Consider the following 114344-nt stretch of genomic DNA (forward strand, 5'->3'; position numbering starts at 1 on the left):
GCCCCCGGGGGGCGGGGCCGCCCCCCCCCCCCCGGCCCCGCACGCCGGGGGGGGCACGGGGCTGGGCCACCCCCCCCCCCGCCCCCCCCCCCCGGGGGGGGGGGGGCCGGGGGGGGGGGGTGCCACACGGGGGTTCTCTCCATCGCGCAAGGCGCTCGCCGCCATCGACGACTGGCACCTTTTGCTGGGCTACCCCTCTCCCTAGCCCTCCCCCACAAGGGGAGAGGGAACGCACCTTCGTCGGGGCACCAGTAGAGGCTCATCGAGCGCCAGGGGTAGTCAGCAGCGTCAGGCCACCGCGGAGATCGGGCGCGGGCTCACGACGTATTCGCGCAGCACCTTGTCGTTGGCGTCGACCTCGATCAGTGCGACGTCGTAGGTCCAGAGATCGGCGAGATGCTGGAGCACCCGCTTGGCGTCGGTCTCGTTGAGCTGCGCGCCCTTGATGACATGGTGATGCAGGATCAGCCGCCGGTCGCCGGAGAGATCGACGTCGACCACCTCGATATTCGCGTCGATGTAGCCGACATCGTGCTGCCGTGCCAGCTCGCGCCGGACGCGGCGGAAGCCGCGCTCGTCGTGAATGGCGTCGACCCGGATGCCGGCGCGTTCCTCGGGATCGTCATGCAGGTGGAACATGCGAAGGTGCCGCATCAGCTTCGGGCTCAGGAACTGGGCGATGAAGCTTTCATCACGGTAGTTGGCCCAGACGTCGCGCAGCACGCCCATCACGTCATTCTTGCCGGCGATGTCCGGGAACCACTCGCGGTCCTCGTCTTCCGGCCGCGTCACGATGCGCTCGATGTCCTGCATCATGGCGAAGCCGAGCGCATAGGGGTTGAAGCCGGAGAAGCGCTGGTCGTCGAATTCGGGCTGGAACACGACGTTGGTGTGCGACTGCAGGAATTCGAGGAAATTGCCGTCGCTGATGCGGCCCTGCTGATGCAGCTTGGTCATGATGCGATAGTGGACGTAGGTCGCCGTCCCCTCGTTCATCACCTTGGTCTGGCTCTGCGGATAGAAATATTGCGCGATGTGGCGCACGATGCGCAACAGCTCGCGCTGCCATGGCGCCAGCCGCGGCGCGCTCTTCTCGAGGAAATACAGCAGGTTCTCCTGCGGCAGGCCGAGCAGCTTGCGGCGGCGTTCGATGCTGAGCGCGGACCGGGTCTTGCTCTTTCCCGCCGGCACGGTGCGCCAGAGGTCGTTGAAGACCTCCTCCTCGTGCTGGCGGCGGCGCCCTGCCCGCTTCTCTTCGGCGCGGAGATCGAGCTTCTTCTTGCCGGGATAGCGGTCGATCCCATGCGACATCAGCGCATGCGCGGCATCGAGGGTGCGCTCGACCTCGACGCGGCCGTAGCGATCCTCGCATTGCATGACGTAGTTCTTGGCGAAATCCAGATAATCCAGGATGCCGTCGGCGTCGGTCCACTGCTTGAACAGATAGTTGTTCTTGAAGAAATGATTGTGCCCGAAGGCGGCATGCGCGATCACCAGGGTCTGCATCGTCGCCGTGTTCTCCTCCATCAGGTAGGAGATGCAGGGGGAGGAGTTGATCACGATCTCATAGGCAAGACCCATGAGGCCCTTGCGGTATGAGGCCTCGTGATACGCAAAGTGCTTTCCGAACGACCAATGCTTGTAGAACAGCGGCATGCCGACCGACGAATAGGCGTCCAGCATCTGCTCGGCGGTGATGACTTCGATCTGGTTCGGATAGACGTCGAGCCCGAGATCTTTCGTCGCTACCTCCTCGCAGGCATCCGTGATGCGCTGCAAGGTGTGAAAATCCCAATCGGCGCCTTCGAACAAGCGTTCCGTCATGGATCGGCTTTCTCCTGGGCAGTGTCGCGGCGCTGGAACAGATCGTGGAACACCGGAAAAATCTCGCTGCGCTCGCTGACCTTGCGCATCGAGAGCGGCGCGCCGCTGTTGCGCAGGCGCTCGTAGAGGGTCCACAGCGAGGAGTCGGACAGATCGAAGGCGCTGCCGCCGGACTCGCCGACCTCGAGATAGGCGAAGAACTGGCAGACCGGCAGGATCTTGTCGGTCAGCAGCATGCCCGCGAGCTCGCCGTCGGAATAGGAATTGTCGCCGTCGGAGGCCTGCGCGGCGTAGATATTCCAGTCCGACGGGCTGAAGCGTTCGCGCACGATCTCGTGCATGGCCTGCAGCGCGCTGGAGACCAGCGTGCCGCCGGAAGCCGGGCCGTAGAAGAAGGTCTGCTCGTCCACCTCCTCGGCGCGATCGGTGTGGCGGATGAAGACGATGTCGACATGCTTGTAGCGGCGCTTCAGGAACACGTAGAGCAGCATGTAGAAGCGCTTGGCGAGATCCTTCATGTGCTCGGACATCGAGCCCGACACGTCCATCAGGCAGAACATCACGGCCTGGGCAACGGGCTTGGGCACCGTCTCGAAGCGGCGGTAGCGGATGTCGAGCGGATCGATGAAGGGAATGCGCTTGGACTTCGCCTTCAGTTTTTCGAGCTGGGCCATCAGCACCAGACGCTCGTCCTCGTCCGCGCAGGCGGCGATGGCGGCTTCGAGTTCTTCGATCTCCTCCTTGCTGGGACGCTTGAGCGCGATACGGCGCGCCATCGCGCGCCGAACCGTCCGGCTCACGGAGATGTTGGCGGGCGAGCCCGACGTGGTGTAGCCGGCGCGCTGGATGCCCTCGCTCTCGGTGTGCGCGATCTTGCGCTTGGCGAGATCGGGAAGTTCGAGATCATCGAGGAAGAGATCAACGAATTCGTCACGGCTGAGCACGAAGCGGAAGGCGTCCTCGCTGTCGCCTTCGCCCGGACCGGAATCCTTGGCGCTGCCCTGGCCGGAGCGCTGGAGGTAGTCACCCTCGATGAACTTCTTGTTCCCGGGCAACACCATGTCGCGCGTTCCGCCGTCGCGGCGGAAACGCGGCTCGTGCATGCCGTCGAGCGGAATCGTGACCTCTCCACCCTCCAGGACGTCCTTGATGTCGCGTTCCTGCGAGGTCTTCTTGACGGCGCCCTGCACCAGGGATTTGGCCCGACGCAAGAACCGCTGCCGGTTCTCGAGACTCTTGCCGCCCGGATTCAGGCGCCTGTCAATAATGTGAATCGGCACTTTTCCATCCGCCTCAACCGGCCTGCTTCACGCGCATGTACCATTCGACGAGCCGGCGAACCTGACGCTCGGTGTAGCCGCGCTCCACCATGCGTGCGACGAACTCGCCGTGCTTCTTCTCCGTCTCGCCGTCCTTCTTCGACCCGAAGGAGATGACCGGAAGCAGGTCCTCGACCTGGGAGAATATCCGCTTTTCGATCACATCGCGAATCTTCTCGTAGGAGATCCAGGTCGGATTCTTGCCACCGTTCTGGGCGCGCGACCGTAACGAGAATTTGACCACCTCGTTGCGGAAATCCTTCGGGTTGGCGATGCCCGCCGGCTTCTCGATCTTGGTCAATTCCTGGTTCAAGAGTTCGCGATCCAGCAGCTGGCCGGTATCGGCATCCTTGAAATCCTGGTCCTCGATCCAGGCATCGGCGTAGTCCACGTAGCGGTCGAACAGGTTCTGGCCGTAATCCGAGTAGGATTCGAGATAAGCCTTCTGGATCTCGTTGCCGATGAACTCGGCATAACGCGGTGCAAGGTCGGCCTTGATGAATTCGAGGTAACGCTTCTCGACTTCCTCGGGCAGCTGCTCGCGCTTGATCGATTGCTCCAGCGCGTACATCAGATGCACGGCGTCGGCGGCGACTTCCTGCGGATCGTGGTTGAAGGTCGCAGCCAGGATCTTGAAGGCAAAGCGGGTGGAAACGCCGTCCATGCCCTCGTCGACGCCGGCGGCATCGCGATATTCCTGGACGCTGCGCGCCTTCGGATCGGTCTCCTTCAGGCTCTCGCCGTCGTAGACCCTCATCTTGGCGTAGGTCGTGGAATTTTCGTGCTTGCGCAGGCGCGACATCACCGAGAACCGCGCCAGCGTTTCCAGCGTCGCGGGCGCGCAAGGCGCGGCCGCGAGCTCGGAGCCCTGGATCAGCTTCTCGTAGATCTTCTGCTCTTCCGTGATCCGCAGGCAATAAGGCACCTTGATCACGCAGATGCGGTCGATGAAGGCCTCGTTGTTCTTGTTGGCCTTGAAGCTCGACCACTCGGCTTCGTTGGAGTGCGCGAGGATGACGCCGGTGAACGGGATCGCGCCTATGTTCTCGGTGCCGATGTAGTTGCCTTCCTGCGTCGCGGTGAGCAGCGGGTGCAGCATCTTGATCGGCGCCTTGAACATCTCGACGAACTCGAGCACGCCCTGGTTGGCGCGGTTGAGGCCGCCGGAATAGCTGTAGGCGTCGGGATCGTTCTGCGCGTAGGTTTCGAGCTTGCGGATGTCGACCTTGCCGACAAGCGAGGAGATGTCCTGGTTGTTCTCGTCACCCGGCTCGGTCTTGGCGATCGCGATCTGGCGCAGCCGTGACGGCTGGATTTTTGCGACCCGAAACTGGGAAATGTCGCCGCCGAAGGCTTCCAGCCGCTTGTAGCACCACGGGCTCATCAGGCCGGTGAGACGGCGGCGCGGAATGCCGTATTTCTCTTCCAGCATCGGGCCGAGCTGATCCGGATCGAACAGGCTGAGCGGGCTTTCGAACACGGGCGAGAGCTCGTCGCCGGCCTTGAGCACGTAGATCGGATGCACTTCCATCAGCGACTTGAGCCGCTCGGCGAGCGAGGATTTGCCACCGCCGACCGGACCGAGCAGATACAGGATCTGCTTGCGCTCTTCGAGGCCCTGCGCCGCGTGACGGAAGAAACCAACGATGCGCTCGATGGTTTCTTCCATGCCGTAGAAGCCGGCGAAGGCCGGATAGGTGCGGATCGTGCGGTTCAAAAAAATACGGCCAAGGCGTGGGTCCTTGGCCGTGTCAATCGTCTGGGGCTCACCGATCGCTGCTAGCAGTCGTTCGGCCGCGTTCGCGTATTTCATGGGATCGCTTCGACACGATTCCAGATATTCCGCCATCGACATGTCGTGTTGGCTTCTCGCCTCGAACGACTTAGCGAAAGCGTTGAATAGAGAATCGTTGTACATGATCCCTCTCCGCGTGAGTTCCGCTACACAATTGAACGAAAGCAGCGACCGGACCGTTCCTTAGCGCCACTCTCGAATCAGCGTGAGCACATGACGATCATTCGACACCCGGGCGCCTTCTCGGCGCAACGCACAACGTAGGCACAGGGTGAGTTACGAACAGGCACCTGCCTGATATTTGAGCGAATCTTTGTCTATATTGGCTCATTTCCAGAAAATGTCACTCGCTCGCAACATCCGGGCATTACCGGGGATGCGTTCATCCGGCGCCGCATCATAGCCGTCTGCGAACGGCGATCTTATGACGCTTGTACGGCGAAGCCTTGGGTGCCGCGTTCATCTTCCTGCTGCAATGCGGTGCGCGGACCGCCGGCGGCGTGACAGTCGCGGCAAGCGCGCAGCAGTGTATCAAAATCGGTCGCCAGGCCCTCCGACCGGATGACGATGCGATCGTCCGTCACACCGCGGGCCAAGCCGCGGATGCTGCAAAGCTGCCGCTGCAAGGCCGGCGTCGGCGTCAGCACGATCACCTTGCGCCCGCGGCGTTGTTCAGCCGAAATCTCTGCGATCGAGTCCCACAGCAGAAATTCATTGCCGATGCGGAGGTCGCGAATGCCGTAGGGGGTGACGATCACCACCGATCCCCGCTCGGCGGGGAGCATCCAGATCAGCCGACCGGTCATGACGGCGAATGCCACCACGCCGGCACAGCCGAGCGTCGTGTCGTAATCGCCAAAAGCGTTCCACCAGCCCAAGGCGAGCGTTGCGCTGAGCAGCGTCATTGCGAAGCCCGCTACGACCAGCAATCGCAGTTGGGTCGTACATGGACCGATTTCGAGATCGTGGGACGCATCGACGCATCCGGCCGACGTGACCGGCTGGGGCATGTCTGTGACAGCGAGCGCCAGACGGTCATGATGTGCTTGCATGCTTTCCCCCAGCATGGCCATTCGCGACCGAGCCACGATGCATCAGGCGGACCGGAATCCGCTGATGAGTACTCCGCGCAGCCGCTAGCGGCGAGGCGAGGCAGCTGGCGTTACACAACAAGGCTTGGCCGATTCCTCACGGCCAACGACCTTTTACGCAACTCGGCTCCCTCTACGCGGATCGCCACGATCGCGACGGAGTTACACTGGAGGATATGACGCACATACCCTTGATTGGTTCCCTCAAGGAAGCATGTAAGCTAGAGGATAGCGCGTCAGGACCGGCGCGGAAACCCCTCGCCCGCAGGCTTGGAGATAAATTAGCATCATGAATCCCGTCAAAGAACTGGAAAAGCACGGACAAGCCGTCTGGCTGGACTTCCTGGCCCGTGGCTTCATCGCCAAGGGCGACCTCAAGCGGCTGATCGATACCGACGGCGTCAAGGGTGTCACCTCCAACCCCTCGATCTTCGAGAAAGCGATCGGCAGCTCGGACGAGTACGACGCGCCGATCGGCAAGGCGTTGAAGCGCGGCGACCGGTCGGTCGCCGACCTGTTCGAGGCCGTCGCGGTCGAGGACATCCAGAACGCCGCCGACGTGCTGCGCCCAGTCTACGACCGCCTCAAGGGGGGCGACGGCTATGTCAGCCTGGAAGTCTCGCCCTATCTGGCGATGGACACGGGTGAAACGGTCACAGAGGCGCGGCGGCTCTGGAAGGACGTCAACCGCAAGAACCTGATGGTGAAGGTGCCGGCAACGCCTGAGGGCCTGCCGGCGATCGAGACCCTGATCGGCGACGGCATCAGCATCAACATCACGCTGCTGTTCTCCAGGGACGTCTATCTGCAGGTTGCCGAGGCCTATCTCGCCGGTCTGGAGACATACGTCGCAGGTGGCGGCGACCCCTCGCACGTGGCGAGCGTGGCGAGCTTTTTCGTCAGCCGCATCGACTCGGTGGTCGACAAACAGCTCGACGAGAAGATCGCCCGCGCCAACGACCCGAGCGAGAAGGAACGGCTCGCCGCGCTGAAGGGCAAGGTCGCGATCGCCAATGCGAAGGTCGCCTATCAAGATTACAAGCGCCTGTTCTCGGGTCCCCGCTGGGACAAGCTCGCAGCCAAGGGCGCCAAACCGCAGCGCATGCTGTGGGCCTCGACCGGCACCAAGAACAAGGATTACAGCGACGTCCTCTATGTCGAGGAATTGATCGGCCCCGACACCATCAACACAGTGCCGCCGGCGACGCTGGATGCGTTCCGCGACCACGGCAAGCCGCGCGACAGCCTGGAAGAGAATGTCGACGACGCCAGGCGCGTGCTGGAGGAGCTGGAGCGCTCCGGCGTGTCGCTCGATGCCATCACAGAGGAACTCGTCAAGGACGGCGTCAAGCAGTTTGCCGACGCCGCCGACAAGCTCTATGGCGCGGTCGCACACAAGCGCGCCACGGTGCTCGGGCCCGCGATCGACCGCCAGCTGCTCTCGCTCGGCGACGGGCTCGGCAAGGCCGTGGCTGAGAGCACCGAGGAATGGCGCGCGTCAGCCAAGATCCGTAGGCTGTGGCAGCGCGACAAATCGGTCTGGACCGGCACCGACGAGGACAAATGGCTCGGCTGGCTCGACAGCGCCGCCAAGGCCGACGTCGCCGATTACGAGGATTATGCCAGCCGCGTGAAAGGCCAGAAATTCTCCGACGCCGTCGTGCTCGGCATGGGCGGCTCGAGCCTCGGGCCGGAGGTGCTGGCCGAGACCTTCGGCAAGAAGCCCGGGTTCCCGAAGCTGCACGTGCTGGATTCCACCGATCCGGCGCAGGTGCGGGCAATGGAGGCCAGGATCGACATCGCAAACACCGTGTTCATCGTTTCCAGCAAATCCGGCGGCACCACCGAACCGAATGCGATGAAGGATTATTTCCACGAACGCGTTGCGCAGGCGGTCGGGCCGAAGGTCAAGACCGGCCATCGCTTCATCGCGGTCACCGATCCCGGATCGTCGCTGGAGAAGGCGGCGAAGACGCTGAGCTATGCGCGCATCTTCCACGGCGAGCCCTCCATCGGCGGACGCTATTCGGTGCTCTCGCCGTTCGGCCTGGTGCCGGCGGCAACCGCGGGCATCGACATCAAGACCTTCATCAAGCACGCGCTTGCGATGGCCCGCTCCTGCGGACCGGACGTGCCACCAAGTGAGAACCCCGGCGTGCAGCTTGGCCTTGCCATGGGCCATGCAGCGCTCGAAGGCCGCGACAAGGTGACGATCCTGTCGTCGAGGAAGATCGCCGATTTCGGCGCCTGGGCCGAGCAGCTCATCGCGGAATCGACCGGCAAGGACGGCAAGGGCCTGATCCCGATCGACGGCGAGCCGCTGGGCGAGCCCGCGGTCTACGGCAATGACCGGCTCTTCATCGACATCCGTATCGAGGGCGAAGCGGACGCCGCCCATGACTCGCAGCTTGCGGCGATCGAGGCGGCCGGCCATCCCGTCGTGCGCATCGTGATGAAGTCGATCGACCATCTCGGCCAGGAGTTCTTCCGCTTCGAGATGGCAACGGCGGTGGCGGGCAGCATCCTCGGCATCAACCCGTTCGACCAGCCGGACGTGGAAGCCGCCAAGATCAAGACCCGGGAGCTCACCGCCTCGTTCGAAAAGACCGGCGCGCTGCCCGCGGAGCAGCCGGTCGTCAGCACGGATGAGGCCGATCTCTACACCGACAAGGCCAACGCTACGGCCCTGCGCGCGGCCGGCGCCAACGGCGACCTCACCTCATGGCTGAAGGCGCATCTGTCGCGCTCCAACCATGGCGATTATGTCGCCCTGCTCGGCTACATCGCCCGCGACAAGGCGACGATCGACGCACTCCAGGCCATGCGGCTCGAAGTGCGCGAGAAGCGACATGTCGCAACCTGCGCCGAGTTCGGCCCGCGTTTCCTGCACTCCACAGGGCAAGCCTACAAGGGCGGCCCCGACAGCGGCGTGTTCCTCCAGATCACCGCCGACGATGCGAGGGACCTGCCGGTGCCGGGCCAGAAGGCGAGCTTTGGCGTCATCAAGGCCGCGCAGGCGCGCGGCGATTTCGACGTGCTCACCGAGCGCGGCCGGCGCGCGCTGCGGGTCCACCTGAAGGGCGGGCTCAAGAAGGGTCTCGCGGCGCTCAATGCGGCGCTCAACGACGCACTGAACTAAGGGAATTTCTCAAATGCAACTCGGCATGATCGGCCTCGGCCGGATGGGCGGCAACATCGTTCGCCGGCTGATGCGCCACGGCCACTCGACCGTGGTCTACGACAAGGACGCCAGGGCCGTCGCGGGCCTTGCCGCAGACGGCGCCGTCGGCTCGGCGACGTTCGAAGAGTTCATTGCGAAACTGGAGCGGCCGCGCACGGCCTGGGTGATGCTGCCGGCCGGCCACATCACCGAGACCACGATCGACACGATCGCGGGCGCGATGCAGGAAGGCGACGTCATCATCGACGGCGGCAACACGTTCTGGCAGGACGACGTCCGCCGCGGCAAGGCGCTGAAGGAGCGCGGCATCCACTATGTCGACGTCGGCACCTCCGGCGGCGTCTGGGGCCTCGACCGTGGCTATTGCATGATGATCGGCGGCGAGAAACAGGTGGTCGATCGGCTCGATCCGATCTTCGCCGCGCTCGCGCCCGGCGCCGGCGACATTCCACTCACGGAGGGACGTGAGGGGCGCGATCCCCGCATCGAGCAGGGCTACATCCATGCCGGGCCGGTCGGCGCCGGGCATTTCGTCAAGATGATCCACAACGGCATCGAATACGGCTTGATGCAGGCCTATGCCGAAGGTTTTGACATCCTCAAGAACGCCAATATCGAGGCCTTGCCGGCGGATCATCGTTACGATTTCGATCTCGCCGACATCGCAGAAGTCTGGCGGCGCGGCAGCGTGATCCCGTCCTGGCTGCTCGACCTCACCTCGACGGCACTGGCCGACAGCCCGGCGTTGGCGGAATATTCCGGCTTCGTCGAGGATTCCGGCGAAGGACGCTGGACCGTCAATGCCGCGATCGACGAGGCGGTGCCGGCTGAAGTCCTGACCGCGGCGCTCTACGCGCGTTTCCGGTCCCGCAAGGAACACACCTTCGCCGAAAAAATTCTCTCCGCCATGCGTGCGGGATTCGGCGGCCACAAGGAGCCGAAACAGCCGGGCGCGTCGAAGCCGAAATAAGAAGCTGAAGTAAAAAGCCGAAGTAACAGGTAACAGAGCCAAGGCCGATCATTCGTGACAAAAGACCCGCAAGCCAAGCGCAAGCCGGAAAACTGCGCCTTCGTCATCTTTGGTGTCACCGGCGACCTCACCCATCGGCTGGTGATGCCGTCGCTCTACAATCTGGCGGCCGAGCATCTGTTACCGGAAAAGTTCTGCGTGGTCGGCGTCGCCCGCAGGAGCCAGTCGGACGACGAGCTGCGCGACGGCCTGATGAAGGGCCTGCGCCAGTTCGCAACCCGGCCCGTGGACGACGACATCGCTAAAAGGCTGCTGGAATGCGTGACCTTCGTCGAGGCCGACGCAAAGGATCCGCCCTCGTTTGATCGCCTGCGCGAGCATCTGGATTCGCTGGAATGCGCACAGGACACCGGCGGCAACCGCCTGTTCTATCTGGCAACGCCGCCCGCCGCATTCGCACCGACCGCGCGCGAGCTCGGCCGCACCGGCATGATGAAGGAGAACGGCGCCTGGCGACGGCTGGTGATCGAGAAGCCGTTCGGCACCGACCTTGCCTCGGCCAAGGCGCTGAATGCAGAGCTGCTGAAGATGATGGAGGAGCACCAGATCTACCGGATCGACCACTATCTCGGCAAGGAGACGGTGCAGAACATTCTGGTGCTGCGCTTTGCCAACGGTATGTTCGAGCCGATCTGGAATCGCAACCATATCGACCACGTCCAGATCACCGTGGCGGAGAAGCTCGGCGTCGGCCATCGCGGTGGCTTCTACGATGCCACCGGCGCGTTGCGGGACATGGTGCCGAACCATCTGTTCCAGTTGATGTCGCTGGTGGCGATGGAGCCGCCCGCCCGCTTCGACGCGCATTCCGTGCGTTCCGAAAAGGCCGAAGTGCTCAGCTCGATCCAGCAGCCGGGCCACGAGGACGCGCTGAGGAATTCGGTCCGCGCGCAATATCTCGCGGGGCGCATCGGCGACGACGAGATCATCGACTATCGCAAGACCGAGGATGTCAGGCCCGGCAGCACCACGGAGACCTTTGTCGCGCTGAAGCTGATGATCGACAATTGGCGCTGGGCCGGCGTGCCGTTCTATCTGCGGACCGGCAAGGCGCTCGGCCACAAGCGCACGGAAGTGGCCATCAAGTTCAAGCAGGCGCCGCTGTCGATGTTCTCAGGCACAGCGGTCGATCGCCTGTCGCAGAACTTTCTCACCATCGGCATCGCGCCGACCGAGACCATCGAGCTTCAGTTCAACGCCAAGATTCCGGGGCCGAGCATCACCATCGACGGCGTGGAGATGAAGTTCCGCTACGGCGACTATTTTCGGGCCGATCCCTCGACCGGCTACGAGACGCTGATCTACGACTGCATGATCGGCGACAACATCCTGTTCCAACGCGCCGACGGCATCGAAGCCGGATGGCAGGCCGTGCAGCCGTTCCTGGACGCCTGGAAGAGTGAAGGCACCAACGGCATCGAAACCTATGAGGCCGGCAGCGACGGCCCGGCCTGCGCCGACGAGTTGCTGCGGCGCGACGGCCGAAGCTGGCGGAAGTTTACGTGACGGCGACGGCCGGACAGCCGAAGCTGATCGTCGAGCCCGACGTCGATTCACTCGCGCGGGCCGCGGCCGAGCGGGTGATGGCGCGAATCGCGGCTAATCCCGGGCGCATTGCGATCTGCCTGACCGGCGGCTCCAGCCCAAAGAGGCTCTACCAGCTACTGGGCAGCGAGGCCTGGCGCGAAAAGATCCCGTGGGAGCGCGTGCACTGGTTCATCGGTGACGAGCGCTTCGTGCCCGAAAGCGATCCCCTCAACAACATGGCGGTCGCGCGCGCGACCTTTCTCGATCGCAACGCGCCCTCCGGCCATGTTCACCCGATCCCGACGACGACTGACACCCCCGATCAGAGCGCCGAGGCCTATGCGCGCGAGCTGCAGGCTTTCTACGGCGCTGCAAGCCTGGATCCCGCACGGCCGCTGTTCGACATGGTTTTGATGGGCGCAGGTCCCGACGGCCACACCGCTTCGCTCTTCCCGGGCTACCCCGCGATCGAGGAGACCGGGCGCTGGGTGGTCGGCGTCCCCAAGGCCAATGTTGCCCCCTTCGTGCCGCGGGTCACGCTCACCCTGCCCGCGCTGGCGACCTGCCGCGAAATGCTGTTCGAGATAGCGGGGCATGACAAGCAGCCGATCTTGACGCGCCTGCTCAATGGCGAGACTCTGCCGGCTGTACGCGCGCGCTCTAATGGCGAGACCGTCTGGCTGGTCGACCAGGCCGCGCTTCCGGAGGGAATTCGTGGCCGGCGTTGAAGCACCTTGTGCATTGATCGTGATGGGCGTGTCGGGCTCGGGCAAGAGTACGGTTGCAAAAGCGCTCGGCGAGCGCCTCGGCTGGCGATTCGAGGACGGAGACAGCTTTCATCCCGCCAGCAATGTCGAGAAGATGCGGGCTGGCCATCCCCTCACCGACGAGGACCGCTGGCCCTGGCTCAACGCCATTGCCGACGAGATCGCGCGGGTCTGCGACAACGGCGGGCAAATCATCATTGCCTGCTCGGCGCTGAAGCACACTTATCGTGACGTGCTCCTGCGCGGACGCGACGACGTCCGCTTCATATTCCTGAGGGGTACGAAGGAGCTGATCGCCGCCCGCCTCGCGCAACGCAAGGGGCACTTCATGCCGCCCGGCCTGCTGACGAGCCAGTTCGACACGCTGGAGCCGCCGGAGGCCGGCGAGCACGTGATCACCGTCTCGATCGACGAATCCGTCGAGGCAATCGTGGACGGCGTCTTGCGACAATTGAAGCTGGGTGGCGCAATACCCAAGGTTCTGCCATGACAAAAATCTCGCTCGTCGTCTCCGACGTCGACGGCACGCTGCTGACCAAGGACAAGACGCTGACCGACCGCGCGAGGTCCGCGGTGCAGCGTTTGCACCGGGCCGGCATCGGCTTCACGATTACGTCGAGCCGCCCCGCGATCGGCATGCGGTTCCTGATCGAGCCGCTGGCGCTCTGGCTGCCGGTCGGCCCGTTCAACGGCTCCTCGATCGTCGACCCCGAGATGAATCCGGTCGAGCAGCATCTCATCCCGGCCAGCGCGGCCGAGCGAAGCTTGCAAATTCTCCGGGACTTCGGCGCCGATATCTGGCTGTTCACCACCGACAAATGGCTGATCGACAGGCCTGATGGCCAATACGTCGCTCACGAGCAGCACACCATCCGCTCCGATCCCACCATCGTCGCGGACTTTTCACCGTATCTCGCGAGTGCCTGCAAGATCGTCGGCGCCAGCGCCGATGCGGCGGGCCTCGAAGCCTGCGAGAAGGCGATGCAGAAAGCGCTCGGCAGCGAGGCGATGGCGGTGCGCTCGCAGACCTACTACCTCGACATCACCCCGCCCGGCTTCGACAAGGGCACCTTCGTGCAAGCCATGGCGAAGCGTCTCGGCATTTCAACGGACGCAGTGGCCACCATCGGTGACATGCAGAACGACCTCGCGATGTTCCGCGTCAGCGGCGTCTCGATCGCGATGGGCAATGCGGCCGACAACGTCAAGGACCGGGCCACCCACGTTACCGCGACAAACGAGCAGGACGGTTTTGCCGAGGCGATGGAGATGATCTTGAAGCGGAACGGGAGTGGGTAGACGGGCCGACGGGACGAGACTCGACTGGCGCCGCAATGGAAGTGCGTTCCCTCCCCCTTGTGGGGGAGGGTTAGGGAGAGGGGTAGCCCAGGAAAAGGTGCCGTTGTTGGTGATGCACCCGGGGCGGGGGCGCTACCGATAGAATCCCCGTGTGACACCCCCCTCCCTGCGCCTCCCCCACAAGGGGGGAGGGAACGGAGAGAGCGCCGCCAACCTCACTTCGACCGCTGCATCGCCGGCTTCTGGCTGCCCTGCCTTGCCGCCGACAGATTATGCGCCGTGTTGACCAGCGCGATATGGGTCAGCGCCTGCGGGAAATTGCCGGTCTGACGCCTGGCGCCTGAATCATATTCCTCGGCCAGCAGCCCGACGTCATTCGCGATACCGACCACGCGATCGAACAAGATCTGCGCCTTGTCGAGATCGCCTGACAGCACATGGGCATCGGCCAGCCACAGGCTGCAGGCGAGGAAGGCGCCTTCGAGCGGCGGCTGCCCCGCAGGCACCTCGCGGGGATCGTGCCGCAGCACGAAGCCGTCGCGGAGCATGTGGTTTTCGACCGCCGCGATGGTGCCGCGAATGCGCGGATCCGACGCGTCCAGGAAGCCGACGGCCGGCAGCAGCAGCACGCTGGCATCGAGCAGCTTCGAGCCGTAGGACTCGACGAAGGCGTTTTCGCTCGCGTCGAAGCCCCGGTTGCAGACGTCGCGATGAATGGCGTCGCGCAAGGTGCGCCAGTGCAGCAGCGGCGCCTTGAAGCCGAAGGTCTCGGCGCTCTTGATGCCGCGATCGAAGGCGACCCAGGTCATCACCTTGGAGAAGACATAGTGCTTCGGCTCTCCGCGTCGCTCCCAGATGCCGTGATCGGGCTGGTCCCAGGCTTCGGCGAGATGCTTGAGCACGGCGCATTCCAGCGCCCAGCTCTCGTCGTCGAGCTTGAGCTTGGCCATCCGCGACTGGTGGAAGGCGTCGATCAGTTCGCCGTAGACGTCGAGCTGGAGCTGCGCATGCGCGGCATTGCCGACGCGCACCGGCTGTGCGCCTTCGTAGCCGTCGAGCCAAGTCGCCTCCCATTCCAGCAGCCGCCGCTGGCCCCAGATGCCGTACATGATCTGCATGTTCGCCGGCGAGCCCGCCGCCGCACGCAACAGCCAACTGTGCCAAGCGGAGGCTTCCTCGGTGTAACCCGAGTTCATCAGCGCCAGCAGCGTGAAGGTGGCATCGCGCAGCCAGCAGAAGCGGTAGTCCCAATTCCTGGCGCCGCCGAGCTTCTCCGGCAACGAGGTGGTCGGCGCCGCGACGATGCCGCCGGTCGGACCGAAGGTCAGCGCCTTGAGTGTGATCAGCGAGCGCACGACCAGGTCGCGATAGTCGCCATCGCGATTACAGTGGCTGCACCAGTCCTGCCAGAATTTTTCCGTCTCCTGAAGCGCGAGCTCCGGATCGATCGGCGCGGGCGGCTCGAGATGCGAGGGACCGTAGGTCAACACGAACGGCACGGTCTCGCCGGCCTTGACCTCGAAATCAGAAACCGTGGTCAGATCCTCGCCGCGGGTCTTCGCCGGCGTCCGCAGCACGGTCATGTCCTGCCCCGCGACCGCCAGCAGGGAATGGTCGATCCGCCGCACCCACGGGATGTCGACGCCGAAGCCGAAGCGGATGACGAGCTCCATCCGCATCTTCACCGTGCCGCTGACACCGCGGACCAGCCGCACGATATCGGAGGCCTTGCCGCGCGGCGGCATGAAGTCGATCAGCGCGACGGTGCCGCTGTCAGTCTCAAAGCGCGTTTCGAGGATGAGGGTGTCGCCGAGATAGCGGCGCGACGTCGCGGTGACGTCCTCGCCCGGCGCGATCAGCCAGCGGCCGTTCTTGTGCGTGCCGAGGAGCGCGGCAAAGCAGGCGTCGGAATCGAAGGCCGGCCAGCACAGCCAGTCGATCGAGCCGTTGCGGCCGACCAGCGCCGCGGTCTCGCAGTCGCCGATCAGCGCATAGTCCTCGATTTTCTGAGACAATGTCGTGCGAGCCTCGAAAACGACGTCCAGTGACCCCGCCGATCAACGCCCGCCGGGCAACGAGCGTTCCCGCGTCGCGGCCTTCAAAGCCGCGACATCGACTTTCGAGGCAATCTTGTCGAGCGTCACAGGCAGGCGCTGGCGCCAGTTCGGATGCTCGTCGATCGTACCGGGAATGTTGGGCTGGTCGATCACGCCGAGCAGATCCTCCAGCGACACCGCAAGCAGCCGCGACGGCGTGCGCGACAGGAAGGCGAGCACCGAATAGACATCATTGGCATGGATGCCGTTGGCACGCAGGATCTCGTCGAGCAGGCCCAGCGCATCCCAGCGGGCCTGATCGTTCTCGCCGGGATCGAGCCCGAGCGAGCGCTTCATCTTGAGATCGCTGAAGGAGCGCCAGCCGGCATAGGTCGACAAATCATGGGTGTTCAGCGTCACCAGCGCGTTGGGCCGGTAGTGATCGACGGGCCGGAAGTGACCGGCATCGTCGCGCTCGAACATCATGACGAGGTAGGACCAGATGCCGAAATCCTGCATGGTCTCGCGAAAACCTTCCGGCACCGTGCCGAGGTCCTCGCCGATCACGATGCACTTATGGGCGGCGCTCTCGCGCGCCACGGTCGCCAGCAGCGCCTCGAACGGCATCTGCACATAGGCGCCGTTGTCGGGCTTGAAGCCGCGCGGCACCAGATACAGCCGCTTCAGGCCCAACACGTGGTCGAGACGGATGGCCCCGGAATGGCGCATCGAAGCCGCAAGCATATCGGCAAACGGCACGAAGGATTGCGCCTCCAGGCCGCCGGCGTTGAAACCCGCAAGCCCCCAATCCTGGCCGATGGTGTTGAGCACGTCCGGCGGCGCGCCGACGGCGAGATGGCGGGAAATCGCCCCCTGCTCGTTCCAGGCGTCGAAGCCGTTCGACTGCACGCCGACAGCCACGTCGAGATAGAGCCCGACCCGCATGCCGAGCTGGCCGGCCAGCTCCTTGGCGGCATGTAATTGGCTATCAGCCGTCCATTGCACGAATTCGACGAACTCGACCTCGTGCTGGTCGGGCCCGCCGCGAAGCTCGGCGCATTTCGCCTCGTCCGGCTGCTGCCATTCCATGGGCCATTCCCACCACGGCGCCGCGAAGCGATGACGGAGCACCTCGAAGCAGGCAAAACGGGACAACAGCGGCGCGCGAGCCGCGCGGAAGGCGTCGAACTGGTTGCGGCGGACGCCGCTCGCGGTTTTCACGAAGCTGTCGAAGGCGGCGCGCAGGCCGAGCCATTTCAAGGCCGCCATGTCCGGATAGGGCACGCGATCGCCGTCGCGGAGCCGCGCGGCGGTCGCGGCCACGTCGGGGACGAGGTCTGCGGAAAATTCCGGGATCGCCTCGACGTCGATATAGAGCGGATTGAGAAACAGCCGGCTGTTCGGCGAATAAGGGCTGCAATCGGCCGGATGGTCGTCGAACAACACATGCAGGGGATTGAGCCCGACGCCGTCGGCCCCCAACTGCTTGGCGAGCCGGACGAGACCGGCGAGATCGGTGAAATCGCCGATGCCCCAATTGCGGTCCGACCGGACGCTGTAGAGCTGCACGGCAAGCAGCCAGCCGCGGTCGAAATCGCCGCCGAAAGCCCGCTCCGGCGCCACGATCATCGGCACCTCTTCCGTCACGCCTTCGGCATCGGTCAGCGTCAGGCGGTGATAGCCGAGCGGCAGGCCCGCGGGCCAGGCAATCACGGGCTCGCGCGTCTCACCTTGCGCGATCAAATTGCCGTTGCCGGTCATCTTCCATTTGAGCGGCGGCGCACCGATCGCCACCAATTCGGTGCGCGGCTGTCCCAAGGCGCGGACCACCACGGGCCCGCTGACAAAGCGGTAAACCCGCTTCTCCGGCAGGGCGTCGAGGATAGATTTGAGGGCCACGGGATCGGTGACCCGCAGCTTTCCGAGGGCATCGACGAATTCAGATTGAACGCCCTTGATCCGGGCTTGAGCTAAAAGATCCATTCGGCACGCAGCTTGCAGGCCATTTTTTGGCCGGGGGCATCGATTTTAACGAGGTCGCGGAAGAGGTTAGTCAGGTCAACTCGCAAGCCGCGCCTGCCGTTCCCCAGGGAACCAATGACACACAAGCGGCTTTCTATAGTGGTATCAAGCGTAGGTTCCCGGCAAGGGAAACGGGCTCCTGCTTTCTTGTCAATGGCATCACCGTGAACAAGACAATTCAAACTGTCGAGAGTGCCGCAGCCGGCAGCACTTTCCTCATCGAGGACGTCTATCCCCTGATCGACGGCGGGCGCTTCCCCGTGAAGCGGATCGCGCGCGAACCGGTCGAGGTCTGGGCCGACATCTACCGGGACGGCGACGCCGTGATCGGCGCAACGCTGATCTGGCGACAGGAGCAGGACCGCGAATGGCAGAGCGAGCCGATGATCCCTCACGGCAATGACCGCTGGTCCGGCGCGTTCACACCCGTCGAGCCCGGCAAATATGTCTATGCGATCGAAGCCTGGACCGACGAGTTCGCGACGTGGTCGCACGCGGTCGCGCGCAAGCAGCGCTCCGGTGCCGACGTCACTCTCGATGCGATCGAGGGCGCGGGCCTCCTGACCAAGGCGCATGGCGCGCAGCAGGACGCCGCCGCTGTCATCGTGAGACAATGCGAGGACTATCTTCAGACCGGCGATGTTGCCCCGCTGCTGGCAACCGAGCTCGGCGCAGCCATGGCCGAGAGCCAGTCGCGGCCTGATCTCACGCGCTCGGCGCTATTCCCGCTGTTCGTCGACCGCGACAAGGCGCGCTTCGGCGCCTGGTATCAGATGATGCCGCGCAGCCAGAGCGTGGTGCCAGGACAGCACGGCACGCTCCGCGACTGCATCGCGCGCGTGCCCGACATCGCCGCGATGGGCTTTGACGTGCTCTACTTCACGCCGATCCATCCCATTGGCCGCACCCGACGCAAGGGCCGCAACAACGCGCCGGTGGCGGGCGACGGCGATCCCGGCTCGCCTTATGCGATCGGCGCCATCGAGGGCGGGCACGATGCGCTGCACCCCGAACTCGGCACGATCGAGGATTTTCGCGCGCTGGTCGCGACCTGCCTGGAATACGGCCTCGAGCTCGCGCTCGACTTCGCCGTGCAATGCTCGCCGGACCACCCGTGGCTGACGCAGCATCCGGAATGGTTCAAATGGCGCCCGGATCGCTCGGTGCGGACGGCTGACGGGCCCTATTCCGATATCGTCATCCCCGATTTCACGTCCGTCGACCGGGCTGGACTGTGGAACGCGTTTCGCGACGCCATGCTGTTCTGGATCGACCACGGCGTCACCATCTTTGCAATCGACAATCACGACACCGCGCCGCTCGCCTTCTGGGAGTGGCTGATCCGTGACATCCGCCGCCGGCATCCCGAGGTGATCCTGTTCTCCAAGACGTTCGCGCGCCCGAAGCTGATGAAAGGCCTCGCCAAGCTCGGCTTTGCACAATCGTTCAGCTATTTCCCCTGGCGAACGGCGAAGTGGGAGCTGGAGCAATATCTCGGCGAGCTGACGCGCTATCCCGAACGTGACTTCTATCGGCCGAACCTCTTCGTGAATACGCCCGATCTTTTGCCCTATCATCTCCAGGGCGGCGAAACCTGGGCGTTCAAATCGCGCGGCGCGCTGGCGGCGACGCTGTCCGGTAATTACGGCATCTACAGCGGGTTCGAGTTGCTGGAGCACGACGCGATCCCCGGCCGCGAGGAGTATCTCGACTCCGAGAAATACCAGATCAAGCAGCGCGACTGGAACAAGCCCGGCAACATCAAGACCTACATCACGGAGCTCAATCGCATCCGCAACGAGAATGCTGCGCTTCAGCAGACGGCGAACCTGCGCTTCCTCGGCATCGAAGACGGCGAGACGATCGCTTTCGTCAAGGAGGCGATCGACCCGACCAACATCGTCGTGGCCGTGGTTGCGCTCTCGCGCCACGTGCGCGAATTCTGGTTGCCGCTCGGCGACGTCACGGTTGACGCCGGCGGGCAGCGACACCATGTGTCGGCACTCGAAAACCTCCTCACCGGCGAACAGGCCCGCATCGAATGGGGCGGGATCAGATTGCGTATCGATCCCGAGCGCGATCCGGCGCTGCTGTTCCGCTGCCTGGCGTAAAGGCGCACGCCATGAACGTATTGTCTTCCGTCGACACCAAGAAAGCCGAGGCTGCCGAGATCGTGGATGAACTCTGGTACAAGGACGCCATCATCTATCAGCTCCACGTCAAGGCGTTTGCCGATAGCAATCAGGACGGCATCGGCGATTTCGCAGGGCTGACAGAGAAGCTGCCTTATCTCCAGGAGCTCGGCGTCACCGCGCTGTGGCTGCTGCCGTTCTATCCTTCGCCCGGCCGTGACGACGGCTACGACATCGCCGATTACGGCGCGGTCAATCCCGATTTCGGGACCATGAAGGATTTCAAGCGCTTCATCCAGGAAGCGCAGAAGCGGGGCTTGCGCGTCATCACCGAGCTCGTCGTCAACCACACCTCGGACCAGCACAATTGGTTCAAGCGCGCGCGCCGCAGCCCTCCAGGCTCGAGCGCCCGCAACTGGTATGTCTGGAGCGACACCGACCAGAAATATCAGGGCACCCGCATCATCTTCACCGACACCGAGAAGTCGAACTGGACCTGGGATCACGAGGCCGGCGCGTTTTACTGGCACCGCTTCTTCTCGCACCAGCCGGATCTCAATTTCGACAATCCGCGGGTCGTCAGCGCCCTGATCCAGGTGATGAAGCGCTGGCTGGACGCCGGCGTCGACGGCTTCCGCCTGGATGCCATTCCCTATCTCTGCGAACGCGAAGGCACCTCGAACGAGAACCTCCCGGAGACGCATGCCATCATCAAGCGGCTGCGCCACGAGCTGGATTCCTACTCCAAGGGCAAGCTGCTGCTGGCCGAGGCCAATCAATGGCCGGAGGACGTGCAGGAATATTTCGGCCGCGGCGACGAGTGCCACATGGCCTACCACTTCCCGCTGATGCCGCGCATCTACATGGCGATCGCGCAGGAGGACCGTTTCCCGATCACCGACATCCTGCGCCAGACGCCGGACATTCCTGCGAGCTGCCAATGGGCGCTGTTCCTGCGCAACCATGACGAACTGACGCTGGAGATGGTGACCGACGTCGAGCGCGACTATCTGTGGACCACCTACGCCAACGACCCGCGCGCCCGCATCAATGTCGGCATCCGCCGGCGCCTCGCGCCGCTGATGGACAATGACCGGCGCAAGATCGAGTTGATGAACTCGCTGCTGCTGTCCTTCCCGGGAACGCCGATCATCTATTACGGCGACGAGATCGGGATGGGCGACAACATCTATCTCGGCGACCGCAACGGCGTGCGCACGCCGATGCAGTGGAGCCCGGACCGCAACGGCGGCTTCTCGCGCTGCGACCCGGCCCGCCTCTATGCGCCGCTGATCATGGATCCCGTCTACGGCTACGAATCGGTGAACGTGGAGGCGCAGTCGCGCAGCCTGTCGTCGCTGCTCAGCGCAACCAAGCGCCTGATCTCGGTGCGCAAATCGACGCTCGCCTTCGGCCGCGGCACCATGACCTTCATCCGCCCGGCCAACCGCGCCGTGCTGGCCTATGTCCGGCAGTACCACGACGAGGTGATCCTCTGCGTCGCCAATCTGTCGCGCGCGGCCCAGGCGACCGAGCTCGATCTGTCGCCCTGGAAGGACCGCATCCCGCAGGAGATGCTCGGCCGCACGCGTTTTCCGGCGATCGGCGAACTGCCCTACATGGTCACGCTGGGGCCCTATGGCTTCTACTGGTTCCAGCTCACCGAGCGCGACAAGTCCGAGCCGGTGACGCCGCGCGCGGTGCCGGAATTCGAGACGCTGGTGGTGCCGGTGAACTCGACCTGGGTGTCGCTGGCGCGCGAGCGCGGCGTGTTCGAGCACGAGGTGCTGCCGGGATTCCTGTCGCGCACGCGCTGGTATCCGGAGCACAATCCCAAGCAGATCAAGCCGACGCTGACCTCGGCGGTGCCGTTCTGCGACATCGGCGACAACAGGCCCTGGATCGCGTTCTTCGAGGCGGCGCAGGGCGACGTCACCACGCGCTACGTGCTGCCGATGCAGATCGAATGGGTGCGCTTCGACCGCGAACGCTTCAATCCCAGGGCGCTCGCCGCCGTGCGCCAGGGTGCCCGCGAAGGCACGCTGCTGGATGTGGCAACCGAGCAGATCTTCATTGGCCTGTTCCTGCGCAACCTGTCGCAGAACCTGGTGGTGGAAGAAAACAATCTGCGGCTGGAGTTCAAGGCGACCAGCCGGTTTGCCGAGTACACCATCAAGGAGCCCGAACGCATCCGCGCGATCGAGCAGTCGAACAGCACGGCGCTGGTCGACAACCAGTATGTCGCCAAGATCTATCGCCAGCTCGAAACCGGCATCAATCCCGAGATCGAGATCGGCTCCTACCTCACCGAAATCGCCCGCTTTGCCAATACGCCGGCACTGCTCGGCAGCGTCGAGCTGGTCGAAGACGACCGCCGCAGCGCAGTCGGCGTGCTGCACGCCTATGTCGAGAACCAGGGCGACGGCTGGGGCGTCACCGCGGGCTATCTCGACCGCTATATCGACGAGCAGCGGGTGCTGCCACCGGGCGAGATGCCCCGCGAGACCCAGGAGCAAGCGCCTTATCTGCACTTCATCGCGCAGATCGGCCGGCGGCTCGCCGAGCTGCATGTGGCTCTGGCCGCCGCAAAGCCAGGCGATCTCGCGCCGGAGCCGATTGGCTCCGCACAAATCAAGCGCTGGTCATCCGAGCTCAAGGCACGGGCCGAGCGGGTTTTCGAGCGGCTGGCCGCCAGCACCGACGGCCTGCGGGAGGTGGACCGACCGCTGATCAATCAGCTCGTCGCGGAGCGCGCGTCCCTGTCGGGCCGGCTCAACGCGCTATTACCTTCCGAGCCCGGCGGGTTGAACATCCGTCATCATGGCGACTTCCGCCTCGGGCAAACTCTGATCGTGAAGGACGATATCTTCATCATCGACTTCGATGGAGATCCGCATTTACCGCTGGCCGGCAAGCGGCGCAAGCTGCCTGCGGCGCGCGACGTTGCTGGCCTGATCCGCTCGATTGATCTTTCGGTTAACGCGGCGCTCCACCGCGCGCTCACGGGTGCCTCCGACGAACAGGGCCGTCTCACGGCTGCGCTCGACGAATGGCGCGAGCGCACCACCGCCACGTTCCTCACCGCCTACCGCGAAGCCATGACCGATCGGCGGCTGTGGCCGGAAGATCCGCAATCCGCGGCAGGCCTGTTAAGGTTTTTCCTGCTTGATCAAGCGTTCGAGGAAGTAGAGTACGAGCTGTCCCACCGGCCTGAGGGGCTCCATGCGCCGCTGTCCGGACTGCTTCGCATTCTGTCCAGTATCGAGAGCGAAGCCCATGCCTAAACTCCCTGCCGAGGCCTATGCGATCATCGAGGGTCGCCACTCCGATCCCTTCCACTATCTCGGGCTGCATCCCGAGGGCGACAAGAGCGTGGTGCGCGCGTTTCTTCCCGATGCCTCGAACGTCGAAGCGGTGGGCGAGCACGGCGAGGTGGCGAAGCTCGATCGTGTCCATGATGCCGGCCTGTTCATCGGCGCTCTACCGAACGGCGCGAAGCACTACCAGCTCCGCGCGAAATTCGGCGACAACGTCATCGAATTCGAGGACACCTATCGCTTTCCGCCGATCCTGACCGATTTCGACCTCTACCTGCTCGGCGAAGGCACCCACCAGCGCCTTTACGACAAGCTCGGCGCGCATCCGATGCGGCTCGAAGGCATCGATGGCATCGGCTTCGTGGTGCTGGCGCCCAACGCCCGGCGTGTCTCCGTGGTCGGCGACTTCAACTTCTGGGACGGACGGCGCCATCCGATGCGGGTGCGGGGCGCGGGCTATTGGGAATTGTTCATCCCGCACGCCAAGGCCGGCGACCACTACAAGTTCGAAATTATCGGACCGCATGGCCATCTGCTTCCGTTGAAGTCCGATCCGATGGCGTTTGCGAGCGAGGTGCGGCCGAAGACCGCTTCCATCGTGTTCGACGAAGCGCATCTGCCACGGCCGCGACCGGCGCCCGACGGCATCAACGCGTTGTCCGCGCCGATGTCGATCTACGAGGTCCATCTCGGCTCGTGGCGGCGCAAGAACGGCAATGAATGGCTGACCTATCGCGAACTGGCCGAGCAGCTGCCGGCCTACGCCCGCGACATGGGCTTCACCCATCTCGAATTCCTCCCCGTCAGCGAGCATCCTTTCGACGGCTCATGGGGCTATCAGCCGACCGGCCTGTATGCGCCGACCAGCCGCTTCGGCACGCCGGAGGACTTTGCCGCGCTGGTCGACGCCTGCCACCGCGAGGGCGTGGGCGTGCTGCTCGACTGGGTGCCCGGCCACTTCCCGGACGATCCGCACGGGCTCGGCAGCTTCGACGGCACGGCGCTGTACGAGCACGCCAATCCGCTCCAGGGCCGCCATCTCGATTGGGGCACGCTGATCTACAATTACGGCCGCACCGAAGTGACGAACTTCCTGGTCTCGAACGCGCTGTTCTGGCTCGAGCGCTACGCAATCGACGGACTGCGCGTCGACGCCGTCGCGTCCATGCTCTACCTCGACTACAGCCGTCCGCCCGGCGCCTGGATTCCGAACCAGCATGGCGGCCGGGAGAACATCGAGGCAATCGCGTTCCTGCGCCGCTTCAACACCGAGCTGTTCGCGCGTTTCCCGCAAGCGACCACGGCCGCCGAAGAGTCCACCGCCTGGCCGCAGGTCTCGCGTCCGGTCGAATTCGGCGGGCTCGGCTTCGGCTACAAGTGGAACATGGGCTGGATGCACGACACGCTGAACTACATCAGCAAGGACCCGATCCACCGCAAGCATCATCACGGCGACATCCTGTTCGGCCTGCACTACGCCTTCTCGGAGAACTTCGTCCTGCCGCTGTCGCATGACGAGGTCGTGCACGGCAAGCGCTCGATCCTCGGGCGCATGCCCGGCGACGAATGGCAGCGCTTTGCGAATTTGCGCGCCTATTACAGCTTCATGTTCGGCCATCCCGGCAAGAAGCTGCTGTTCATGGGCGCCGAGATCGCGCAAAGCCGCGAATGGAATCACGACCAGTCACTCGACTGGCACTTGCTCGAATACAAGCCCCATTCAGGCATCCAGGCGCTGATCCGTGATCTCAACCGGCTCTATCGCGCGGTACCCGCGCTGCACCAGATGGACTGCGAGCAGGCCGGGTTCGAATGGCTGATCACCGACGACGCCAACCGCAACGTGTTCGCATGGCTGCGCAAGGGATTTGACGAGCACGCGCGGTGCATGGTGATCGTCAACTTCTCACCCAACGTCTATCGCAACTACCGCGTTCGCGCGCCCCTCAGTGGCAAGTGGAAGGAAGTCTTCAACTCCGACTCCGCCCATTACGGCGGCAGCAATGTCGGCAACATCGGCGAAGTCCACGCCATCAATGGCGAGCTCCGCCTCACCATTCCGCCGCTCGCTGCGATCTTCCTCGTTCCGGAAAGCTGAACGATGCGCCTGACTGCTGGATCGCCCGCACGCCTCGGCGCAAGCTGGGACGGACGCGGCACCAATTTCGCGCTGTTCTCCGCCAACGCGCAGAAGGTCGAGCTGTGCCTGTTCGACATGCAGGGCCGCCGCGAACTCGAGCGCGTCGAGCTGCCGGAGCGCACCGAGGATGTCTGGCACGGCTATCTCAACGACGTCTCGCCGGGCCAGCTCTACGGCTACCGCGTGCATGGCCCCTACGAGCCGGAGCACGGCCACCGCTTCAACGCCAACAAGCTGCTGCTCGACCCCTATGCCAAGCGGCTTTCCGGGCGGCTGGTCTGGAGTGACGCGCATTTCGCCTATCGCACCGGAAGTCCACGCGAGGACCTGTCGTTCGACCGGCGCGACAACGCGCGCGGCATGCCGAAGGCCGTCGTCGTCGACGAGACCTTCAACTGGGGCCGTCGCGAGATCCGGCCCAACATTCCCTGGGAAGACACCATCATCTACGAGGCCCACGTCAAGGGACTGACACAGAAGCGCGACGACGTGCCGCCGAATTTGCGCGGCACCTATGGCGGCCTGTCCTCGCCGGCGATGATCGAGCACCTGAAGAAGCTCGGCGTCACCACCGTGGAGCTTCTGCCGGTGCACAGTTTCGTCGATGACCGCATCTTGGTGGAGAAGAAGCTCGCCAATTACTGGGGCTACAACACCTTATCCTTCTTCGCGCCCGAGCAGCGCTACGCCCAGGACAACGCCCTCGATTCGTTCCGCACCACGGTCGCGCGCCTGCACGATGCCGGCATCGAAGTGATGCTCGACGTCGTCTACAACCACACCGCCGAGGGCAATCACCTCGGCCCGACGCTGTGCTACCGCGGCATCGACAACGCCTCCTATTACTGGCTGAACCGCGAGAACCCGCGCTATTACGACGACTTCACCGGCTGCGGCTCGTCGGTGAACCTCACCCATCCGCGCGTGCTGCAGATGGTGATGGATTCCCTGCGCTACTGGGTCGAGGTCTGCCACGTCGACGGCTTCCGTTTCGACCTCGCCACCACGCTGGCGCGCGGGCCGAACGGTTATGATCGCGGCAGTTCGTTCCTGACCGCGATCCGCCAGGACCCGGTGCTGGCGAGCGTCAAGCTCGTCGCCGAACCCTGGGACCTCGGCCTCGGCGGCTATCAGGTCGGTGCATTTCCCTCGCAATGGTCGGAGTGGAACGACCGGTACCGCAGCGCCATGCGCCGCTACTGGAGCGGCGAAGGCAGCCTGATCGGCGACATCTCCAGCCGCATGACGGCGTCCTCCGACCTGTTCAACCACGACGGACGGCGGCCGCGCGCCAGCGTCAACCACATCACCGTGCATGACGGTTTCACCCTGGCCGATCTCTTCAGCTACAACGAGAAGCACAACGAGGCCAATGGCGAAGACAATCGCGACGGCTCCAACGACAACCACAGCAACAATTGCGGTGTCGAGGGTCCGACCGACGATCCCCAAATCGTCAGCTTGCGCCGGCAGCTTCGCAAGAACGTGCTGGCCTGCCTCATGCTGGCGCAGGGCATTCCGCTGATCCTCGCCGGCGACGAGGTCGGGAATTCGCAATCAGGCAACAACAACGCCTATTGCCAGGACAACGAGGTTGGCTGGGTCGGCTGGGACAATCTCGGCAAGGACGGCGACGACATGGTCGATTTCGTCGCCGAGCTCGCCGAAATCCGCCGCCGGTTCTCGCAGCTTCGCAGCCATCGCTGGCTCGACGGCCGCCCCAAGGACGGCATCTCCTACGGCGCGCTGTGGCTGACGCCGGCCGGCGACGAAATGACGGAAAGCGACTGGAAATTCCCGGAAGGGCGGTTCCTCTCCTATGTGATGGGGCCGATGGAACCCGGCAGCGCCGCGATCTTTATCGTACTCAACGCAGCCCCCGAAGAGATCGCATTCAAATTGCCAAAAATGACCGAATACAAGAGCTGGCAGCAAATCCTGAACACGACCGACGCCAAGCTGAACACGGTCGACTTCCAGCCCGGGAGCGACAGCAAGGCGCCGCCGCGCTCCGTGCTCGCTTTCGCGGGGGCGCTATGAGGCCATCCTTCGGGGCGAGGCCGACGAAGGACGGCGTGTCGTTCCGGCTGTGGGCGCCTGCCGCGCGCCGCGTCGATCTCCTGCTCGACAGACGACACGCGATGCAGCGCCGGCAGGATGGCTGGTATGTCGCCGAGATTGCCAATCTGCCCGTCGGCAGCAACTACAAATTCAGGATCGACGACGAGATCGACGTGCCCGATCCGGCGTCTGCATTCCAGCCCGACGACGTGTTCGGCCCGAGCGAGGTGATCGATCACGACGCCTTTGCCTGGCGGGCATCCGATTGGCGCGGCCGTCCCTGGGAAGAGACGGTGCTGATCGAGACGCATGTCGGCACCTTCACCGCGGAAGGCACCTATCGCGCCATGATCGACAAGCTCGATCATCTCGTCGCCACCGGCATCACCGCGATCGAGCTGATGCCGCTGGCCGACTTCGCCGGTCGTCGCGGCTGGGGTTATGATGGTGTATTGTGGTACGCGCCCGACAGCACCTATGGTCATCCCGATGAATTGAAGACGCTGATCGACGAAGCCCATCTGCGCGGGCTGATGGTGTTCCTCGACGTCGTCTATAATCATTTCGGGCCCGAGGGAAATTACCTCGGCCGCTACGCGCCGACCTTCTTCACCGACGCGCACACGCCGTGGGGCAGTGCGATCGATTATCGCGTGCCGCAGGTTCGCGCTTTTGCCGTCGAGAACGCGCTGTCGTGGCTCAGCGACTATCGCTTCGACGGCCTGAGGCTCGATGCCGCCAATCACATCATGGCGATCCCCGGCGAGCAATCGATGCTGCAGGACCTCAGCGTCGCCGCGGGCGAGCTTGCCAAGGCGACGGGGCGGCACATCCATCTCGTGCTGGAGAACGGCGACAATCGCGCGAGCCTGCTCGATGCCGCGCAGGAGCCCCCGAACGGCAAGTTTCGCGCCCAGTGGAACGACGACTACCACCACGTCTGGCACGTGATGCTGACGGGCGAGCTCGCCGGCTACTATGCGGACTATCAAACGCCGCGGCTCGATCTCGCACGCGCGCTCGCCTCCGGCTTCGTCTATCAGGGCGAGATCTCGGAATTCTGGGGCAAGAAGCCGCGAGGCGAGAAAAGCGACGAGCTGCCGCCGGCAACCTTCGTCAACTTCCTGCAAAACCACGACCAGATCGGCAACCGGCCGCTCGGCGACCGGCTCGAAAGCCTCGCATCGCCCAAGCAGATCGAAGCAGCACTCGCGGTGACCCTGCTCGCGCCGATGGTGCCGATGCTGTTTCAGGGCGAGGAGTGGGGCTCCACCGTGCCCTTCCCGTTCTTCTGCGACTTCCAGGGCGGCCTGGCTGACGCCGTCCGCAAGGGGCGCAGGCAGGAATACGCCTGGGCCTACGAGAAGTACGGCGACGAGGTGCCCGACCCGCTCGATCCGGCAACGCTGCAATCGGCCGTGCTCGACTGGACCGGCCACACGCCGGAGCAGGATGCACGTCTCGCGCTGGTGCGGGAGCTGCTCGCTCTCCGCCACAAGGAGATCGCGCCACGACTGAAAGCTGCGCGCTTCGGTGATGCCGCCGTGGCCGATAGCGGCCTGCTCACCGCACATTGGCACATGGGAGATGGCGCGACGTTGCGCCTCGTCGCCAATCTCTCCGACAAGGACGCCGCATATTCCGGCGGTGTGGGCACCCTGATCTGGGGCGGCGCGACCGGCGACCGGTTTGCGCCCTGGTCGGTGGTCTGGCGCCTCGGAGTTTGACATGGCTTCAGCCGTTCCTCTCGCAACCTACCGGCTTCAGCTCACCGCGGATTTCGACTTCGACAAGGCCGCCGCGGTCGTGCCCTACCTGAAGGCGCTGGGAATCACGCATCTCTACACCTCGCCTGTGATGAAGGCCCGCAAGGGCTCGACGCACGGCTATGACACCGTCGATCACAGCCAGTTCAATCCGGAGCTCGGCGGCGAGCCCGGCTTCGCCCGGCTGAGCGAGGCGCTGACGCGACACGACCTCGGCCTCATCATCGATTTCGTACCGAACCATGTCGGCGTGCACTTCGCCGACAATCCCTGGTGGCTGGACGTGCTGGAATGGGGCCAGGCCTCGCCGCACGCCGTCTCCTTCGATATCGACTGGGATCAACTGGCTTTCCGCGCCCGTGGCGGCGTGCTGCTGCCGATCCTCGGCGCGTCCTATGGCGAAGCGCTCGAGAGCGGCGACATCGAGCTACGCTACGATCCCGACGAAGGTAGTTTTTCCGCCTGGTATTTCGAGCACCGCCTGCCGATCGCGCCGGAGCGCTATGGCGAGATGCTGCGGATGATCGTGAAGGAAGCCGACGCCGCCGAGACCGAGGCCGGCAAGCGCCTGCTGTCGCTCGCGACCCGCTACACGGGACTGCGCCGCCCCAACCGCAAGGAAGCGCCCGGCTTCAAGGCGGAGCTTAGGGAGATCGCAGGCAGCGCCGATATCATCGCGCGCGGCCTCGGCGCCTATCGCGCCGCCAAGGACCGCCCCGCGCAGACGCTGGCGCTGCATCATTTGCTGGAGCGCCAGCACTACAAGCTCGGGCACTGGCGGCTTGCCTCCAGCGACATCAACTATCGCCGCTTCTTCGACGTCAACGGGCTCGCCGGCATGCGCGTCGAGGATCCCGGCACGTTCGCCGCCACGCACCGGCTGGTGAAGCAACTCATTGCCGACGGTAAACTGCAAGGCATCCGGCTCGATCATATCGACGGCCTGCGTGATCCCGCGCAATATTGCCAGCGGCTGCGCCGGCTGGTGCGCGACGCGCAGGGCACCACAAAGCCGTTCTATACGGTGATCGAGAAAATCCTGTGCGAGCACGAGCGCCTGCCGCATTTCGCCGGCGTCCAGGGCACCACCGGCTATGAGTGGATGAACGCCATCACTCACGTTCTGGTCGACGCCAAGGGGCTGGAGGCGCTGGACGAGACCTGGCGGCAGATCAGCAACCGGCCGCCGCGGCTCGCGCCTTATGTCAAGGACGCCAAACGGCGCGTGCTGGAGACGCTGCTGACCAGCGAATTCACGGTTCTGACCCGCCTGCTTGCGCGGATCGCCAACGGGCACTACTCGACCCGCGACTTTTCCGCCGACAGCCTGCGGCAGGCGCTCGAGCTCTACGTGCTGCATTTCCCGGTGTACCGTACCTACCTGACGACAAGCGCGCCAACCGCAAACGATCGTAAGCTGATCGACGACACCATCGAGCACGCTCGCCGGGAATGGTTCGCCGCGGACGAAGGCATTTTCGACTTCCTGCGCGACGCCCTCACCATGGACTTGCTCAAGCCCGGCCGTCCCCCGCACAGCGCCCCGCGCGTGCGTCGGTTTGCGCTGAAGGTGCAGCAATTCACCGGACCGATGATGGCGAAGTCGCTGGAGGACACCGCTTTCTATCAATTCCACCGGCTGCTCGCCCTGAACGAAGTCGGTGGCGATCCCGCGAGCAAGGGCCTCACCATTCCCGCTTTTCACGAGATCATGCAGACCCGCGCCAGGGAATGGCCGCAAGGGATGACGGCGACCGCCACGCACGACACCAAGCGCGGCGAGGACGCCCGGGCACGGATCGCGGCCTTAAGTGAAATTCCCGGCGAATGGACCAGCGCCGTGGCGCGCTGGAAGGTCCTGAACGCGCCGCACATCGCGCTCGACGGCAATCTGCGCGCTCCGTCGGCCACGTTCGAATACATGCTCTACCAGACGCTGCTCGGCGCCTGGCCGCTTGGAGAGACGGCCGATGCCGGCTTCGTCGCGCGTATCCAGGCCTATGCGCTCAAGGCCGCGCGCGAAGGCAAGGAGGAGACCAGCTGGCTCAACCCGCACGAGGCCTATGAGAACGGCGTCAAGAGCTTCATCGCGAAGATCCTCGATCCCGCGCAATCAGGCGAATTCCTGGAGGCGCTGCAAACCCTGGCTCGCCGCGTCGCGCTGCTCGGCGCGCTGAACGCGCTGAGCCAGCTCACGCTCAAGGCGACACTGCCGGGCCTGCCCGATTTCTACCAGGGAACCGAATTTTGGGACCTGTCGCTGGTCGATCCCGACAACCGGCGCCCGGTGGATTTTACCGCGCGACACGCGGCGCTGGGCGCGCTGGACAATCCGGATTGGAATCATCTGATCAAGAGCTGGCCGGACGGCCAGCTCAAGCTGGCCTGGACGCGGCACCTGCTCAAGCTACGCAATGAGCTGCCCGACGTTTTCGCGCGAGGCGACTACCAGCCGCTTCAGGTGCGGGGCGCACATGCCGACCATGTCGTGGCCTTTGCCCGCCGCCACGGCCGCACTGCTGCGATCGTCGTTGTCGGGCGCCACTTCGCACCTTTGACGCAAGCAGGACGCGAATGGCCGACGTTCGAGCGGCTCGACGCCACCATCGACGTCACAGGCTATAGCGTGCCGGGTCTCGCCGGAAACGATCTGCCGCTCGCGCAGGCGCTTCGCGGTTTTCCAGCTTCGGTCATCCCGGCGCGCCCCGCGGATGCGGCGAAGCCGGTGCGACAGCGCACCCGCGCTTGAATGCTAGCTTTTCGCGTCTTTGCCCAACAGCAGCTGGCCGCGCTTGCGGATCGTGGCCTGCGCCATCTCGGCAAAGCGCTGCAATAGCCAGGGCAGCACCACCTGCACCTTGACATGGTCGTCGGCGACATCGACCTGCCCCGTCGCGATTTGCCCGAGCGCGCGGATGCGGAAATTCATGCTGTCGCCGTTCCAGCGCTCCTCCTCGACCTGCATCACGGGAACGCTGGCGGCAGCACGGCAGAGCCCGGTCTTGAGCCGGCGCACCGCCTCCTCGCGGCCGAGGCGGTGGGGAATAGAGACGACAAGCGGTGCTGACATGGCTCTGCCCGGTTAGTGATTGAACCTCACATAATCATGCCCCCCGACACCGCAAAGGTTCCATGCAAGTGGAGCGTGCAACCGGTGTTTCATTGGGGGAACTTTAAAACCTGCGGCAAGTTGCCCTCGCACCACGGGACAGGTTGCAAGAGACCCTTCCAACGAAGGGCTGGAGGAGATTTGGCATGTCTATCGGTACGATCATTCTGATCATTTTGGTCATCGCGCTGCTCGGCGGCTTCAGCGGCATCGGCGGCGGCCCGTTCTACGGCACCGGCTATTACGGCGGCGGCGGCCTCGGGCTCGTCATCGTCATCCTGCTGATATTGCTGCTGCTGGGACGAATCTAGCCGGGTTCGGTAGGGTGGGTTGGCCGCACGGCGTAACCCACCTCTTTTCTTTCCGCGTCAACAGAAGTGGTGGGTTACGCTTCGCTAACCCACCCTAATTCTTTTTCGCCGCGAGCTTCTTGATCGCCGCCTTGATCGACGCGGCTGCATCGGCGTAGCCATCCCACGCCTTCGATCGCGCCAGCAAGCCCGGCACCGTTCGTACCGTGTACCGCTTCGGATCAAGGTCGCTCTTCACCTGAGCCCACGTGACCGGCATCGACACAGTCGCACCATCGCGCGCGCGGGGGGACAGCGGGGCCACCGCCGTCGACATGCGATCGTTGCGCAAGTAGTCTAGGAAGATCTTTCCCGTTCGCAGTTTCTTCGACATGTTGAGCAGATAGCGCTCGGGATCGTCGTCCGCCATCCACTGGCAAACGCCTTGCGCGAAGGCCTTCGCCTCTTTCCAGCTCACCTGATCGCGGGCGCCATGACGCAGCGGTACCACGACGTGCAGGCCCTTGCCGCCGGTGGTCTTGCAGAAGCTTTCCATGCCGATATCGGTCAGCCGCTGCCGCATCTCCTTGGCGGCCTCGACGACCTCGGCGAAGACGACGTCGGGCGCGGGATCGAGATCGAACACCAGCCGGCCCGGAGTATCGTAGGCGTAGGGCGCGCAATTCCAGGGATGCAGCTCGACGCCGCCGATCTGCGCCACGGCGGCGAGCCCCTCGATGCGATCGATCTGCAAATAGGGCTTGCGGTCGCCGGAGACCCGCGCGAGCTCCAGAAGGTTCGAGGTGCCCTGTATGGCGTGGCGCTGGAAGAAGCATTCGCCCTTGATGCCGTCAGGGGCGCGGATCAGCGAGCACGGCCGGCCCTTGAGGTGCACGATCATCCATTCGCCGACGGCTTCGAGATAGCGCGCGAGATCCAGCTTGGTGACGGGATCGCCATTGCCGTCGTCCGGCCAGAGCTCCTTGTCCGGCTTGGAAATGACGACTCCCATCACTTCGGCACTGCCGGCTTGCGCTGTTCGTGCGCCGGTCTTCGCTTTCGCGCGCGACTTGGCGCGCCGCTTCGTCGAGGGCTCGGCAAGCTCGGTATCGACCGGTGTCTCGGCCTCGACCTCCTCCGCCGGCTTGTCCTGCCGTAGACCCTTGAAGGCGGCCTGGCGGATATTGCCGTCGGCGGTGAAGCCGGCGAACTCGATCTCCGCCACGAGCTCCGGCTTCAGCCAGTGCACCTCGCGCGCTTTTTTCGGTGCGTTCTTGCCGCCAAAGGGGCTTTGCTTGGCCTCCATCGCCTTCAAGGACGGCATGATGCGCTTGACCTTGTCGGCGCCGAAGCCCGTGCCGACCATGCCGACGAAGGCGAGATGATCGCCGCGGTGCACGCCGGCCATCAGCGAACGGAATTTGCCATTGGTGGTCTTGTAGCCGCCGATCACGACCTCATGGCCGGCACGGCATTTAGCCTTGGTCCAGCTTTCTGTCCGCCCCGAACGATAGGGCGCGTCGAGCTTCTTCGACACCACGCCCTCAAGCTCGAGCTTGCAGGCCGACTGCAGCACGGCGTCGCCGCCGCTTTCGAAATGCTCGACATAGCGAATCTGGCTCGATTTGCGCTTGCGCGCCTCCAGCAGCTCCTTCAACCGCGCCTTGCGCTCGCCGAGTGGCAGCCGGCGGTAATCGAGACCTTCCGCAAACAACAGGTCGAACGCGAAGAAGATGAGCTCGTCGGTCTTACCGTCCGACAGCGCGGCCTGGAGCGACGAAAAATTCGGTGCTCCGTTGTGGTCGAGCGCGACGATCTCGCCGTCGATCATCATGTCCGGCTGCGCGCCCGCTTCCTTCGCGATGCTTGCGAATTTTCCGGTCCAGTCGAGGCCTTTGCGCGTCTTCAACGTCGCCTTGCCGCCTTCGACCCGCAGTTGCACGCGGTAGCCGTCGAACTTGATTTCGTGGCACCAGCCATCGCCGCCCGGCGGGCGCTCGACCGAGGTGCAGAGCTGCGGCGCGACGAAATCAGGCATCTCCGCCTTCTTCGCGGTCGTCGCGGTTGTGGCCTTCTTCTTTGCCGTCTTGCCGGTCTTCAACGCCGCGCGGGGTGCCGGCGTGACCGTGCGCTCTTTCGCCTCGTCCGCCCGGTTGGACTGCCAGACCGCGTCGGCCTTGGCCTTGGTGCCCTTCGCCAGCATGAACGGTTTTGGTGCTCGCCCCGTGCCTTCGGCGATCTGATCCATCGCGCGGCCGGAGGCGACCGACTTGTCCTGCTCGAGAATGTCATTGTCTGCGCCCTCGCGAACATATTCGTCGCGATGCTTGATCAGGAGCCAATTGGTCCGTTTGCCGCCGGTGCGGTCGTTGCGCATGCGCACTAGGACCCAGCTGCCGTGCAGCTTCTCGCCATGCAGGGCGAACTTCAGATCGCCCTTCTTGAAACCGCGTTCGGGATCTTCGGATTCCCAGGTGCCGCGATCCCACAGCATGACCGTGCCGCCGCCGTACTGGCCTTCCGGAATCGTGCCCTCGAAGTCGCCATAGTCGAGCGGATGGTCCTCGACCTCGACGGCCAGCCGCTTGTCGTGCGGATCGAGCGAGGGCCCTTTCGTCACCGCCCAGGACTTGAAGACGCCGTCGAACTCGAGCCGCAGATCGTAGTGCAGCCGCGTGGCGTCATGCTTCTGGATCACGAAACGCCGCTGCTTCGATGGCGCCACCGCGGCCTTGCCCGACGGCTCCGGCGTCTTCTCGAAATCACGTTTCTGTCGATACTTGGATAGTTTTTGCAGCACGATTGGTCCCGGATTCTCTTTCGGCGTGGAAGCCTATCACGGCCCGCATCCCACCCGGAACCAAAACCCCGCGGGACGGTTGGGGTTCCAAAATGACTCGTAGACGCTGGAGAACGGAATGGCACCGCGCGCCTATTGGAAGGGAACGTTGAAGCTCTCGCTGGTCAGTTGCCCCGTTGTGCTTTATCCGGCGACCACCGCGGCCGAGAAGACGCGATTTCACATGATCAACCGCGAGACCGGCAACCGATTGAAGCAGCAGATGATCGACGCCGAGACCGGCGACGTCGTCGAAAGCGACCAGAAGGGACGCGGCTACGAGCTGCGCAAGGGCAAGTATGTCGAGATCGAGCCGGAGGAGCTCGAAGCCGTCCAGATCGAGAGCAACCACACCATCGACATCGAGAGCTTTGTGCCGAGCGACGAGATCGACCAGCGCTACCTCAACCATCCCTACTACATCGCGCCCGACGGCAAGGCCGCGGTCGATGCCTTTGCCGTAATCCGCGACGCCATGAAGGACCAGGATCGCGTCGCGCTCGCCAAGATCGTGCTCACCAACCGCGAGCACATCATCGCGATCGAGCCGCTCGGCAAGGGCCTGCTCGGCACCACGCTGCGCTTCCCCTACGAACTGCGCGACGAGGACCAATTCTTCGACGACATCAAGAGCCCGAAGATCACCAAGGACATGGTCGAACTCGCCGGCCATATCCTCCAGACCAAGGCCTCCCATTTCGATCCCAGCAAGTTCAAGGACGATTACGAGAACGCGCTGAAGGCCCTGGTGAAGCGCAAGGCCAGCGGCAAGACAATCGAACTGCCGGAGCCTGAGGAGAAGCCGAGCAACGTCGTCAGCCTGATGGATGCGCTGAAGCAGAGCTTGAAGGGACGCAGCGGGAAGGAGACGGCGGCGAAGTCCCATGCGCGCCGGGCGTCGGGGCGAACGAGGGCCGCGAAGAAGACGCACCGGTCGACGGCGCGGCAGAGGAAAGCGGGTTAGCTCTCCGCCGCGCACTTCACTCTCTTCCCTCATGGTGAGGAGGCGCGAATTGCCGTCTCGAACCATGCAGGCCCCCGCTGCGGGAGTCGGGCCTTCATCCTTCGAGACGCGCGTTCCGCGCTCCTCAGGATGAGGATCGAAAGCTAGTCCCCCGCCTTTAGCCGATAGCCGATCCCCGTCTCCGTCAGCACGTATTGCGGCCGTTCCGGATCGGCTTCGATCTTCTGCCGGAGCTGGCGGACATAGACACGCAGATATTGCGCGTCGGTCAACTCATCCCAGAGCTCCCTCAGCAGAAAGCGGTGGGTGAGCACCTTGCCGGCGTGCTGCACCAGCACGCGCAGGAGGTCATATTCCTTCGGCGACAGTTTGACGTCGCGCTCGCCGACCTTGACGATCCGGCGCACCAGATCGACCGAGAGATCGCCGGCACGAAACACTGGGCGCTCGCCCTGGATCTGAAGCTGGTGCCGCAGCGCGGCGCGCAGGCGCGCCAGCAGCTCGTCCATGCCGAACGGCTTTGTCAGGTAATCGTCGGCCCCGAGGTCGAGCGCCTGCACCTTGCCGGCCTCGTCGCCGCGGCTCGACAGCACCACGATCGGCACAGCTTCATTGCGGGCGCGGATGGTACGCAACAACTCGTGACCCTGGATGTCCGGCAGGCCGAGATCGAGGATGATCAGCGCGGGATCCTCGCTGAGCTTCTCCAGCGCGGTCTTGCCGTTGGACGCCTCCAGGATCTCATAGCCTTGGGTCGAGAGCCCCATCCGCAGCAATTTGCGGATCGGCGGCTCGTCGTCGATGACCAGCACTTTGATCGCGGCGGCGCTCATGCGGCGGTATCCAATGCGTGGGTCCGGGCCGGAATGGGCAGACGGATGGTCAGTACCGCGCCGCTCCGGTCGCTGCGATTCGCGGCCGAGATCGTGCCATGCATCGCCTCGACGAAGCCGCGGGAGATGGCGAGCCCGAGCCCGGTGCCGGGGCGGACATGGTCGCCCTTCTGCACGCGATAAAACTTGTCGAACACGCTCTCGAGCTCCTCGGACGGAATGCCGTCGCCCTCGTCCGCAATCTGGAGCACCACATGATCGCTGTCGCGCCGGCTGCGAATCGAGACCGTCGCGTGGGGCGGCGAATATTTGGCGGCGTTGTCGAGCAGGTTGAACAGCACCTGCTCGAACAGCACCGCATCGAGCTGGAGCATAGGAAGGTCTGCGGCCAACTCCAGCTCCACCTTGTGGGCGGTGAGGATCTTGGCTGCACGGCGGAGCGCGCTGCCGACGATCTCTCCAAGATCGTGCAACGCAGCGTTGGGCACGATGGCGCCGGATTCGAGCTTGGTCATGTCGAGCAGATTGGCGATGAAGCGGTTGAGCCGTTCGGATTCGTCGATCACGGTGGCGAGCAGGTCGCGCTTCTCGGTGTCGGAGAGCGCGCTGGCGAGATCGCGCATGGTCGAGGCCGCACCCAGCACGGATGCGAGCGGCGTCTTCAGGTCGTGTGAAATCGAGGTCAGCAATGCGGAACGCAGCCGCTCGGATTCCACGGTGCGCTTGACGCGATCGACGTCCTCGACCAGCAGCACGCGCTCGATCGCCAGCGCGCCCTGGTCGACCAGCGCGTCGAGCAGGCGACGCTGGTCCGGCGTCAGCAAGGGACCTGTGCGGTCGTCGTCGATGCCGATGACGCCGATCGGGCCGCGCCCGGTGCGCATCGGCAGGAACAGCCGTTTTGCACCCGGCAGCGTGTCCGAGCCGCGGCCTGCAGGGCGGTCATTGCTCCAGGCCCAGTTGGCGGCGGCAAGATCGGCCTGATCGAGATCGTCTTCGGGGGGGTAGCCCGACTTCACCGTGAGCTGGCCGTCCTCCGGCAACAGCAGCACCACACGGACTTTCAGCATCAGCGCGATCTGGTAAGCGGTCGCCCACAGCACGTCGTCGAGCGTGCCGGTGCCGGCGAGCTTGCGGCTGAAAGCATAGAGCTGCTCGGTGGTTCGGATGCGGCCGATCGCAGCATCAGCCTGGGTGCGGACCCGTCCCGCCACGTTCGACACCACGAACGCAATCAGCATGAAGAAAAAGAATGCCGCGACATTGGTCGGATCGGTGATCGTAAAGGTATAGACCGGCGGCAGAAAGAAGAAATTGTAGGCCAGCGACGCCGCGATACTCGCAAGCAACGACGGCCACAATCCGTAGCGCACGGCAACGGTCACCACGGCGGTCAGAAACATCAGGTCGACGTTCTCAATGCCGAAATACGGCTTGATGGCCACGGCGGCAGCGAGGCCAAGCGCGGTGATCCCGAGTGCCTTCAGATAGGGCCGCGCATCGAAAGGGTCCGATCGCGTTGCGGTCTGCACCGCCGTCTTCGGCGCCGGCTCGCCCGTGAGTTCGTCGCCAGGGATGACGTGCACGCTGATATTCCCGGCGCGGCGCACCAGATCGTGCACGACGGAGCCGCGCGTCATCTCGAACCAGAGCGAGCGCGTCGACTTTCCGATCACGATCTGGGTGACGTTGTTGCCCTGCGCGAAGTTGACGACATCGTCGGCGAGGCGGCGGCCGACGCCCGGAATCGTCAGCGCCTCGCCGCCAAGCGATTCCGCGAGCCGCAGCGTATCGGCCAGTCGGTCGCGCTGCTCGTCGGAGAGCTGGAGCGAGCGCCGCGTCTCGATCGAGACCGCGATGAACGGCGCGTGCAGCCGGTCGGCCAGCCGCTTGGTGTAACGTACGAGGCTGGCCGCGCGCGGATCTTCGCTGACGCAGACGAGGATGCGCTCGCCCGCGGCCCAGGGGCCGGCGATCGCGTTCGCCCGCATATGAGTGAGCAGCTGCTCGTCGACCCGTTCGGCCGTGCGCCGCAGCGCGAGTTCGCGCAGCGCGGTCAGGTTGCCCGGCGAGAAATAATGCTCCAGCGCCCGCTCGGCCTGCCTGGGGACATAGACCTTGCCCTCTTTCAGCCGCTGGATCAGATCGTCGGGCGTGAGGTCGATCAGTTCGATGGCGTCTGCGCGGTCGAACACCGAATCCGGCACGGTCTCCCGCACCCGCACGTGGGTGATCTGCGCGACGACGTCGTTCAGGCTCTCGATGTGCTGAATATTGACGGCGGTGTAGACGTCGATGCCGTGGGACAGCAGCTCCTCGACATCGAGATAGCGTTTTGGATGGCGGCTGCCGGCGGCATTGGTGTGGGCGAGTTCGTCCACGAGCGCGATTTTCGGCCGGCGCGCGATCACGGCATCGAGGTCCATTTCCTCGACAATCTGGCCGCGGTAATCGAGCTTCTTGCGCGGGATCACTTCCAGCCCCCGCACCAGCGCCTCGGTCTCGGCGCGGCCATGGGTCTCGACGAAGCCGACCACGACGTCAAGGCCTGACTTGCGCCTGGCGTGGGCGCTTTGCAGCATCTCGTAGGTCTTGCCGACGCCGGGAGCGGCGCCGACGAAGATCTTCAGCTTGCCGCTCACGCCCTCCTCCCGGCGCGCGGCTTCCAGCAGCGCCTCGGGCGAAGGACGTTGTTCGGGATCGCGGCGCTCTCGGACCATCAGGCCAATATAATCATCGGCGCGGACCTAGCCTAGACTACTTTGTGGCACGATCGAGCGCGAGGTTCAGAGCCAACACGTTGACCCGGGGCTCGCCGATCAGGCCGAGCAGGCGGCCCTGGATGTTGGAAGCCACCAGTTGCTTGACCTGATCCTCCGGCACGTTTCGCGCCTTCGCCACGCGCGGCACCTGGAATTGCGCCGCTTCCGGCGAAATGTCGGGATCGAGGCCGCTGGCCGAGGTCGTCACGAGGTCGACCGGCACGGCGGCATTCGGGTTCTCGCTTTTGAGCTTGTCCACATCTTCCTTCAGCCGGTCGGCCAGCGCCTTGCTGGTCGGGCCGAGATTGGAGCCACCAGAATTGGCGGCGTTGTAGGGCGCCGGCACGGTCTTGGTCGAATCGCTCGGATCCGGCGCCACCGTCGCCGAGAGGCGGCCGTGGAAATATTTGTCGTCCTTGAACTCCTGCCCGATCAGGGCGGAGCCGACCACGTGACCGTCCTTCTCGATCAGGCTGCCCTGAGCCTGCGCGGGAAAGATCGCGCCGGCAATAGCGGTCATCGCCAGCGGATAGGCAAGTCCGGTGATGGCAGTGAGCACCAGCAGCAGGACGATGGCGGGGCGGATTTCTCTGAGCATGTGTTTCTCCCATTTCTTTCGTCATTGCGAGGAGCGAAGCGACGAAGCAATCCAGTCTCTCAGTCGTGGCAAGAATTCTGGACTGCATCGCTTCGCTCGCAATGACGGGGTTAAGCCAGGTGCAAGGCAACGACGACGAGGTCGATCGCCTTGATGCCGATGAAGGGTATGACGATGCCGCCGAGGCCGTAGATCAGCAGATTGCGCCGGAGCAGTGCGCCGGCCCCGACCGCGCGATAGGCGACGCCCTTCAGCGCCAGCGGGATCAGCGCGATGATAACAAGCGCGTTGAAGATGATCGCCGACAGGATAGCACTCTGCGGGCTCGACAGGTTCATGACGTTGAGCACGTTGAGCTGGGGGTAGAACGCCAGGAACATTGCCGGGATGATCGCGAAATACTTCGCAACGTCGTTGGCGATCGAGAACGTGGTGAGTGCGCCGCGCGTCATCAGCAGCTGCTTGCCGATCTCGACCACCTCGATCAGCTTGGTGGGGTTGGAGTCGAGGTCGACCATGTTGCCGGCCTCGCGAGCAGCCTGCGTGCCGGTGTTCATGGCGACACCGACGTCTGCCTGCGCGAGCGCCGGCGCGTCGTTGGTGCCGTCGCCGCACATCGCCACCAGCTTGCCCTTGGCCTGCTCGTCGCGGATCAGCTTGAGCTTGTCCTCGGGAGTTGCCTGCGCCAGGAAGTCGTCGACGCCGGCTTCCGCTGCGATCGCGGCGGCCGTCATGGGATTGTCGCCGGTAATCATGACGGTGCGGATGCCCATGCGTCGCAGCTCGGCAAAGCGCTCACGGATACCGCCCTTGACGATGTCCTTGAGCTGGATGACGCCGAGCAGCTTGCCGTCCCTGGCGACCGCCAGCGGCGTGCCGCCGGCCTTCGATATGTCGTCGGCAATGGTTTGGATCTCGCGACCGATGTCCGAGAGCCCGGCGGGCTGGATGGAACGAGCCGTGTTGCCCGAGGCGACCACCAGCGGCGCACCGCCGCCGACATAGTTGAGGATCGCATCGACCGCGCCCTTGCGCACCGACGAGCCGCCGGCATCGACGCCGCTCATGCGGGTCTGCGCGGTGAATGGGATGAAGGTGGCTCCCAACTCGGCCATGTCGCGGCCACGGATGCCGTATTTCTCCTTGGCCAGCACCACGATCGAACGGCCCTCCGGAGTCTCGTCGGCGAGCGAGGCGAGTTGGGCCGCGTCCGCGAGCTCCTGCTCGGTGACGCCGCGCACCGGGCGGAAGGAGGTCGCCTGGCGGTTGCCAAGTGTAATCGTTCCGGTCTTGTCGAGCAGCAGCGTGTCGACGTCGCCGGCGGCCTCGACGGCGCGACCGGACATCGCCAACACGTTGAAGCGGACCAGGCGATCCATGCCGGCAATGCCGATTGCCGACAGCAGCGCGCCGATGGTGGTCGGGATCAGCGTCACGAACAGCGCAACCAGCACAACCACCGAGATCGAGCCGCCGGCATAGGCCGCGTAGCTCGGGATGGTGACGGTTGCGAACACGAAGATGATGGTGAGGCCGGCCAGCAGAATGTTGAGCGCGATCTCGTTCGGGGTCTTCGCCCGCTCGGCGCCCTCGACGAGCTTGATCATGCGGTCGATGAAGGTCGAACCTTGCGCTGCCGTGATCCGCACGCGGATCCAGTCGGACAGCACCTGGGTGCCGCCGGTCACCGCCGAACGATCACCGCCGGATTCGCGGATCACGGGTGCGGACTCGCCGGTGATGGCGGCCTCGTTGACGGACGCGACGCCCTCGATCACCTCGCCATCGGAGGGAATGGTATCGCCGGCCTCGACCAGCACGATGTCGCCGACCTTGAGGCTGGTGCCCGGCACCAACTTGAAAGTGCGGTCAGAGCCGGTCAGCAGCTTGGCCTGGCTCTCGGTGCGGGTCTTGCGCAGCGATTCCGCTTGTGCCTTGCCGCGGCCTTCGGCCACGGCTTCGGCAAGATTGGCAAACAGCACCGTGAACCAGAGCCAGACGATGATCTGGAAGGTAAAGCCGAGATTCCCGCCGCCCGTGACGAGGTCGCGCAGGAAGATCACCGTGGTGAGCGCGGCCACGATCTCGACCACGAACATCACGGGGTTCTTGATCATCAAGCGCGGATCGAGCTTGATGAAGGACGCGCGGATCGCAGGCACGACGATCTTGGGATCGAACATCGCCGAGACGGACGCACGCTTTTGCAGTTTCATGGTATCCATGGAGGTCACTCCAAACAATCAGAAGGCTATCGATCAGAACACTTGCTGTTCAGAACACTTGCTGGTCAGAAGATTTGGCCGGCGTTCATCGCGAGATGCTCGACGATCGGACCGAGGGCGAGCGCCGGGAAGAAGGTCAGTCCCCCGATGATCAGGATCACGCCGACGACCAGGCCGACGAACAGCCCGCCGGTGGTCGGGAGGGTGCCCGCGGACGGCGGGATCGATTTCTTGGCGGCCAGCGAACCCGCAATCGCCATCGCGGGAATGATCATGAAGAAGCGGCCGACGAACATCGCGCTTGCCAGCGTGAGGTTGTAGAAGAAGGTGTTGCCGGTGAGGCCTGCGAAGGCCGAGCCGTTGTTGCCGGTCGCCGAGGTGAAGGCATAGAGCACCTCGGTGAAGCCGTGCGGTCCGGCATTTGCCATCGAGGCGACCGCCGCCGGATAGACCACGCCGACCGCGGTCCAGCCAAGGATCATCAGTGGCAGCACCAGGATCGCGAGCATTGCCATCTTGACCTCGCGCGCCTCGATCTTCTTGCCGACATATTCCGGCGTGCGACCGACCATGAGGCCCGCCACGAAGATCGCGAGGATGACGAACAGCAGCATGCCGTACATACCGGCCCCGACGCCGCCGACAATGATTTCGCCGAGCTCGATGTTGATCAGCGGAATCATGCCGCCGAGTGCGGTGAAGCTGTCATGCATGGCGTTGACCGCGCCGCAGGAGGCGGCCGTCGTGATCACGGCGAACAGGGAGGACGCGACGACACCGAAGCGGACCTCCTTGCCCTCCATGTTGCCGCCGGTCAGGCCGAGCGCGTGCAGGGTCGAGGTGCCGCTGGCTTCCGCCCAATAGGTGACGGCGACACCGGCGAGGAACAGCACGCCCATCACCGCGAGGATCGCCCAACCCTGGCGCTGGTTGCCAACCATGCGGCCGAACACGTTGGTGAGCGCCGCGCCGAGTGCGAAGATCGACAGCATCTGAATGAAGTTCGACAGCGCAGTCGGATTCTCGAACGGATGCGCCGCGTTGGCGTTGAAGAAGCCGCCGCCGTTGGTGCCGAGCATCTTGATCGCGACCTGCGAGGCGACCGGACCGACCGCGATGGTCTGCTTGGCGCCTTCGAGCGTGGTGGCATCGACATAGTCACCGAGCGTCTGCGGCATGCCCTGCGAGACCAGGAACAGCGTGTAGACGATGCAGATCGGCAGCAGGACGTACAATGTGCAGCGGGTGACATCGACCCAGAAATTACCGACGGTGCGTGCCGACGCACGCGAGAAGCCGCGGATCAGCGCCACCGCGAGCGCGATGCCGGTCGCCGCCGACAGGAAGTTCTGGTGCGTCAAGCCGAGCATCTGCACGAGATAGGAGATCGTGCTCTCACCGCCGTAGTTCTGCCAGTTGGTGTTGGTGATGAAGGAGATCGCGGTGTTAAAGGACAAGTCGGCGGCGACCGCCGACTGCCCGGCTGGATTGAACGGCAATACATCCTGAAGCCGCATCACGCCGTAGATGATGAGGAAGCCGCCGACGTGGAACAACAGCATGGCGACCGTATAGGTCAGCCAATGCTGCTCGCGCTTCTCGTCGACGCCGGAGAACCAGTAGATGCCGGCCTCGATCGGACGCAGCACCGGCGACAGGAAGGTCCGCTCGCCGTTGAACACGCGCGTCATGTACCAGCCGAGCGGTTTTGCGAGCGCGACGATAATGACGCAAAAGAGAATGATCTGGAGCCAACCGATCATGGTCATGGATTTAACCCTTTAGGACTTGTGTCCTGCGCAGGAGCGGCAGGAGCAGCGCAAGCAGGCAGGCGACGAGCGCGGCGTCCGCCAGCAGCAGTTTGAGAAGCAGGAGCACGGTCAGAATCGCTCGGGCCGCAGCAGCGCGTAAGTGAGGTAGAACAGGAGGCCGAGCGAAACGGCACCGGCGAGCGAATAATCGAAGATCATGGTCTGCTCCCTCAGAGCCGTTCGCAGGCGTAGGTGTAGCCGATCGCAACGGCGAAGAAGCCGAAGCCCAGCGCCAGCATCAGAATGTCCATCATGGAGATACTCCTCGTTGCGCCCTTGATTTCGGCGCAACCGTTTCTCGGGAGACCCGGTCGGCGCGTGAAAAGAAATGCCGGTGCATTTCCACGGCGCCTACCGGGACTTTTGACCGGGCTGAAGTGCCACCGCGGGCATAGGTTTTCGAGACGAGGGCCATCGCGAAGATATAGGAATCTCATAAAAGGCCGGGACGACGGCGGAGGATGGCGCGCCACCGCTCCATCCCACACTTATGAAATCCTTATATCTACCGCCCCTTCCCCATCTCGTTTTCAAATGCCGCTTTGGCCATCTTGGAGACGCCGGCCGACTGACCGACGCCACCTCCAGGAGGCCTGACATGACCACCGCCGCTCTCCGACACTACGATCCACCGTCACTTGGTAACCGCTTGCGCAATGCGCAGGTGATGACGCAACCGTTGATGCTCGAGATCATCGACAAGGCCTGCCGGCGCTTCCCTTCACTCGGCCGAAGCGAGCGCACGGCACGTGTCATGCGCCTGATCGATGCCGAGGCCTGGGCCGATGCGACGCTGGCATTGATGGAGCTCGAGCTGCCGATGTGGCAGGTCCGCCGCCTCGCCTATGACGAGGGCGAATGGCACTGCGCGCTCTCGCGGGAGCGCGAATTACCGGACTGGCTGGACGCCGCGATCGAAGGATGCCATGGCGACCTCGCGATCGCCCTGCTGTCGGCGTTCGTCGAGGTCCAGGCACTCGCCGCGGAAGCGTCGCGGCCGAGCGTTCCCTCCGTTCGTCCTGTACTGGATCCGCTTTACGAACCGCTCGCCTGCGACAATTTCGGCTAGCGGCCTGACGGATTCACGCCGTGTCGCAAGCCCCCGACATTTCGCACACGCTGAGCCCGGCGCGCGTGATCGCACGCTTCGCCGTTCGCGTTGTGCTGCTCGTTGTCTTTGCCGCATTTGGCAGCGTCGGTTTTGGCCGAAGCCTCGCCGTCCTGCTCTGGATGTCGATCATCCTGTGCGCGCTCGCCGGCCTCGTCAGGCGCGAACCGCTGTTCAGCCCTGCCCTCAATCATTGGGACGAAGCTGTCGCCTTCGGCGCATTGTTCGCGCTGGTCCACATCGCCAATGATGTGGCCTGAGCGACCGGCTTTATGACCTTCCTATGAGATCGCCGCGCAGGCGCCCTCGAAATCATATTCGCAAGACAGGATATTGAGCGCGCAGGCAGGGACATGCCTCCCCCGCCGGCGTTGTTCAGAAGGAATACATCCGTGAAACTCGTCGAACCTCCCTCGTGCAGCTTCCTCTCGACCATTGTTTTCATCGGCCGCAACCATAGAGGACAATGGGTCGCGCAGGAGCAGAACGGCCTCTATGGCGGCTTGTTCGTCAGCCGCGCCCAGGCCGTCAAATATGCGCTGTTCGAGAACGGACAGCATCCGGAAACCGTCGTCGAGCTGCCGCGCGAGATCGAGCTCGACATGGGCAAGAACCCTAACACCATCGTCTCGCAGCGCGCCGCCTGAGCCGGCGCTCTTCCGCGGGAAGCCATGTTCATTCCTCCCTCTGCCTGGTTCACCGGCTTCATTCCGGATCTGCCGACGCCGTTCGACGCGGCTGACGCCATCGATCTCAAGGCGTTCGCAGCGCTCTGCGAGCGCCAAGTCGCGGCGGGCGTCTCCGCCATCGTGGTCTGCGAGACCGCCGGCGAAGCACCAACGCTCTCGCCGGCCGAGCAGGAGCTCGTGATTCGCACCGCGGTCGATGTCGCTCGCGGCCGCGTGCGGATCATCGCCGGCGCGCTGTCGAATTCGACCGGCCATGCCATCGAACTTGCCCGCCGCGCCGAGGCCGCCGGCGCCGATGCCGTGATGGCGGTGGTGCCGGCCTACAACAAGCCGATGCAGGAGGGGATGCTCGCGCACTTCCGCGCCATTGCCGGTGCGACCGGTTTGTCCTTGATCCTGCACGACATTCCCTCCCGTACGCTGCGCCCACTCGCCGACGAGACGCTTCTGCGCCTCGTCGAATCCCGTCAGTTCGTGGGCCTGCGCGACGCAAGCGGTGACATCACCCGCCCGATGCGCCTCGCCCGGCTGCTGCCATCAGGCTTTCGCCTGCTCTCCGGCGACGACGTCACCGCCTTAGGCTATATCGCAAGCGGCGGCGACGGCGCGATCTCGGAGGTCGCCAACATCGCGCCGGGTCTGTGCCGAACGATCTTTTCCCAGGTCAGGCAAGGCCGCCTGCAATCCGCCCGCTACCTGCACAAGCGCCTGATCCCGCTCATCGCCTGCCTCGCCAAGGACAGCCCGGCGGCGCTCAAGAGCGCACTGAGCGTGCTGGGTCTGATGTCGCCGGCCACAAGGCTGCCGATCGTGCCGCTGGACGCGGCCGCGCAGCGGGAGGTGGTACGCGCCTTCGCGGCGCTCGCCGACGAGGAGCTGACCGACAGCGTCGGGGCCTGACGCCTCGCGTAGCGTTGCCGATATCGCATGCAGCCAAGGTGCGACCGCCGGCGTCTTTATGACATTCCTATGCGGCGGCCCCGGCGGTCATCTCGCAATCTTACGCGGCGATGGCCATCATGAGAGGCAGATTGGAGCGGCCGTCTCGCCGCACCACAGACAAGGACTTCCAAGATGTCGATGCTGACACATAGCCTTGACCAGCCCTTCGATGAAGCCGATCGCCCGTCGTGGATCTCGACGGCGAGCAAGGCCCAGCTCAAGCGCGTCGCCCTGCAGGGGTTCGCCTTGCTCTCGATGGGCAGCGTGCTCACTGCGCTGATCGCACTGAGGACCGCAATCTATGTCTGGCACATGCACGTCTGACCGGCACGGAGACCATCATGACCTTGCAGATGTGTGAAGAGGCCGCCATGGCCGCAATTAGCCTTCAGACTTCCCGTCGCGGAGCTCACATCAAACAGGCGACAACGCTCAGGCCGCTCGATCCGGATGTCGTCAGCGCCGCCATTCCCGCCTTCTTCATTGGGCGCAACGGCGCCGGCCTCTGGGTCGCACGCGAAGCGAATGAACGTGTCGGCGGTCTATTCCTGTTCAAGAGCTCGGCGGTGGATTTTGCCAACCGTCAGAGCGCACCGGCGCACTGCGCCCTGGTGTTCCCCACCGACACCTTCGAACTCGACGTCGAGAACCGCGGCAATTTCCTGATCGTGCTGGCGCAGCGAGCCAGGCAGATTCTTGCGCGCGTGGCGGCAAGGCTGTGGCCGTGATCGAGCTCAAGATCGCCATCCTGGTCGCATTGCTGGGTGCGTTGCTGCTCGGCACGCGCATCGGCGCTGCGCCTGCCCCGGACAGGTAACGTGCACCTCCTCAAGGGAAATTTCGAGCACGCGGTCACCACGACGATCCTGACCATGACGTTGAGTCTGGTCTGGGGCGCGATCCTAACGATCGTGATCACGCTCGTCGCGCGCGGGCTCGGGGTCTAGGATTTCCGCGCGGCGATCGACCGCCAATTGACCATGGCTGCCTACGAGGCAAGCAGCCGGGCGCACAGCGCGGTCGCGATGCCCGCCTGAGGCCACGTATCCCGCGGAAAATACCCGGCCGATCTGGCGAAATTTCATGGAACCGTGTAGATCGGTTTCATGAGCATCAGCAACGTCAACGTCGTCGCCCATCCCCTGGTCCAGCACAAGCTCTCCCTGATGCGGGAGAAGGACCGCTCGACCAAGAGCTTTCGCGAGATCCTGAACGAGATCGGGATGCTGCTCGGCTACGAGGTAACGCGCGACCTGCCGCTGGAGCTGGTCGAGATCGAGACGCCGATTGCGCCGATGCGGGCGCCCAAGATCGCCGGCAAGAAGCTCACGCTGGCGCCGATCCTGCGCGCCGGCGTCGGCTTCCTCGATGGCATGCTGGCGCTGATGCCCTCGGCGCGCATCGCTCATATCGGGCTCTACCGCGATCCTGATACGTTGCAGGCGGTGGAGTATTACTTCAAGGCGCCGCAGGACCTGTCGGACCGCACGGTGATCCTGATGGACCCTATGCTGGCGACCGGCAACTCGGCCTGCGCCGGCGCCTCGCTGCTGAAGGCGCGCGGCGCCCGCGACATCCGCTTCGTCTGCCTTCTGGCGGCGCCTGAAGGCGTCGCGCAGTTCCAGAGCGAGCATCCCGACGTGCCGGTCTGGACCGCCGCGATCGACGAGCGGCTCAACGACCACGGCTATATCGTGCCGGGGCTGGGCGACGCCGGCGACCGGATGTTCGGCACCAAGTAGACAGGTTCGCGCGGTCGGGTTAGTCCGGTTGCCATGAGCGCCAATGAATTTTCGCTGCAATCGCTGATCCGGACCGAGGCGGCCTATCCGGCCTTCGTGTTCGATGGCACGCCGGTCTCGCGCGCGGAGTTCTCGGAAAAGATCGAGCAGACCGCCGCCTGGCTTGCCGCGCACGGTATCGGCAAGGGCGACGTCGTCGCGGTCTGGCTGGTCAACCGGATCGAATGGATCGCGCTGCTGTTCGCCGCCGCCCGGCGTGGGGCAATCGTCGCCGCCGTCAATACGCGCTACCGCAGCGCGGAGGTCGCGCATCTCCTGAAGCTGTCCGGCGCCAGGCTAATGGTGGTCGAAGCCGCGTTCCGCTCGATCGACTTTGCCGCTATTCTCGCCGACGTTGCGAAGGACGAGGTGCCTGCGCTGCGAGAGCTCGCGGTGGTCGGCGGGGATGCGATTCCCGCACGTTGGCCCCGTGTGCGCTTCGATGCCTTCGAGAAGCGCTATCCGCCCGCCCCGCCGGCTCAGGATGATTTCGATCTGCCGGTTCTGCTCTACACGACGTCAGGCACGACCAAAGGACCGAAGCTTGTCGCGCATTCGCAGCGAACGTTGGCCACGCACGCCGCCTGCGTTGCCAAGGCGCTAAAGCTCTCACCGCAGCGCCATGCATTGCTGGCCATGCTGCCGTTCTGCGGCACCTTCGGCATGACGAGCCTGCTCGGCTTCGTCGCAGCGGGTGCGACCGTCCATGCGCTCGACGCCTTCGAGGCGGCACCGGCGCTGAAGCTTCTCCGCGAGTGCGGGATCACGCATGCCTTTGGCTCGGACGAGATGTTCCGCCGCATCCTCGCCCTCACCGACGCGGCGCGTCCGTTTCCGCCTCTCGAAGTCTGCGGCTTTGCCGCGTTCCAGCCCGGCTGGCGCGAGCTTGCCGCGGAGGCCGAGGCGCGCGGCATGCCGTTGCACGGCCTCTACGGTTCGAGTGAGGTGCAGGCGCTGTTCTCGATCGCACACTCGAGTGATGGCTTCACCGATCGCATCGAGGGCGGCGGCTGGCCGATGTCGCCGGAGGCCAGGGTCCGTGTGCGCGATACCGAGACCGGCGAACTCGCGGCTCCCGGGGTCTCCGGCGAGATCGAGATCCGGGCGCCGTCACGCTTCCTCGGCTACTACAACAATCCCGACGCGACGCGCGACGCCATCACCGCAGACGGCTTCTTCCGCACCGGCGACATCGGCCGGCTGCGCGGCGACGGCTCCTTCGTCTACGAGACCCGCGCGGGCGACGCCATGCGGCTCGGCGGCTTCCTGGTTGCGCCGGGCGAGATCGAGGACGAGCTCAAAGCGTGCGCTGGTGTGGCCGACGCCCAGGTCGTCGCGGTCGATCTGAAGGGAAACGCACGCTGCGTTGCCTTCGTGATCGCCACCCAGGACCCCCACCACGAGCCGCCGCGGCAGGACGCGTTGATCGCGCGCCTGCGCGAGCGGCTCGCCGGCTACAAGGTCCCGGCGCGGATCTATATCGTGGAGGCCTTCCCCGTCACCGACAGCGCGAACGGCGTCAAGATCCAGCGCGCCAGGCTTCGGGCCATGGCGATGGACCGGATCGCTGCGGAATAACGTCTATGGGCTTCGCTTGGAGGCGACCATCGCAGCGCCCCGCAATGGTGCGCGCTCAAGCCTAGTATGACTTGGCCAGCCCCAGCACCTTTTCCGCAATGAAGCTGAGCGCAAGCTGCGGGCTGACCGGCGCGATGCGCGGGATCAGCACTTCGCGCAAGTAACGCTCGACGTGGAATTCCTTGGCGTAGCCGAAGCCGCCATGGGTCATCACCGCCTGCTCGCAGGCATGGTATCCGGCCTCACCCGCAATGTATTTCGCGGCATTGGCAGCGCCGCCGCAGGGCATGCCCTTGTCGTATTGCCAGGCCGCCGACATCACCATCAACCAGGCCGCCTCGAGTTCAACCCAGTTTACGGCCAGCGGATGCTGAATGCCCTGATTCTTGCCGATGGGCCGGTTGAACACCACGCGGGTCTTGGCGTATTCGGTGGCGCGCGACAACGCGAGCTTGCCGAGGCCGACGGCTTCCGCTGCGATCAGGATGCGCTCGGGGTTCATGCCTTCGAGAATGTACTGGAAGCCTTTGCCTTCTTCGCCGATGCGATCCTCCATCGGGATTTCAAAGTCCTCGAAGAACAGCTCGTTGGAATCGACGACCTTGCGGCCCATCTTCTCGATCTCGTGGACCTTGATCCTGTTACGATCGAAATCCGTATAGAACAGGCTCAGCCCATGCGTGGGCGAGCGCACGTCCTCCAGCGGCGTGGTGCGCGCCAGCAGCAGGATCTTGTGCGCGACCTGCGCGGTCGAGATCCACACCTTCTGGCCGTTGACGATGTAGCGGTCGTTCTTGGCCACCGCGCGGGTCTTGAGCTGGGTGGTGTTGAGGCCGGTGTTGGGCTCGGTGACGGCGAAGCAGGCCTTCTCGCGACCCTCCACCATCGGCGGCAGCATGCGCTTGCGCTGCTCTTCGGTGCCGAACACGACCACGGGATTGAGGCCGAACACGTTGATGTGCACCGCGGATGCGCCGGACATGCCGGCGCCGGATTCGGCGATGGCGCGCATCATGATCGCGGCCTCGGTGATGCCGAGGCCGGAGCCGCCATATTCCTCCGGCACGCAGATGCCGAGCCAGCCGGCGTCCGCCATGGCCTTGTGAAAGTCGTGCGGGAAGCCGCCGTCGTGGTCCTTCTTCAGCCAATAAGCGTCGGGAAAGTCTTCGCAAACCTTTGCGACTGCGTCGCGAATGGCTTCCTGCTGAGCGGTGAGCGCGAAATCCATATTCTTGATCTCCTTCTTGGGAGAAGCGACCGCGCAATCTCCCCCTCGTCGCGTTCCCCACTCGAAGGCCGTGGTGGATTGGTGCACCCGAACGTGCCTTCGCTTGCGTTCTTTAACTTGAAAAACAGGGTACAGATACGTGAATTTCCCTATCAACTGTGTGTAGCATGCATAGGGTCATGCGGCGCGAGGATGCGGGCGCGCCGTTATTTCGCAGGGAGGAAGCCGCGATGGCCGGACTTTATTTCGAGGACTTTTCCGTGGGCCAGGAGTTCAGGCATCCGCTGACCCGGACCGTCACGGAGATGGACAACACGATGTTCAGCCTGCTGACGCTCAATCCGCAGCCGCTGCACATCGACGCACATTTTGCGGCCCAGACCGAATTCGGCCAGCGCATTTTCAACAGCCTTTACACCCTCGGCATCATGATCGGCATGACGGTCTATGATACGACCATGGGCACCACCGTTGCCAATCTCGGCATGACCGACGTCACGTTTCCGAAACCGGTCTTCCATGGCGACACTTTGCGGGCGACGACGAAGGTGCTTTCATTGCGGGAATCCAAATCGCGCCCCAAGGCGGGCATCGTCGAGTTCGAGCACCACGCTCTCAACCAGAACGACGAGATTGTCGGCAAATGCCGCCGCATGGCGATGATGCACAAGAGGCCGGTCTGATGCGTTCGATGCTGTTCGTGCCGGGCGACTCCCCGCGCAAATTCGAGAAGGCCAACGAAGGCAACGCCGACGCGCTGATCATCGATCTCGAGGATTCCGTCGTCACCGACAAGAAGCCGGAGGCGCGCGGGTTGACGCTGGCGATGCTGAAGGGCCGCAACAAGCCCCATCAGCTCTATGTCCGCGTCAACGCGCTCGACACCGGCATGACGCTCGCTGACCTTGCCGCGGTGATTCCAGGCAAGCCCGACGGCATCGTCCTGCCGAAATCGCAGGGCGGCGACGACGTGCGGCAGGTCGCGACCTGGCTCGAAGCTTTGGAAGCTGCGGCTGGTATCGCAATCGGCTCAACGCGCATCGTCTGCGTCGCGACCGAAACCGCAGGATCGATCTTCGGGCTCGGCAGCTACAAGGGCTGCTCCCCTCGCCTCGCGGGCCTGATGTGGGGCGCGGAAGATCTCTCGGCCTCGCTCGGCGCGACTGAAAAGGCATCAGGCGGCGTGTTCCATAGCCCTTATCGCCTGGCGCGCGATCTCTGCCTGATGGCCGCCGCCGCGGCCGAGGTCGCGCCGATCGACACCGTCTATACCGACATCGACAATCTGGCGGGGCTCGAACAGGAAACGCGCGCGGCGCGGCGCGACGGTTTTTCGGCGAAAGCGCTGATCCATCCCAAGCACGTCGACGTGGTCAACGCGGCGTTCGAGCCGACCGAGGCCGAGCGCAATTGGGCGGAGAAGGTGATCGCGGCGTTCGCGAGCAATCCGAACTCCGGCACGCTGCGCCTCGACGGCCAGATGATCGACAAGCCGCATCTTCGCGCCGCGAAGAAGATCCTCGGCCAGAGCTAGATCAGGAACAGCATAAACTGGACTCGCGGAGACTTACCCTCACCCGGATTGCATCCTCGATGCAATCCGGCCTCTCCCCGCCAGCAGGGAGAGGTGAGGACAATCAGGCGATCTTGATCGACATGTCCGGCAAGCCGTCGAGCTTGCACAAGAGCACGTCGCCCTTCACGACCGGGCCGACATTCTCGGGCGTCCCGGAATAAATGATGTCGCCGGCCTTCAGCTCGAACGCTTCCGACAATTTTGCGATCTGCTCGGCCACGCTCCAGATCATCTTGCTGAGATCCGAGCTCTGCTTCACCGTCCCGTTGATCGCCAGCGAAATGGCGCCCTTGTCGAAATGACCGGTCTTGCTGGCCGGGTGGATCGGCCCGATTACCGCGGCGTGGTCAAAGCTCTTGCCGATCTCCCAGGGCTTCTTCTCCGCGGCCATCCCGTTCTGGAGATCGCGCCGGGTCATGTCGAGGCCGAGCGCGTAGCCATAGACATGGTCGAGCGCCTTCTCGGCCGGGATGTTGCTGCCGCCGGACTTCAGCGCGGCGACCAGCTCGACCTCATGATGATAGTTCTTGGTCAGCGACGGATAGGGATGATCGGCGACTTCGCCCACGGCGACGTTCTGGATAGCGTCGGTCGGCTTCTGGAAGAAGAACGGCGGCTCGCGGTTCGGGTCCGAGCCGCGCTCGATCGCATGCGCCGCGTAATTGCGCCCGATGCAGTAGATGCGGCGGACCTGGAACACCTGGGTTTCACCGACGATCGGGATCGTGACCATCGGCACCGGAAAGATCGGCTTCGGCCCGGCTTGCGCCGCGGCCGGCGCAACTTGCGCGATCGAGGCAGCGCTTGCCGCCGCGGCAATTGCGAGCAGCTCTCGTCGGGTTGCTGATGTCTCTTTCACGTTTTGTGCTCCCTTTTATGTTCGTTGGGCGCATCATGCGCGCCGACCCGCCTGATAATCAATATTCAGTATGCCAGCAACGCTACATCGGCACGTCTACTAATCGATGAGAACATGCCGCCTGCAGAGCCTTCCAAGCCGGCTCCCTTTCGCCATTAGCATGGAACTTGCATAAATTCTGGGCGACATGGACGCCGCATGAACCTCATCAGCCTCGACATCCGCATGCTCCGGTCGCTGATCTCCGTGGTCGAGACCGGCAGCATCACCGAGACCGCGCGACGGCTGGGCCGCACCCAGCCCGCGATCACCCTGCAATTGCAGCGGCTGGAGGAGCTCACCGGCAAGCAATTGTTCGAGCATGCCGGCCGCCGGCTGACGCTGAGCGAGGACGGCACCACGGTTCTCACCTACGCCAAATCCATCCTGCGGTTGCATGACGAATTGATTTCGCAACTGGCGTCACAGGAGATCGAGGGTCAGGTCGTACTCGGCACGCCTGACCTCTATGCCGCCTTCATGCTGCCGCAGATCCTCAGCGTGTTCCGAAAATCCTTCCCGCGCGTCCAGGTCGAGCTCAATTGCGCGCTCTCGACGCCGTTGGTGGGCCTGGTCAAGCGCGGCGATGTCGACATCGCGCTCGTCACCCGCATGAACGATTTTACGGGCGGCCAGGTGGTGCGACGCGAGCAACTGGTCTGGATGACCGGCGAGCAGTCCGCCGCGCACCAGGAGCGGCCCATTCCGCTGGCGCTGCTGCCGCCGGGCAACATCTATCGCGACTACGCGATCGACACACTGGAACGTGCGAATTTGCGCTGGCGCATCGCCTGCGTCAGCGAAAGCGTCGGCGGCCTTCAGGCGGCGGCCTTCGCCGGCATGGCCGTGACCGTACTCGGCCGCAGCGCGCTGGTGCCGGCGATGCGCGAGATCGGCCCGAACGAGGGCTTGCCGCCGCTGCCGAAGATCGAGCTGCTGCTCTACAAGTCGAGCGGCGCGACCTCGAAGGCGGCGACCGCCTTGCACGACTATCTCGCGCACTATCTGCGCCTCGACGAAGAGCTCAGCGGCCGCGGCGAGCCGATCGAGCTGGGATAAAGCCATCCGGATGTTCGCGCAGCGGTCGTCCCAAACTGTATCCCCGGGGTCAACGATCGCAGACGATGAACGACCGGCTTGCTACGGCGATATCCTCTGTGATCGGCCTAGCGAACGAGGCGGTTGCTTCCTGCATTGGCGTTGCGCGGTTCGACCGCGGGAGCCACTCGGACGACGACCGTGAGCGGTGTGCCGTTGCGCAGCAGAGCGAGCTTCACCTCGTCGCCGACCCGAGCAAGACCGATCGTATTGCGCAGCTGGGCGGCGGTGCGGATCGGGCGGCCCTCAGCCGTGGTGACAACATCGCCCTTGCGCAGCCCAGCCTTCTCGGCCGGCGAATCCGCGGCAACTTCGGCGATGAGCGCGCCTTCGTTGCGCCCCTTGTTGACGGACGGGTGGAGATCCTTCAGCGAAATGCCGATGCGGCCGCGCTCGACCCTGCCGGTGGCGATGATCTGCTCCATCACCTTTCGCGCCATGTTGACGGGAATGGCAAAGCCGATACCGACATTACCGCCAGCGGGCGAAATGATGGCTGAATTGATGCCGACCAGTTCACCCTGCAGGCTGACCAGCGCGCCGCCGGAATTGCCGGGATTGATAGCGGCGTCGGTCTGGATGAAGTCTTCATAACCCTGCTTGCCGAGGCCGGTTCGGCCGAGGGCACTGACGAGGCCCGACGTCACCGTCTGGCCGAGGCCGAAGGGATTGCCGATCGCGAGCACGAAATCCCCGACTTCCAGTGCATCGCTGTCACCGAGGGGAAGCGCTTTGAGCCCGGTCGGATTCTGGATCTGAAGCACAGCGACGTCCGTCGGCGAATCCCGGCCGACGACCTTTGCGGAAAACTGCCGGCCGTCCTTGGTCGTGATCTGGACGACGGAGGAGCCTTCGACCACGTGGTTGTTGGTCAGCACGTAGCCGCTCCGGGCATCGACGATCACGCCGGAGCCGGTCGCGCTGACTTCCTTCTCGATCTGCCTCGGAACGTCGAAGAATTCGCGGAACAGCGGGTCGCGGTAGAGCGGATTGTCTTCGCGCACGCGGCCGTGCACCGAGATATTGACCACCGCCGGCGTCACCTGCCGAACCAGAGGCGCCAGGGTCGGCACCGAGCCGCCCGGCTTCAGATCGGGGATCTGGCCTGCGGCCGGCTGTGACGCCGTGAGCGTCAGTACCAGCAACGCCAGCGAGAGCAAACGCACAGCATACATGTTCGTCACCTGCCGCTTCGTCCGGATTCGAGATTCAAGAGCGTCTTAACGCGCTGTCGCCCGGCACGTCGATCCCGCCTTGCATGATTAAAAATGGAATGGTCCAGGCCGCGGAGACCTGGCCGACCAGCACCAGAGCAAGAACGGCCTGCGTGAGCATCACGCGCCTCACCGTTCTGCGGCGGCCCAAGGCCGCCGCAAGCGCATTGGAACGCCGCCGCCGCGCGGCGGGTCGTCGTCGTCATTGTCGCCGTCGAGCCGGCGCAGGGCCGCGAGAATATCGGCGAGGCGGACCGTATGGCTCATGCCGGGAATTTCACGCAAAGCGGGACAGGATTCGACGGCGTACATATCGGACGCCCATGACGACAGAATGATCCGCTTCTCCGGCGTGGAGAGCTCCTTTGCATTCAGGACATCCGCAGGCGAACCGTAGTGAACCGCGGGATAAAACAGCGGGTTGAGATTTCCGGAATTCGTATTCACGTTTGTCATCGGTTGGGCTCCCCTGACGCTCGTTTCGAAGGGATGAATGTGTTGATGATCGAATAGCCGTTCTCTCTTTCATGCATGTGGGAGCGCGGCGCGCATGTCTGAGCGCCGCGTTCCACATTCCCCTCGATCGAGCGCTTAGGCTGCTTTCTTCTGCTCGATCTGAGTTGCAGGAGAGGCCGCGCCCGCGATCTGGATCCGGCGCGGCTTCATCGCCTCCGGAACCTCACGGACGAGGTCGATGATCAAGAGGCCGTCCTGGAAGGACGCCTGCTTCACCTGGACATAGTCGGCCAGATTGAACACGCGCCGGAACGGCCGTGCGGCGATACCTTGGTACAGATATTCGCCCGTCGCGCCTTCGGGCTTCTTGCCCTCGACGGTGAGCGCATTCTGTTCGGCCGTCACCGTGATATTGTTGACGCCAAAGCCCGCCACGGCGAGGCTGATCCGGTAGTGGTCTTCGCCGGAGCGTTCGATGTTATAGGGGGGATAGTTGTCATCGCTCGCCTGGCGCAGCGCGCTGTCGACGAGACCGGCCAGATGATCGAAGCCGACGGTGGAGCGCCACAGGGGCGCGAAGTCAAACGTGGTCCTCATAACCAAGTCCTCCAAAGAGCAAGATGGATACGAAGGAGCGCAGGACGGGGTTTTAGACGGGGTCCAAAGACACCGGCCCGGCGCCCGTTCCGGGCCCCTCGCGGGCACCCGGCACACCGCTCTCGCGGCGAACATGACTTAGAAGAACGCAAGTCGACTTCAAGAGGACTAGTCGAAAATTTCTTCAGGCGCAGAGGCCGACCGCCAAGACAGCGGCCGGCCGGCTCCAGACCGAATTTGGGCTCACGCCTTCGCGCGGGCACTGTCCGCTTCGCGCAACGCCAGCTGCGGCCAGAACGCCGCCCACGGCTGGGCCGCTTCGAACGCAGCGGCGATGCGGAAGATCGTGGGCTCGTCGAGCCAGGGTGCGACGATCTGCAAGCCGATTGGCATTCCATCGCGATCGAAGCCGCAGGGCAGGGTCGCCGCCGGCAGGCCGGCGAGATTAATCGGCCAGGTGAAGGGCGACCAGCCGAGATGCGGATCGACCTTGCCGCCGTCGATCGTGTCTAGGCCGAGGCGGCCGGCCTCGAACGCGGTCACCGCGACGGTCGGCGTCACCAACGCATCGACTCGCTCGAAAAGCTTCAGGAAGCCGCTGCGAGCCTGGCCCCGGCGATAACCCGCTTCGATATAGTCCGTGCCGCTGTAGCGCCGGCCGGCACTGATGACATCAAGATAATCTGCTTCGGAGCCGGCGAGATCGGCCGTGGTCTTGCTCGCGACCGCGGCCGCCTGTTCGGTAAAGGCGATCGGTTTCAGCGTATGCTCGAGGATGCCGGGATCGAGGCCAGGACCGTCCATGGTGACCTGCGCGCCGCAGGCATCGAGAATGGCGAGCGCCTTGCTGAACGCCGCGCGCACGTCGGGGCTGACGGCGGCGTAGCCGAGATCGACGCTCGCGCCGATACGAATACCGTTCAACGGCTCGGCTTTCGTATCGAACCGCCGCGCCGCCACCGGCAGGCTCGCGGGATCGCGCAAATCGTAGCCGGCGATGATCTCCAGCGTCAGCGCGGCATCCGCGACCGTGCGCGTGATTGGTCCGGTATGCGCGAGCGAGCCCCAGGATGGTGGCGAGAAGCCGGGCGAGCGCGGCACCAGGCCAAAGGTCGGCTTCAGGCCGAACACACCGCAGAAGGACGAGGGCACGCGGATCGAGCCGACGCCATCGGTCCCGATCGCGATCGGACCGCAGCCGGCGGCAACGCCGGCTGCCGCGCCGCCGCTCGACCCACCACTGGTGCGACCGCGGTTCCAGGGATTGCGCGTGGTGCCGGTGACCGGGCTATCCGCCGTCAACTTGTATCCGGACTCGCAGGTCGTGGTCTTGCAGGTGACGATTGCACCTGCCGCCTTCAGGGCCGAGACAACAGCCGCATCGACATCGGGCACGAATGCCTTGTTCATCGGCGAGCCACCATAGGCCGGCACGCCTGCGACAAAGACCAGGTCCTTGATCGTGACGGGTACACCGGCGAGCGGCCCCTTGGCCTCGCCGGCGCGCATCTCCCTGGTGAGACGATCGGCCTCTGCCCGCGCCTGCTCGTACATCGGCGTCACCACCGCGTTGCAGGCCTCGTTCGTCGCCTCCAGGGCGGCAATGGTGTCGTCGACGACATCGCGCGGAGTGAACGCCTTGCGTCCGTAGCCGGCCAGGATCTCGGTTGCGGAAAGCGAGCCAAGGCCAGTCGGCGCCGGCGGAAAGGCCGTTCGGCCGGAACCATTAGTCATCATGAACCCTGAAGAGCTAGCTGAGCGCCGCGTCGACGGCGCGCTTGGCCATGACCGTGACGAGATGCGCACGGTAGTCGGCTTCGGCATGGATGTCGGAAGTGAGGCCCTCGGTGTCGATTCTGATCGCAGCGATCGCGGACGGATCGAAATTTCGCGCCAGCGCTTCCTCCATCGGGGGAACGCGGAACACGCCGGAGCCTGCTCCGGTCACGGCCACGCGAACGCCATCGGCGAATTTCGCCACGAACACGCCGACCAGCGCATAGCGCGACGCCGGCGCCTTGAACTTGGCGTAGCCCGCCCTAGGCGGCACCGGAAAGCGGATCGCCGTGATGATCTCACCAGGTTCGAGCGCGGTCTCGAACAGGCCGCGGAAGAACCCGTCGGCCGCGATCTCGCGCGCGCTGGTGACGACGGTCGCGCCCAATCCGAGCACACCTGCGGGATAATCGGCCGCCGGATCGTTATTCGCGACCGAGCCACCGATGGTGCCGCGGATGCGGACGGCGGGATCGCCGATCATCGAGGCCAGCGCGGCGAGACCGGGAATCTTCTCCTGCACCAGCTTTGAGGCGGCCACCATGGCATGTGGCGTCATCGCACCGATGGTGATGGTGGCGCCGTCGTCGCTGATGCCCTTCAGATGTCCGAGCTTCGACAGGTCGACCAGGGCAGGCGGACTGGCGAGCCGCTGCTTCAGCGTCGGGATCAGCGTCATGCCGCCGGCGACGAGCTTGCTTTCCTCGATCGAGGTCAGAAGTTTAGCAGCGTCGGGAATCCGGTCCGGTTGGTGATAGGCAAACGGCTTCATTGTCATCCTCCCTATTCCGCAGCGACCGGCAGCGATGCATTTTGCAGCAGGCGCCAGATCCGGTTCGGCGTCGCCGGCATGTCGACATGGGTGACGCCGAGATGCGACAGCGCATCGACCACCGCGTTGATGACTGCGGCCGGCGAACCGATGGTGCCGACCTCGCCGCAGCCCTTCACGCCCATCGGCGTGTGCGTACACAGCGTCGAATGGGTCGCGATGTTCATCATCGGCATGTGATCGGCGCGCGGCATGCAGTAGTCCATCAGCGAGCCCGACAGCAGCTGGCCCGAGCCCTCGTCGTAGACCGCGTTCTCGTACAGCGCCTGGCCGACGCCCTGCACGATGCCGCCGTGCAACTGGCCCTCCACGATCATCGGGTTGATGACCGTGCCGACGTCGTCCACCGCGGTGTAGTTGACCAGCGTCACCGTGCCGGTTTCCGGGTCGATCTCGACCTCGGCAATGTGGCAGCCGCCGGGATAGGTGAAGTTGACGGGATCGTAATAAGCCTGCTCCTCGAGCCCCGGCTCCAGCACTTCGAGCGGATAGTCGTGCGGCACGTAGGCGGCGCCCGCGATCTCCTCGAACGTCTTCATGCGGTCGGTGCCTGCGACCGAGAATTTTCCGGCCTCGAACTGGATATCCACTTCGGCCGCTTCGAGCAGATGCGCCGCGATCTTCTTGCCTTTCGCGACCACCTTGTCCGTCGCCTTCGACAGCGCCGCGCCGCCGACCACCAGCGATCGCGAGCCATAGGTGCCCATGCCGAACTGCACGCGGTCGGTATCGCCGAACACGATGTCGACATTGTCAAACGCGACACCGAGCTTTTCCGAGACGATCTGCGCGAACGTCGTCTCGTGGCCCTGGCCGTGATTGTGCGTGCCGATCATGACCGTGACCTGGCCGGTCGGATGCACCCGCACCGTGGCGCTCTCATAGAGCCCGCCGCGCGCTCCCAATCGTCCCGCGAAGCGCGACGGTGCGAGGCCGCAGGCCTCGACATAGGTCGAGTAGCCGAGCCCGCGGAATTTGCCTCTGCGTGCCGACTCTGCCTTGCGGATACCGAAGTTCTTGACGTCGGCCGCGACAAGAGCGCCGTCGAGACACCCCATCGGATCGCCGGAATCGTACTGCACCAGCACCGGCGTCTGATACGGATAGGCCTCCTTCGGGATCATGTTGCGTCGGCGGATCTCGACGCGATCGATGCCCATCTCGCTGGCTGCGACATCGACGATGCGCTCCAGCACGAAGGTCGCCTCGGGACGGCCAGCGCCGCGATAGGCGTCAACAGGAACGGTGTTGGTGAACACCACCTTCACGTTGCAGTAGATTGCCGGCGTGGTGTAGACGCCGCCGAGCAGCGGTCCGTAGAGATTGGTCGGGATGTTGGGCCCGAAGGTCGAGAGATAGCCGCCCATATTGGCAAGCGTGTTGACACGGAAGGCCAGAAACTTACCGGTCTCGTCCAGTGCGAGTTCGGCCTCGGTGACGTGATCGCGGCCATGGCGATCGGAGACATAACCCTCCGACCGGCTCGCCACCCATTTGATCGGCCGCATCACGCGCTTGGCGGCCCAGGTGATCACGGCCTCCTCGCCGTAGTGAAACTGCTTGACGCCAAAGCCGCCGCCGACATCCGGCGCGACCACGCGCAGTTTGTGCTGCGGAATGTTCAGCACCAGCGCGCCCATCAGGAAGCGCACGACGTGCGGGAACTGGCTTGTGGTCCACAACGTGAAGCGATCGGTACCGGGCTCGTATTCGGCGATCGCCGCGCGCGGCTCCATCGGGTTGCCGATCAGGCGGTTGTTGACGAGGCTGAGCTTTGCGACGTGTGTCGCTTTCCGGAACGCGGTCTCGACCGCGGCCTTGTCGCCGAGCTCCCAATCGCAACAGATGTTGTTCGGAACGTCGTCGAACAGTTGCGGCGCGCCCGGCCGCACGGCTTCGAGCACGCCGACCACCGAGGGCAGCACCTCGTAATCGACCGTCAGCAGCTCGGCTGCCGCGCTGGCCTGCGCCGGCGTTTCCGCGACGACGAAGGCCACCATGTCGCCGACGAAGCGCACCTTGCCCTGCGCCAGCATCGGGAACGGCGGCTCCTTCATCGGCACGCCCTTGGCGTCCGTGATACCCCAGCCGCAGGGCAGCGATCCCAGCTTGTCCGCGGCGGCATCGTCGCCGGTCAGGACCGCGATGACGCCGGGCGATGCGAGCGCCGCACTCTTGTCGATGCCGCGCAGGATTGCGTGTCCGTGCGGCGAGCGCACGAACACACCCGCCGTCATGCCGGGACGCTTGATGTCGGAGACGTAGTTGCCGCGGCCGGTGAGGAACCGCTGGTCCTCTTTCCGTTTGGGTGAAGCGCCGATCCCGATCACGTTGCCCATGGTCACTCTCCCTTGGCGGCGTTCATGGCGGCAGCGCCAGCCATGACCGAGACGACGATGTTCTGATAGCCGGTGCAACGGCAGATGTTGCCTTCAAGGCCGTGGCGGACGTCGGCTTCCGTCAGCTCCGGCTTCTCGGTCGCGAGCGCCACCGCTGTCATCAGCATGCCGGGTGTGCAAAAGCCGCATTGCAGACCGTGATGCTCGCGAAACGCTTCCTGCATCGGATGCATTTGGTTCGAACCGGGGGCTCCGTGAAGCCCCTCGATGGTGAGCAGCGTCGCACCGTCGAGCGCAGGCGCCAGCAGCGTGCAGCTCTTCACCGGCAGGCCGTCGAGATGCACCACGCAGGCGCCGCACTGGCTGGTGTCGCAGCCGATATGGGTGCCGGTGAGGTTGAGCTGCTCGCGCAGCAGCTCTGCGACCAGCGTCGCCGGCTCGACATCGACAGTGGTTGGCCGTCCGTTGAGTGTGAAGGATATCTGCACGATCATACTCCTGTGCGCGACGGGTCTTTAGGCGAGTGGAAGCGCGCTGCCGGTGGCCCATGTGGCCATCACGACGTCGCCGACGGTGAACGGATCCGCGAAGAAGGTCTTTTCCGGCACGTAGGCGACGAACGCGTCGTCCGGCACGGTGTCCAGCATGACCTTGACGAAATAGCCCTGGTATTCGATCGCGAGCACGCGACTCGGCAGCGACGTCGAGCAGCCCGGCGGCAGCTCCCTGCCCGGTCGGACTAGCGCGACATCGTCGCGGCGCACGGCGATATCGATCTTGTCACCGACGCTGACCGTGGACCGCGCCTGAAGCGAGACCTCGATGCCATCAGGCGCGGCCTGCGCGAGCGTAAAGGTCGAACCGTTGACCTTCTCTACCCGCCCCGACAACACGTTCTGCCCGCCCATGAACTCGGCGACGTAACGATCGTGCGGATGGGCATAGACGTCGCGCGCCGCGCCCGCCTGCTTGATCTTGCCCTGCTCCATCACCACGACCAGATCGGCGAGCGCGATCGCCTCGAGCTGGGTGTGGGTGACGTGGATGAAGGTGATGCCGAGCTCCTGCTGCATCCGCCTGAGTTCCTGGCGCATCTGCACGCGGAGCTGCTCATCGAGAGCAGAGAGCGGCTCATCGAGCAAAAGTACCCTCGGCTCGGTGATCGCCGCGCGCGCCAGCGCCACGCGCTGCTGCTGGCCGCCGGAGAGCTGCGCCGGCAGGCGGTCGGCGAATTGCGTCAGACGCACCTTCTCGATCATGGCGTCGGCTGCGCGCAGACGATCAGCCTTCGATATGCCGCGTACGCGCAAGGCGAAGGCGATGTTCTCGCGCACGGTGAGATGCGGGAACAACGCGTAGGACTGAAACATCATCGCGGTGCGCCGCTGCACCGGCGCAAGACCGACGACGTTCTGCCCGCCGATCACGATCTCGCCGGCGGTCGGATCCTCGTGGCCGGCGATCATGCGCAAAATCGTGGTCTTGCCGCAGCCGGACGGGCCAATGAAGCAGCAATAGGCGCCGTCGGCAATCTTGAGGTTGACGCCGTCGACCACATTGCTGACGCCGTCAAAGCTCTTGCAGAGGCCCGCCAGTTCGATATCGCCGCGATCGCTCTTCATTTCCGAGCTCAACCCTTTGTGCTGCTGCCGCGCTTCTTCTGGATCAGCACGATGCTGCCCAGGCTCGCGCCGATGACGATGAAGGACACGATCGTCGTCACCGTGCCGAGCGCGTAAAGCGAGGGCGACGTGACGTTCAGGGTCATGCTCCAGATCTCCAGCGGCAGCGTGTTCAGCGAGCCCGCGGTCTGGAGGCTGCGCGCAAACTCGTCGTAAGAGAGCGTGAAGCCGAACAGCGCGACCGCGACGAGGCCGGGCGCCAGCACCGGGATCATCACCAGCCGGATCGATTGCCAGCGGCTAGCGCCGAGGTCGTAGGCCGCCTCCTCCCAGACATGGTTGAAGCGCGACATCACCGCGAACATCACCAGCACGCCGAACGGCAGCGTCCAGGACAGTTGCGCGCCGAGCGCCGACGTGTACCAGCTCGCATTGAGGCCAAGGGCCTGGAACAACAAGCCGGTGCCGAGGCCGAGCACAAGCCCCGGCGCGACCAGGCTGCCGATCATCATGTAGAACACGACGGTGTCGCCGCGAAAGCGCTTGCGAAAACCGAGCCCGGCGAGGAACGACACCACCACCGTGATGACCGTGACGACGACGGCGAGCTTGATCGAACGGTCGAACGAGCCTTTGACGTCGCCGGTCCGCACCTGGGTGAAGAGATCGACGAACCAGTGTAGCGACTGTCCCTTCATCGGGAACACAAGGCCGCCGCGGATGTCCTGGAACGACAGGACGTAGATGCAGAACATCGGGCCGTACAGCGCGATCACATAGAACCCGAATAGCGTCGCCAGAAGATAGAACGTCCACGGCCGGCCGCCCTTGCTCGGTGCGATCGCCTTGGTTGTCGCCGGCGCGACCGTCTTTGACATGTCAGTCTTGGACATTTCGGTTTTGGACATGTCGGCGAGAACCGCGCTCATCGCGTGATCTCCTGCCTGATGTCGACGGTGCGCAGGATCAGCGAGACGATCGCGACCAGCACCAGCGTCAGCAATACTGCGCTCGCTGCCGCGGTCGGATATTGCAGCACGCCGACGTCCTCGTAGAAGGCGCTCACCACCGAGGCCGAGCCGCCGCCGGACATCACCTTGACCACGAAGAAATCGCCCATCACGATTGAGACGACGAAGATGGTGCCGAGGGCGATGCCGCTCTTGGACATCGGCACCACGATCAGGTGCATGATGTCGAAACGGCTGGCGCCGGCATCGATCGCGGCCTCGATCAGCTTCTTGTCGATCCGTGCCATGGAATTGAAGATCGGCACGATCATGAAAATGGTGAGCTGATGGACATAGGCGATGACGACCGCCAGGTCCGAGAACAGCAGCACTTCCAGCGGCTGGCGGATCACGCCGAGCCCCAGCAGCGCCTGGTTGATCAGGCCTTCCTTGCCGAGCAGCGGAATCCAGGAAATCATCCGAATGATGTTCGAGGTCCAGAACGGCACCGTGCAGAGCAGGAACAGACCGATCGCCAGCAGTTGGTTGCGGACGTGGAAAGCCAGGAAGTAGGCGACGAAGAAGCCGATGATCAGCGTGAAGATCCAGGTCAGCACCGTGAACTTGATCGTGGCCAGATACAGCTTCAGCGTCAGTGCCGAATGCAGCACCTCGACATAGCTTGCGAGCGTGAATCCCGGGGTCAGCCCGCCAAAGCCGTCGGTAGCGAAGAAGCTCGCGGCCAGCACGACCAGGATCGGCGCCACGAAGAACGGCACGAGCACCAGCACGAGCGGCGACACGTAGAGCCAGCCGGCGAGATTTGCGCGTCGTGGGGTTTGAGCTGGACTAAGAGCTGGACTAAGACTTGGCTGCATGTCGGCAAACGCCTCGAAGTCGGTCATTTGGCACCGGCGCATCGCCGCGCCGGCGCTTCGTTCACGTCAGGGAAAGCAGGTTTCAGGCCACCTTGAAGTCGTTCCAGCGCTTGTTCATGTAGGCGGCTTCGTCCATCAGCGTGTTCCAGCACGAGATGTTCTTGACGCGGTCGAGGAACGAGCCGCCATCACGCTTGGTGCCGGTCTTCTCCATCGGCACGCCATAGGGGTCGTTGACCACCTCGGGCGCGGGCTGGCCCTCGTACCAGAACGCCCATTCGGCCGGCGTGAGGAATTTCTTCGCGGTCGAAGGGACCGGGCTGTAATAGCCGTAGCGCGCGACGAAGCCGCCCTGCCAGCCCGAGAGATACCAGTTGAGATATTCATAGGCTGCGTCCAGCTTCTTGCCGGAGAGATGCTTCATCAGGCCCATGCCGTTGCACCAGCCGCGATAGCCTTCCTTGCCGTTCTTGATGTTGACCGGCGCGTAGACGCAGGGGATTTCTTTCACGCGCACCGCGGCAACCGCCGGCGACCACATCGACTGGATCACCACTTCGCCCGCCGCCATCAGCTGCACCGACTGGTCGAAGGTGGTCCAGGTCGCGCGGAACTGGCCCTGCTTCTTGAGCTCGATCAGCTTGTTGCAGGTGAAGTCGATCTCCTCCTTGGTCATGTTGCCCTTGTTGCCGTACTTGATCAGCCCGGCGCTTTCGAAGCAGAGCGCGGCGTCCATGATGCCGATCGCGGGCACATCGAGGATCGCGGCCTTGCCTTTGAATTTCGGATCGATCAGATCCTTCCATTCCGTGACTTCATGGCCGACGAGGTCGGGGCGGTAGCCGATGGAGTCGGCGTTGTAGACCTGCGGCAGGAAGGTCGCCCATTCGGTCACGCCGTCGTTCAGATCGGTCGAATCCGGCTTGGCGATATACATGGCCTCGTAGGGCGAGATGCCCTGACGCGGGATCTTGTGACCGTCGATCTCGCCCTTGGTGAAGATCGGCAGGATGTTGTCGAACTCCTTGACCTTCTTGACCTCGATGCCCTGGATGACGCCGCGCTTGGCAGCGAGCTTGGCCTGCCAGCCCTCGAGATCGGCGATGTCGACCGTATTAGGCTGGCTTATGAAGCGATTGATGGCGGCAGAGGTGTCGAGGTTCTGCATCGTCACCTTGAAGCCGAGATCCTTGGCCGCCTGGTCGCCGATCGCCTTCACCACCGAATAGGACACGCCGACATGGCGCAGCTCGATGTCCTTGATCTCCTGCGCCCAGATGGTCGGGAATCCGCGGATCGCGTCCGATCCTGCGGCCGCGCCGGCCACCGCCGCAGCGCCCTTCAACAGCGTGCGCCTGCTCAGCTTTTTCGCAGACTTGTCGCTCGTCCCCGCCGGATTGGCAGTGGATGTCCCCTTGTCCCTGTCAAGCATGGCAACCCTGGTTGGCTACGATGAACGTTGCGCACCGGTCGCCATTGACCGGCTGCGGATGTGATCAATTGCGAGGGAGGCTATGGGCGGTATGTTGTGAAGTAAAATTGGAAGTAAAAATTCGCCGCATAAACGCGGCTAATGGTTCGCCCCGCTGCATCGGCTTTTGGCAGCGCGCATAAGAAGGCGTCAGGACGTGCATACAAAAACGATAGCTTCGAACGTGCGGGCCCGTTCGCGCGGCAGACGTGATGAAGGCGGTCCTCAGGACCTGAGCTGGTCCCCCGCCGTCTCCGGCGCCATCAGCGTTGCGATGATGGTGATGACCGACAGCGCGATGATGTAGACCGACACGGCCCAATAAGAACCGGCCCATGCCAGCAGTGCCGTTGCAATCAGCGGCGAGAAGCCGCCGCTCAGCGCGGCGGCAACGTTGGCTCCCAGCGATGCGCCGCTGTAGCGCACCTGGGTGCGGAACAGCTCCGGCATGAAGGCCGCCTTCGGCCCGAACAGCAGCGCATGCGTCAGTGTCATCGTCACGACGAGCGCGAGCGTGATCAGCGCCGGCTCCCTGGTGTCGAGGAACCAGAACAACGGAAACGCCAGCGCCACCGAGAACACGCCGCCGGCGAGATACAGCGCCTTACGGCCGAAGATGTCGGACAGCCAGCCGGCGAGAGGCAGCGTCGCGAGCTCGACGAGCGCGGCATAGACCACCGCATTGAGGATCACCTGCCGCGGCAAGCCGAGCTGCGTCGTGGCATAGACCACGGTGAAAACCGTGAGGAGATAAGCGAGCCCGACTTCGGACACCGTGATGCCGATCGCCAGCAGGAAGCTGCGCCAGTCGCGGCGCAGGACTTCCCATACCGGCTGCGCCAGCACCTCCTTGCGCTCGAGCACCTCCTTGAAGTGCGGCGTCTCCGCAAGTTTCAGCCTTACGATGAAGCCGACACCGACGAGCAGGATGCTGATCAGAAACGGCACGCGCCAGCCCCAGCTCAGGAAGTCCGCTTCGGGCAGCTGCGTCATCAGACCGAAAATGCCGGTGGACGCGGCGACGCCGACGGGGAAACCGATCTGCACCAGGCTGCCGTAGAAGCCGCGGCGGTTGCCGGCGTGCTCGGCCACCATGACCACCGCCCCGCTCCACTCGCCACCGAGCCCGATGCCCTGGACGAAGCGCAAAATGACGAGGAAGATCGGCGCCCAGACGCCGATCTGACTGTAGGTCGGCAAGCAGCCGATCAGGAACGTGCCCAGTCCCATCGCGATCATGGTAGCGACCAGCATCTTCTTGCGGCCGAGCCGGTCGCCATAATGCCCGATGATCGCGCCGCCGATCGGCCGCGCGACAAAGCCGACCGCATAGGTCGAGAACGCCGCCAGTGTGCCGACGAAGGGATCGAAGCTCGGGAAGAACAGCTTGTTCAGCACCAGCGCCGCCGCCGTGCCGTAGATCAGGAAATCGTACCACTCGATCGCGGTGCCGAGCGCGCTCGCCCACACCACATGCGCCGTCGTCGATTTCTCCGCCGCAGTGGAGACCCCCGATGCTGCCGTCATTGCCATTCGCCCCAAAATTCCAGAGGGCATCTTGGCCAATCGCGATGCCGGTTGCAACCTACGGGCGTGGGCTTCCCAGGATTCGGACGCGTGATTTACGCGTCGCTGCTTCAACACCCGTGATTGCGAGGAGCACTTGCGACGAAGCAATCCAGAGTGCCCCCGCGGAAGGATTCTGGATTGCTTCGCTCCGCTCGCAATGACGGATGTGCGAGCCGTTGTGCGCTGGCGGCAGCGCCGTCCGCGGGGAAGCGGAACCGAGCCACGCCCGTTATTCGCCATTGACAAACTCATTCACCATTATCTAATTACAGCCAGAACAACCAGCCGCGCCAAGCGGCCCAAAAAAGAGAGGGAACGAGATGAGAGGGCTTTTGGCCTGCGCGATGCTCGCGGCCATGACTTCGATGACCACCGTTGCGAACGCGCAAATCTCCGACGACGCCGTGCGGATCGGCGTGCTGACGGATCTGTCGAGCTGGGGCCGCGACAATAGCGGGCCGGGCTCCGTGGAGGCCGCGAAAATGGCGGTGGAGGAATTCGGGCCCACCGTGCTCGGCAAGCCGATCGAGATCATCAGCGCCGATCACCAGATGAAGACCGACGTCGGCGTGCAGATCGTGCGCGGCTGGTTCGACAACGGCAAGGTCGATGCCGTCGTTGACATCCCCAATTCCGGCATCGCGATCGCCGTCCACAACATGGTGCGCGAACGCAACAAGATCGCGCTGCTCTCCGGCCCCGGCGCGAGTTCGCTGACCGACGAGCTTTGCAGTCCCAACACCGTGCACTTCACCTACGATACCTACGCGCTGTCGAAGGTGACGGCCTCCGCCGTGATCAAGGAAGGCGGAAAATCCTGGTACTTCATCACCGCCGACTACGCCTTCGGCCAGCAGCTCGAGAAGGACGCCACGCGCTTCATCAACGAGATGGGCGGCAAGGTTTTGGGTGGCGTGAAGCATCCGACCAACACCGCGGATTTCTCCTCCTTCGCGCTCCAGGCGCAAAGCTCGAAATCGGACGTCGTCGCCTTCGCCAATGCCGGCCAGGACACCGACAATGCGATCAAGCAGTCGGGCGAGTTCGGCCTGGTCCAGGGCGGCCAGAAGCTGGTCGGCCTCCTGATGTTCGACACCGACGTGCATGCGATCGGCCTCAAATCCGCGCAGGGCACCTACATGACCACGGCCTCGTACTGGAACATGGACGAGGCGACCCGCGCATGGTCGCGGAAGTTCTACGAGCGCACCAAGGTGATGCCGACCATGATCCAGACCGGCGTCTACGGCTCGGTGCTGCATTACCTCAAGGCCATCAAGGCCGCCGGCACCGATGATCCCGCCAAGGCGATGGCCAAGATGCGCGAGCTGCCAATCGAGGATACATTCGTCCATGGCGGCAAGTTGCGCGAGGACGGCCGCGTCATTCGCGACATGTATCTCGCCAAGGTCAAAACACCCGAGCAGTCCAAGGAACCCTGGGATTACCTGGAGATCATCAAGACGGTGAAGGGCGAGGACGCCTTCCGCCCGATCTCCGAGTCCAAATGTCCGCTGCTCAAGAAGTGAGGCCAGCATGACCGGCAACGAGCGCAACGCAATTGAGACTTACGAGTGCGATGTGCTCGTGGCCGGATCGGGCTGCTCCGGCATGTCGGCCGCGATCACCGCGCGGTATCGCGGCCTCGACGTCCTGATCGTCGAGAAGGAGCCGCGCTTCGGCGGCACCACCGCGCGGTCCGGCGGCTGGTTGTGGATTCCCGGCACCTCGCTGGCAAAGGCCTACGGCATCGAGGAGACACAGGAACAGGCGCGGACTTACCTGCGGCACGAAGCCGGCAACAACTTTGACGCCGCACGCGTCGATGCATTCCTGAGCGCCGGGCCCGAGGCGGTCGATTTTTTCACCAACAAGACGGCGCTCCGTTTCGACATGCCGCTGGTATTCCCGGATTATCACGCCGAGGCCCCCGGCGGCGCGCAGGGTGGCCGTTCGATGGTGGCGCGCCCGTTCGACGGCCGCGAGCTCGGCGACCAGATCAAGACCCTTGGCACGCCCCTGCCCGAGCTCACCGTATTCGGCATGATGCTCGGATCCGGCAAGGACATCGTCCATTTCATGCGCGCGACGAAGTCGCTGACCTCGGCGGTCTATGTCGCAAAGCGCCTGTCGCGGCATCTGATGGACGTGCTGCGCTATGGCCGCGGCATGAGGCTGACCAATGGCAATGCATTGGCCGGGCGCCTCGCGAAATCCGCACAGGATTTGCAGATTGCGATGTGGCTGTCCGCGCCGGTACGCGAGCTGACGGTCGAGAACGGCACTGTCACCGGCGCCATTGTCGCCCGCGAGGGACGCGACGTCCGCATTCGTGCCAGACAAGGCGTCGTGCTCGCCTGCGGCGGCTTTCCGCACGACGTCGAACGGCGCAAAAAGCTGTTCCCGCACGCGCCGACTGGGAACGAGCATTTTTCGCCGGGACCGACCGGCAACACCGGCGACGGCCTGCGGCTTGCGGAAAGCGCTGGCGGGCATGTCGAGGACCGGCTGCCGAACGCGGCAGCCTGGGTCCCGGTTTCGGTCACCAAGCGCAAGGACGGCTCACAAGGTGTGATGCCGCATTTCATCGACCGCGCCAAACCCGGCGTGATCGCGGTGATGCGTGACGGCAAGCGCTTTGCCAACGAGGGCAATTCCTATCACGACTTCGTCCAGGCCATGGTGAAGGCTGCGAAGCCCGGCGAGGAGATCGCGGCCTACCTGGTTTGCGACCACCCGACCCTGCGCAAATACGGCCTCGGCTGCGTGCCGCCATTCCCGATGCCGCTGGGGCATCATCTCGAGACCGGCTATCTTATGCGCGGCGAGACGCTGGAGGCGCTTGCGACAAAGGCGGGCATCGACAGCATGGCGTTCGTCGAGACCGTCAAGCAGTTCAATGCGACCGCACCACAGGGACACGACGCCGCCTTCGGCAAGGGCTCAAAGGCCTATAACCGCTACCAGGGCGATGCGCTGCACGGCCCGAACCCCTGCGTCGCTCCGATCGAGAACGGCCCGTTCTACGCGATCAAGATGGTGGTCGGCGATCTCGGCACCTATGCCGGAATCGTCACCGACGAGAACGCGCGGGCGCTCGATGCGGAAGGACGGGTGATTCCCGGCCTTTACGCCGCCGGCAACGACATGGCGAGCATCATGGGCGGCAATTATCCCGGCGCCGGCATCACGCTTGGGCCGGCGCTGACCTTCGGCTACATTGCCGGCCGTCATCTCGCCGACAGCGCCGCCAAGCGCAACGCGGCGTAAGCCACGCCAGGAGGCGCATGAAGAGAGAAAGCCGCGGCATTCAGTCGATCGAGGTCGGCGGCGAATTGCTCCGCGCCCTCGCCCGCAGCGGCGAGCCGATGATGCTGCGCGATCTCGCGCGCGAGGCCGGCATGACGCCGGCCAAGGCGCATCCCTATCTCGCCAGCTTCTCCCGCATCGGCCTGATCGAGCAGGACGAGACCACCGGCCGCTACGAGATCGGCGCACTCGCGCTGGAGCTCGGCCTGATCAGCCTGCGCCGCCTCTCCGGCGTGCGTATCGCCGGACCGAAGATCGCCGCGCTTGCGAGCCAGATCGGACACGCGGTCTCGCTCGCGGTCTGGGGCACGCACGGCCCGACCGTGGTGCAGCTCGAAGAACCCGGCCAGCCGGTGCACATCGTGATGCGGGCCGGTTCGGTGATGGCGCTGCTGGAGACGGCCACGGGCCGCGCCTTTGCGGCCTTCCTGCCGGAGAAGACGATCAACGCCGCACTCGAAAGCGGCCTCGATCGTCACGGCGTCGGCTACAATCCGAAGCGCACCATGAAAGGCGCGAAGCTCGCCGACATGCTCACCGAGGTCCGCAAGCACGGCCTCGCCCGCGCGCTGGGCGACCCCCTGCCCGGCGTCAACGCATTCTCCGCACCGGTGTTCGACCATTCCGGCCATGTCGCGCTGGTGATCACCGCGATGGGGCCGGAAGGCACGTTCGATGCCCGCTGGGACAGCGCCATCGCCCACGCGCTACGCGACTGCGCCGGCGGCATTTCGAAACGGCTGGGCCACGGGATGACGGCTGCGGCGGAGTGATCTACTTCACCGGCACCGTGTAATTCAGGATCAACCGCCCACCATCCGGGTAGATCGTCTGCCCCGTGATGTAGGAGGCATCGTCACTCGCAAGAAACGCCACGACCGAGGCCACCTCGCTCGGTTCGCCGCCGCGGCCGGCCGGCGTGCGTGACATCACGGTCTTGCGGGCATCCTCCGAGGTGTAGATGGACGATGCCACCATGTCGGTCAGGATCGTGCCCGGTCCGACGGCCACCACGCGAATATTGTGCGGAGCCAGCGCGACGGCGGCGACCGAGGTGAGCTGCTTCATGCCGCCCTTGGACATGGCGTAGGTCGCAAGCGCCGGGATCGCCAGGAGTGCATTCACCGACGACATGTTGATGATGACCCCGCCGCCGCTACCTTGCGCAATCATCTGCTTCGCCGCCGCCTGCACGCCGAAGAACGCGCCCTTCAGATTGATGCCGATGATTTCGTCGAATTCTTCTTCGGAAATCTCCAGGAGGTCCCGGTTGCGAGCGACGCCGGCATTGTTGACCATGATGTCGAGTCGGCCGAAGTCCTTCACGGCGGTTGCGACGAGCTGGTCGACATCGGCGCACTTGGCGACATTGCCGACGACAGTGCGCAAGGCCTCCGGCCGTCCTAGCTCGGCAGCCGTCGCGGCCAAGCCCTCGGCATCGACGTCCGAGATGACGACTTTGACGCCGTCGTCCAGGAATCGTTTCGCGCAAGCCTTGCCGATACCGCGCGCCGCGCCGGTGATGGCGGCGACCTTGCCGGATAGTTTCATGGTCTCACTCCAGAGTAGCTGCTTCGACAGCAGACTGTCGCCGGGTGAGAAACCCGGCTCAGGCCGCCGCGAAGCCGAGATGAGCACGGAACCGGTTCTTGATAAAGACAGCATCGCGCGAGGGCAGCGAGCGCGGCGGATTTTCGGCCAGAACCTTGATCACGAAGAGTCGCGGGCCATCGGCCGGCCCGGCGATTTCAGTTGCGAGGCGCTGCACCTCCTCGATCGTCCGCACGGTTCCGCTCGCGGCAAAGCCGCAAGCCACGGCGATTGCGGTGAGATCGACGCCGCGCCCGGTGTGGCTCGCCTGCATTCCGGTCTCGCCAAAATGCTGATTGTCGATCACGACGATGTCGAGATTGCGCGGGCGTGCGACGCCGATGGTGGCGATGCCGCCGAGGCCCATCAACTGCTCGCCATCCCCGGTCAAGGCGAGGACGCGCTTTCCCGGCTGGGCCTGCGCGAGGCCAAGCCCGATCAGCGCGGCGCCGCCCATGGCGCCCCAGAGATAGAAATTGCCGTCGTGGTCGCCGACCGAATGAAGGTCATAGGTCGGCGAGCCGAGGCCGGACACGACCAGCGTGTCCTTGCGATTTTTCAAGAGCGCGGCAACGGCGGCGCGGCGATCGAGTTGAGCTTGCATTGGCATCACCACTTCTTCTTGCCGATCAGACGTTGCCCGATCAGCACCGCGATCTGCTGATCGGAATCGTAGGCGAGCGCTGCGGCCGATTCCACCGTCTCGACCAGATCCTCCGCCGTTTCCGCCCGCATCACCTTCAGGCCGATCGCCTCCAGCGAGGGCTGCGTCGCCCGGCTCATCGGCACCTGCCAGGGATTGAACTCGGCCCATTCGCCACGCATCGTCACCAGCATCAGCAGTGGAAATCGTCCGATCGCCGACAGCGACAGCATGTTGATGCAATTGCCGACCCCGCTCGACTGCATCAAGAGCACGCTACGTTGGCCGCCGAGCCAGGCGCCCGCGGCGATGGCAATGCCCTCCTCTTCCGTCGTCAGCACGTTGGTGGTGACGTCGCGGTCGGCCGAGAACAGGCGGATGAGCTGGCTGTGGCCGGCATCGGGGACGTAGGACATCTGCCGCACGTCCGCGACTTTCAGGATGCGGTAGAGCTCGGACGGCCAATCGTCTGCGCGCGTGTCGGGATTGGATTGAAGGCTGTGCACCGCTTGTCTCCGTGAATTTCGAGCCTTACTCTAGCGTTGTTCAGGCGCGAAAGCTCTGACCGTCTGGCGCGATCAGGTATTGAGGGATTGTATAGCTGCCTCTTCCGCTGCCGGTGGCACAGCGCACGATGCGCGTTGCTGCGCCATAGACAACTTCTCGACCTCTAGCCAAACTGACGCGGGCGCAGTCCGGCATGAAACCACGTAATCATGGAATAGATGTCATAGACGGGCAATCCGACCTCGGCCTGAAGCGCCGCTGCATAAGGCGGCATGTTGGTGCATTCGAGCACGATCGCGCCGACATCCGGGTTCCTGGCGACCAGCTCCTTGCCGGCCTCGACCACGTCACGTTCCGCCTGCGCGATATCCATGTCGTCCTTCTCGGCTTTGATCAGGACGCGGAAGAACTCCTTGCCGTTCTCGGTGCCGACCAGCGGCGCGTCGAGCGGCACGCCGGCGCCTTCGAGATGGGCCGGCGTCAAGGTCGAGCCCGACACGGTGACAAGGCCGACGCGCTTGCCGGGCGGCAAGGTCGCCTGCACCCACGGCACCTGCATCAGTGACGAGGTTGCGACGGGAACGCCGACCGCGGCTGCGATCTCCTTCTGGAACAGCGAGAGGAAGCCGCAATTGGTGGTGATGGCTTCGGCCCCGAGCCGCACCAGATCCTTCGCCGCGTCGATGAAATCAGGCAGCAGACCGGCCGCACCCTTCAGCACCACCTTCTCCGGCGAGGCACCGTTCACCACGCGATAGAGCACAGGGAAAGGCCAGGTGGTGCCGTTGCCCATGTCGCCAGGAATGCGGGGAAAGCGCGCCTCCAGCATCAGGATGCCGAGCGGTGCTCCATAGATGGCCTTGCCGCCGCGGGCGATTCGGGATGACGATTTGGCTGGAGCGGTCATGATGCGATCTCAGAGAAAACGATCGGGCGAAAACGGTGCGAGCGGAATTTCCGGCGGCTTGCCGCTCAGAAGCTGGGCGACGAGACGACCGGTGCGGGCCGAGCCGACCAGGCCGATATGGCCGTGGCCGAAGGCATAGACGATGTCGCGCGAGGCCCGCGCGTAACCGATGCAGGGACGTCCGTCCGGCATGCTCGGCCGGTGGCCGAACCAGGTCTTGATACGCGAAGCCGGAATGTCCGTCGGCAGTTTCGGGAACATGCTGAAGAGGTAGTTGCGCAAAATCTCGGCGCGCTTCCAGTTCGGTTCGGCCGCGAGGCCTGCGATCTCGACCGTGCCGGCGGCGCGCAAACCCTTGTCGGTCCAGTTCACCACCATCTTCGCATCCGAGGCCATCATCGAGCTGCGTGGCCCCGATTCCGGATTCTCGATCATGACGTGATAGCCGCGCTCGGTCTCCAGCGGCAGCGGATCGCCGATGGACGCCGTGAGCCGCTTCGAATGCGCGCCGGCGGCAATCACCGCGGCTTCGCAGGCAATCTCGCCGGTCTCGGTCCGAACAGCCACGAGCTTGTTGCCGGAAAGCTTCAGCCCAATTGCCTTGGCCCGGACGAGCTCGGCGCCGCTTGCCAGCGCATGTTGCGCGAGGGCCGCGACATAGGCTCCGGGGTCGCGGCAGCGACCGGCTTCCTCCACCACCACGCCAAAAGTGTAGCGCGGATGCAAATCGGGCTCGCGCTGACGCATCTCGTCGGCCGAAAGCTCCAGCCATTCGACACCGACGCGCTTGCGCACGCGCCAGCCGAGATCGTTGTCGAAATTGCCGCGTGACGGGAAGACATGCATCACGCCGTTACGCTCGATCAATTCAGGGACGCCCGCCTCCTCGGCCAGCTTCCTGTGCAGCAGCGGCGCGTCCTTCAGAAGGTCGCGCAGCGCAAATGCCGTCGTCTCGGCCCGCGCCTCGGTCCAGCCCGAGAGCAGATATTTGATCAACCAGGGCAGCGCCTTCGGCAGATAAGACCAGCGGATCGCGAGCGGTCCGAGCGGATCCATCAGATAGCCAGGCACCTTCTTCCAAACGCCGGGCTCGGCCGGCGGGATCACCGAATGCGAGGAGAGCCACCCGGCATTGCCGTAGCTCGCCGCCTGTTCGCCACCGGGCTCGCCCGGATCGATCAGCGTGACGCGATGGCCCTCGCGCAGCGCCTCGATCGCGCTGATCACGCCGACCGCGCCGGCACCGATGATGGCGACGTGGCGGCTTTGCGACATCGCTTAAGCCTTCACCGCAGGGGCAAAGTCCTTGCCGACCGACATCGCCCGCGGATCGATGATGCAGTGGAGGATCGACGGCTTGCCCGAGGCGAGCGCACGCTCGAATGCCGGCGCGAACTCTTCGGTGCGCTCGACACGCTCGCCATGGCCGCCGAACGCTTTTGCGTACATCGCGAAATCCGGGTTCTTGAGCTGGGTGCCGACCACGCGTCCGGGATAGTCGCGCTCCTGGTGCATGCGAATGGTACCGTATTGCGCATTGTCGACGACGATGACGACGAGGGCTGCGTCATACTGCACGGCGGTCGCGAATTCCTGCCCGTTCATCAGGAAGCAGCCGTCGCCGGCGAAGGCTATGACGGTACGGTCCGGATATTGCCGCTTCGCGAGCACCGCGGCCGGCACGCCATAGCCCATCGAGCCCGACGTCGGAGCGAGCTGTGAAGCAAAGCTGTGGAAGCGGTGATGGCGATGGATCCAGCCGGCATAGTTGCCGGCGCCGTTGCAGACGATCGCGTCCTTGGGCAGGCGATCGCGCAGCCAGGTCATGACCTGGCCATACTGGAACGCGCCCGGCAGCTCGCGTGCCTTGTCGGTCCAGGCGAGATAGTCGGCATGCGCCTCGGCGGCCTCGCCCTTCCAGGCGACTGCGCCGGCGGGCTTCAGCGTCTCGACCGCGGCCGCGAACGCGGCGGGCGTGGCCTGGATCGCGAGCTCAGGCTGATAGATGCGGCCGAGCTCTTCCGAGCCGGGATGAACGTGGATCAGCTTCTGCCGCGGGGTCGGAATGTCGAGCAGCGTGTAGGAGGAGGACGGCATCTCCGACATACGGCCGCCGATGAGCAGAATGACGTCGGCGTCGTCGATGCGCGCCTTCAGGCCCGGGCTCGGGCCGATGCCGAGATCGCCGGCATAGTGCGAATGATCGGCGTCGATCAGCGAGGCCCGGCGGAACGAGGTCGCGACCGGCAGGTCGAAGCGCTCGGCAAAACGCGCGATGCTCCTGGTCGCCTCATCGGTCCAGCGCGAGCCGCCGAGAATGACGAGCGGCGCCTTGGCGCTCGTAAGCATGGCGCCGACGCGCTCGATATCGGCGGGCGCCGGCCAGCTCACCGCCGGCTCGATCCGCATGGCGTCCGCAACGGCTGCGGTCTCGGTCAGCATGTTCTCCGGCAGCGAGATCACGACGGGACCGGGACGGCCCTGCATGGCGACGCGGAAGGCGCGTGCGACCAGCTCCGGAATGCGGTCGGGACGATCGATCTCGACCGCCCATTTCGCCATGGTGCCGAACACCGCCTTGTAGTCGAGCTCCTGGAACGCCTCGCGCTCGCGCATGCCGGTGTCGACCTGACCGACGAACAGGATCATCGGCGTGGAATCCTGCATCGCGATGTGGACGCCGTGGCTGGCATTGGTGGCGCCGGGGCCGCGGGTGACGAAGCAGATTCCGGGGCGGCCGGTGAGCTTGCCATAGGCTTCCGCCATCATCGCGGCACCGCCCTCGGCGCGGCAGATCATGACGTCGATCGGGCTGTCGTGCAGCGCATCGAGCGCCGCGAGATAGCTCTCGCCCGGCACGCAGGTGACGCGCTCGACGCCCTGCGCGACCAGCTGATCGATCAGGATCTGGCCCCCGGTGCGGGTGTTGCGAATGGTCATGACGGCTCCTCAAGGCTTTGGCGATGCATTTCGCAGCTTCGCGAAATTTTGCTCGGAGCTGGCGTAGGACAGGCCGACAGGGCGCGCAAGATCGAAAGGCTTCTCGCACCCTGCGCAGGCGTCATGCCCGCCCCTGCTGGTTGCACTGCAGCCCATTCGCGACGACGCGGAGCGCCGCGCCGCGATCGACCGGCTCTATCCGAAGCTCGGCGCGATGGCGGCGAGCTACCGATGCTCGATCGCGCGGATCGCGCCACGGAGCTCGGCGAGGCCGCGGAGGCGGCCGATGGCGGTGTAGCCCGGATTGGTGCGCTTGGTCGCCGCGAGATCGTCGAGCATGCGGTGGCCGTGATCCGGCCGGAACACGATCTGCCGGTCGGGCGAACGCCGCGTGTTCTCCTTCAGCAGCGCCTTCAGCACCGCGACCATGTCGACGTCACCGTCGAGATGATCGGACTCGTAGAACGACAGGCCGTCGACCTCGCGCTTGGTCGCGCGCAGATGCGCAAAGGCAATGCGCGGACCGAAGCGTTCGGCCATCGCGGGCAGGTTGTTCTCGGCGCGCACGCCCAGCGACCCCGTGCACAGGCAGATCCCATTCGCCTTTGACGGCACGGCATCGAACAACGCCTGATAGTCATCGGCGCTGGAGGCGACGCGCGGCAGGCCGAACAGCGGGCGCGGCGGGTCGTCCGGATGCAGTGTCAATGAGACCCCGAGCTGCTCGGCGACGGGTGTGACGCGGCCCAAAAACTCGGCGAGATGCTGCCGCAGGATTTTTGGTGTGACGTCGCGATATGTTTCGAGCCGGGCGCGGAATTGCGGGATGGTCATTGGCTCGGTAGTCGAGCCCGGCAGCGCGCTGGCGATGACCATGACGAGATAGTCGATATCGGCCTGGCTCATCTGGTCGAACAGCTTTTTCGCGCGAGCCTGCTGCTCCGGCGAATACTCCTGGACGGCGGCGGGGCGCTTCAGAATGTGCAGCTCGAAGGCGGCAAAACGGTCCTGGTCGAAGCGCATGGCACGGGCGCCGTTCGGCAGCTCCCATTCGAGATCGGTGCGGCACCAGTCCACGACGGGCATGAAGTTGTAGCAGATGATCTTGATGCCGGAAGCGGCAACCGCCTCCAGGCTCGCGATCCACGTCTCGATCGAGCGCGTCGCCTTGGCCCCGAGACGCTTGACGTCGTCGGGGATCGGAATCGATTCCACCACCGACCATGTCAGCTGCGAGCGGCCGGGTTGGCCGTTCTCGATGAAGTTCTTGCGCTCCTCGACCGCCTTGCGTGTCCAGGCTTCGCCGATCGGCACCTGATGCAGTGCCGAGACGATATCGGTCGCGCCGGCCTGCCTCACATCATCCAGCGACACGGGATCATCCGGCCCGTACCAGCGCCATCCTTCCAGCATCATAGGAATTCTCTCCGATCAGTTCGCGGTCAGCACGACCTTGACGCTCCGCGAGCGGTCGAGCGCCAGCCGCAGCGCGTCCGGCGCGGTGGACAGCGGCCGCTCGGCGGTGACCAGCGACAGCACGTCCACGCTGCCGTCCGCAATCAGCTCCACCGCCGTCATGAACTCGAGCCCGAAACGGAACGAGCCGCGCAGGTCGATCTCCTTGGCCATCACCGCATTGGCCGGCACCGGAATCTGGCCGCCCGGCAGATTGCCGATCTGCACCACAATGCCGCCGCGCCTGATTATACCGATCGCACTGGCAAGGCCTGCAGCCGTGCCCGAGACTTCGAACGCGACATCGTAGGGGCGCGAGGCGGCCTGCGCCTTCAGGCCTTCCTCGCCGGCTGCGACATTCTCGACGTGTGAGGCGCCGAGCCGGGTCGCAAAGGCCAGCGGCGCCGGCGCGATGTCGGCCACTGTGATGTCGGTCATGCCGGCGCGGCGCGCGGCGAGCATGGTCAGAAGCCCGATCGGACCGGCGCCGAAGATGATGCCGCGCTTGCCTTCGATGTTGCCGGCACGCGCCACCGCATGCAGACAGACCGCGAGCGGCTCGGCGAGCGCCGCGGCCTGATAGGACACATGATCGGGGATCTTCACGCACTGCGCCGGGATCGCGTCGAAATAATTGGCAAAGCCGCCCTGCATGTGCGGCGTCTTCGAGGCCGAGCCCATGAAGTAGATATTTTCGCAGAGGTTTTGCCGGCCTTGGCGGCAAGCGACGCAACGGCCGCACCAGCGCGATGGGTTGACGGCAACGCGGTCGCCGACCTTCAGGTTCGCCGCGGAGCCCGCGATCTCCACGACCTCGCCCGAAATTTCGTGGCCGAGCACCAGCGGCGATTTCACCACGAAATCGCCGGTGCGGGCATGACGGAAATAATGCATGTCCGAGCCGCAGATGCCGCCGGCGCCGAAACGGAGGCGGACCATGCCTTCCGCGAGCTTGTCGAGCGGATGCTCGACCATGCGCAGATCTTCGGGGCCAAACAGGGTTGCGGCGAGAGCTGTGGATGTCATTTGGAAAGTCCCATGTATTTCGGCAGCCAGAGGGTCAATTCGGGGATGTAGGTGATCGCGATCAGTGCGAGCATCAATGGCACCAGCCAAGGCAGGATCGCCACCGTCGTGCGCTCGACCGAAAGCTTTGCGACGCGCGCGAGCACGAACAAGACCATGCCGAGCGGCGGATGCAACAGACCGATCATCAGGTTCAGCGTCATGATCAGACCGAAATGGATCGGGTCGATGCCGAGCTTGAGCACGATCGGCAGCAGGATCGGCACCAGAATGGTGATCGCCGCCGTGGTGTCGATGAAGCAGCCGACGAACAGGATCAGGACGTTGGCGAGCGCCAGGAACACCCATTTGTTGTGGGTGATGCTGAGCATCCAGTCCGACAGCATCTGGGCCGCCTGCGAGACCGTGAGCAGCCAGGCGAAGATCGAGGCTGCCGTGACGATGAACAGCACCGACGCCGTGGTCTCGATGGTGTCGAAAGTCGCTTTCGCGACCGTTTTCATCGTCATGGTGCGGTATCGCACGAGGCCCAGGAACAGCGACCAGATCACGGCGGCGACCGCGGCTTCCGTCGGGGTGAACCAGCCGAGCGTCATGCCCCCGATCAGGATCACCGGCGCCATCAGCGCCATCACCGCGGAGAAGTCGAAGTACCAGTCCATCGCGAGCAGCACGACCAGGCCAATTCCAACGGCCCAATTGGTGGAGAGACCGGCGACCGTCAGGAGCCAGACCGCCATCGGGAAAGCGAGCACAACGAGGATCTCGAGCCCCGCCGATCCCAATTGCGGCCAGGAGAAGGGCGTATCGCTGCCCCATTTGTTCTTGTGCGCGAAGTAGGTGACGGTGGCCATCATCAGTAGCGTCAGGACAACGCCTGGAATGACGCCCCCCAGAAACAACGCGCCGATCGAGACGTTCGCCATCATGCCGTAAATCACGAAAGGCAGCGACGGCGGGATGATCGGGCCCAGCGTGGCGGAGGCCGCCGTGACGCCGACGGAGAATTCCGTGGTGTAACCGTGGTCCTTCATCGCCTTGATCTCGATGGTGCCGAGACCCGCGGCATCCGCGATCGCGGTGCCGGACATGCCGGAGAAGATCACCGAGCCGATGATGTTGACGTGGCCGAGGCCGCCGCGCATCCAGCCGACCAGCGCGACCGCGAATTTGTAGATGCGGCCGGTGACGCCGGCGATGTTCATGAGATTGCCGGCCAGGATGAAGAAGGGCACGGCGAGCAACGGGAAGCTTTCCACGCCGGCGATCATGCGCTGCGCCAGCGTGACGTCGGGCGTCACGCCGCTGACCAGGATGTAGAGCAGCGACGACGCCGCCATGGCGATAGCCACGGGAACGCCGAGCAGCATCAGGACGAGAAAGCCTCCAAGCAACAGCAACATGAAATTACCCTTCAAAACCGTCGTAGGCGCCGGGACGTTCGAGGATCGAATAGCCCTGTCGCAAATGTTGCACGGCCACCTGCACTGAGCGGACGAACATCAGCACGAAGCCGAGCAGCACCGCGTAGTAGACGTAGTCCTTGGGAAGATTGATCGTGGTCATGGATTCGTCGCCGATGATCTGGATGTAGACCCAGACCAGCTTGATGGCGTAGCCGAAGAAGGCGATCCGGATCAGGTCGATCACGGTCGACAGCGCGCGCGCCACGAGGTGCGGAAGGTAGCGATAGAGCAGGTCGACCTGGATGTGCCGCGACAGCCGTACGCACATCGAGGAGCCGATGAAGACCACGCCGATCAGGCAGTAGGTCGCGATCTCCTCGGTCCAAGCGTAGCTATCGTTGAGCACGTAGCGGGTGAAGAACTGGAGGAAGACGGCAAGCGCCATCACCCAGAAGATCGCTAGCGCGACCCAGTCCTCGAAAGCGTAGATGCCGAGATCGACCTTGGGTGCCGCCTCTTCCTCGAAGGTGTGGGCGATCTCGTCCGCGGTGATCTGCCGGTGCGTTTCGGCGGTGGACATGGGTTACTCCTAGGAAGTAGCGGGCGTCATTCCGGGGCAACGCTTGAGCGTAGAACCCGGAATGACAAGTTAGTTTGACTGCGTCGAACTTGCTCCGCTCCTCATCCTGAGGAGCTTGCGAAGCAAGCGTCTCGAAGGATGGCCCCCGGCGACACCGGGGCCTTCGTGGTTCGAGACGCGCTTCGCGCTCCTCACCATGAGGATTGATAGCGCAGCAAGCGTCCGTTACTTCACCGCCTGAATCCGTTCCCAGTCAGCCTTGCGATAGCCAAACGTCTCGAACGCGACGTTCTTCAGCACGGTGTCGCGGAACTCGTTCTTGTCGACCTCGGTGACGGTCAGGCCCTTCTCCTTGAAGAAGGCGACCAGCTTGGCCTCGTTCTGCTTGATCTCCGCGGTCGCCTTGGCGGCGGCTTCCTGCGCGACGTCGGTGAATATCTTCTTGTCCTCGTCGCTGAGCTTCTTCCAGAGCGCGCCCGCTACCACCGTGTTGAGATGGTCGACGATGTGGCCGGTCAGCACGATGTGCTTCTGCACCTCGTAGAACTTCTTGGCTTCGATCGTGGTGAGCGGGTTCTCCTGGGCCTCGACGGTGCCGTTCTGGAGCGCGAGATAGACCTCGGCGAACGCGATCGGCGCGGTGTTGGCGCCGCAGGCGCGCGGCATCGCCAGATAGGCGGGAACGTCGGGCACGCGCATCTTCAGACCCTTGAGGTCGGCGCAGGTCTTGATCGGCTTGTTCGACGAGGTCTGGCGCACCCCGTAATAGGTCACGGCGACGATGTGGTGTCCGCTCTTGTCCTCATAACCCTTGGTGAGCTCCTTGAAGATGTCGCTCTTGGTGTAGGCGAGCAGATGATCGGCATCACGGAAGGTGTAGGGATAGTAGGTCACGCCGATCGGCGGAAAGCTCTTGGCCGCGAAGCTCGAGCCGGAGATGATGATGTCGACCGAGCCGAGCGAGAGGCCCTGGTTGATGTCGGCTTCCTTGCCGAGCTGCGAGGCCGGATAGACGTCGATCGCATAGCGCCCGTTGGTGCGCTTGCCGATCTCCTGCGCGGCCCACACTGAGGCGGTGTGGAAGGGCTCCGAGGTCTCGTAGACATGGGCCCATTTCAGCTTGGTCTGCGCCATGCCGGCATTGGTCGTAGCAAACATCGCCGCGGCCGAGACCGCCAGCACCATTGTCATCTTTTTCAACACTGACTTTTCCTCCATTTTTTCAAGTCTGCTTCTTGTTCGCCCGCCTGAAGTGGACGCGGGCCGCCCAATCTCATCGCCGCCGCGCGCTGCCGCTTTTGGCCCGCTTCTTCAGCGCTCGCTCCGGTTTTGCCGGCGTTACCGGCGAGCCTGCCGATCGGCCGCGTGCCGAAGACGATCCTGCCGCGGTCTCGGGGCCAAAATTCTGCGCAAAGCGCTCCTGGGATCGTGCGAGATGATCGCGCATGGCTTCGCGCGCCGCCCGGGGATCATGCGCGGCGATCGCGTCGCGCACCGCGCGATGCTCGTCGAGCGCAGTGCGCCACGTGCCCGGGCTCTCGAAATAATGCGCAAGCTGCGCGAAATAGGGGTTGAGGCGCTGGTCGAACAACTCGCCGACCACACGCACCAGAACGGCATTGCCGAGGCTTCCGGCGATCGCGACGTGGAAGGCGCGGTCGTGGACCATCGAGGCTTCGCCAGGGTGTTCCACGCTCTCCATCGCGACAAGGGACGCATCGATGCGGGCAACGTCATCCTTCGTCGCCACGCGCGCGGCTTCTTCGGCGATGGCACTTTCCAGGAACTCGCGGGCACGCAACAGCTCGAACGGGCCCTCGATGACGGAAGCAGGCGCGGTCGCCGCAACCGCCGCGGGCTCGATCACATAGATGCCGGAACCGACGCGGATGCGGAGGCGGCCTTCGACTTCGAGCGCGATCAGGGCTTCGCGCACCGTCGGCCTAGATATCTTGAGCTGCTCGGCGAGTTCGCGCTCGGTCGGCAAGCGGCTGCCGACCGCGTACTCGCCGCTGTCGATCAGGCTTCGCAATTGATCGGCGACCTGGCGATAAAGCCGTCTCGCCTCCACAGCTTCCAGCGGCACGCTGGTCCTCCCGAAAGGGTCATGCCGGCAGCTCTCGCTGCCCGCGGCCCGCCAATTTTGGAAAATTGGTCTTACCAATTGACCGCAGCATTGACCGAGGACGGGCGCCATGTCAAGCAGCGGCCAAACAAGGGGAGAGACGACCATGCGCCTTGATCCAACGCGCCTTGGCCGCGCCAATCTCGACCGGCTGCCACCAGGCATCCGCCGCCCGGCCTACGACCGTTCGCGCGTCACGCCCGGCATCGTGCATCTCGGCCTTGGCGCGTTTCATCGCGCCCACCAGGCCGTCGTCATCGACGATTGCCTTGCCGCCGGCGCGACGTCGTGGGGCATCGTCGGCGCCAGCCTGCGCAGCCCTGACACACGCGACGCCCTCGCCCCGCAGGATCATCTCTACACGGTTGCCGTCCGTGCAGCCGAAGGCACCAAACACCGCATCATCGGTGCGCTACTGGACAGCGTGGTCGCGCGCGAAAGCCCGGCACGATTGGTCGAGCGAATGGCCGATGCCGCCATTCGCATCGTCTCCCTCACCGTCACGGAGAAGGGCTATTGCCACACGCCGCAGACCGGCGATCTCGACGAACGGCATCCTGATGTCGTGCACGACCTCAACAATTTCGACGCGCCGCGCTCGGCTCCCGGCGCCATCGTCGCAGCGCTGGCGCGCCGACGGGCCCTGGGCGTCCCGCCCTTCACCGTGCTGAGCTGCGACAACCTCGCCGCCAACGGCCACACCGTGCAGCGGATCGTGACGCAATTCGCCGCGCTGCGCTCGAAGGATCTCGGCAAGTGGATCGCGGATACGGCGGCCTTCCCCTCGACCATGGTCGACCGCATCGTGCCGGAGACGACGGATGGTGACCGCGATGCGGTTTCATCGGCGCTCGGTTTGCGTGACGCATGGCCCGTCATGACCGAGCCGTTCACGCAATGGGTGGTCGAGGACCGTTTTTCAGCGGGCCGGCCCGATCTTGCCGCGGCGGGTGTCGAGCTGGTGAACGACGTCAAGCCGTTCGAGCTGATGAAGCTGCGTCTGCTCAACGCCAGCCATTCGGCGCTGGCCTATCTCGGCTATCTCGCCGGCTACGAGACTATCGCCGACACCATGCAGGATCCGCAATTCGCGCGCCTCGCCGCGCAAGTGATGGAAGAGGCCGCGGTGACGCTGACGATGCCCGCGGGCACCGATCTCGCCGCCTATCGCGCCTCGCTGCTCAAGCGCTTCGCCAATCCGGCACTGCATCACCGCACCTGGCAGATCGCGATGGACGGCTCGCAAAAGCTGCCGCAGCGGCTGCTTGGCGCGATGCAGGATCGTCTCGCCAGCAACCTTCCGATCGCGACGCATGCCCTCGCGGTGGCCGGCTGGATGCGCTATGTCACCGGCCTCGACGAGAAAGGCCGCACCATCGACGTGCGCGATCCGCTCGCCGCCGAGTTCGCTGGCTTGGCGCGCGAGGCAGGTCCCCTCGCCGAACGATTGGCGCCCGCGCTGCTCGGCGTCGGAAAAGTGTTCGGGCCGCTGGGCGCGGAACCGCGCCTGCGCGAGGCCGTGACCGCGGCGCTCGGCCGACTCTACAAGGATGGCGCGCGGCGTGCGGTGGAGACGCTGATCGCGGCGTGACCACAAAACGGGCAGCAATGCTGCATTGCGGTCCAGATCGAATAGAAAGTCGACGGAAGTCTTGCTTGATTTTTGCCTGTCGTTGCCCCACCCGAGAGGCATGGCAAAGGACAGCAAGGTGATCGCCGCGAACGCAGCGTTCTACGCCGCCTTTTCGACCGGCGATTTCGACGAAATGGAGCGGATGTGGGCGGACGATGACGCCATTTCCTGCATTCATCCCGGCTGGCCGGCCATCGTCGGCCGGGCCACAGTGATCGGAAGCTGGCGCGACATCCTGCAGAGTCCGGAACGGCCGCAGATCGTCTGCGCGGAACCGCAGGCCATCGTCGATGGCGACAGCGCGCGCGTGCTCTGCATCGAGATCGTCGACGGCACGGCATTGGCCGCTGCCAACCATTTTCGGCGCGTCGGCGACGACTGGCGCCTGGTGCACCACCAGTCCAGCCCGATCGCGCAGATTGTCGAGCAAGCTGAGGACGATAGAGCGAGCCACCGCGTCCATTGAGAGCGGCCGGCCCGCAGGCACATTCTACTGTGCATGGGGTTGTTTTTCAGTTTTTTGTTTTGCGCCTCACCCTAACCCGGACAGATCATCCAGCACGACCCGCGCCTGGCTAAGATCGTCGTCCCGGAAGAACATGCTCCTGGTGATGAGCACGGGAATATTCGCCCTTGAGGCCGCGATCAGGCCGTTGGCGGAATCCTCGATCGCGACGCAGTAGGACGCGTTGAGCTTCAGCCGCGCCAGGATCTCGACATAGACATCCGGCGCAGGCTTTTTATGCCGCACGTCATCCCCGGCGACGATCGCATCAAAATCCGCGGCCCAGCCCTTTCCCAGCGCCCGCGACAGCAGCGCATCGATGTTGGCGTGCGACGTGGTCGTCGCGATCGCGAGCCGCTGGCCGCGCGCCTTGGCAGCAGCGAGCAGATCCATCACTCCGGGCCGCAAGGGGCAGCAGCCGGTCTCGACCAGTTCGGCATAATGCGCAGTCTTGATGCGGTGGAGTTCCGCGATGTCCACATCGGACAATGGCGCGGCGATCCTCAGCCTGTCATGGTGAGCCCGGATCCGTTCCTTGCCGCCGGTGACCCGCAGCAGGTCCTTGTAGACGGCCCGGTCCCACTGCCAGTCGAGACCCTGGCGGGCGAAGGCATGGTTGAAGGCCCGCCGATGCAGTTCCTCCGTCTCGGCCAAGGTGCCGTCGACATCGAAGATCAGCGCGGCGGCGCGGCGGACTAGCTCAGCCGCGTCAGATAGCATGATGGCTGGCGCTTCTGCCTGCATGTTCGATGCGTCCCTCCGACGAGCGACCATCGCCTGCACAGCCGGGCGGGACAAATCGCAATATCTTTTGCCGGACCCAAAAATCTCTTATGAGCGGAGGGCGCGCTGCGGCGCGAACGGGAACTCCGACCTGCAAGGAAGACGTATGCGGCTCTTTATCCTTGGTCTCGGCTACAGTGCCCGGCACTTCGTCCGCCTGTTCGGTGGCCGCTTCTCGCATATCGCCGGCACGGTGCGCGATCCCGCGCAGCGGGGCGATCTCGCCGGCATCGAGGTACACGCCTTCTCCGGGAGCCGTCCGGCACGCGAGACAGTCGAACGCATGAGAGACGCGGATGTCCTTCTCATATCGATCCCGCCCGGCAGCGCCGGCGATCCCGCCGTCGCGACCTTCTCGGACGTGCTGGCGGCGGACCGCCACCGCAGGATCATCTATCTCTCCACGATCGGCGTGTATGGTGATCACGCCGGCGGCTGGGTCGACGAGAGCACGCCGCCGAAGGCGGACCTCGACCGCACGCGCATGCGGGTCGCGGCGGAACAGGCCTGGACCGACACGACCGGTGGCGCCGCCGCGATCCTGCGGCTTGCGGGTATCTATGGGCCCGGCCGTAACGCGCTGGTGACGCTGCGCGCTGGAACGGCCCGGCGCATCATCAAGCCGGGACAGGTGTTCAATCGCATCCACGTCGACGACATCGCGAGCGCGATCATGGCCGCGGTTCATTACCCGAGCGGCGGTACGTGGAACGTCTGCGACGACGAGCCGGCGCCGCCGCAGGACGTGATCGCTTACGCGGCGAAGCTGATGAATGTTGCGCCGCCACCGGAAGAGCCGTTCGAGACCGCCGAGATGTCGGCGATGGCCCGCAGCTTCTATGCCAGCAGCGCCCGTGTTTCCAACGCGAAATTGAAGCGCGAGCTCGGCGTCACACTTGCGTATCCGACCTACCGTCAGGCCCTGGATGCGTTGTGGCAAGCGGGGGAAGGAGGATCATGATCAAGCGTCAGCTCAACACGCCATACTTCTTGAACCAGGCCTGGGCCTGCTTCCAGGCATCTTCTGCGGCGTCCTTGCGGTAGCTGCCGCGGTAGTCGGCATGAAAGCCGTGCGGCGCTTCCGGATAGATCTTGAACTCGGCCGTCTTCTTGTGCTGCTCGAGCGCGGCTTTCATCTGCTCGACCTGAGTGACGGGAATGCCGGTATCGGCGCCGCCATAGAGGCCGAGCACCGGTGCCTTCATCTCGGGCGCGAGCTGCATCGGGCTCTTCGGCCACAGCGGATTGGCGGGATCGACCACGGTGCCGTAGAACGCAACACCAGCCTTGAGGCTGCCGCTGTGGGCGGCATATTCCCAGACGGTGCGCCCGCCGCGGCAGAAGCCGATGATGCCGAGCTTGCCGGTGTCGCCGCCTTGCGATCCCGCCCACGCCACCGTCGCATCGAGATCGGACAGCAGCTCCGCGTCCGGCTTGGCATTGACGATTGGCAGCAGGTCCTTGATTTCGGTGACCTTGGTCAAATCGACGCCCTTCCGAAAATAATAGTCCGGCGCGATCGCGAACGCGCCGCGCTTGGCGAGGCGCCGTGTCACGTCCTTGATGTATTCGTGCAGCCCGAAAATCTCCATCGCCACGATGATCACCGGCGCCTTGGTGTTGCCGGCGGGGCGGGCGAAATACGCAGGCATCTCCTCGGAGCCGACCTTGATCTTGACGTCCCCGGTCTGGAGGCCGCTGGTGTCGGTCGTGATCGCCTCGGCGCGCACGGGCCCGGCCGCAAGCGTGTAGCCGGCCGCGACCGCCGCGGTCGCGCTCATGAATCCGCGGCGCGAGACCGGGGCAACCTTGGTCAGCCCGACGACGTCGGATGTCATGGTGGTCTCGATCTTCATCGGTTCGTCCTTCCTGATGCGTGCCCCTGATCCTTCAGGCGACGCATTCGCCATAGTTGCCGGCGAAAGGCAAATCACCAGCCTGCGAGTGCGCCGCCTTCAGCCTTGTTTTCAGATCTTGTTCTGACGTTGTTTCACCGGCGCAGTCTCGGGCATGAGGCTCATCGCGATAAGTCCAACGATCGCTGCAAGCAGGAGGTACCAGGCCGGCGCCAGCGGATTGCCGGTGACGTGGAGGAGCCAGGTGACCACGAGCTGCGCCGTGCCGCCGAAGCTGGCGATCGCGACCGCATAGACGGTCGCGAATACACCGCCGCGGATGTTCTGGGGCAGTGCCTCGGTGAAGGTCGCGTAGAACGCAGTGAACGGCAGCGAGCCGATGACGGACAGGACACCGAAACCGACCAGGAGCGACAACGCGCCGGGCGCATGGACAATCCACAGGAAGGTCGGGTAGGTCAGCAGCAGCGTGGCGAGCTGCGGCCAGATCATCACCGGCTTGCGACCGAGACGATCTGCCAGCCAGCCCCCGACCAGCGCACCGACAAACTGGATGCCGTTGCTGACCAGCGACACGGTGAAAGCCAGTGTCGACGACACATGCAGCGTGTTCTGCGCATAGGTCGTCATGTATTGGGTGACGTAGGTCGAGATCGTACCGCTCGCCAGGATCATCAGCGCGAGTCCAATGATGCCAAGGTGCCGTCTCGCCTGCGAGAGATGACCTGTGTGCTCGACAGTGCGGGCACCGGCTTCGGCCTGCGGGATCGTCTCGGGCAGCGTCCGGCGCATCCAGAACCCGAACGGCAGGCACACCGCTCCGATCAGAAACGCCACCCGCCAGCCATAGGCGTCGAGCATCTCCGGCGCCATCGTCCTGCTCAGGATGACGCCGACAAGCGCGCCCGCGGTCGCGGCGATCTCCTGGCTCGCCGGTTGCCAGGCCACCACCAGCGCGCGATGCTGAGGCGGGGCGATCTCGATCAGATAGGCGGTGGTCGGTCCAACCTCCCCGCCCAGAGCAAAGCCTTGCGCCATACGCGCTGCGATCACGATGACGGGCGCTGCAAGGCCGATCGATTGATAGGCCGGCGTGAGCGCGATGGTCAGGATCGATAGCCCCATGAGTGCGAAGCTCAGCAGCATGGCAGGCCGCCGGCCGATCCGGTCGGAATAGATCCCGAGCACGATTCCGCCGATCGGCCGCGTCACGAAGCCGGCGCCGAAGGTCGCCAGCGACAGCATCAGGCTGCCGTACTCGCTTCCCGTCGGGAAGAAGGTATGGCCGATCTGGATCGCGAAGAAGCTGTAGGTAATGAAGTCGTAGAATTCGAGCATGTTGCCGACTGTGGCGGCCAATGCTGCGCGCTTGACGCTGAACGGCTTCACTTGCTCGATGACGGACGACACTCTGGCATTCCCGGGCTCTATCCTATTTCGATTTAACCGCCTGGCCGCATTGCGACGCAACATTCATTAACCGAAAACGGTGGTTCCCCCGTCCTCTTTTCCGCTCCCCGAGTTGCGGCCGATCCGCCTGCTCGCGCAATTCGAAGCGCCCCGCGCAACAAATGGGCTTTGCGGTGGTCTCAACGACACATCATGTTGCACGCACATCCCGCGCCATCGGAATTGGCGCGTACACCGCGGTCATTTGACGGAAATTTTCAGAAGAGTTGAACCGCGCGATTTACTCGAACTTTCTTCGTTACGCTCTAGTTCCACGACCGGAAGGTTCCACCTCTTTCGGGATCCTCATTATCAGCTGCCCGGATTGCGCTACCAAAGCTCAATTGAATTAAGATTTACCGACCTGGAATTGAAATGAACTTGGCTCGCGAATCGATTGAACTGCTGGAACAGGTCGCCCGGATCCTGTGGTTCGAAGGCGCCAAGCACGGCTTGCGCGACCGCGAGTGGATGGCGCTGCGGTTCCTTTCCCGCGCCAACCGGTTTTCCCGGACGCCGTCGGCGCTCGCGAGTTACGTCGGCACTACCCGCGGCACCGCCTCGTTCATCATCGGCGAGCTGGAGCGGCTCGGCTATCTCGAGCGAAAGCGCTCGGCCCAGGACAAGCGTTCGGTGATGCTGAGCGTGACACAACAGGGCAAGAAGTTCCTGGTGCGCGACCCCGTCAACGTCCTCGTCGAGGCCATCACCGTGCTGGAGGACGAGGCGAAAGTCAGCTTCCGCGACGCGCTCCGCCACGTGCTGGATCAGTCGGACGCAGCCGAACAGCGGCACCATACCGACGTCTGCAAGCGATGCATCTTCCTCCGCGAAGATCGCACCACCACGGACAGCAGGACGACGGCCGAGTTCAGCTGCCGGCTGTTTCGGGCGCCGATCGCGGAGGCAGAGGTCGATCTGCTGTGCACCAGCTTCGAGCATCACCGTAAATAGAAGCTGCCCTCGATCAGGGCGTCGCCTTGCGTGACGAATAGATGACGCCCCCGCTGGACTCGACCACCAGGCGTCCGTTCTCGCTTTTGATCTCCTCGATACGGCCAAGGCCGGGCACCTGCTGTCCCAACACCGCCTCGACGACGCCGTTCGGGCCCTGCAGGATCGCAATCCCCTCATAAGCCTGGCGGACCGACCAGCCCTTGACCGTCTTGCGCGGCGCCGACATGCGCTCGGACGGTGCTACCGATCCCGTGATCTCGGGCGTCGCGGCCGAGGCCATCATTGGCATTGGCTGTGAGGCTACGGGCGCCGGAGCCTGGGCCTGCACTTGAGCCTGCACCTGGGCAAGCTTGTCGAGCTTCACCGTAGAGGACGAGCTCACCCGTTCGATGCGATCCAGATTCTCGCCAAAACGGCCAAAACGGTCATTGGTCGCCTTGCTCGATTGATCGACCGCGGTGCGCAGGCCGTCGAGATTGTCGGACACGCCGGATACCTGCCTGCGCAGTTGCGCCACCGTCTCGCGCAGATTCCTGATCTCAGTATTGGCTGCGACGTTGCTCTGGGCGGGCTGCGTGGTGAGATAGGCGATCACGCCGGTGCAGGCGCAGACGACCAGGATTGCAGCGACTGCCAATGTCGCGAGCGGCACGACCCATGTCGGACGCGGCGGCGGCGGCTTGGCCACGATCACGGCCGGCTTGATCACGGTGGGCGCAGGCTTGGGGATTGCCATCTTGTCGAGGCGCGCCTTGGCGCGAATACGCTTCAGGCCCTCGAGCGCCTCTTTCGCCAGAGTCTCATCGCTCGCTGCTGCCGACGCAGGCTTGGTGTTCGCAGCAGGCTTGGTATTTGCAGAAGGCTTGGTATTTGCAAAAGGCTTGGTATTCGAAGCAGGCTTGGCCGTCGGTGCCGCATTGTCTCTGGCATCGCGCGTCTCCGCAGCAGGTTTCGCCGCTGCGGAAACATCGGCGGTCGCGTTGGGACGAGCTTGTCCATCGGACAACATGCGAGAATGCTCCGTTCGGTTCGATCTTTCGAACGGTGACATTATTTGCCGAAGCTTGCCTGAAACGTGCGCATCGAAAACTTTTCATCCCGCGCGATACGACGTCACATGAGTCAAACGCGTCACGCACGTGGCGAGAGTGCGACTCGAAAGACACACCCTCGCCAAGATTTCGCCAAGCTGGAGTCGCCTCGCCATACATGAGTCGAATTGTCGCATGTGGAAAGACGATGGCGAGAGTCAATCCCGGGTTGAAAACCCATCAATGTGCCTGAAGCGAAGCACCACGCGAAATGGCTGTAATCATACGGGGATGCGGAACTTTAGAACCGCCACGGTGCAAAACTAGTTCGAATTCTAAATCAACTGATACGATTGAATATACAAAGAAACAACTCGAAACGAATCAAGAGTATCAAGCACCTATAGCAAACGCTTAGTTGCGCACGCTTGATCGGAAATCGGCAATTGTTACGGTCCTACTCAAGTGATTCTCGCCAGTTGGCGAGGAGATCGACACAGTACAGTGGCGTTCGGACGCAATGAGCAACTTGGCGCAACTGTTCTAGGTCGCTTTCTCAATCCGCTCCGCGAGGTGATCCGCAAGACACCCGCCGAGCCTCACGCAGTAAGCGTTCAGTATCGAGTCGAAGTAGCAGGCCTGCGAGACGCAGGCACTGAATGCGTAGGGCTGCCCGCGAATATCGAAACCATAATAACGGTTCGCGGGATGGAATATCGTCAAACAGCACAGTTGCCGAGCCGGGCATCACAACAAACAACCGGCCGAAACAAGTGCGAAACAGGGGCGAAAAACTGATGTATATTATCGTTGATGATCGCGAGAGCGTCACGAACAGCTATGTCGGAGGGCTCGTTCGCGAAGGTGTATCGTCGATCGGCTTCTCCTCCGGAGAATTCTGGGACTGGCTGCAATCTGCGAGTGAATCGGATCTGGCCGCGGTGGACGCCTTCCTCCTCGGGGATTGCGACACCCGCGGAAGCCTGCCGCGGGCAATGCGCAAGCGCTCCTCGGCACCGATTATCGCCATGAGCGGCCAGAAGATGCTCAAGAACACGCTGGAGCTCTTCGAATCGGGCGTCGATGACGTCGTCCACGTGCCGATTCACCTCCGCGAGATCCTCGCCCGAACGGCCGCGATTGCGCGTCGCCGGGTCGGGGAACTGCCGAGGCCCTGCGAGACCAGGATCCAGGTCTTCTTCAACGGACGTGACCCCGAGATCGCTGGCCACGCCCTCACCCTGCCCCGCCGCGAACTGCGCATTCTCGAATATATGGTCAGCAACCACGGCAAGTGGGTCACCAAGACGCAGATCTTCAACGCGGTCTACGGCATCTTCGAAGCGACATTCGACGAGAGCGTGATCGAGAGCCACGTCAGCAAACTGCGCAAGAAGCTCCGCGACCGCCTCGGCTTCGATGCAATCGTGGCCCGGCGTTACGTCGGATACCGCCTCGACATCCCGGCCGGCGAGACCATCGACGTGCCGATGCAGGAGCTCGACGAAGTCGGCATCCTGCTGAACAGGGCGCATACCGCCCCAGTGGCGTATCCGGCCGGAAACTGATCGGCAGAGCGCTGCCACTAAACCGACAACGGCCTCTGCGAACCACCTTCGCAGAGGCCGTTGTATTTTCAGCGACGTCGACGGCGAACAGAGGCGCGGCAGTACCGGCGCTGCGGCTCGCGTCTAAGTGCGATTCTAGAGGCTCGCTTCTGATTCACTCAGAACCGGTAATACCCTAGGGCTTCTGCTGGAATTCTTCCTTCGACACGTAATTGAAGTCCTCGACAAGGACGTCCTGGACGACTTCGGCCTGCATTCGTTCGTTGACACGCTGCTTGATGGCCGTCGTGAGGATGGAGAGGTCGTAACGGGCGAGTTTTCTGAAATCGAGGCGGTCGTCGGCATAGATCCTGCGGAAGGCTTCATCGACGACGAACGGCTCGGGCGGAACGCTGAGCTGGTGCATGGTCCGCGCCTCCACCGTATAGACGAAGCGGGCGACGATGTAGCCCTGCACGTTGCCACTCTCGACCATCGGCACGCTCAGCGCCCGCGTCTTCTGGTACTGCAGCCCGTCAAGGTATTCGTCCTTTGCCGGCAGCAGGCTGCCATTTTCCTTCCAATAGGCCACGGCATAGCTCGTTCCCGCGGTGAGGATGCATACCCAGAGCCCGGCCAGCACGAGTCTGATCATTTTCCATCCTGTGCGGCGCGACCGGTATAGGTGCCATCCGACTCGGCATCCTTGATGGCCTTGACGATGATGGTCGCGACCTCGCGCACGGCATCGTAATGCATTTCCAAGATGGAACGGTTGCGCTCGAGCTTCTCGCGCAGCCGCTGAACCTCCTCGGTGATTTCGACCTCGCCGCCCAGGTGCATTCGCGCCCGCATCAGGCGGACGAATTCCAGCATGCTACGGCTCTTCCGGGCGCTGAACTCGTCGAAGTCGACCTTCTTGCCCGTCGCGAGCGCGGCCGTCTCCTCTTCCACGATGTTTTCGAGCCGGCGGATCGCAGCCAGGAGGCCGCGTACCTCGTCCGATCTCGCCGCGTCCCCGCCGTCGTTCGCCACCTCGCCGCCGACATTCGGCAACAGCACGGGCAACAGGGCATCCCTCGACGCGGCGGCCGTCGTCATCGCCCCGGTGTCCACGGCCGGCTGTTCCATCACCATGGCCGCCGCGCCTTCTTGTGCCTGCATATGAAATTCACCCTTCAACTTCTGTGATCCATTCCCGGAACGTCATCCGGCCTTGCCCATAGTGTCCGGCCCCGCCGGATGCGCGGCAGCGAGCTGCTTGGCAATGCCGATGCCCTTGCCCTTTGCCAGCTGAGCACCAAGTTGCTCCGCCAGCATCGACTTCCAGACGCCGCCGGCCGTGCCTTTTCCAAAGACCTCCTCCGACTCCTTGGGCAGCATCGTCTCGACGAAGGTCTGGAGGATGAAGGCTTCGAACTTGCGGTACACCTCGCCGGATGCCGGCGCCTTGATCACCTGCACCGGCGCGCCGTTCACCGCACCCGACTGCGGTTCCGAAGCCTTCGCCGCGGATTGTTCGGCGGCGGCCGCAGCCTTGGCCTTGCCGACCTCCGCGTCCATCGTGGCGGCGAAATCCGTATCCGATGATTTCAACGCGTCGAGCTTCGCGGTGGCCGCGCGCTGTGTCGCGGGATCGGCGGCGTCGAGGACGTCGAGGACGAGGTCGGGTGTCGCTGTCACGATCATGTCTTGGTCCGGTTGGCTGGCCGTGGCGTCCACTCGCGCACGGTGAGGCTTGTTCCCGTCATCTCCTCGAGCGATCGCTTCTCGGCGTCGCGAAGCTTGTCCGCGAGCGCCGCCTTCGCGACCTGCTCGAACTGCTCCACACGGCGGCTCTCCGCGCGAACCTGGTCGAGCTGCTGCGAGGCCTGGGCCTGAATGGTGCGAGCGCCGACGCTGGTTCTGGTCAGACGCCGCGCGATCGATTCGCTCGATGATCCCGCCGGCGGCTTCCCCTCGTTGAGAGTCCCGACCAACCATTCCTGCTCGTCCTGCAAGCTGCGCTCCTGCTGCCGCAGCTGCGCGAGCTGCCACTCGGACAGCCGAAGCTGGAGCTTCAAGAGCGAGACCATGCGGCCGAGCTTGTCCGCGCGCGACGTCATGACCGATCACTCCGCCAGCCACGAGGAGACGCCGAGCATGAATTGCGTCAGGAGCTCGTCGCTGGTGAGGTAGAGCAGCAGGAAGCCGCCGAACAGCACGAAGGGCACGGAGATGAAATAGACCGGAATCGCCGGCGTCAGCTTGTTGATCAGGCCGACCGCCAGGTTGACGACGACCGAATAGACGATGAAAGGGCTGGCGATCCGCAGCGTCAGCACGAATGCCTCCGACAGCCGGCCGACGAGCTGGTCGAGCGGCATGCTGCCGCCGAGCCGGTCGCCCGGATGCCAGACGTCGTAGGAGTTCATCAGCCCGCGCAGGACCTGCCAGTGCTGGTCGGTCATGAAGAACAGCGTGGTGACGGACGTCATGATCAACGGCACCAGGGCCGGCGCCGGATCGGTGTCGCCGACCGGCGTCCCCGGGATGTTGCTCAGCCCGATCGCACTCGCCATTACAGTGGCCATGGTCTGGAGTGCGAGAAAGAACACGCGACCGCCGAGGCCGATGACGCTGCCGACCACGAGCTCGGAACAGATCAGCAGCACGAGGGTCAGCGGCGCCGCGTTCTCCGTGAGAGGTTTCAGGACAGCAATCAGGATCGGCGTCAGCGCGAATGTCGTGACGAGCGCGACGAACAAGCGGACCTGGGCCGGAACGTTGACGCTGGAATAGCCGGGCACCAGCATCAGGCAGGCACCGATGCGGCAGAACACGATGAACGTCACCAGCACGCTGTCGGTGAGGCCGCTGATCACGATATGGCTCCGAGGGCCCTGATCTCGGTGCTGCGCGCGACTTCGACATGCGACAGGATCGGCAGTGTCGGGAAGACCCGCTCCAGGATCATCCGGACGTAGGGACGCGCTTCCGGGGTCACCGCCAGCACCACGCTGGTGCCGTTCTCGGTGAACTTGCGGATCGCGGCGCTGGCTTCGGTCGCAAACTGCTCAATCAGGCGCGGATCGGCGTCGAATTCGACGACGTCGCCCTTAGCGTCGCGCTTCAGGCTCTGGTGGAACGCGAGATCCCAACGGTTGCCGAGACGGACGACGTTGAGCACGCCGTTGTCGGAGAGATCGCCGCAAATCTGCTGGGCAAGACGTGTACGCACATGTTCTGCCACCTGCTCGGAGCGGCGAACATGGGGCGCGATCTCGGCGATGGCTTCGAGGATCAGATGCAGGTTGCGGATCGACACGCGCTCGGCCAGCAGGATCTTCAGGATCGCCAGCAGCCCCGAATACGATATCTGCGACGGGCAGAGATCCTCGACCAGGCGCTTGTATTCGGGATCGAGCCTGTCGAGCAGGCCGCGCATGTCCTTGTAGGACAGGAGCTGGGCGAGGTTGGCCCTGATCACTTCGCTCAGATGCGTGAGCAGCACCGACAGATTGTCGACCGGCTTGCAGCCCTGACGCTTGACCTCGTCGGTGAACGCGTCCGTCACCCACAGCGCCTTCATGCCGAAAGCCGGCTCGATCACCTCTTCGCCGGGCACGTCGGGCTTGCCGTCCTTGTCGACCAGCACCAGCACTTCGCCGAGCCGGAGCTCGCCCTGGGCGACACGGGTGTCGTGGATCCGGATCTGGTATCCCTTGGGATCGATCGACAGATTGTCGGTGAGCTTGATCTCGGGAACCACGAAGCCGTACTGCTTGGCGAACTTCTTGCGGATCTTGGCCACGCGGTGCGCCAGTTCGTTGCGCGAGCCCAGCAGATGGACCGAGAGGTGCCCGCCGAGCGCTAGCTCGATCTCCGCGGTCTTGAGCGATTCCTTGACGGATTCCTTGGCATCGACCTGGGCACGTTCGTCGGCCTTGCGCGCATCTTCCTTCTGCTTCAGGGCTGCCTGCCGCCTCGGCAGCGAATACCCGACGAAGGCCATGACGCCGCCGAGCAGCAGGAAGGGCGCCGTCGGCAGCCCCGGCATCAGGGCGAGCACGAACATCATCAGCGCGGCGGCCGACACCGCGCGCGGATAGCCGCCGAGCTGCCGCAACACCGCCTGCTCAGCCGACCCCCGGGTGCCGCCCTTCGAGACGAGCAAGCCCGCCGACAGCGACACGATCAGCGCCGGCATCTGCGTTACCAGACCGTCGCCCACGGAGAGCTTGGTGTAGACGTCGGCGGCGCGTGCCAGCGTCAATCCGTGATGCGTCACGCCGATGATGATACCGCCGAAAATGTTGATCGCGGTGATGATCAGGCCGGCGACAGCGTCGCCACGAACGAATTTCGAGGCGCCGTCCATGGCGCCGAAGAACGCGCTCTCCTCTTCCAGCTCGCGCCGCCGGCGCTGGGCTTCCTTGTCGTCGATCAGGCCCGCGGACAGATCCGCGTCGATCGCCATCTGCTTGCCGGGGATGGCATCCAGAGTGAAACGGGCGCCGACTTCGGCGATACGCGTTGCGCCCTTGGTGATCACGACGAAATTCACCGTGACCAGAATCGCGAAGATGATCAGGCCGATGACGAAGTCACCGCCCATGACGAACTTCGAGAAGCCGGCGACGACATGGCCCGCGGCGTTTTCCCCCTCCCCGCCGCGCGACAGGATCAGGCGGGTCGTTGCGACGTTGAGCGCAAGCCGCAGGATCGTCGCGATCAGGAGCACGGTCGGAAAGGCCGAGAAATCGAGCGGGCGCTGGATCCAGAGCGCGACCATCAGGATCAACGCCGAGAGCGCGATCGAGAATGCGAGGCCGAGATCGATCAGGATCGGCGGTATGGGCAGGAACAGGATCGTGAGCATGGCCACGATGCCGCCGGCGAAAAAGGCGTCGGCGCCCAATCGTCGCGGGGTCGGCAGGCTAGCAGCTAACGTATCGGACATGGGTCACCGGCAGAGGATCCGGCCCGTAATCTGCCGTGCAAAGCTTACGCGGGGGTGGTGGCAGGGGGGCAGAGGCGGCCGGGACCGCCCGGATCAGAAGCCGCGCTCGATGTGCGAATAGACCATCTCGGTGAAGGTGGAGAGATGGGCTCCGATGAAGGAGCCAGAGACGGCGACGACCACGAGAATGACGATGATCTTCGGAACGAAGGTCAGCGTCACCTCCTGGATCTGGGTCAGCGCCTGGATCAGCGCGATGATGGTGCCGACCAGCATCGCGGCACCGACGGCAGGCCCGGAGGCGACGATGATGGTCCAGATCGCCGCCTGGACGATGTCGAGAGCATCCCGTTCGTTCATGACTGGCTGATCGTGAGACCGGGGCCGATCGCGACCTTCGTGCCGTTCTCGAGTGTTGCGATGGAGCCGTCGCTGTTGATGGAAACCGAAGCGACCTTGCCGCTGAAGCTCGCTCCGGTCGAGTCCGTGAAGCTGACGGTCTTTCCAATCAGCCCATTGGCCTGCGACAGCGATTGCGAAGACAGCAGAGCGTCGAGCTTGTTATTGGTCTGCATTGCCTGCTCGACCGACGAGAGCTGCGCAAACTGGCTCATATATTGCGAGGTATCCATCGGATTGGTCGGATCCTGATTCTTCATCTCCGCGATGAGGAGCTGAAGAAATGTGTTGTAATCGACGCCGGTGCTCGAGGTCGTCGTCGTCGTGCTGGTCGACTTGCTGGTGCTATCGGTCGCGCTGGTGACGTTCATGTCGCTCTCCGCTGTCAGGCAGCCTCGAATGGGGAATCGATCTTGGCGCCGGCCAGGATGGCCTGCTCCACCGGAAACAATGCCCGGATCCGCTTGAGCGCCTCGAAATAACGGGTCGCCCCGACCAGGTCGTCGACCGCGCCAAGCCCAACCAGCATCTCCTGGCTCTCGCACACCGCGAGCAGAGCTGCGTGATGCTGCCCATAGAGAGCCGAAGCATCCCGGACATCGGTCGGATTCATCAGCATGAGCTGGACGATGAAATAGAGCTGCCGTAGCGCCGTGGTGGCGTCCGAGGCCTGCATGATCTGCCCTTCGAGCAGGAACATCACGTCATTGACGAGCTCGACGGAGACCTTGCGGTCCACGCGCAGCACCGCGCCGTTGATGTAGACCCGTTCGCCCGCACGCAAGGATATCTTCATCAAAGTGCGTCTCGGATCAGGCGATTGATTTCGATGAGCTGGATCACGTCATTCGACTTTTCTTCGCGAAGGCGGTCGGCTTCCTTGACCACCCACAGCCCGATCGAGATGATGTCGGCGCGCAGCTTCTCCGGAAGCCCGTTTTCCGGGTGCGCGAGATCCTCGATGAAGATCGTCCACAGCCGCCGCACATAGAGCAGGCTCTCGACCAGATCCTCGAGGCTGAAGCGGTCCTCCTGGATCCGCTCGAGCCGGTCGATGCCGAGGCTGAGCGCCTGCCGCTCACGGCCCCGCGCTTCATAGCCGCTCTCGTCGACGACCGCTTCATAAGCTTCAAACGTCATCAGGACAACTCTGCGCAGGAGACCGAACAACAAGACAAGGGTTACGCGCCTTACGAAGGAGCTGGACTTAGAGATAGTTGATGAGGCTGATCTTCTGGAGCTGCGAGGTGAGCGCAAGTGCCGTCTGGATCTGCGTCTGCAAGGTGTTGACCCTGACCGATGCTTCCGTCGGATCGACCTTCTCTATACCGACGATCTGATTGTTCAGAATATCCTGCTGCGTCTTGAGCTTGTCGGTTGCGGAGGTGATCCGCTGCTGGACCGTGCCGATGTCGCCGCCGAGGGTAGCAAGGTCAGTGATGGCGTTTCCGACAAGGCCGATGGCCTTGTCTACGACGACCTGGAACGTCGCTTGGTCCAGGTTCGCGTTCCCGAGATCTGCCATCATGGTGTAGGCCTCGGCGAGCTTGCGGAAGCCTGTCTGATTGGCGCTGACGGAGGTATCGGCGATCTCGGTCGTGGAGATCCGGCTTTGCATGACCTGGTCGGTAGCCGATGACCAATTGGTGTTCCAGGCCGGGCTCGCGAACTCCGCATCGAAGGTGGTGTCGAGGAAGGTCTGCATCTGGGCCGGGGTGATGGTGTTCACGCTGGGCGATGATTGCGAGAAGCCGAAGGTCGCAAGAAAGTCGGCGTCGACCTGGTTCTTGCTGGCTGAGCCCGCGGTGTAGGCCGTGATCGGCGTGTTCTGCGTGTTGATGCCCGAGAAGAGAGACGAGCCGTTATAGGAGACGTTCAGCGCGCCAATCAGATCCTGGAGGTTTGAGGACGCAGGCGGCAGGATGATCCGCCCGCCGCCGTCGGTGCTGCGCGCCGCGATCAGGTCCTTGAGGAAGTCCGTTGCGGTCGAACCAAGCTGGGTGATGCGGCTCTGCGTGATGTCCAGGCGTCCCGAGACCAGCCCGTTGGTATCGACGAGCTGATCGGCGAAGCTCAAATCCGCCCGCAGGGTGACGTCGCCTCCCGTCGTGGCACCAAGCTCGAGGCCGACATCGGCGAAACGGCCAGTGGTGGCTTCCTTCGAGGCCTTGGCCAGCGCGGCCTGATTGTTGGTAATCGAGGACCTCAAGGACGAAGACAGCATCAAGGTCGAGATGTAGTTTGCGCTCATCATGACTTAATTTCCCACGGCGGCCAGCAGGCTCTGCAACATTTCGTCGACGGTCGAGATGATCTTCGACGAGGCCGAATAGGTGCGTTCGACCTGAAGCATCAACGACATCTCGTCGTCCATGTTGACGCCGCTGACGTTCGACAGCGCCGCCGTGCTGCGGTCGAGCAGCGTTTTTTGATAGGTAACGTTGGAGTCGGCGGTCTTGCGCTGGTTTTCGATCCAGCTCGTCGACGACGACGCGAAGTCGATCAAGCTGCCGTTCGGCTTGCCTTGCGTGGTCGCATCGAACGGTTGCGACGCATCCATGGCGCCGATGAGCTGCTGCAGCCGGGCCGAATAACCGCCGTTGCCGGCGGCATTGTATTGGTATGCGACGTTGCCGCTGATCGCGCCATCGCGCAGCAGATTAGGATTGCCGCCTTGGGCGGGATCGACCGATGCGGCGACGGAAATCGTACCAGCGAGGCCCACCAGGACGGTGGCGCTCGCCGGCATCGCCGGTGCGCCGGGATAGGTGAAGAGACCGGGGACGTCGGGCAGTGTCGGAACAGGCGACTGGTCACTTTCCTTGAAGGCATCGACCAGGCCGCGCGCGATTTCGTCGAGCTGGCTCTGGTAAGTAACCGTATCATTGTCGCGCAGCTGCGCCAGGCCAGCAAGCTTGCCGGACTTGAGCGACATCGCTGAATTGGCGCCGGTCACCGGAACGCCGTCGATATAGACGGCATTGCCGGTGGTGCCGGCCGTATAGGCGTTCGTCGGCGCAAAGCTCACCGTTCGCGCCGTCTTGTCGAACAGCACGACGCCGCTATCCGTATAGAGCGCCGCATCGCCGTTGGGACGGAGCGACATCGACACCCCGACCTCCTGCGACAGCTGCGAGACGATGCTGTCGCGCTGGTCGAGGTAGTCGGTGATGTCGTCGCCGGAGATCGTCCCCTTCACGATCGCGGTGTTCACGGTCTGGAATTGGGAGAGCAGCCGATTGATGTTTTGAACCGACGTATTCATGTCGGCATCCGCGCCCTCACGGACCGACTGCACGGTCTGGGTCGCCTGATTGAGCGCGGTCGCCATGTCCTTGGCGGACGTCACCGCCGCCTGCGCCAGCGTGGTGTTGTCCGGCGCGTTGGCATATTGCTGGAGCGCCTTCTTCAGCGCGTTGAGTTGCGCCGTCGGCGACTGGTCGAGTTCCGGATCGTCCACCGTGGCGGATGCGATCTTCTGGAGACCGTCAAGGATCGCGCTCTGCTTGGCCGACGTCGAGGTTGCGGTCAGCACGTTGGTGTAAAGACCCGAGCTGGCGGCGCGCTGGATCGCCGCCACGTAGACGCCGGTTCCCGGGAGATTGTCCAGGACGGCAATCTTGCGCGAATAGCCGGTGGAGCTGGCACCGGCGATGTTGCGCGAGATGACCGACGACTGGATGCCCGACGCCATCAACGAGGAGCGGGCGGATTCGAGAGCGGCGGTAAGGTTCATGATCTGCTCTTGCCGGGGACGGGCGCTGAAGAAATCAGCGCTTCAGGTTAACGACCACGTCCAGCAGATCGGCGCCGGTCTGGAACGATTTCGAGTTCGCGGTGAAGCCGCGCTGCGCCTCAATCATCGAGGTCAACTCGTCCGCGAGATCGACGTTGGAATCTTCCAGAGCACCCGACTGGATGGTGCCGAGCCCGCTCTTGCCAGACACATCGACCTGCACGTTTCCAGAATCCAGGTTCGGCGAGTAGACGTTGCCGACTTCGGGCGTCAGACGGTCGGGGCTCGGAACGGTGGCGAGCGCGATCTGGAAGCTCGGCAGCGTGGTGCCGTTCTTCAGGACGGCTGTGACCACACCCTTGTCGTCGATGTTGACCTTCTCGACAGCGGAGGGCGCATTGCCGTCGACGGTCGCCTTGAAGTCGAAACTGGAGGCGACCTGGGTCATGGCCGAAAGGTCGATGTTGAAGGCGGCCGAACCACCGGGGATCGCCACCGTAAGCGATGTCGCGCTCGGCGGCGGGCCGACCAGATCGAGCTTGCCTTTTCCGGTAGAGCTTACGTCGAACTTGAACGTCGTGGCAGCGCCGTGCACTGTAAGCACGTTGCCCGCGGGATCGTAGACCTCGACGTCCCACGTATTCGCGCCGGTCTTGGCCGCATAGACGTCGAGCGTCACGGCGTTGCCGATGTTGTCGTAGGTCACCATCGACGTCTTCGACGTGTAGTTACCCGGGCCCGCCGCAGCGGCCGGTGCAGCAACGATTGCCGCACTCGGATCCAGGTTGGCGGCCACGGTGGCCTTGGTCGAGGGTGACGCCTGCAGCGCCATCTGATTGACGTTGATGACCTGCAGGTTGCCGAAACCGTTGGCGGAAGTGTTGGGCACGGCGCCGTTCTGGATGTTGTAGCCCATCAGCTGGAAGCCGGCGGCGTTGACGAGGTTGCCCGTGTTGTCTGGCACGAACGCACCGGCGCGCGTCAGGAAGTTGTTGCCGTTCGGATCCTGCACGACGAAGAAGCCGTTGCCCTGGACCGCGAGATCCGTCGCCGAGGTCGTAAACTGGTAATTGCCGGCATCGCTGATCGCGTAGCGCACCGTGGTCTCGACCGCGCCGGAATCGTAATTGCCCGAGCCGCTCTTCAGGATCAGCGACGAAAACTCGGTCGAAGCCCGCTTGTAGCCGGTGGTGTTGACGTTCGCGATGTTGTCCGAAACCGTCGACAGCTTGTTGGACTGTGCGCTCATCCCGGAAACGCCGGTGCGCATAACACCATACAGGCTCATGAATTGGGCTCCTTTGGTAGGTTGCAGTTACAATGGAGGCTGTTGCTTGCGCGGGGCTGATGATTGGGAGCGATACACAACTTGATGTCGGCTCCTTAGGTCGTCTTGGGCTGACAGAACGAGCGCGCCTTGTCGGTCCACGCGCCGAAGCCGCTGGAGACGAGATGCGCAACGATGTGGCAGACGTAGCGCTTCTGTGCCGGCTGGTTGTTGGGGCCTGCATTGTAGCGGGCGACTGCCATGGTCCAACTGCCCTCGCGCTGCTTCAGCTCCTTCAGGAAGCGCGCGGCGTAGTCGACATTCCCTGCGGGATCGAACATCGCCCGGACCGAGACGAACTTGTCGCCGTGATAGTAATGATTGATCTGCATGCAGCCGAGGTCGATCAGCTTGATCCCCTTGGCTCGCATGGCCTCGAAGTTGGCGATCGCGTCGTTCATGTCCTTGGCGAACACGGTCTGTCCTTCGGCGCCGAGCGCGTAAGGATGAAGTGCGCCGCGCCGCCCCGTCTCGGTCAGGCCGACCGCGTAGAGAATGCCGAGCGGAATTCCGTGCTGCCGGGACGCACGCGCCATCTCGCGCTCGCACGGGCGCGAATTGTCGGTCGCAGCGGTCGCGACGCCGGCGTTACAGATAAACAGGGCCGCGACGAAGCTGCGGCGCCACGTCCTGGTCATGACGCGTCTCCTCGTTGGACCGGCGCTCCTGTCGGGCCTGCTTCGCGCCGCCGTCCGCTTGTCCCGACGAATTGCTCGTACCGTCGAATGTGCCTTGCGACTGCGGCGATGGCTGTTGCTGGCCCGAGAGCTGCGGCTGCGACTGGCCGGAGCCGCTCTGGAATCCATCCAGCGAGCCGTGCTGGACGGGCGCGACGTCGGCGACGTAGCCCGCCGACTGCATCAGATCGCGGATCGAATCGCGCTGCTGATCCAGCATCTGGCTCGTGTCCTTGCGCTCGGCGGCGAGGTGGACGGACACCTCGTTGCCGACGAGACGAAGGCGCACGGTGACATTGCCGAGCGCGGGCGGCTCGAGATTGATGGTCAGGATCTTGAGCGGCTGATCCGGCGCATTGACTTGGGACGCTGCAAGATCCGGGGCCGCGGACGCCGCCGGTGCCGGAGATTCCTTCAGCTCGACGACGACGGCGTTGGCAACTTGTTGCGGCGCATTGAATTGCGCCGGCGGCAGATGGGTTTCTTGCTGGACCACGGTGACCTTAGTCGTCTCGGGCAATGGGTCCCGCGCCGAAGCCTTGGCGGCACGCTCGACATTGGCCGCAACGGTCTCAAAGCCGGGCGCCGTTGCTTTCGGCGATGGCTCACTGCCGTCCGTCGATGTCGCCCGGGCGCTGGTCGCCGCGTGCGAATCCGCGGCCTGCGAATGCGCGCCGGTCGGAGCCACGAGAGAGGGGGGCTCGGCTGTCGTCGCCTTCGCCGTGCCAATGGCCTGAACGTCGCGCTTCGTCGTGGAAGACCGCTCGTCGCGCCCGGACGCATCCTTCTTGTCGCCGGCCGGGGCTTGCATCTGCGGCATCACGACCGGCGGCCCGGCGACGATCTCCTGCCCGATGATCCCGGCGATGCTCGATCGGCTCTGGACGTCGGCCTGCTCGGTATGATCGAGGGGTCCATGTTTCCCGGACGACTTGTCGGTCTTTTTGTCGGAAGGTTTTTCGGTGGTCTCTTCGCTGGATCTGGGCTCTTCGACCGCCGCGATACGTTGGTGCACCGTCTCGTCGCTCGCGTTGTCCTTCCCGCTCTGATGCGCTGGGCGCGTCCGCAGCGTTCCGGCTTTCACGGCCGTGTCGCTGCCCTCGTCGTTGAGCGCGCGCTTCGCAAGATTCGAGACGGTATGCAGCAGATCGTTGAAGGACGAGTCCGCCTGCGCTTTCGTCCCGGCGCTCTTGCCGGAGCGCGATGTGCCCCGCATGTTGAGGCTTTCGGCGAGACTCGAAAAGACCTGTCCGGAGGTTCCACTGAGCTTCGTCATGGGCGGCGATCCCTGGTGAGAAGTTCGAGCTCGCCGAGCTGCCTCTGCGCGCGCGCAAGCGTTGCAGTCGACGACGCCAGATCGAGACGCGCCGGCGTGACCGGAGGCTTGTCGGCTGCGGCGGCGGATCCGCCGGCGAACGGCTTGCGAACGTCGAGTGCGAGCTGCACCGTTGCATTCAGAAAGGGAATGTCGCGCTCGGGCAGCTTCGACCGGTCGAGCGCCTTCAACTCGGCGAGACCGCCGTCATATTCGTCGGCGAGCGCCCGCGCCACGCCGCGGAACAAATGCGCCCGCTCGCGCTCCGCCGAGGCGTCGGCGCTGAGAGTCAGGGCACGCTCGCCGGCAAGCCGGGTCACGGCCAGCCCTCCCCGCACCATCGCGGTCCGCGCAATCACGAGATAGAGCTTGAGGCGGCTCGCGCGGTCGATCTGCTCCAGCAGGGTGGTGATCCGCGCAAACCGGCGCTCGTCGAGCGCGAGGGTCGACTGCGTCAGGCCCGTGGAAAAACGCTGCCAGAAGTCCCCGGCATAGACCGAGTTGTGGTAGTGCCTGATATAAGCCAGCGCCAGGAACTCGAACTTGTCGAAATCCTCGGCTTGCCCGACCAACAGGATCTCGCGCCGCAGCGCTGCCTCCTCCACCAATGTGCCCGGCAAGAGCAGGCGCGCGTCATCCAGGCGCTCGATTGCAAGCGATGCCTCGGCGCGTGCGAACAGCGCGCCCTGGACCAGCGCGACCTGCCCGCCCAGGCCCGACGGAATCGTCCGCGGCTTGACGTCCTTGAGCAGCTCGCGCGCTTCGTCCTGACGACCCTCGACATAGGCAAGCGCGCCATCGAACAGCCGTCCATCGACGTTCAGCTTGTCGCGCGGCAGCTTGCGGATGATTTGCGGCGCGCCGCCGCTGAGCAGGTAGATGACAGCGGCCTGGCCGTTCTGCGGGTTGCTCCACACGCCCGGATCGGCGGCAAGAAATTTTTCGCCGATCTGCCGGATCAATGCGCCGTGGCTACCGTGTGCTGCGGTATCGCCATTGGCGATGCCGTCTTGCACGGCCTGCAACGCCCGAACGAGCTCATATGGCTCGACCGACGCCGGTGCCGGTTCGGCGAATGCACCTGCCGCCGTGAACGGCAGCAGCATCAGCAGCGCGGCGCGGAGAAGAGGCCTGGTCAAGGACGCTTCTCCCGGACCATGATCTCGATCCGACGATTCTGCGCGGCCGCGGGATCGTTTTGAAGTTTCGGCCGCCGGTCGGCGTAACCCTCGACATGCTCGATCCGCTGCCCATCGACGCCGGAGCGGACCAGCATGTAATAGGCCATCTGCGCACGGGCCGTCGACAGCCGCCAGTTGTCGTAGGTCTCCGAACGGTACGGCCGGTTGTCGGTGTGGCCGCGGACGATGATCAGGCCGGGACGCTTTGTCAGCAGCGGGCCGATCTTGTCGATCACACGGATGAGCTCGGGCCGCGGCTCAGCCGAGCCGACCGCGAACATGCCGAAATTCGCATCGTCGGTCAGGCTGATCAGCAGGCCTTCCTCGACCTGACGCACCTCGGCCACCGGTCCCGCGCCGGCCTTGACGTCCGACAGCGCATCCGCGATCGCCGATTGAAGCTGCTTGACCGCTAGTTGCTGGGCCTGAGCCGCGTCGCGCGGCTCGGATTCCTTCGTCGTGTCGTTGGGACGCGGCTGGGTGGCGGCATTGGCTTGATTACCAGCCTGGGCGCCCGGCTGCGCGCTCCCTTCGCGTGAGGCCTGCGACGCCGCGGACCCCGGCGGCAGCAGAGGCGACAGGCTTGCGGACGACGCATCGGCGTTCGGAGCGACACTTCCGCCGGCATCGTCCTGCCTGGGTCGGCGTGCCTGCGGCTCGACCTGGCCCGTGCCGGACGCAGTGTCACGCGCGAGTGAATTCGGCTTAGGCTCGAGCTCTGGCTTGGGCTTGGGCTCGGCCTCGATGATGCGATCGGCATCTTTGGCTGCCTGCGGCGCAAGCTTCCAATAGCCTGGATCGAACGGGTCGCGGTAAGCGTCGCCTCCCTTGAGGCCATCCTCCTCGGCGGACGTCAGAGCGCCGGCGCGCCGCTGCCCCGAGGCCTGGTTCGCGCTGCTGGCGATCTCGGCAAGCGTCGTATAGGGATCACGGAACAGGACCTTCTCCTCGTAGAAGGGCGGCTTCTCGGCCGTGGGAGAGTCACCGCGACGTTCCTCGCTCGGTCCTCCCGGCTGGCGCCTGCCGTCCTGGCCGTCGAACGACGACGGCTCTTTCTTGGAGAGATCCTTGAGACCCTTCGGGGCAGGTGCGTTTTCCGCGAGCTTGATCGGATTGAAATAGCTCGCGACCACCTGCTTCTGATCCTGGTTGAGCGCATTGATCAGCCACATCACCAGGAAGAACGCCATCATCGCGGTCATGAAGTCCGCATAGGCGATCTTCCAGACGCCGCCGTGCGGCTTCTCGTCGTCGAAGGCGCTGCGCCGGCGGATGATGACGAGTTCTGACTTGACCTCATTCATGACGGACTACCGGCGCGCCTCTTTCAGGCGCTCGCTCCAGGCCGAGATCTGCGTCTCTATCACCGTCTGGTCGGCCACGACGCGAACCTCAAAAGTATCGGCGGCCTCATACTCGAAACCCGTTCGCCGCGCCGTCCCGAGCTGCGTCTTCACCAGGTCGAGCAGTTCGCTCGGGCCGGTGACCTTGAATACCGGCACCGGCGAATTGCCGGTCAGCGCCGCAATCTGCTCGACCAGCGACCCGATCGCCTTGTCGCGGACCGCATCGGCGAGGAACGGCAGCAATATCCGCGCAACGGAGCTCGCGATGTTGGTCTCGATTTCGCGGCAAGCCGTCTCGAAGCCGCTGACGACCGCCACCGCCTGCTGGTCGGACCACTTGGCCCGCTCTTCGCCGAGCCGGATCGCACTGCGAACTCTTTCTTCGGCGATCCTGGACTCGCCCTCCGCGACGCCGGCCGCATGGCCGCGCCGAAAGGCGTCGTCCAGCAGATTGACCGCCGGGGGTTCCGCCTTCGGCGCCGGAGGCGGCGACTGAAGCTGCGGCTGCGACTGCGGTTGCGAATGGGTCTGAGGCTGCGGCTGAGGCTCGCGCCGGGCTTCCTTGGGCCTCGTCAGCACATCCTGGATTTTGGGCGGCGGTGGAGGCGGAGGCGATTTGACCCGCCCGTTCGCGTCGAACTGCGTCAGGAGCTTTCCGATTGCCGCGTTCATGCCGCCTCCTCGCGTCGCATCCAGTCTTTAAGGATTGCTGCCGCCTGCATCTGATCGAGACGGACGATCTGCTCCAAGCGCTTCTGCGGCGTTCGCTGCATCTTGCCTTCGAGGTCTTCGACCAGGTTGAGCTCGGCCTCCTCGCTGTCCGCCAATGCAAGGGCGCCGGCGGCCGACTCGAGCTGGGCAGCTTCCGCCGCCTCGGTCTGCTCCTGCGCCGCGCGGTGGGTCAGAATGCCGTTGACCGCAGGACGAAGTCCGAACCACACCAGCATCGAAGCTACGGCCAGGATCGTGACTGCGTTGATGACGCTGCCGAGCTGCTTGTTGATCATCTCGACGAAGCTGATTGGCGGCACCGGTGCCAGTTCGCGCGAGCCTTCGATGAAATCGACGGCCGTCACCTGGATCTGGTCGCCGCGCGCCTTGTCCAGCCCGCCGGCCGTGGCCGCGAGTTGGCTGATCTCGGCGAGCTTGCTGTCGAGGATGGCCTGGTTGCTCTTGTCGCCCAGGTCGGCAATGAGCCGCCCGCGGTTCACCAGCACGGCAATGAACAGCTTCTTCACCGAATAGCCGTCGCTCACTGTCGTCGTGGTCTTGGACGAGACCTCGAAATTGGTGACGTCCTCGCGGCGGGTCTTGTCCTCGCTGGAGTTCTTGGTGCCGCCGGCGTTCACCTGCTGGTCGGGAAGATTCTGCTGCACCGTGGTCGGCTGCGAACGGTCTGCGTTCTGTGACTTCTCGTTCTCGCGGACGTTCCGGACCGAGCGCTCGGCGCGGTTTTCGGGATCGTAGACGGTTTCGTTGATCTGCCGCTTGTCGGTGGAGAGCTGCGATGCAACGCTCACTTCGAAATTGTCGAGGCCCAGATACGGCGTCAGCGCCTTGCGGATGTTCTCCTGAACCATTCCGCCGACCGTCTTCTGCAGGCTCGCCATTTTAGTCGGAGCGGCAGTGGCCTCGTCCTCTTCGGCAAGCAGCATCGAACCGTCGGCGTCCAGCACCGTGACCTTGTCGCGGCTCATGCCCGGAATGGCCGCCGCGACGAGATGACGGATCGACTGCGCCGTGCGTGCTTCGATCGCGCCGTCGGTGCGCAGCACGACCGATGCCGAAGGCGGCTGCTGCGTCGCGCGGAACGACCCGCGCACCGGCATCACGATATGCACCCGCGCCGCCTTCACGCCCTTCATCAACTGCACCGTGCGCGCGATCTCGCCTTCCAGCGCCCGGAGCTTGGTGACCTCCTGCATGAACGAGGTCAAACCGAGCGAGCCAATCTTGTCGAACAGCTCGTAGCCGGAATTGGCGCTGGTCGGCAGCCCCTTCTCGGCGAGCAGCATCCGCGCCTGCATGGTCTGGCTCGGACGCACCGAGACTGCGTCGCCGGCAGTGTTGACGTCGAAGGTGATGTTTTGCTCGCGCAGCGCTGCACCCATGCGCGTCACGTCTTCGCGGGAAAGGCCGGTATAGAGCGTTTCGAATTCAGGCCGGCTCAGATAATAGGCGCCGCCCACGACGGTGACGAGAACGGCGAAACCGATCAATCCCAAGGCCATCAGGCGTCGCGGCCCAAGCTCGAGCAGATTGTTGAGCAGTTGCTGTACCTGCGCACGACTGAGCAGCATGTGACCTCGTACCAATGCGAACGTAGAGGACACTCTGCTGCCAACCTTGTCTGAAGGTTGTGCGAGACCACGAATGTGTCGGTTCGCCGGCGAGGCGTTGCAATTTTACAAGAGACTGAGTGACGCAATCGCGCGCATCGGCAACAGGCGGACGGCCGGTTGCGGTGCGATCGGCGACGGCATGTTGCCTGGGATGTGGCGTCAGGAGATCGATGGGGGCACGTCGTGTGCCGTCAGATCCGCCGTTCATAGCGGAGACCGTGCCCCCTGGGGAGCACGGTCGTTTTCGAAGCCGCGACTTAGCGGAACAGCGACAGGATGCTCTGGCTGTTCTGGTTGGCGATCGAGAGCGCCTGAACGCCGAGCTGCTGCTGGGTCTGGAGCGCCTGAAGGCGGGTCGATTCCGCGTTCATGTCGGCGTCGACGAGCTGGCCGACACCGCGGTCCACGGAGTCCATCAGGGTCTTGACGAACTCAGTGTTGGTCGCGAGGCGGTTCTTGACGGCACCGAGATTGGCGGCGGCCGAGGCCACCGAGTTGATGCCAGTGGTGACCTGCGCGATGTAACCATCGAGCGTGGTCTGGTCAACTGCCGAGTCGGTCAGCGCGGAGATGCTCATCGTGTCGATCGACGGAGAGGTCGAACCGGCCGTGTCCAGAATGCCGCCCTGCGCCGAGGTGTAGAGCGAGTAGTTGGCGGTGGTCACGGTGATGGAGCCGATGGTGGGCGTACCGCCGACACGCGAGTACGACGACACCAGGTTGAAGGTCGTCGGCGTGGTGGCGGTCGTGCTCAGCCAGTTGATGCCGTTGAAGGTCGCAGAGTTGGCCTTGAGCTTCATGTCCTGCTGGATCTGGGTGATGTCAGCCTGGATCTTGGTGCGGTCGATACCGGCGGTCTTGGCTTCGACCAGCAGCGCCTGGAGCTTGGTCAGGCCGGAGTCCTTGTCGCCGATGACCGAGGTCAGCGCGGTATATTCGGTGTCGACGGTCGCAGCCGACAGACCGAGCGAGTCGGAGACCGCGGAGAGCGCGGCGTTGTCGGAGCGCATCGACGTCGCGATCGACCAATAGGCAGCGTTGTCCGAGGCCGTGGAGACGCGCATGCCGGTCGATATCCGGTTCTGCGTCGTCGCGAGCTGCGAGCTGACGTTGCGAAGGGTCTGCAGCGCGGTCATTGCAGACGAGTTGGTGAGGAGGCTAGAACCCATTTTGATGTCCCTTTGGAGATTGAATTAAATTTGGGGACATACCGGACTTGCACCGGTACGGCAGGGCGGCGTCATGCCTTTGGGCTGCGCAAAAGCGTCAAGGCCCAACCTGTCGTAACGGCGACGATAGCCCGTGAAGCTTGTGCGAGGCTTGTGGCTCTGTGTCTTTGCCGCAACAAGGCGGCCGAAATTGCGGCGCGCGACGTCACGCCAAAACAAGAGGGGCGCCCGGGGCAAAAAACCCCGCGCCCCTGCCCGGGGGGTGCGGGGGGTTGGGCACCCCCGCCCCGAGGTGGTGCGGGGGGTTTTTTGGATAGAGAG

Annotated in this window: 99 protein-coding genes; 34 read left to right on the plus strand and 65 right to left on the minus strand. The window is 64.3% G+C overall.

All coding sequences use genetic code 11. From position 1 onward, the window contains the following. Positions 1 to 288 precede the first annotated feature (288 nt). The 4 genes from AC0L3C_RS17340 to AC0L3C_RS17355 all read right to left on the minus strand — a co-directional run bounded on the left by AC0L3C_RS17340 (position 289) and on the right by AC0L3C_RS17355 (position 6011). Entirely contained in the window at positions 289 to 1824 is a 1536-nt protein-coding gene (locus AC0L3C_RS17340) for a SpoVR family protein (RefSeq protein ID WP_007613791.1), read from the minus strand. Then, on the minus strand, positions 1821 to 3098 hold the full coding sequence (locus AC0L3C_RS17345) for a YeaH/YhbH family protein (protein WP_473408598.1): 1278 nt from the start codon (positions 3096 to 3098) through the stop codon (positions 1821 to 1823). Before AC0L3C_RS17345 ends, AC0L3C_RS17340 begins: the two co-directional genes overlap by 4 nt. 19 nt (positions 3099 to 3117) lie before the next feature. Further along, on the minus strand, positions 3118 to 5061 hold the full coding sequence (locus AC0L3C_RS17350) for a PrkA family serine protein kinase (protein ID WP_473263569.1): 1944 nt from the start codon (positions 5059 to 5061) through the stop codon (positions 3118 to 3120). Positions 5062 to 5360: 299 nt separating this feature from the next. Next, positions 5361 to 6011: a hypothetical protein gene (locus AC0L3C_RS17355; protein ID WP_473279342.1), complete on the minus strand. Its 651-nt coding sequence runs from the start codon at positions 6009 to 6011 to the stop codon at positions 5361 to 5363. Between the two features lie 307 nt (positions 6012 to 6318). Between AC0L3C_RS17355 and AC0L3C_RS17360 the strand changes: the two genes are divergently transcribed. Genes AC0L3C_RS17360 through AC0L3C_RS17385 form a run of 6 tightly spaced genes read left to right on the plus strand, consistent with a single transcriptional unit; the run spans position 6319 to position 13833 of the window. After that, a complete protein-coding gene (locus tag AC0L3C_RS17360; RefSeq protein ID WP_473408555.1) occupies positions 6319 to 9168 on the plus strand; it encodes a bifunctional transaldolase/phosoglucose isomerase in 2850 nt (949 codons plus the stop codon). Positions 9169 to 9181: 13 nt separating this feature from the next. After that, the gene (gene gnd / locus AC0L3C_RS17365; RefSeq protein WP_473408556.1) at positions 9182 to 10180 is read left to right on the plus strand and encodes a phosphogluconate dehydrogenase (NAD(+)-dependent, decarboxylating); all 999 of its coding nucleotides are present in this window, start codon (positions 9182 to 9184) and stop codon (positions 10178 to 10180) included. Between the two features lie 54 nt (positions 10181 to 10234). Beyond that, positions 10235 to 11746: a glucose-6-phosphate dehydrogenase gene (zwf, locus tag AC0L3C_RS17370; protein WP_473263573.1), complete on the plus strand. Its 1512-nt coding sequence runs from the start codon at positions 10235 to 10237 to the stop codon at positions 11744 to 11746. After that, on the plus strand, positions 11743 to 12495 hold the full coding sequence (gene pgl, locus AC0L3C_RS17375) for a 6-phosphogluconolactonase (protein WP_473408557.1): 753 nt from the start codon (positions 11743 to 11745) through the stop codon (positions 12493 to 12495). The genes zwf and pgl overlap by 4 nt, the downstream gene beginning before the upstream one ends. Continuing rightward, positions 12482 to 13024, plus strand: coding sequence for a gluconokinase (locus AC0L3C_RS17380; RefSeq protein ID WP_473263575.1), 543 nt, complete (start codon positions 12482 to 12484; stop codon positions 13022 to 13024). The genes pgl and AC0L3C_RS17380 overlap by 14 nt, the downstream gene beginning before the upstream one ends. Continuing rightward, positions 13021 to 13833, plus strand: a complete 813-nt coding sequence (locus AC0L3C_RS17385; RefSeq protein WP_473408558.1) for an HAD family hydrolase — start codon at positions 13021 to 13023, stop codon at positions 13831 to 13833. The genes AC0L3C_RS17380 and AC0L3C_RS17385 overlap by 4 nt, the downstream gene beginning before the upstream one ends. Before the next feature lie 215 nt (positions 13834 to 14048). Here the strand turns inward: AC0L3C_RS17385 and AC0L3C_RS17390 are convergent, their stop codons facing one another. Both AC0L3C_RS17390 and malQ read right to left on the minus strand, forming a co-directional pair. Next, complete coding sequence (locus AC0L3C_RS17390; protein ID WP_473408559.1) at positions 14049 to 15848, minus strand: glycoside hydrolase family 15 protein; 1800 nt, start codon at positions 15846 to 15848, stop codon at positions 14049 to 14051. A gap of 42 nt (positions 15849 to 15890) precedes the next feature. Then, positions 15891 to 17852, minus strand: coding sequence for a 4-alpha-glucanotransferase (gene malQ / locus AC0L3C_RS17395; RefSeq protein ID WP_473408560.1), 1962 nt, complete (start codon positions 17850 to 17852; stop codon positions 15891 to 15893). A 203-nt stretch (positions 17853 to 18055) separates the two neighbouring features. Between malQ and AC0L3C_RS17400 the strand changes: the two genes are divergently transcribed. The 6 genes from AC0L3C_RS17400 to treY are packed head-to-tail and all read left to right on the plus strand — an operon-like array spanning position 18056 to position 32056. Next, on the plus strand, positions 18056 to 20002 hold the full coding sequence (locus AC0L3C_RS17400) for a maltotransferase domain-containing protein (protein WP_473263579.1): 1947 nt from the start codon (positions 18056 to 18058) through the stop codon (positions 20000 to 20002). Between the two features lie 11 nt (positions 20003 to 20013). Further along, complete coding sequence (gene treS, locus AC0L3C_RS17405; RefSeq protein WP_473408561.1) at positions 20014 to 23307, plus strand: maltose alpha-D-glucosyltransferase; 3294 nt, start codon at positions 20014 to 20016, stop codon at positions 23305 to 23307. Continuing rightward, on the plus strand, positions 23300 to 25438 hold the full coding sequence (gene glgB, locus AC0L3C_RS17410; protein WP_473279349.1) for a 1,4-alpha-glucan branching protein GlgB: 2139 nt from the start codon (positions 23300 to 23302) through the stop codon (positions 25436 to 25438). The genes treS and glgB overlap by 8 nt, the downstream gene beginning before the upstream one ends. A 3-nt stretch (positions 25439 to 25441) precedes the next feature. After that, on the plus strand, positions 25442 to 27520 hold the full coding sequence (gene glgX / locus AC0L3C_RS17415) for a glycogen debranching protein GlgX (protein WP_473263582.1): 2079 nt from the start codon (positions 25442 to 25444) through the stop codon (positions 27518 to 27520). Beyond that, a complete protein-coding gene (gene treZ, locus AC0L3C_RS17420; RefSeq protein ID WP_473408562.1) occupies positions 27517 to 29268 on the plus strand; it encodes a malto-oligosyltrehalose trehalohydrolase in 1752 nt (583 codons plus the stop codon). Before glgX ends, treZ begins: the two co-directional genes overlap by 4 nt. Position 29269: 1 nt before the next feature. Next, positions 29270 to 32056, plus strand: a complete 2787-nt coding sequence (gene treY, locus AC0L3C_RS17425) for a malto-oligosyltrehalose synthase (protein ID WP_473408563.1) — start codon at positions 29270 to 29272, stop codon at positions 32054 to 32056. 3 nt (positions 32057 to 32059) lie between these two features. Here the strand turns inward: treY and AC0L3C_RS17430 are convergent, their stop codons facing one another. Further along, positions 32060 to 32377 carry a polyhydroxyalkanoic acid system family protein gene (locus tag AC0L3C_RS17430; protein WP_473408564.1) on the minus strand — a complete coding sequence of 106 codons (318 nt, stop codon included), beginning with the start codon at positions 32375 to 32377 and terminating at the stop codon, positions 32060 to 32062. Positions 32378 to 32562: 185 nt separating this feature from the next. Between AC0L3C_RS17430 and AC0L3C_RS17435 the strand changes: the two genes are divergently transcribed. After that, positions 32563 to 32727, plus strand: coding sequence for a DUF3309 family protein (locus tag AC0L3C_RS17435; RefSeq protein ID WP_007595743.1), 165 nt, complete (start codon positions 32563 to 32565; stop codon positions 32725 to 32727). A gap of 94 nt (positions 32728 to 32821) precedes the next feature. Here the strand turns inward: AC0L3C_RS17435 and ligD are convergent, their stop codons facing one another. Continuing rightward, positions 32822 to 35506, minus strand: coding sequence for a DNA ligase D (gene ligD / locus AC0L3C_RS17440; protein WP_473408565.1), 2685 nt, complete (start codon positions 35504 to 35506; stop codon positions 32822 to 32824). A gap of 118 nt (positions 35507 to 35624) precedes the next feature. On the opposite strand from ligD, the gene ku reads away from it, so the two are divergent. Beyond that, positions 35625 to 36509 (plus strand): non-homologous end joining protein Ku, encoded by an 885-nt coding sequence (gene ku / locus AC0L3C_RS17445; RefSeq protein ID WP_473408566.1) that lies wholly within the window; start codon positions 35625 to 35627, stop codon positions 36507 to 36509. A gap of 143 nt (positions 36510 to 36652) precedes the next feature. Here the strand turns inward: ku and AC0L3C_RS17450 are convergent, their stop codons facing one another. The 6 genes from AC0L3C_RS17450 to AC0L3C_RS17475 form a co-directional block, all read right to left on the minus strand. Next, entirely contained in the window at positions 36653 to 37342 is a 690-nt protein-coding gene (locus tag AC0L3C_RS17450; RefSeq protein WP_473263588.1) for a response regulator, read from the minus strand. Then, complete coding sequence (locus tag AC0L3C_RS17455) at positions 37339 to 40062, minus strand: DUF4118 domain-containing protein (RefSeq protein ID WP_473408567.1); 2724 nt, start codon at positions 40060 to 40062, stop codon at positions 37339 to 37341. Before AC0L3C_RS17455 ends, AC0L3C_RS17450 begins: the two co-directional genes overlap by 4 nt. A gap of 37 nt (positions 40063 to 40099) precedes the next feature. Then, positions 40100 to 40702, minus strand: a complete 603-nt coding sequence (locus AC0L3C_RS17460; protein ID WP_473263590.1) for a K(+)-transporting ATPase subunit C — start codon at positions 40700 to 40702, stop codon at positions 40100 to 40102. A gap of 110 nt (positions 40703 to 40812) precedes the next feature. Then, a complete protein-coding gene (gene kdpB, locus AC0L3C_RS17465) occupies positions 40813 to 42927 on the minus strand; it encodes a potassium-transporting ATPase subunit KdpB (RefSeq protein WP_473279355.1) in 2115 nt (704 codons plus the stop codon). Positions 42928 to 42992: 65 nt separating this feature from the next. Continuing rightward, on the minus strand, positions 42993 to 44696 hold the full coding sequence (gene kdpA / locus AC0L3C_RS17470) for a potassium-transporting ATPase subunit KdpA (protein WP_473408568.1): 1704 nt from the start codon (positions 44694 to 44696) through the stop codon (positions 42993 to 42995). A gap of 111 nt (positions 44697 to 44807) precedes the next feature. Further along, positions 44808 to 44897, minus strand: coding sequence for a K(+)-transporting ATPase subunit F (locus tag AC0L3C_RS17475; protein ID WP_018454042.1), 90 nt, complete (start codon positions 44895 to 44897; stop codon positions 44808 to 44810). Positions 44898 to 45336: 439 nt separating this feature from the next. On the opposite strand from AC0L3C_RS17475, the gene AC0L3C_RS17480 reads away from it, so the two are divergent. From AC0L3C_RS17480 to AC0L3C_RS17520, 9 genes are all read left to right on the plus strand, one after another. After that, positions 45337 to 45807, plus strand: a complete 471-nt coding sequence (locus tag AC0L3C_RS17480) for a hypothetical protein (RefSeq protein ID WP_473263594.1) — start codon at positions 45337 to 45339, stop codon at positions 45805 to 45807. Positions 45808 to 45827: 20 nt separating this feature from the next. Further along, entirely contained in the window at positions 45828 to 46106 is a 279-nt protein-coding gene (locus AC0L3C_RS17485; protein WP_473408569.1) for a hypothetical protein, read from the plus strand. Positions 46107 to 46238: 132 nt separating this feature from the next. Beyond that, on the plus strand, positions 46239 to 46493 hold the full coding sequence (locus tag AC0L3C_RS17490) for a hypothetical protein (protein ID WP_473263597.1): 255 nt from the start codon (positions 46239 to 46241) through the stop codon (positions 46491 to 46493). A 24-nt stretch (positions 46494 to 46517) separates the two neighbouring features. Further along, positions 46518 to 47435: a 4-hydroxy-tetrahydrodipicolinate synthase gene (gene dapA, locus AC0L3C_RS17495; protein WP_473408570.1), complete on the plus strand. Its 918-nt coding sequence runs from the start codon at positions 46518 to 46520 to the stop codon at positions 47433 to 47435. A 174-nt stretch (positions 47436 to 47609) separates the two neighbouring features. Further along, on the plus strand, positions 47610 to 47801 hold the full coding sequence (locus AC0L3C_RS17500) for a hypothetical protein (RefSeq protein ID WP_473279360.1): 192 nt from the start codon (positions 47610 to 47612) through the stop codon (positions 47799 to 47801). A 17-nt stretch (positions 47802 to 47818) separates the two neighbouring features. After that, positions 47819 to 48205, plus strand: a complete 387-nt coding sequence (locus tag AC0L3C_RS17505; RefSeq protein ID WP_473408571.1) for a hypothetical protein — start codon at positions 47819 to 47821, stop codon at positions 48203 to 48205. A 90-nt stretch (positions 48206 to 48295) separates the two neighbouring features. Further along, positions 48296 to 48424 (plus strand): hypothetical protein, encoded by a 129-nt coding sequence (locus AC0L3C_RS17510; protein WP_473279362.1) that lies wholly within the window; start codon positions 48296 to 48298, stop codon positions 48422 to 48424. A gap of 159 nt (positions 48425 to 48583) precedes the next feature. Next, complete coding sequence (gene upp / locus AC0L3C_RS17515; RefSeq protein ID WP_007613841.1) at positions 48584 to 49219, plus strand: uracil phosphoribosyltransferase; 636 nt, start codon at positions 48584 to 48586, stop codon at positions 49217 to 49219. Positions 49220 to 49252: 33 nt separating this feature from the next. Beyond that, positions 49253 to 50836, plus strand: a complete 1584-nt coding sequence (locus tag AC0L3C_RS17520) for an AMP-binding protein (protein ID WP_473408572.1) — start codon at positions 49253 to 49255, stop codon at positions 50834 to 50836. Between the two features lie 61 nt (positions 50837 to 50897). Here the strand turns inward: AC0L3C_RS17520 and AC0L3C_RS17525 are convergent, their stop codons facing one another. Further along, the gene (locus AC0L3C_RS17525; protein WP_007613843.1) at positions 50898 to 52064 is read right to left on the minus strand and encodes an acyl-CoA dehydrogenase family protein; all 1167 of its coding nucleotides are present in this window, start codon (positions 52062 to 52064) and stop codon (positions 50898 to 50900) included. Between the two features lie 179 nt (positions 52065 to 52243). Between AC0L3C_RS17525 and AC0L3C_RS17530 the strand changes: the two genes are divergently transcribed. Continuing rightward, positions 52244 to 52747 carry a MaoC family dehydratase gene (locus AC0L3C_RS17530; RefSeq protein WP_371258294.1) on the plus strand — a complete coding sequence of 168 codons (504 nt, stop codon included), beginning with the start codon at positions 52244 to 52246 and terminating at the stop codon, positions 52745 to 52747. Next, complete coding sequence (locus tag AC0L3C_RS17535) at positions 52747 to 53598, plus strand: HpcH/HpaI aldolase/citrate lyase family protein (protein ID WP_007613847.1); 852 nt, start codon at positions 52747 to 52749, stop codon at positions 53596 to 53598. Before AC0L3C_RS17530 ends, AC0L3C_RS17535 begins: the two co-directional genes overlap by 1 nt. A 103-nt stretch (positions 53599 to 53701) precedes the next feature. On the opposite strand, the gene AC0L3C_RS17540 is transcribed toward AC0L3C_RS17535, so the two are convergent. Further along, positions 53702 to 54499, minus strand: a complete 798-nt coding sequence (locus AC0L3C_RS17540) for a fumarylacetoacetate hydrolase family protein (RefSeq protein WP_007613848.1) — start codon at positions 54497 to 54499, stop codon at positions 53702 to 53704. Between the two features lie 198 nt (positions 54500 to 54697). Here AC0L3C_RS17540 and AC0L3C_RS17545 point away from each other — a divergent pair, with 198 nt between their 5' ends. After that, on the plus strand, positions 54698 to 55597 hold the full coding sequence (locus AC0L3C_RS17545; protein ID WP_473263606.1) for a LysR substrate-binding domain-containing protein: 900 nt from the start codon (positions 54698 to 54700) through the stop codon (positions 55595 to 55597). Between the two features lie 107 nt (positions 55598 to 55704). Here the strand turns inward: AC0L3C_RS17545 and AC0L3C_RS17550 are convergent, their stop codons facing one another. From AC0L3C_RS17550 to AC0L3C_RS17610, 13 genes are all read right to left on the minus strand, one after another. Continuing rightward, the gene (locus AC0L3C_RS17550; RefSeq protein WP_473408573.1) at positions 55705 to 56811 is read right to left on the minus strand and encodes a trypsin-like peptidase domain-containing protein; all 1107 of its coding nucleotides are present in this window, start codon (positions 56809 to 56811) and stop codon (positions 55705 to 55707) included. 34 nt (positions 56812 to 56845) lie between these two features. Beyond that, the gene (locus AC0L3C_RS17555; RefSeq protein ID WP_473263609.1) at positions 56846 to 56971 is read right to left on the minus strand and encodes a hypothetical protein; all 126 of its coding nucleotides are present in this window, start codon (positions 56969 to 56971) and stop codon (positions 56846 to 56848) included. 8 nt (positions 56972 to 56979) lie between these two features. Next, positions 56980 to 57306, minus strand: a complete 327-nt coding sequence (locus AC0L3C_RS17560; RefSeq protein ID WP_473408574.1) for a hypothetical protein — start codon at positions 57304 to 57306, stop codon at positions 56980 to 56982. A gap of 135 nt (positions 57307 to 57441) precedes the next feature. After that, positions 57442 to 57903 (minus strand): Hsp20 family protein, encoded by a 462-nt coding sequence (locus AC0L3C_RS17565; protein WP_473408575.1) that lies wholly within the window; start codon positions 57901 to 57903, stop codon positions 57442 to 57444. Positions 57904 to 58146: 243 nt separating this feature from the next. After that, positions 58147 to 59637 carry an amidase gene (locus AC0L3C_RS17570; RefSeq protein ID WP_473408576.1) on the minus strand — a complete coding sequence of 497 codons (1491 nt, stop codon included), beginning with the start codon at positions 59635 to 59637 and terminating at the stop codon, positions 58147 to 58149. Between the two features lie 16 nt (positions 59638 to 59653). After that, positions 59654 to 60451 (minus strand): FAD binding domain-containing protein, encoded by a 798-nt coding sequence (locus AC0L3C_RS17575; protein WP_473408577.1) that lies wholly within the window; start codon positions 60449 to 60451, stop codon positions 59654 to 59656. Between the two features lie 11 nt (positions 60452 to 60462). Continuing rightward, the gene (locus tag AC0L3C_RS17580; RefSeq protein WP_473279368.1) at positions 60463 to 62850 is read right to left on the minus strand and encodes a xanthine dehydrogenase family protein molybdopterin-binding subunit; all 2388 of its coding nucleotides are present in this window, start codon (positions 62848 to 62850) and stop codon (positions 60463 to 60465) included. Between the two features lie 2 nt (positions 62851 to 62852). After that, positions 62853 to 63341, minus strand: a complete 489-nt coding sequence (locus AC0L3C_RS17585) for a (2Fe-2S)-binding protein (protein ID WP_473279375.1) — start codon at positions 63339 to 63341, stop codon at positions 62853 to 62855. A 24-nt stretch (positions 63342 to 63365) separates the two neighbouring features. Further along, positions 63366 to 64472: an ABC transporter ATP-binding protein gene (locus AC0L3C_RS17590; RefSeq protein ID WP_473263616.1), complete on the minus strand. Its 1107-nt coding sequence runs from the start codon at positions 64470 to 64472 to the stop codon at positions 63366 to 63368. A gap of 8 nt (positions 64473 to 64480) precedes the next feature. Then, complete coding sequence (locus AC0L3C_RS17595) at positions 64481 to 65401, minus strand: ABC transporter permease (RefSeq protein ID WP_473279370.1); 921 nt, start codon at positions 65399 to 65401, stop codon at positions 64481 to 64483. Then, entirely contained in the window at positions 65398 to 66327 is a 930-nt protein-coding gene (locus tag AC0L3C_RS17600) for an ABC transporter permease (protein WP_473408578.1), read from the minus strand. The genes AC0L3C_RS17595 and AC0L3C_RS17600 overlap by 4 nt, the downstream gene beginning before the upstream one ends. A 55-nt stretch (positions 66328 to 66382) precedes the next feature. After that, positions 66383 to 67732, minus strand: a complete 1350-nt coding sequence (locus tag AC0L3C_RS17605; RefSeq protein ID WP_473263620.1) for an ABC transporter substrate-binding protein — start codon at positions 67730 to 67732, stop codon at positions 66383 to 66385. A gap of 264 nt (positions 67733 to 67996) precedes the next feature. Next, positions 67997 to 69298, minus strand: a complete 1302-nt coding sequence (locus AC0L3C_RS17610) for an MFS transporter (RefSeq protein ID WP_473408579.1) — start codon at positions 69296 to 69298, stop codon at positions 67997 to 67999. A 362-nt stretch (positions 69299 to 69660) separates the two neighbouring features. Here AC0L3C_RS17610 and AC0L3C_RS17615 point away from each other — a divergent pair, with 362 nt between their 5' ends. Genes AC0L3C_RS17615 through AC0L3C_RS17625 form a run of 3 tightly spaced genes read left to right on the plus strand, consistent with a single transcriptional unit; the run spans position 69661 to position 73422 of the window. Then, positions 69661 to 70869, plus strand: a complete 1209-nt coding sequence (locus tag AC0L3C_RS17615; RefSeq protein ID WP_473408580.1) for an ABC transporter substrate-binding protein — start codon at positions 69661 to 69663, stop codon at positions 70867 to 70869. A 7-nt stretch (positions 70870 to 70876) separates the two neighbouring features. Then, positions 70877 to 72610, plus strand: a complete 1734-nt coding sequence (locus tag AC0L3C_RS17620; RefSeq protein ID WP_473408581.1) for an FAD-dependent oxidoreductase — start codon at positions 70877 to 70879, stop codon at positions 72608 to 72610. A 17-nt stretch (positions 72611 to 72627) separates the two neighbouring features. Continuing rightward, positions 72628 to 73422 carry an IclR family transcriptional regulator gene (locus AC0L3C_RS17625; RefSeq protein ID WP_473263627.1) on the plus strand — a complete coding sequence of 265 codons (795 nt, stop codon included), beginning with the start codon at positions 72628 to 72630 and terminating at the stop codon, positions 73420 to 73422. Position 73423: 1 nt separating this feature from the next. On the opposite strand, the gene AC0L3C_RS17630 is transcribed toward AC0L3C_RS17625, so the two are convergent. From AC0L3C_RS17630 to AC0L3C_RS17685, 12 genes are all read right to left on the minus strand, one after another. Next, positions 73424 to 74200, minus strand: a complete 777-nt coding sequence (locus tag AC0L3C_RS17630; RefSeq protein ID WP_473263629.1) for an SDR family NAD(P)-dependent oxidoreductase — start codon at positions 74198 to 74200, stop codon at positions 73424 to 73426. A 58-nt stretch (positions 74201 to 74258) separates the two neighbouring features. Then, entirely contained in the window at positions 74259 to 74849 is a 591-nt protein-coding gene (locus AC0L3C_RS17635) for a thiamine pyrophosphate-dependent enzyme (RefSeq protein ID WP_473263630.1), read from the minus strand. Continuing rightward, complete coding sequence (locus AC0L3C_RS17640) at positions 74849 to 75388, minus strand: phosphonopyruvate decarboxylase (protein ID WP_473263632.1); 540 nt, start codon at positions 75386 to 75388, stop codon at positions 74849 to 74851. The genes AC0L3C_RS17635 and AC0L3C_RS17640 overlap by 1 nt, the downstream gene beginning before the upstream one ends. Before the next feature lie 164 nt (positions 75389 to 75552). Beyond that, positions 75553 to 76296, minus strand: coding sequence for an aspartate/glutamate racemase family protein (locus tag AC0L3C_RS17645; RefSeq protein WP_473283288.1), 744 nt, complete (start codon positions 76294 to 76296; stop codon positions 75553 to 75555). 9 nt (positions 76297 to 76305) lie between these two features. Beyond that, positions 76306 to 77571, minus strand: a complete 1266-nt coding sequence (locus AC0L3C_RS17650; RefSeq protein ID WP_473408582.1) for an NAD(P)/FAD-dependent oxidoreductase — start codon at positions 77569 to 77571, stop codon at positions 76306 to 76308. 3 nt (positions 77572 to 77574) lie between these two features. Continuing rightward, on the minus strand, positions 77575 to 79236 hold the full coding sequence (locus AC0L3C_RS17655; protein WP_473408583.1) for a thiamine pyrophosphate-binding protein: 1662 nt from the start codon (positions 79234 to 79236) through the stop codon (positions 77575 to 77577). A 225-nt stretch (positions 79237 to 79461) separates the two neighbouring features. Next, positions 79462 to 80652, minus strand: a complete 1191-nt coding sequence (gene uxuA, locus AC0L3C_RS17660; protein WP_473263638.1) for a mannonate dehydratase — start codon at positions 80650 to 80652, stop codon at positions 79462 to 79464. Between the two features lie 15 nt (positions 80653 to 80667). Next, positions 80668 to 81717, minus strand: a complete 1050-nt coding sequence (locus tag AC0L3C_RS17665) for an L-idonate 5-dehydrogenase (RefSeq protein WP_473283280.1) — start codon at positions 81715 to 81717, stop codon at positions 80668 to 80670. Beyond that, entirely contained in the window at positions 81714 to 83120 is a 1407-nt protein-coding gene (locus AC0L3C_RS17670) for a TRAP transporter large permease (protein ID WP_473283277.1), read from the minus strand. Before AC0L3C_RS17670 ends, AC0L3C_RS17665 begins: the two co-directional genes overlap by 4 nt. A gap of 4 nt (positions 83121 to 83124) precedes the next feature. Beyond that, a complete protein-coding gene (locus AC0L3C_RS17675; protein ID WP_473283275.1) occupies positions 83125 to 83703 on the minus strand; it encodes a TRAP transporter small permease in 579 nt (192 codons plus the stop codon). 225 nt (positions 83704 to 83928) lie between these two features. Next, positions 83929 to 84888 (minus strand): sialic acid TRAP transporter substrate-binding protein SiaP, encoded by a 960-nt coding sequence (locus tag AC0L3C_RS17680; RefSeq protein ID WP_473263725.1) that lies wholly within the window; start codon positions 84886 to 84888, stop codon positions 83929 to 83931. Positions 84889 to 84976: 88 nt separating this feature from the next. Then, positions 84977 to 85789, minus strand: a complete 813-nt coding sequence (locus AC0L3C_RS17685) for a FadR/GntR family transcriptional regulator (RefSeq protein WP_473408584.1) — start codon at positions 85787 to 85789, stop codon at positions 84977 to 84979. Positions 85790 to 85934: 145 nt separating this feature from the next. Between AC0L3C_RS17685 and AC0L3C_RS17690 the strand changes: the two genes are divergently transcribed. Continuing rightward, on the plus strand, positions 85935 to 87419 hold the full coding sequence (locus tag AC0L3C_RS17690; RefSeq protein WP_473408585.1) for a mannitol dehydrogenase family protein: 1485 nt from the start codon (positions 85935 to 85937) through the stop codon (positions 87417 to 87419). 100 nt (positions 87420 to 87519) lie between these two features. Beyond that, positions 87520 to 87927: a nuclear transport factor 2 family protein gene (locus tag AC0L3C_RS17695; protein WP_063995078.1), complete on the plus strand. Its 408-nt coding sequence runs from the start codon at positions 87520 to 87522 to the stop codon at positions 87925 to 87927. A gap of 66 nt (positions 87928 to 87993) precedes the next feature. Here AC0L3C_RS17695 and AC0L3C_RS17700 read toward each other — a convergent pair whose 3' ends face one another. Continuing rightward, positions 87994 to 88710, minus strand: coding sequence for an HAD family hydrolase (locus AC0L3C_RS17700; protein WP_473408599.1), 717 nt, complete (start codon positions 88708 to 88710; stop codon positions 87994 to 87996). Positions 88711 to 88855: 145 nt separating this feature from the next. Here AC0L3C_RS17700 and AC0L3C_RS17705 point away from each other — a divergent pair, with 145 nt between their 5' ends. Further along, the gene (locus AC0L3C_RS17705; protein WP_473408586.1) at positions 88856 to 89710 is read left to right on the plus strand and encodes an SDR family oxidoreductase; all 855 of its coding nucleotides are present in this window, start codon (positions 88856 to 88858) and stop codon (positions 89708 to 89710) included. 7 nt (positions 89711 to 89717) lie between these two features. Here AC0L3C_RS17705 and AC0L3C_RS17710 read toward each other — a convergent pair whose 3' ends face one another. Together AC0L3C_RS17710 and AC0L3C_RS17715 are read right to left on the minus strand one after the other, a co-directional pair. Further along, positions 89718 to 90605 carry a dienelactone hydrolase family protein gene (locus AC0L3C_RS17710; RefSeq protein ID WP_473263648.1) on the minus strand — a complete coding sequence of 296 codons (888 nt, stop codon included), beginning with the start codon at positions 90603 to 90605 and terminating at the stop codon, positions 89718 to 89720. A 111-nt stretch (positions 90606 to 90716) separates the two neighbouring features. After that, positions 90717 to 91943, minus strand: a complete 1227-nt coding sequence (locus tag AC0L3C_RS17715; protein WP_473283295.1) for an MFS transporter — start codon at positions 91941 to 91943, stop codon at positions 90717 to 90719. A gap of 486 nt (positions 91944 to 92429) precedes the next feature. On the opposite strand from AC0L3C_RS17715, the gene AC0L3C_RS17720 reads away from it, so the two are divergent. Continuing rightward, on the plus strand, positions 92430 to 93008 hold the full coding sequence (locus tag AC0L3C_RS17720; protein WP_473263649.1) for a MarR family winged helix-turn-helix transcriptional regulator: 579 nt from the start codon (positions 92430 to 92432) through the stop codon (positions 93006 to 93008). A 13-nt stretch (positions 93009 to 93021) separates the two neighbouring features. Here AC0L3C_RS17720 and AC0L3C_RS17725 read toward each other — a convergent pair whose 3' ends face one another. Further along, positions 93022 to 94020, minus strand: a complete 999-nt coding sequence (locus AC0L3C_RS17725) for a hypothetical protein (protein WP_473408587.1) — start codon at positions 94018 to 94020, stop codon at positions 93022 to 93024. A gap of 819 nt (positions 94021 to 94839) precedes the next feature. Between AC0L3C_RS17725 and AC0L3C_RS17730 the strand changes: the two genes are divergently transcribed. Beyond that, entirely contained in the window at positions 94840 to 95610 is a 771-nt protein-coding gene (locus AC0L3C_RS17730) for a response regulator transcription factor (protein WP_007595845.1), read from the plus strand. A 175-nt stretch (positions 95611 to 95785) separates the two neighbouring features. Here the strand turns inward: AC0L3C_RS17730 and AC0L3C_RS17735 are convergent, their stop codons facing one another. From AC0L3C_RS17735 to AC0L3C_RS17830, 20 genes are all read right to left on the minus strand, one after another. Then, the gene (locus AC0L3C_RS17735) at positions 95786 to 96244 is read right to left on the minus strand and encodes a hypothetical protein (RefSeq protein WP_473263651.1); all 459 of its coding nucleotides are present in this window, start codon (positions 96242 to 96244) and stop codon (positions 95786 to 95788) included. Next, positions 96241 to 96753 (minus strand): flagellar biosynthesis protein FlgN, encoded by a 513-nt coding sequence (locus tag AC0L3C_RS17740; RefSeq protein WP_473408600.1) that lies wholly within the window; start codon positions 96751 to 96753, stop codon positions 96241 to 96243. The genes AC0L3C_RS17735 and AC0L3C_RS17740 overlap by 4 nt, the downstream gene beginning before the upstream one ends. A 42-nt stretch (positions 96754 to 96795) precedes the next feature. Beyond that, positions 96796 to 97278, minus strand: a complete 483-nt coding sequence (locus AC0L3C_RS17745; RefSeq protein ID WP_473263652.1) for a rod-binding protein — start codon at positions 97276 to 97278, stop codon at positions 96796 to 96798. Further along, a complete protein-coding gene (locus AC0L3C_RS17750; RefSeq protein WP_473408588.1) occupies positions 97275 to 97694 on the minus strand; it encodes a hypothetical protein in 420 nt (139 codons plus the stop codon). The genes AC0L3C_RS17745 and AC0L3C_RS17750 overlap by 4 nt, the downstream gene beginning before the upstream one ends. 6 nt (positions 97695 to 97700) lie before the next feature. Further along, positions 97701 to 98453 carry a flagellar biosynthesis protein FliR gene (fliR, locus tag AC0L3C_RS17755; protein WP_456768230.1) on the minus strand — a complete coding sequence of 251 codons (753 nt, stop codon included), beginning with the start codon at positions 98451 to 98453 and terminating at the stop codon, positions 97701 to 97703. Beyond that, entirely contained in the window at positions 98450 to 100531 is a 2082-nt protein-coding gene (gene flhA / locus AC0L3C_RS17760; RefSeq protein WP_007595850.1) for a flagellar biosynthesis protein FlhA, read from the minus strand. Before flhA ends, fliR begins: the two co-directional genes overlap by 4 nt. Positions 100532 to 100624: 93 nt before the next feature. Beyond that, on the minus strand, positions 100625 to 100891 hold the full coding sequence (gene fliQ, locus AC0L3C_RS17765) for a flagellar biosynthesis protein FliQ (protein ID WP_018453982.1): 267 nt from the start codon (positions 100889 to 100891) through the stop codon (positions 100625 to 100627). Then, the gene (gene flgD / locus AC0L3C_RS17770) at positions 100888 to 101301 is read right to left on the minus strand and encodes a flagellar hook assembly protein FlgD (RefSeq protein WP_063995069.1); all 414 of its coding nucleotides are present in this window, start codon (positions 101299 to 101301) and stop codon (positions 100888 to 100890) included. The genes fliQ and flgD overlap by 4 nt, the downstream gene beginning before the upstream one ends. Before the next feature lie 14 nt (positions 101302 to 101315). Continuing rightward, entirely contained in the window at positions 101316 to 101726 is a 411-nt protein-coding gene (gene flbT, locus AC0L3C_RS17775; protein ID WP_007613934.1) for a flagellar biosynthesis repressor FlbT, read from the minus strand. After that, on the minus strand, positions 101726 to 102070 hold the full coding sequence (gene flaF / locus AC0L3C_RS17780) for a flagellar biosynthesis regulator FlaF (protein WP_473263654.1): 345 nt from the start codon (positions 102068 to 102070) through the stop codon (positions 101726 to 101728). Before flaF ends, flbT begins: the two co-directional genes overlap by 1 nt. 67 nt (positions 102071 to 102137) lie before the next feature. Then, the gene (locus tag AC0L3C_RS17785) at positions 102138 to 103184 is read right to left on the minus strand and encodes a flagellar hook-associated family protein (RefSeq protein WP_473263655.1); all 1047 of its coding nucleotides are present in this window, start codon (positions 103182 to 103184) and stop codon (positions 102138 to 102140) included. A gap of 3 nt (positions 103185 to 103187) precedes the next feature. After that, the gene (gene flgK, locus AC0L3C_RS17790) at positions 103188 to 104666 is read right to left on the minus strand and encodes a flagellar hook-associated protein FlgK (RefSeq protein WP_473408589.1); all 1479 of its coding nucleotides are present in this window, start codon (positions 104664 to 104666) and stop codon (positions 103188 to 103190) included. 34 nt (positions 104667 to 104700) lie between these two features. Then, the gene (locus AC0L3C_RS17795) at positions 104701 to 105954 is read right to left on the minus strand and encodes a flagellar hook protein FlgE (RefSeq protein WP_473263657.1); all 1254 of its coding nucleotides are present in this window, start codon (positions 105952 to 105954) and stop codon (positions 104701 to 104703) included. A gap of 95 nt (positions 105955 to 106049) precedes the next feature. Further along, positions 106050 to 106631, minus strand: a complete 582-nt coding sequence (locus AC0L3C_RS17800) for a transglycosylase SLT domain-containing protein (protein ID WP_473408590.1) — start codon at positions 106629 to 106631, stop codon at positions 106050 to 106052. Continuing rightward, entirely contained in the window at positions 106582 to 107946 is a 1365-nt protein-coding gene (gene fliK / locus AC0L3C_RS17805) for a flagellar hook-length control protein FliK (protein ID WP_473408591.1), read from the minus strand. The genes AC0L3C_RS17800 and fliK overlap by 50 nt, the downstream gene beginning before the upstream one ends. Then, positions 107943 to 109124: a chemotaxis protein gene (locus tag AC0L3C_RS17810; protein ID WP_473408592.1), complete on the minus strand. Its 1182-nt coding sequence runs from the start codon at positions 109122 to 109124 to the stop codon at positions 107943 to 107945. Before AC0L3C_RS17810 ends, fliK begins: the two co-directional genes overlap by 4 nt. Next, positions 109121 to 110470, minus strand: a complete 1350-nt coding sequence (locus tag AC0L3C_RS17815) for a MotB family protein (RefSeq protein ID WP_473283251.1) — start codon at positions 110468 to 110470, stop codon at positions 109121 to 109123. Before AC0L3C_RS17815 ends, AC0L3C_RS17810 begins: the two co-directional genes overlap by 4 nt. A 6-nt stretch (positions 110471 to 110476) precedes the next feature. Beyond that, a complete protein-coding gene (locus AC0L3C_RS17820) occupies positions 110477 to 111184 on the minus strand; it encodes a hypothetical protein (RefSeq protein WP_473263664.1) in 708 nt (235 codons plus the stop codon). Further along, entirely contained in the window at positions 111181 to 112812 is a 1632-nt protein-coding gene (gene fliF / locus AC0L3C_RS17825; protein WP_473408593.1) for a flagellar basal-body MS-ring/collar protein FliF, read from the minus strand. The genes AC0L3C_RS17820 and fliF overlap by 4 nt, the downstream gene beginning before the upstream one ends. Positions 112813 to 113111: 299 nt before the next feature. Further along, positions 113112 to 114023: a flagellin N-terminal helical domain-containing protein gene (locus tag AC0L3C_RS17830; protein ID WP_473263666.1), complete on the minus strand. Its 912-nt coding sequence runs from the start codon at positions 114021 to 114023 to the stop codon at positions 113112 to 113114. Positions 114024 to 114344 lie beyond the last annotated feature (321 nt).

This window comes from Bradyrhizobium sp. WSM4872 (assembly GCF_055811715.1).

Bases quoted from the DNA above. Each gene is read 5' to 3' on its own strand.
- AC0L3C_RS17385 (WP_473408558.1), top strand. From the start codon at position 13,021: ATGACAAAAATCTCGCTCGTCGTCTCCGACGTCGACGGCACGCTGCTG.
- AC0L3C_RS17815 (WP_473283251.1), bottom strand. From the start codon at position 110,470: ATGAATGAGGTCAAGTCAGAACTCGTCATCATCCGCCGGCGCAGCGCC.
- treS (WP_473408561.1), top strand. From the start codon at position 20,014: ATGAACGTATTGTCTTCCGTCGACACCAAGAAAGCCGAGGCTGCCGAG.
- AC0L3C_RS17745 (WP_473263652.1), bottom strand. From the start codon at position 97,278: ATGATCGTGACAGCGACACCCGACCTCGTCCTCGACGTCCTCGACGCC.
- fliQ (WP_018453982.1), bottom strand. From the start codon at position 100,891: ATGAACGAACGGGATGCTCTCGACATCGTCCAGGCGGCGATCTGGACC.
- AC0L3C_RS17565 (WP_473408575.1), bottom strand. From the start codon at position 57,903: ATGAGGACCACGTTTGACTTCGCGCCCCTGTGGCGCTCCACCGTCGGC.
- AC0L3C_RS17545 (WP_473263606.1), top strand. From the start codon at position 54,698: ATGAACCTCATCAGCCTCGACATCCGCATGCTCCGGTCGCTGATCTCC.
- AC0L3C_RS17710 (WP_473263648.1), bottom strand. From the start codon at position 90,605: ATGAAGATCGAGACCACCATGACATCCGACGTCGTCGGGCTGACCAAG.
- AC0L3C_RS17665 (WP_473283280.1), bottom strand. From the start codon at position 81,717: ATGACATCCACAGCTCTCGCCGCAACCCTGTTTGGCCCCGAAGATCTG.
- AC0L3C_RS17705 (WP_473408586.1), top strand. From the start codon at position 88,856: ATGCGGCTCTTTATCCTTGGTCTCGGCTACAGTGCCCGGCACTTCGTC.
- AC0L3C_RS17570 (WP_473408576.1), bottom strand. From the start codon at position 59,637: ATGACTAATGGTTCCGGCCGAACGGCCTTTCCGCCGGCGCCGACTGGC.
- AC0L3C_RS17795 (WP_473263657.1), bottom strand. From the start codon at position 105,954: ATGAGCCTGTATGGTGTTATGCGCACCGGCGTTTCCGGGATGAGCGCA.
- AC0L3C_RS17530 (WP_371258294.1), top strand. From the start codon at position 52,244: ATGCGGCGCGAGGATGCGGGCGCGCCGTTATTTCGCAGGGAGGAAGCC.
- AC0L3C_RS17500 (WP_473279360.1), top strand. From the start codon at position 47,610: ATGTCGATGCTGACACATAGCCTTGACCAGCCCTTCGATGAAGCCGAT.
- ku (WP_473408566.1), top strand. From the start codon at position 35,625: ATGGCACCGCGCGCCTATTGGAAGGGAACGTTGAAGCTCTCGCTGGTC.
- AC0L3C_RS17600 (WP_473408578.1), bottom strand. From the start codon at position 66,327: ATGACCGACTTCGAGGCGTTTGCCGACATGCAGCCAAGTCTTAGTCCA.
- AC0L3C_RS17720 (WP_473263649.1), top strand. From the start codon at position 92,430: ATGAACTTGGCTCGCGAATCGATTGAACTGCTGGAACAGGTCGCCCGG.
- AC0L3C_RS17560 (WP_473408574.1), bottom strand. From the start codon at position 57,306: ATGACAAACGTGAATACGAATTCCGGAAATCTCAACCCGCTGTTTTAT.
- AC0L3C_RS17625 (WP_473263627.1), top strand. From the start codon at position 72,628: ATGAAGAGAGAAAGCCGCGGCATTCAGTCGATCGAGGTCGGCGGCGAA.
- AC0L3C_RS17350 (WP_473263569.1), bottom strand. From the start codon at position 5,061: ATGTACAACGATTCTCTATTCAACGCTTTCGCTAAGTCGTTCGAGGCG.
- AC0L3C_RS17360 (WP_473408555.1), top strand. From the start codon at position 6,319: ATGAATCCCGTCAAAGAACTGGAAAAGCACGGACAAGCCGTCTGGCTG.
- AC0L3C_RS17355 (WP_473279342.1), bottom strand. From the start codon at position 6,011: ATGGCCATGCTGGGGGAAAGCATGCAAGCACATCATGACCGTCTGGCG.
- AC0L3C_RS17595 (WP_473279370.1), bottom strand. From the start codon at position 65,401: ATGAGCGCGGTTCTCGCCGACATGTCCAAAACCGAAATGTCCAAGACT.
- AC0L3C_RS17475 (WP_018454042.1), bottom strand. From the start codon at position 44,897: ATGATCTTCGATTATTCGCTCGCCGGTGCCGTTTCGCTCGGCCTCCTG.
- flgK (WP_473408589.1), bottom strand. From the start codon at position 104,666: ATGAACCTTACCGCCGCTCTCGAATCCGCCCGCTCCTCGTTGATGGCG.
- AC0L3C_RS17435 (WP_007595743.1), top strand. From the start codon at position 32,563: ATGTCTATCGGTACGATCATTCTGATCATTTTGGTCATCGCGCTGCTC.
- AC0L3C_RS17460 (WP_473263590.1), bottom strand. From the start codon at position 40,702: ATGCTCAGAGAAATCCGCCCCGCCATCGTCCTGCTGCTGGTGCTCACT.
- flbT (WP_007613934.1), bottom strand. From the start codon at position 101,726: ATGAAGATATCCTTGCGTGCGGGCGAACGGGTCTACATCAACGGCGCG.
- AC0L3C_RS17730 (WP_007595845.1), top strand. From the start codon at position 94,840: ATGTATATTATCGTTGATGATCGCGAGAGCGTCACGAACAGCTATGTC.
- AC0L3C_RS17480 (WP_473263594.1), top strand. From the start codon at position 45,337: ATGACCACCGCCGCTCTCCGACACTACGATCCACCGTCACTTGGTAAC.
- AC0L3C_RS17655 (WP_473408583.1), bottom strand. From the start codon at position 79,236: ATGACCATTCGCAACACCCGCACCGGGGGCCAGATCCTGATCGATCAG.
- dapA (WP_473408570.1), top strand. From the start codon at position 46,518: ATGTTCATTCCTCCCTCTGCCTGGTTCACCGGCTTCATTCCGGATCTG.
- AC0L3C_RS17700 (WP_473408599.1), bottom strand. From the start codon at position 88,710: ATGCAGGCAGAAGCGCCAGCCATCATGCTATCTGACGCGGCTGAGCTA.
- AC0L3C_RS17340 (WP_007613791.1), bottom strand. From the start codon at position 1,824: ATGACGGAACGCTTGTTCGAAGGCGCCGATTGGGATTTTCACACCTTG.
- AC0L3C_RS17430 (WP_473408564.1), bottom strand. From the start codon at position 32,377: ATGTCAGCACCGCTTGTCGTCTCTATTCCCCACCGCCTCGGCCGCGAG.
- AC0L3C_RS17620 (WP_473408581.1), top strand. From the start codon at position 70,877: ATGACCGGCAACGAGCGCAACGCAATTGAGACTTACGAGTGCGATGTG.
- AC0L3C_RS17615 (WP_473408580.1), top strand. From the start codon at position 69,661: ATGAGAGGGCTTTTGGCCTGCGCGATGCTCGCGGCCATGACTTCGATG.
- fliK (WP_473408591.1), bottom strand. From the start codon at position 107,946: ATGACGAAGCTCAGTGGAACCTCCGGACAGGTCTTTTCGAGTCTCGCC.
- AC0L3C_RS17650 (WP_473408582.1), bottom strand. From the start codon at position 77,571: ATGTCGCAAAGCCGCCACGTCGCCATCATCGGTGCCGGCGCGGTCGGC.
- upp (WP_007613841.1), top strand. From the start codon at position 48,584: ATGAGCATCAGCAACGTCAACGTCGTCGCCCATCCCCTGGTCCAGCAC.
- AC0L3C_RS17505 (WP_473408571.1), top strand. From the start codon at position 47,819: ATGACCTTGCAGATGTGTGAAGAGGCCGCCATGGCCGCAATTAGCCTT.
- gnd (WP_473408556.1), top strand. From the start codon at position 9,182: ATGCAACTCGGCATGATCGGCCTCGGCCGGATGGGCGGCAACATCGTT.
- AC0L3C_RS17575 (WP_473408577.1), bottom strand. From the start codon at position 60,451: ATGAAGCCGTTTGCCTATCACCAACCGGACCGGATTCCCGACGCTGCT.
- AC0L3C_RS17820 (WP_473263664.1), bottom strand. From the start codon at position 111,184: ATGAACGCGGCAATCGGAAAGCTCCTGACGCAGTTCGACGCGAACGGG.
- AC0L3C_RS17645 (WP_473283288.1), bottom strand. From the start codon at position 76,296: ATGACCGCTCCAGCCAAATCGTCATCCCGAATCGCCCGCGGCGGCAAG.
- AC0L3C_RS17690 (WP_473408585.1), top strand. From the start codon at position 85,935: ATGCGCCTTGATCCAACGCGCCTTGGCCGCGCCAATCTCGACCGGCTG.
- kdpA (WP_473408568.1), bottom strand. From the start codon at position 44,696: ATGACCATGATCGGTTGGCTCCAGATCATTCTCTTTTGCGTCATTATC.
- treZ (WP_473408562.1), top strand. From the start codon at position 27,517: ATGAGGCCATCCTTCGGGGCGAGGCCGACGAAGGACGGCGTGTCGTTC.
- AC0L3C_RS17635 (WP_473263630.1), bottom strand. From the start codon at position 74,849: ATGCCAATGCAAGCTCAACTCGATCGCCGCGCCGCCGTTGCCGCGCTC.
- AC0L3C_RS17580 (WP_473279368.1), bottom strand. From the start codon at position 62,850: ATGGGCAACGTGATCGGGATCGGCGCTTCACCCAAACGGAAAGAGGAC.
- uxuA (WP_473263638.1), bottom strand. From the start codon at position 80,652: ATGATGCTGGAAGGATGGCGCTGGTACGGGCCGGATGATCCCGTGTCG.
- glgX (WP_473263582.1), top strand. From the start codon at position 25,442: ATGCGCCTGACTGCTGGATCGCCCGCACGCCTCGGCGCAAGCTGGGAC.
- treY (WP_473408563.1), top strand. From the start codon at position 29,270: ATGGCTTCAGCCGTTCCTCTCGCAACCTACCGGCTTCAGCTCACCGCG.
- AC0L3C_RS17535 (WP_007613847.1), top strand. From the start codon at position 52,747: ATGCGTTCGATGCTGTTCGTGCCGGGCGACTCCCCGCGCAAATTCGAG.
- AC0L3C_RS17675 (WP_473283275.1), bottom strand. From the start codon at position 83,703: ATGTCCACCGCCGAAACGCACCGGCAGATCACCGCGGACGAGATCGCC.
- AC0L3C_RS17590 (WP_473263616.1), bottom strand. From the start codon at position 64,472: ATGAAGAGCGATCGCGGCGATATCGAACTGGCGGGCCTCTGCAAGAGC.
- AC0L3C_RS17605 (WP_473263620.1), bottom strand. From the start codon at position 67,732: ATGCTTGACAGGGACAAGGGGACATCCACTGCCAATCCGGCGGGGACG.
- flaF (WP_473263654.1), bottom strand. From the start codon at position 102,070: ATGACGTTTGAAGCTTATGAAGCGGTCGTCGACGAGAGCGGCTATGAA.
- AC0L3C_RS17455 (WP_473408567.1), bottom strand. From the start codon at position 40,062: ATGGTCCGAGAGCGCCGCGATCCCGAACAACGTCCTTCGCCCGAGGCG.
- kdpB (WP_473279355.1), bottom strand. From the start codon at position 42,927: ATGGATACCATGAAACTGCAAAAGCGTGCGTCCGTCTCGGCGATGTTC.
- glgB (WP_473279349.1), top strand. From the start codon at position 23,300: ATGCCTAAACTCCCTGCCGAGGCCTATGCGATCATCGAGGGTCGCCAC.
- AC0L3C_RS17630 (WP_473263629.1), bottom strand. From the start codon at position 74,200: ATGAAACTATCCGGCAAGGTCGCCGCCATCACCGGCGCGGCGCGCGGT.
- malQ (WP_473408560.1), bottom strand. From the start codon at position 17,852: ATGGATCTTTTAGCTCAAGCCCGGATCAAGGGCGTTCAATCTGAATTC.
- fliF (WP_473408593.1), bottom strand. From the start codon at position 112,812: ATGCTGCTCAGTCGTGCGCAGGTACAGCAACTGCTCAACAATCTGCTC.
- AC0L3C_RS17555 (WP_473263609.1), bottom strand. From the start codon at position 56,971: ATGCTCACGCAGGCCGTTCTTGCTCTGGTGCTGGTCGGCCAGGTCTCC.
- flhA (WP_007595850.1), bottom strand. From the start codon at position 100,531: ATGTCCGATACGTTAGCTGCTAGCCTGCCGACCCCGCGACGATTGGGC.
- AC0L3C_RS17740 (WP_473408600.1), bottom strand. From the start codon at position 96,753: ATGCAGGCACAAGAAGGCGCGGCGGCCATGGTGATGGAACAGCCGGCC.
- AC0L3C_RS17550 (WP_473408573.1), bottom strand. From the start codon at position 56,811: ATGTATGCTGTGCGTTTGCTCTCGCTGGCGTTGCTGGTACTGACGCTC.
- AC0L3C_RS17520 (WP_473408572.1), top strand. From the start codon at position 49,253: ATGAGCGCCAATGAATTTTCGCTGCAATCGCTGATCCGGACCGAGGCG.
- AC0L3C_RS17450 (WP_473263588.1), bottom strand. From the start codon at position 37,342: ATGAGCGCCGCCGCGATCAAAGTGCTGGTCATCGACGACGAGCCGCCG.
- AC0L3C_RS17725 (WP_473408587.1), bottom strand. From the start codon at position 94,020: ATGTTGTCCGATGGACAAGCTCGTCCCAACGCGACCGCCGATGTTTCC.
- AC0L3C_RS17735 (WP_473263651.1), bottom strand. From the start codon at position 96,244: ATGATCAGACTCGTGCTGGCCGGGCTCTGGGTATGCATCCTCACCGCG.
- AC0L3C_RS17610 (WP_473408579.1), bottom strand. From the start codon at position 69,298: ATGACGGCAGCATCGGGGGTCTCCACTGCGGCGGAGAAATCGACGACG.
- AC0L3C_RS17680 (WP_473263725.1), bottom strand. From the start codon at position 84,888: ATGGTGCTGGCGGTCTCGGCCGCGGCGATGTTTGCTACGACCAATGCC.
- AC0L3C_RS17785 (WP_473263655.1), bottom strand. From the start codon at position 103,184: ATGATGAGCGCAAACTACATCTCGACCTTGATGCTGTCTTCGTCCTTG.
- AC0L3C_RS17800 (WP_473408590.1), bottom strand. From the start codon at position 106,631: ATGACCAGGACGTGGCGCCGCAGCTTCGTCGCGGCCCTGTTTATCTGT.
- flgD (WP_063995069.1), bottom strand. From the start codon at position 101,301: ATGAACGTCACCAGCGCGACCGATAGCACCAGCAAGTCGACCAGCACG.
- AC0L3C_RS17525 (WP_007613843.1), bottom strand. From the start codon at position 52,064: ATGGATTTCGCGCTCACCGCTCAGCAGGAAGCCATTCGCGACGCAGTC.
- AC0L3C_RS17695 (WP_063995078.1), top strand. From the start codon at position 87,520: ATGGCAAAGGACAGCAAGGTGATCGCCGCGAACGCAGCGTTCTACGCC.
- AC0L3C_RS17830 (WP_473263666.1), bottom strand. From the start codon at position 114,023: ATGGGTTCTAGCCTCCTCACCAACTCGTCTGCAATGACCGCGCTGCAG.
- AC0L3C_RS17750 (WP_473408588.1), bottom strand. From the start codon at position 97,694: ATGACGTCGCGCGCGGACAAGCTCGGCCGCATGGTCTCGCTCTTGAAG.
- AC0L3C_RS17670 (WP_473283277.1), bottom strand. From the start codon at position 83,120: ATGTTGCTGTTGCTTGGAGGCTTTCTCGTCCTGATGCTGCTCGGCGTT.
- AC0L3C_RS17715 (WP_473283295.1), bottom strand. From the start codon at position 91,943: ATGCTCGAATTCTACGACTTCATTACCTACAGCTTCTTCGCGATCCAG.